At 57.9% G+C, this 115,343-nt stretch carries 92 protein-coding genes and 5 pseudogenes (1 of these 97 only partly in view); 60 read left to right on the top strand and 37 right to left on the bottom strand.

What is annotated here, in order from left to right; genetic code table 11:
* Together xylB and AC3I0A_RS09535 are read right to left on the bottom strand one after the other, a co-directional pair.
* Positions 1 to 1,318, bottom strand: the 5' portion of a protein-coding gene (gene xylB, locus AC3I0A_RS09540; protein ID WP_489377456.1) for a xylulokinase. The gene continues 197 nt to the left of window position 1, outside the view; only the first 1,318 of its 1,515 coding nucleotides appear in the window; the start codon lies at positions 1,316 to 1,318; its stop codon lies beyond the left edge, outside the window.
* A 3-nt stretch (positions 1,319 to 1,321) separates the two neighbouring features.
* On the bottom strand, positions 1,322 to 2,806 hold the full coding sequence (locus AC3I0A_RS09535; protein WP_489377455.1) for an aldehyde dehydrogenase family protein: 1,485 nt from the start codon (positions 2,804 to 2,806) through the stop codon (positions 1,322 to 1,324).
* 285 nt (positions 2,807 to 3,091) lie between these two features.
* Between AC3I0A_RS09535 and AC3I0A_RS09530 the strand changes: the two genes are divergently transcribed.
* The 13 genes and pseudogenes from AC3I0A_RS09530 (at position 3,092) to AC3I0A_RS09470 (ending at position 15,668) form a co-directional block, all read left to right on the top strand.
* Positions 3,092 to 4,234, top strand: a complete 1,143-nt coding sequence (locus tag AC3I0A_RS09530) for a fumarylacetoacetate hydrolase family protein (RefSeq protein WP_489377454.1) — start codon at positions 3,092 to 3,094, stop codon at positions 4,232 to 4,234.
* A gap of 11 nt (positions 4,235 to 4,245) precedes the next feature.
* The gene (locus tag AC3I0A_RS09525) at positions 4,246 to 5,196 is read left to right on the top strand and encodes a C-terminal binding protein (protein WP_489377453.1); all 951 of its coding nucleotides are present in this window, start codon (positions 4,246 to 4,248) and stop codon (positions 5,194 to 5,196) included.
* 10 nt (positions 5,197 to 5,206) lie between these two features.
* On the top strand, positions 5,207 to 5,968 hold the full coding sequence (locus tag AC3I0A_RS09520) for an SDR family NAD(P)-dependent oxidoreductase (RefSeq protein WP_489377451.1): 762 nt from the start codon (positions 5,207 to 5,209) through the stop codon (positions 5,966 to 5,968).
* A gap of 9 nt (positions 5,969 to 5,977) precedes the next feature.
* The gene (locus tag AC3I0A_RS09515) at positions 5,978 to 7,018 is read left to right on the top strand and encodes an NAD(P)-dependent alcohol dehydrogenase (RefSeq protein WP_489377450.1); all 1,041 of its coding nucleotides are present in this window, start codon (positions 5,978 to 5,980) and stop codon (positions 7,016 to 7,018) included.
* Positions 7,019 to 7,202: 184 nt separating this feature from the next.
* Entirely contained in the window at positions 7,203 to 8,498 is a 1,296-nt protein-coding gene (locus AC3I0A_RS09510; RefSeq protein ID WP_489377449.1) for an NAD(P)/FAD-dependent oxidoreductase, read from the top strand.
* 96 nt (positions 8,499 to 8,594) lie between these two features.
* Positions 8,595 to 8,987, top strand: coding sequence for a hypothetical protein (locus AC3I0A_RS09505; protein ID WP_489377447.1), 393 nt, complete (start codon positions 8,595 to 8,597; stop codon positions 8,985 to 8,987).
* 560 nt (positions 8,988 to 9,547) lie between these two features.
* Positions 9,548 to 9,964 (top strand): annotated as a pseudogene (locus AC3I0A_RS09500) (helix-turn-helix domain-containing protein); the annotation flags it as partial.
* An 817-nt stretch (positions 9,965 to 10,781) separates the two neighbouring features.
* Entirely contained in the window at positions 10,782 to 11,876 is a 1,095-nt protein-coding gene (locus AC3I0A_RS09495) for a sigma 54-interacting transcriptional regulator (protein ID WP_489377446.1), read from the top strand.
* Positions 11,877 to 12,393: 517 nt separating this feature from the next.
* Positions 12,394 to 13,542, top strand: coding sequence for a matrixin family metalloprotease (locus AC3I0A_RS09490; RefSeq protein WP_489377445.1), 1,149 nt, complete (start codon positions 12,394 to 12,396; stop codon positions 13,540 to 13,542).
* A 332-nt stretch (positions 13,543 to 13,874) separates the two neighbouring features.
* Positions 13,875 to 14,042: a hypothetical protein gene (locus AC3I0A_RS09485; protein ID WP_489377444.1), complete on the top strand. Its 168-nt coding sequence runs from the start codon at positions 13,875 to 13,877 to the stop codon at positions 14,040 to 14,042.
* Positions 14,043 to 14,306: 264 nt separating this feature from the next.
* A complete protein-coding gene (locus AC3I0A_RS09480; RefSeq protein WP_489377443.1) occupies positions 14,307 to 14,738 on the top strand; it encodes a hypothetical protein in 432 nt (143 codons plus the stop codon).
* A gap of 409 nt (positions 14,739 to 15,147) precedes the next feature.
* Positions 15,148 to 15,414: a hypothetical protein gene (locus AC3I0A_RS09475; RefSeq protein WP_489377442.1), complete on the top strand. Its 267-nt coding sequence runs from the start codon at positions 15,148 to 15,150 to the stop codon at positions 15,412 to 15,414.
* A 50-nt stretch (positions 15,415 to 15,464) separates the two neighbouring features.
* A complete protein-coding gene (locus AC3I0A_RS09470; protein ID WP_489377441.1) occupies positions 15,465 to 15,668 on the top strand; it encodes a hypothetical protein in 204 nt (67 codons plus the stop codon).
* 9 nt (positions 15,669 to 15,677) lie between these two features.
* Here AC3I0A_RS09470 and AC3I0A_RS09465 read toward each other — a convergent pair whose 3' ends face one another.
* Both AC3I0A_RS09465 and AC3I0A_RS09460 read right to left on the bottom strand, forming a co-directional pair.
* Positions 15,678 to 16,064: a hypothetical protein gene (locus AC3I0A_RS09465; RefSeq protein ID WP_489377439.1), complete on the bottom strand. Its 387-nt coding sequence runs from the start codon at positions 16,062 to 16,064 to the stop codon at positions 15,678 to 15,680.
* Between the two features lie 680 nt (positions 16,065 to 16,744).
* Positions 16,745 to 17,221, bottom strand: coding sequence for an Xre family toxin-antitoxin system antitoxin (locus tag AC3I0A_RS09460; RefSeq protein ID WP_489377438.1), 477 nt, complete (start codon positions 17,219 to 17,221; stop codon positions 16,745 to 16,747).
* A 590-nt stretch (positions 17,222 to 17,811) separates the two neighbouring features.
* Here AC3I0A_RS09460 and AC3I0A_RS09455 point away from each other — a divergent pair.
* Together AC3I0A_RS09455 and dacB are read left to right on the top strand one after the other, a co-directional pair.
* Positions 17,812 to 18,156: a YggL family protein gene (locus AC3I0A_RS09455; RefSeq protein ID WP_489377437.1), complete on the top strand. Its 345-nt coding sequence runs from the start codon at positions 17,812 to 17,814 to the stop codon at positions 18,154 to 18,156.
* A 989-nt stretch (positions 18,157 to 19,145) separates the two neighbouring features.
* Entirely contained in the window at positions 19,146 to 20,606 is a 1,461-nt protein-coding gene (dacB, locus tag AC3I0A_RS09450) for a D-alanyl-D-alanine carboxypeptidase/D-alanyl-D-alanine endopeptidase (RefSeq protein WP_489377435.1), read from the top strand.
* A 177-nt stretch (positions 20,607 to 20,783) separates the two neighbouring features.
* On the opposite strand, the gene AC3I0A_RS09445 is transcribed toward dacB, so the two are convergent.
* Positions 20,784 to 23,183, bottom strand: coding sequence for a sensor domain-containing diguanylate cyclase (locus tag AC3I0A_RS09445; RefSeq protein WP_489377434.1), 2,400 nt, complete (start codon positions 23,181 to 23,183; stop codon positions 20,784 to 20,786).
* 137 nt (positions 23,184 to 23,320) lie between these two features.
* Positions 23,321 to 25,591, bottom strand: coding sequence for a bifunctional 23S rRNA (guanine(2069)-N(7))-methyltransferase RlmK/23S rRNA (guanine(2445)-N(2))-methyltransferase RlmL (rlmKL, locus tag AC3I0A_RS09440; protein WP_489377433.1), 2,271 nt, complete (start codon positions 25,589 to 25,591; stop codon positions 23,321 to 23,323).
* Positions 25,592 to 26,137: 546 nt separating this feature from the next.
* Between rlmKL and rmf the strand changes: the two genes are divergently transcribed.
* Positions 26,138 to 26,353 carry a ribosome modulation factor gene (gene rmf / locus AC3I0A_RS09435; RefSeq protein WP_003223300.1) on the top strand — a complete coding sequence of 72 codons (216 nt, stop codon included), beginning with the start codon at positions 26,138 to 26,140 and terminating at the stop codon, positions 26,351 to 26,353.
* A 298-nt stretch (positions 26,354 to 26,651) separates the two neighbouring features.
* Here rmf and AC3I0A_RS09430 read toward each other — a convergent pair whose 3' ends face one another.
* The gene (locus AC3I0A_RS09430) at positions 26,652 to 27,671 is read right to left on the bottom strand and encodes a quinone-dependent dihydroorotate dehydrogenase (protein WP_489377432.1); all 1,020 of its coding nucleotides are present in this window, start codon (positions 27,669 to 27,671) and stop codon (positions 26,652 to 26,654) included.
* Positions 27,672 to 27,918: 247 nt separating this feature from the next.
* Here AC3I0A_RS09430 and AC3I0A_RS09425 point away from each other — a divergent pair, with 247 nt between their 5' ends.
* The 9 genes from AC3I0A_RS09425 to AC3I0A_RS09385 all read left to right on the top strand — a co-directional run bounded on the left by AC3I0A_RS09425 (position 27,919) and on the right by AC3I0A_RS09385 (position 41,070).
* On the top strand, positions 27,919 to 29,130 hold the full coding sequence (locus AC3I0A_RS09425) for a CmpA/NrtA family ABC transporter substrate-binding protein (protein WP_489377431.1): 1,212 nt from the start codon (positions 27,919 to 27,921) through the stop codon (positions 29,128 to 29,130).
* Positions 29,131 to 29,145: 15 nt separating this feature from the next.
* On the top strand, positions 29,146 to 29,721 hold the full coding sequence (locus AC3I0A_RS09420; RefSeq protein ID WP_489377429.1) for an ANTAR domain-containing response regulator: 576 nt from the start codon (positions 29,146 to 29,148) through the stop codon (positions 29,719 to 29,721).
* Between the two features lie 360 nt (positions 29,722 to 30,081).
* On the top strand, positions 30,082 to 31,293 hold the full coding sequence (locus AC3I0A_RS09415) for a nitrate/nitrite transporter (RefSeq protein WP_489377428.1): 1,212 nt from the start codon (positions 30,082 to 30,084) through the stop codon (positions 31,291 to 31,293).
* 6 nt (positions 31,294 to 31,299) lie between these two features.
* Positions 31,300 to 32,973, top strand: a complete 1,674-nt coding sequence (locus tag AC3I0A_RS09410; protein ID WP_489377427.1) for a bifunctional protein-serine/threonine kinase/phosphatase — start codon at positions 31,300 to 31,302, stop codon at positions 32,971 to 32,973.
* 459 nt (positions 32,974 to 33,432) lie between these two features.
* On the top strand, positions 33,433 to 35,886 hold the full coding sequence (nirB, locus tag AC3I0A_RS09405) for a nitrite reductase large subunit NirB (RefSeq protein WP_489377426.1): 2,454 nt from the start codon (positions 33,433 to 33,435) through the stop codon (positions 35,884 to 35,886).
* Complete coding sequence (gene nirD / locus AC3I0A_RS09400) at positions 35,883 to 36,200, top strand: nitrite reductase small subunit NirD (protein ID WP_489377425.1); 318 nt, start codon at positions 35,883 to 35,885, stop codon at positions 36,198 to 36,200. The genes nirB and nirD overlap by 4 nt, the downstream gene beginning before the upstream one ends.
* Positions 36,200 to 38,917 (top strand): nitrate reductase, encoded by a 2,718-nt coding sequence (locus AC3I0A_RS09395; RefSeq protein WP_489377424.1) that lies wholly within the window; start codon positions 36,200 to 36,202, stop codon positions 38,915 to 38,917. Before nirD ends, AC3I0A_RS09395 begins: the two co-directional genes overlap by 1 nt.
* Positions 38,918 to 38,927: 10 nt before the next feature.
* Positions 38,928 to 39,671: a uroporphyrinogen-III C-methyltransferase gene (cobA, locus tag AC3I0A_RS09390; RefSeq protein ID WP_489377422.1), complete on the top strand. Its 744-nt coding sequence runs from the start codon at positions 38,928 to 38,930 to the stop codon at positions 39,669 to 39,671.
* A 218-nt stretch (positions 39,672 to 39,889) separates the two neighbouring features.
* A protein-coding gene (locus tag AC3I0A_RS09385) for an IS3 family transposase (RefSeq protein ID WP_489372800.1) occupies positions 39,890 to 41,070 on the top strand; the annotation gives its coding sequence in 2 pieces (ribosomal slippage) (positions 39,890 to 40,154 and positions 40,154 to 41,070; 1,182 coding nt in all).
* Positions 41,071 to 41,558: 488 nt separating this feature from the next.
* On the opposite strand, the gene AC3I0A_RS09380 is transcribed toward AC3I0A_RS09385, so the two are convergent.
* From AC3I0A_RS09380 to ppsA, 9 genes are all read right to left on the bottom strand, one after another.
* On the bottom strand, positions 41,559 to 42,593 hold the full coding sequence (locus tag AC3I0A_RS09380; RefSeq protein ID WP_489377421.1) for an OmpA family protein: 1,035 nt from the start codon (positions 42,591 to 42,593) through the stop codon (positions 41,559 to 41,561).
* 107 nt (positions 42,594 to 42,700) lie between these two features.
* Positions 42,701 to 43,291 carry an RNA polymerase sigma factor SigX gene (gene sigX / locus AC3I0A_RS09375; RefSeq protein ID WP_489377420.1) on the bottom strand — a complete coding sequence of 197 codons (591 nt, stop codon included), beginning with the start codon at positions 43,289 to 43,291 and terminating at the stop codon, positions 42,701 to 42,703.
* Positions 43,292 to 43,379: 88 nt separating this feature from the next.
* A complete protein-coding gene (locus tag AC3I0A_RS09370) occupies positions 43,380 to 44,204 on the bottom strand; it encodes a mechanosensitive ion channel family protein (RefSeq protein ID WP_489377419.1) in 825 nt (274 codons plus the stop codon).
* Positions 44,205 to 44,206: 2 nt separating this feature from the next.
* Positions 44,207 to 44,455 carry a CrfX protein gene (locus AC3I0A_RS09365; protein WP_489377418.1) on the bottom strand — a complete coding sequence of 83 codons (249 nt, stop codon included), beginning with the start codon at positions 44,453 to 44,455 and terminating at the stop codon, positions 44,207 to 44,209.
* Between the two features lie 63 nt (positions 44,456 to 44,518).
* Positions 44,519 to 45,514, bottom strand: coding sequence for a zinc transporter ZntB (locus tag AC3I0A_RS09360; protein WP_489377417.1), 996 nt, complete (start codon positions 45,512 to 45,514; stop codon positions 44,519 to 44,521).
* Positions 45,515 to 45,552: 38 nt separating this feature from the next.
* Positions 45,553 to 46,044, bottom strand: a complete 492-nt coding sequence (rraA, locus tag AC3I0A_RS09355; protein WP_489377416.1) for a ribonuclease E activity regulator RraA — start codon at positions 46,042 to 46,044, stop codon at positions 45,553 to 45,555.
* Positions 46,045 to 46,139: 95 nt separating this feature from the next.
* The gene (locus AC3I0A_RS09350) at positions 46,140 to 46,439 is read right to left on the bottom strand and encodes a Rieske (2Fe-2S) protein (protein ID WP_489377415.1); all 300 of its coding nucleotides are present in this window, start codon (positions 46,437 to 46,439) and stop codon (positions 46,140 to 46,142) included.
* A 100-nt stretch (positions 46,440 to 46,539) separates the two neighbouring features.
* Positions 46,540 to 47,529, bottom strand: coding sequence for an alpha/beta fold hydrolase (locus AC3I0A_RS09345; protein ID WP_489377414.1), 990 nt, complete (start codon positions 47,527 to 47,529; stop codon positions 46,540 to 46,542).
* 93 nt (positions 47,530 to 47,622) lie between these two features.
* Positions 47,623 to 49,998 carry a phosphoenolpyruvate synthase gene (ppsA, locus tag AC3I0A_RS09340; protein ID WP_489377413.1) on the bottom strand — a complete coding sequence of 792 codons (2,376 nt, stop codon included), beginning with the start codon at positions 49,996 to 49,998 and terminating at the stop codon, positions 47,623 to 47,625.
* 176 nt (positions 49,999 to 50,174) lie between these two features.
* On the opposite strand from ppsA, the gene ppsR reads away from it, so the two are divergent.
* Positions 50,175 to 50,993, top strand: coding sequence for a posphoenolpyruvate synthetase regulatory kinase/phosphorylase PpsR (gene ppsR / locus AC3I0A_RS09335; RefSeq protein WP_489377412.1), 819 nt, complete (start codon positions 50,175 to 50,177; stop codon positions 50,991 to 50,993).
* A 211-nt stretch (positions 50,994 to 51,204) separates the two neighbouring features.
* On the opposite strand, the gene prpD is transcribed toward ppsR, so the two are convergent.
* The 6 genes from prpD to AC3I0A_RS09305 form a co-directional block, all read right to left on the bottom strand.
* A complete protein-coding gene (gene prpD, locus AC3I0A_RS09330) occupies positions 51,205 to 52,689 on the bottom strand; it encodes a 2-methylcitrate dehydratase (RefSeq protein WP_489377411.1) in 1,485 nt (494 codons plus the stop codon).
* Positions 52,690 to 52,916: 227 nt separating this feature from the next.
* Complete coding sequence (prpF, locus tag AC3I0A_RS09325) at positions 52,917 to 54,119, bottom strand: 2-methylaconitate cis-trans isomerase PrpF (RefSeq protein ID WP_489377410.1); 1,203 nt, start codon at positions 54,117 to 54,119, stop codon at positions 52,917 to 52,919.
* Between the two features lie 60 nt (positions 54,120 to 54,179).
* The gene (gene acnD / locus AC3I0A_RS09320) at positions 54,180 to 56,774 is read right to left on the bottom strand and encodes a Fe/S-dependent 2-methylisocitrate dehydratase AcnD (protein WP_489377409.1); all 2,595 of its coding nucleotides are present in this window, start codon (positions 56,772 to 56,774) and stop codon (positions 54,180 to 54,182) included.
* A 206-nt stretch (positions 56,775 to 56,980) separates the two neighbouring features.
* A complete protein-coding gene (gene prpC, locus AC3I0A_RS09315) occupies positions 56,981 to 58,108 on the bottom strand; it encodes a bifunctional 2-methylcitrate synthase/citrate synthase (RefSeq protein ID WP_489377408.1) in 1,128 nt (375 codons plus the stop codon).
* Positions 58,109 to 58,174: 66 nt separating this feature from the next.
* Positions 58,175 to 59,065: a methylisocitrate lyase gene (prpB, locus tag AC3I0A_RS09310; RefSeq protein ID WP_489377406.1), complete on the bottom strand. Its 891-nt coding sequence runs from the start codon at positions 59,063 to 59,065 to the stop codon at positions 58,175 to 58,177.
* Positions 59,062 to 59,781, bottom strand: a complete 720-nt coding sequence (locus tag AC3I0A_RS09305; RefSeq protein WP_489378461.1) for a GntR family transcriptional regulator — start codon at positions 59,779 to 59,781, stop codon at positions 59,062 to 59,064. Before AC3I0A_RS09305 ends, prpB begins: the two co-directional genes overlap by 4 nt.
* A 286-nt stretch (positions 59,782 to 60,067) precedes the next feature.
* On the opposite strand from AC3I0A_RS09305, the gene rloA reads away from it, so the two are divergent.
* The 4 genes from rloA (at position 60,068) to pabB (ending at position 64,726) form a co-directional block, all read left to right on the top strand.
* Entirely contained in the window at positions 60,068 to 60,607 is a 540-nt protein-coding gene (gene rloA, locus AC3I0A_RS09300; RefSeq protein ID WP_489377405.1) for a retropepsin-like aspartic peptidase RloA, read from the top strand.
* A gap of 5 nt (positions 60,608 to 60,612) precedes the next feature.
* Complete coding sequence (rloB, locus tag AC3I0A_RS09295; RefSeq protein WP_489377403.1) at positions 60,613 to 62,148, top strand: osmotic stress tolerance membrane protein RloB; 1,536 nt, start codon at positions 60,613 to 60,615, stop codon at positions 62,146 to 62,148.
* Positions 62,148 to 63,134, top strand: coding sequence for an alpha-L-glutamate ligase-like protein (locus tag AC3I0A_RS09290; RefSeq protein ID WP_489377402.1), 987 nt, complete (start codon positions 62,148 to 62,150; stop codon positions 63,132 to 63,134). The genes rloB and AC3I0A_RS09290 overlap by 1 nt, the downstream gene beginning before the upstream one ends.
* Before the next feature lie 248 nt (positions 63,135 to 63,382).
* On the top strand, positions 63,383 to 64,726 hold the full coding sequence (gene pabB, locus AC3I0A_RS09285) for an aminodeoxychorismate synthase component I (RefSeq protein WP_489378460.1): 1,344 nt from the start codon (positions 63,383 to 63,385) through the stop codon (positions 64,724 to 64,726).
* Between the two features lie 168 nt (positions 64,727 to 64,894).
* Here pabB and thrH read toward each other — a convergent pair whose 3' ends face one another.
* A complete protein-coding gene (gene thrH, locus AC3I0A_RS09280; protein ID WP_489377400.1) occupies positions 64,895 to 65,512 on the bottom strand; it encodes a bifunctional phosphoserine phosphatase/homoserine phosphotransferase ThrH in 618 nt (205 codons plus the stop codon).
* A 174-nt stretch (positions 65,513 to 65,686) separates the two neighbouring features.
* Here thrH and AC3I0A_RS09275 point away from each other — a divergent pair, with 174 nt between their 5' ends.
* Entirely contained in the window at positions 65,687 to 66,421 is a 735-nt protein-coding gene (locus AC3I0A_RS09275) for a phosphoadenylyl-sulfate reductase (protein WP_489377398.1), read from the top strand.
* 207 nt (positions 66,422 to 66,628) lie between these two features.
* Here AC3I0A_RS09275 and AC3I0A_RS09270 read toward each other — a convergent pair whose 3' ends face one another.
* A complete protein-coding gene (locus tag AC3I0A_RS09270; RefSeq protein ID WP_489377397.1) occupies positions 66,629 to 67,552 on the bottom strand; it encodes a LysR family transcriptional regulator in 924 nt (307 codons plus the stop codon).
* Positions 67,553 to 67,766: 214 nt separating this feature from the next.
* On the opposite strand from AC3I0A_RS09270, the pseudogene AC3I0A_RS09265 reads away from it, so the two are divergent.
* From AC3I0A_RS09265 to AC3I0A_RS09255, 3 genes and pseudogenes are all read left to right on the top strand, one after another.
* Positions 67,767 to 67,897 (top strand): annotated as a pseudogene (locus AC3I0A_RS09265) (ribonucleotide-diphosphate reductase subunit beta); the annotation flags it as partial.
* Positions 67,898 to 68,443: 546 nt separating this feature from the next.
* Positions 68,444 to 68,656 (top strand): annotated as a pseudogene (locus AC3I0A_RS09260) (recombinase family protein); the annotation flags it as partial.
* 357 nt (positions 68,657 to 69,013) lie between these two features.
* Positions 69,014 to 69,454, top strand: coding sequence for a hypothetical protein (locus tag AC3I0A_RS09255; protein ID WP_489377396.1), 441 nt, complete (start codon positions 69,014 to 69,016; stop codon positions 69,452 to 69,454).
* Positions 69,455 to 69,847: 393 nt separating this feature from the next.
* Here AC3I0A_RS09255 and AC3I0A_RS09250 read toward each other — a convergent pair whose 3' ends face one another.
* Positions 69,848 to 70,825 carry an IS5 family transposase gene (locus AC3I0A_RS09250; RefSeq protein ID WP_489377235.1) on the bottom strand — a complete coding sequence of 326 codons (978 nt, stop codon included), beginning with the start codon at positions 70,823 to 70,825 and terminating at the stop codon, positions 69,848 to 69,850.
* Between the two features lie 494 nt (positions 70,826 to 71,319).
* On the opposite strand from AC3I0A_RS09250, the gene AC3I0A_RS09245 reads away from it, so the two are divergent.
* Entirely contained in the window at positions 71,320 to 71,613 is a 294-nt protein-coding gene (locus AC3I0A_RS09245; protein WP_489377395.1) for a hypothetical protein, read from the top strand.
* Entirely contained in the window at positions 71,606 to 71,905 is a 300-nt protein-coding gene (locus AC3I0A_RS09240; RefSeq protein ID WP_489377393.1) for a hypothetical protein, read from the top strand. The genes AC3I0A_RS09245 and AC3I0A_RS09240 overlap by 8 nt, the downstream gene beginning before the upstream one ends.
* Here AC3I0A_RS09240 and AC3I0A_RS09235 read toward each other — a convergent pair.
* Both AC3I0A_RS09235 and AC3I0A_RS09230 read right to left on the bottom strand, forming a co-directional pair.
* Positions 71,893 to 72,048, bottom strand: a complete 156-nt coding sequence (locus AC3I0A_RS09235) for a hypothetical protein (protein ID WP_489377391.1) — start codon at positions 72,046 to 72,048, stop codon at positions 71,893 to 71,895. The genes AC3I0A_RS09240 and AC3I0A_RS09235 overlap by 13 nt on opposite strands.
* A 944-nt stretch (positions 72,049 to 72,992) precedes the next feature.
* Complete coding sequence (locus tag AC3I0A_RS09230; RefSeq protein WP_489377390.1) at positions 72,993 to 73,160, bottom strand: hypothetical protein; 168 nt, start codon at positions 73,158 to 73,160, stop codon at positions 72,993 to 72,995.
* 124 nt (positions 73,161 to 73,284) lie between these two features.
* Here AC3I0A_RS09230 and AC3I0A_RS09225 point away from each other — a divergent pair, with 124 nt between their 5' ends.
* Positions 73,285 to 74,340, top strand: coding sequence for an AraC family transcriptional regulator (locus AC3I0A_RS09225; RefSeq protein WP_489377389.1), 1,056 nt, complete (start codon positions 73,285 to 73,287; stop codon positions 74,338 to 74,340).
* Between the two features lie 111 nt (positions 74,341 to 74,451).
* Here AC3I0A_RS09225 and phaC read toward each other — a convergent pair whose 3' ends face one another.
* The gene (gene phaC, locus AC3I0A_RS09220; RefSeq protein WP_489377388.1) at positions 74,452 to 76,131 is read right to left on the bottom strand and encodes a class II poly(R)-hydroxyalkanoic acid synthase; all 1,680 of its coding nucleotides are present in this window, start codon (positions 76,129 to 76,131) and stop codon (positions 74,452 to 74,454) included.
* 103 nt (positions 76,132 to 76,234) lie between these two features.
* A complete protein-coding gene (locus AC3I0A_RS09215; protein ID WP_489377387.1) occupies positions 76,235 to 77,170 on the bottom strand; it encodes an alpha/beta fold hydrolase in 936 nt (311 codons plus the stop codon).
* A 787-nt stretch (positions 77,171 to 77,957) separates the two neighbouring features.
* Between AC3I0A_RS09215 and AC3I0A_RS09210 the strand changes: the two genes are divergently transcribed.
* Complete coding sequence (locus tag AC3I0A_RS09210) at positions 77,958 to 78,935, top strand: IS5 family transposase (RefSeq protein ID WP_489377235.1); 978 nt, start codon at positions 77,958 to 77,960, stop codon at positions 78,933 to 78,935.
* Positions 78,936 to 79,121: 186 nt separating this feature from the next.
* On the opposite strand, the pseudogene AC3I0A_RS09205 reads toward AC3I0A_RS09210, so the two are convergent.
* A pseudogene (locus AC3I0A_RS09205) lies at positions 79,122 to 79,370 on the bottom strand (IS630 family transposase); the annotation flags it as partial.
* 414 nt (positions 79,371 to 79,784) lie between these two features.
* Between AC3I0A_RS09205 and AC3I0A_RS09200 the strand changes: the two are divergent.
* The 3 genes from AC3I0A_RS09200 to AC3I0A_RS09190 are packed head-to-tail and all read left to right on the top strand — an operon-like array spanning position 79,785 to position 81,813.
* Positions 79,785 to 80,558 carry a hypothetical protein gene (locus AC3I0A_RS09200; protein WP_489377386.1) on the top strand — a complete coding sequence of 258 codons (774 nt, stop codon included), beginning with the start codon at positions 79,785 to 79,787 and terminating at the stop codon, positions 80,556 to 80,558.
* Between the two features lie 23 nt (positions 80,559 to 80,581).
* Positions 80,582 to 80,848 (top strand): hypothetical protein, encoded by a 267-nt coding sequence (locus AC3I0A_RS09195; protein ID WP_489377385.1) that lies wholly within the window; start codon positions 80,582 to 80,584, stop codon positions 80,846 to 80,848.
* A 59-nt stretch (positions 80,849 to 80,907) separates the two neighbouring features.
* Positions 80,908 to 81,813: a hypothetical protein gene (locus AC3I0A_RS09190; protein WP_489377384.1), complete on the top strand. Its 906-nt coding sequence runs from the start codon at positions 80,908 to 80,910 to the stop codon at positions 81,811 to 81,813.
* A 641-nt stretch (positions 81,814 to 82,454) separates the two neighbouring features.
* On the opposite strand, the gene AC3I0A_RS09185 is transcribed toward AC3I0A_RS09190, so the two are convergent.
* Positions 82,455 to 83,159 carry an NlpC/P60 family protein gene (locus AC3I0A_RS09185; protein WP_489377383.1) on the bottom strand — a complete coding sequence of 235 codons (705 nt, stop codon included), beginning with the start codon at positions 83,157 to 83,159 and terminating at the stop codon, positions 82,455 to 82,457.
* 677 nt (positions 83,160 to 83,836) lie between these two features.
* On the opposite strand from AC3I0A_RS09185, the gene AC3I0A_RS09180 reads away from it, so the two are divergent.
* From AC3I0A_RS09180 to AC3I0A_RS09170, 3 genes are all read left to right on the top strand, one after another.
* Positions 83,837 to 84,325 (top strand): hypothetical protein, encoded by a 489-nt coding sequence (locus AC3I0A_RS09180; RefSeq protein ID WP_489377381.1) that lies wholly within the window; start codon positions 83,837 to 83,839, stop codon positions 84,323 to 84,325.
* 80 nt (positions 84,326 to 84,405) lie between these two features.
* Positions 84,406 to 85,392 (top strand): hypothetical protein, encoded by a 987-nt coding sequence (locus AC3I0A_RS09175; protein ID WP_489377380.1) that lies wholly within the window; start codon positions 84,406 to 84,408, stop codon positions 85,390 to 85,392.
* Positions 85,393 to 86,769: 1,377 nt separating this feature from the next.
* Complete coding sequence (locus AC3I0A_RS09170; RefSeq protein WP_489377378.1) at positions 86,770 to 87,513, top strand: hypothetical protein; 744 nt, start codon at positions 86,770 to 86,772, stop codon at positions 87,511 to 87,513.
* Between the two features lie 280 nt (positions 87,514 to 87,793).
* On the opposite strand, the gene AC3I0A_RS09165 is transcribed toward AC3I0A_RS09170, so the two are convergent.
* Complete coding sequence (locus AC3I0A_RS09165; protein WP_489377377.1) at positions 87,794 to 88,024, bottom strand: hypothetical protein; 231 nt, start codon at positions 88,022 to 88,024, stop codon at positions 87,794 to 87,796.
* Positions 88,025 to 88,278: 254 nt separating this feature from the next.
* Here AC3I0A_RS09165 and AC3I0A_RS09160 point away from each other — a divergent pair, with 254 nt between their 5' ends.
* The 5 genes and pseudogenes from AC3I0A_RS09160 to AC3I0A_RS09140 all read left to right on the top strand — a co-directional run bounded on the left by AC3I0A_RS09160 (position 88,279) and on the right by AC3I0A_RS09140 (position 92,476).
* A complete protein-coding gene (locus AC3I0A_RS09160) occupies positions 88,279 to 88,929 on the top strand; it encodes a hypothetical protein (RefSeq protein ID WP_489377375.1) in 651 nt (216 codons plus the stop codon).
* A gap of 271 nt (positions 88,930 to 89,200) precedes the next feature.
* Entirely contained in the window at positions 89,201 to 89,764 is a 564-nt protein-coding gene (locus tag AC3I0A_RS09155; RefSeq protein ID WP_489377374.1) for a hypothetical protein, read from the top strand.
* A gap of 37 nt (positions 89,765 to 89,801) precedes the next feature.
* Positions 89,802 to 90,824 carry a methylamine utilization protein MauJ gene (mauJ, locus tag AC3I0A_RS09150; RefSeq protein ID WP_489377373.1) on the top strand — a complete coding sequence of 341 codons (1,023 nt, stop codon included), beginning with the start codon at positions 89,802 to 89,804 and terminating at the stop codon, positions 90,822 to 90,824.
* 117 nt (positions 90,825 to 90,941) lie between these two features.
* Positions 90,942 to 91,665 (top strand): annotated as a pseudogene (locus AC3I0A_RS09145) (IS4 family transposase); the annotation flags it as partial.
* 184 nt (positions 91,666 to 91,849) lie between these two features.
* On the top strand, positions 91,850 to 92,476 hold the full coding sequence (locus tag AC3I0A_RS09140; RefSeq protein WP_489377372.1) for a hypothetical protein: 627 nt from the start codon (positions 91,850 to 91,852) through the stop codon (positions 92,474 to 92,476).
* Positions 92,477 to 92,842: 366 nt separating this feature from the next.
* Here the strand turns inward: AC3I0A_RS09140 and AC3I0A_RS09135 are convergent, their stop codons facing one another.
* The 4 genes from AC3I0A_RS09135 to AC3I0A_RS09120 all read right to left on the bottom strand — a co-directional run bounded on the left by AC3I0A_RS09135 (position 92,843) and on the right by AC3I0A_RS09120 (position 96,506).
* Positions 92,843 to 93,226 (bottom strand): VOC family protein, encoded by a 384-nt coding sequence (locus tag AC3I0A_RS09135; RefSeq protein WP_489377371.1) that lies wholly within the window; start codon positions 93,224 to 93,226, stop codon positions 92,843 to 92,845.
* A gap of 90 nt (positions 93,227 to 93,316) precedes the next feature.
* Entirely contained in the window at positions 93,317 to 94,435 is a 1,119-nt protein-coding gene (locus tag AC3I0A_RS09130) for an S-(hydroxymethyl)glutathione dehydrogenase/class III alcohol dehydrogenase (protein ID WP_489377369.1), read from the bottom strand.
* A 108-nt stretch (positions 94,436 to 94,543) separates the two neighbouring features.
* Positions 94,544 to 95,512, bottom strand: coding sequence for an ABC transporter substrate-binding protein (locus AC3I0A_RS09125; protein ID WP_489377368.1), 969 nt, complete (start codon positions 95,510 to 95,512; stop codon positions 94,544 to 94,546).
* Between the two features lie 154 nt (positions 95,513 to 95,666).
* Complete coding sequence (locus AC3I0A_RS09120; protein ID WP_489377367.1) at positions 95,667 to 96,506, bottom strand: HalD/BesD family halogenase; 840 nt, start codon at positions 96,504 to 96,506, stop codon at positions 95,667 to 95,669.
* A 109-nt stretch (positions 96,507 to 96,615) separates the two neighbouring features.
* On the opposite strand from AC3I0A_RS09120, the gene AC3I0A_RS09115 reads away from it, so the two are divergent.
* From AC3I0A_RS09115 to AC3I0A_RS09070, 10 genes are all read left to right on the top strand, one after another.
* Positions 96,616 to 97,527 (top strand): LysR family transcriptional regulator, encoded by a 912-nt coding sequence (locus AC3I0A_RS09115; RefSeq protein WP_489377366.1) that lies wholly within the window; start codon positions 96,616 to 96,618, stop codon positions 97,525 to 97,527.
* A gap of 1,003 nt (positions 97,528 to 98,530) precedes the next feature.
* On the top strand, positions 98,531 to 99,232 hold the full coding sequence (locus AC3I0A_RS09110) for an AfsR/SARP family transcriptional regulator (RefSeq protein WP_489377365.1): 702 nt from the start codon (positions 98,531 to 98,533) through the stop codon (positions 99,230 to 99,232).
* Positions 99,233 to 99,463: 231 nt separating this feature from the next.
* Entirely contained in the window at positions 99,464 to 101,866 is a 2,403-nt protein-coding gene (locus AC3I0A_RS09105; protein WP_489377364.1) for a hypothetical protein, read from the top strand.
* Positions 101,863 to 103,128: a hypothetical protein gene (locus AC3I0A_RS09100; protein ID WP_489377363.1), complete on the top strand. Its 1,266-nt coding sequence runs from the start codon at positions 101,863 to 101,865 to the stop codon at positions 103,126 to 103,128. The genes AC3I0A_RS09105 and AC3I0A_RS09100 overlap by 4 nt, the downstream gene beginning before the upstream one ends.
* Before the next feature lie 19 nt (positions 103,129 to 103,147).
* The gene (locus tag AC3I0A_RS09095; RefSeq protein WP_489377362.1) at positions 103,148 to 103,480 is read left to right on the top strand and encodes a hypothetical protein; all 333 of its coding nucleotides are present in this window, start codon (positions 103,148 to 103,150) and stop codon (positions 103,478 to 103,480) included.
* Entirely contained in the window at positions 103,477 to 104,619 is a 1,143-nt protein-coding gene (locus AC3I0A_RS09090; protein WP_489377361.1) for a hypothetical protein, read from the top strand. The genes AC3I0A_RS09095 and AC3I0A_RS09090 overlap by 4 nt, the downstream gene beginning before the upstream one ends.
* Positions 104,620 to 104,646: 27 nt before the next feature.
* On the top strand, positions 104,647 to 109,635 hold the full coding sequence (locus AC3I0A_RS09085; protein WP_489377359.1) for a D-alanyl-D-alanine carboxypeptidase family protein: 4,989 nt from the start codon (positions 104,647 to 104,649) through the stop codon (positions 109,633 to 109,635).
* A complete protein-coding gene (locus AC3I0A_RS09080; protein ID WP_489377358.1) occupies positions 109,632 to 110,603 on the top strand; it encodes an NlpC/P60 family protein in 972 nt (323 codons plus the stop codon). The genes AC3I0A_RS09085 and AC3I0A_RS09080 overlap by 4 nt, the downstream gene beginning before the upstream one ends.
* A gap of 325 nt (positions 110,604 to 110,928) precedes the next feature.
* Entirely contained in the window at positions 110,929 to 111,390 is a 462-nt protein-coding gene (locus AC3I0A_RS09075) for a DUF6538 domain-containing protein (protein ID WP_489377356.1), read from the top strand.
* A 491-nt stretch (positions 111,391 to 111,881) separates the two neighbouring features.
* Entirely contained in the window at positions 111,882 to 113,225 is a 1,344-nt protein-coding gene (locus AC3I0A_RS09070) for a tetratricopeptide repeat protein (protein WP_489377355.1), read from the top strand.
* 173 nt (positions 113,226 to 113,398) lie between these two features.
* Here the strand turns inward: AC3I0A_RS09070 and AC3I0A_RS09065 are convergent, their stop codons facing one another.
* Entirely contained in the window at positions 113,399 to 113,722 is a 324-nt protein-coding gene (locus AC3I0A_RS09065; RefSeq protein ID WP_489377354.1) for a hypothetical protein, read from the bottom strand.
* A 595-nt stretch (positions 113,723 to 114,317) separates the two neighbouring features.
* On the opposite strand from AC3I0A_RS09065, the gene hutC reads away from it, so the two are divergent.
* On the top strand, positions 114,318 to 115,070 hold the full coding sequence (gene hutC / locus AC3I0A_RS09060; protein WP_489377353.1) for a histidine utilization transcriptional repressor HutC: 753 nt from the start codon (positions 114,318 to 114,320) through the stop codon (positions 115,068 to 115,070).
* Positions 115,071 to 115,343: the final 273 nt, after the last annotated feature.

Below are 115,343 nucleotides of genomic sequence, written 5' to 3'. Positions count from 1 at the left end.
CGCCGAACGCAGCCCCCTCAGCCGCGCCTTCAGTGGTGAGCACAGTGCAGCCGAAGATATCCGCCTGAAGCTGTCGCCAAAGTTGCGAACGCGCACCGCCGCCAGAGGCCTTCACGACTCGCCCATCGATACCCAGTGGCTTCATCAATACGTGCATATCCGCCAGGGCATGTACCACCCCTTCCATCAAAGCTCGCGCCATATCGCCACGATTGTGGCAAGCGGTCAGTCCGATAAACGCCCCGCGCGCAGCAGGATCTGGATGTGGGCAGCGTTCGCCGTTCAGATATGGCAGGAACAGCAGACCGTGTGCTCCTGCCTGGCTGGCGGCCGCAGCAGAAACGATATGATCGAACGAAGGAATGACACCGTCCACGCCTACACAGAATGTGTCGCGAAACCAGTTCATTGCACCGCCGGCGTTCAGCGAAACGCCCATGCAGTGCCACTTATCAGCCGCAACGTTACAGAAAATCTGTAATCGACCATCCGGGTTGTCTTGGGGTGCATCCAGAGCCGCAGCAAGAATACCCGCGGTGCCAATGGTTGTCTGCAACTCGCCCGGCTTGATCACACCGGAACCGATCGTTTGTATAACAGAATCGCCACCACCCCCAACTACGGGTGTGCCCACGGGTATACCGAACAAGTCAGCCCCCGCAGCACAGACTCGGCCAGAGATCATCTGTGACTCGAAGACCGGCGGCAGCAACTCAGGATCAATCCCCACTTTCTCGATGAGCCCTGTCGCCCAATGACGTGATCGCACATTGAAAAGTCCGGTACCCGAGGCATCCGATACCTCAGTGGCAACCTCGCCCGTCATACGCAGACGCAGGTAATCTTTAGGGTTGAGAATAGTGGTCATGCGCGCGAACAGCTCAGGCTCATGATGTTGCATCCACAGAATTTTGCCACCTGTGTAGCCGACCAGCATCCGGTTGTTGGTTGCCGCCAGCAATCCCTTGAGTCCACCTGCGGCTTCAGTGATCTGCTCACACTCTGCCCCGTTGCGCTGGTCGTTCCACAGGATCGCCGGACGGAGCACCCGATGCGACGCATCGAGTGGAACCAGTCCGTGCATCTGTCCGGAAAGCCCAACGCAAAGCAACTCCACCCCAGGCGCTTTGGCCAGTGCTCCCGCAATGGCTCGACGTGCCCCCTCGATCCAGAGCTCGGGGTCTTGTTCAGTCCAACCGGGACGAGGTTGAGATAGCGGATACGTCGCAGTATCGGTGGCAATCACCCCACCCTGGACACTGAGCAGCAATGCCTTGCAGCCTGAGGTGCCAATATCAATTCCAAGTAAAGCCTGCATGGCTCAACCCCTGACGCCGTGATGCAGACGGACGTGCTTGAAGTTGAAATACTCCAGCAATCCCTCGCGACCGTGCTCGTAACCCACACCACTTTGTTTGCGCCCGCCATAGGGTGCATTCATGATCCCTGCGTCTACGTTATTGATTGCGACATTGCCATAGTCGAGCCGCGCCGACAGGGTATGGATATCGGTCAGATCTCGCGCATACACATAAGCCGCGAGGCCATAGGGCGAATCGTTCGCAAGGTGTATCGCCTCGCCAAGGTCATCGAAGGGCGCGATGCCTACCAGTGGACCAAAAGTCTCTTCGGTCATTACCAGCATCTCGTGCGTGCAATTAGCTACAACGGTCGGACGGAAGAAATGCCCCTTGGCATACTCTTCCCCCTCGGGTGCCTTGCCTCCCGCGACGAGTTGTGCGCCCTTGGCCAGAGCATCTTCAAGATGGGCCCGCGTTTTGGCTAGCGGTTCTGCAGAAGCCATCGCCCCCAGATCGGCTGCGGGATTATCTAGGCCGTTATGCACGGTCAGCGCGTCGGCGGCCGCCCCGATCTTGCTCACGAACACGTCATAAACCGAACGATGAACATAGATGCGGTTGATCGCAATGCAGATCTGTCCGCAGTTACGGAAGCTGCGGCGCACCGCACCCTTGACCGCAGCATCCACGTCGGCACTGGCGGTCACCACCATTGGACAGTTGCCACCCAGCTCAAGCGTTAGGCGCTTGACCTGCGGGCAGCTTTGCTGGATGTGCAGGCCGACCGCACTGGAGCCGGTGAAGGCAATTTTATTGACCTCAGGATGTTCGACCAGCGCTTGGCCAACTTGCGAGCCCTTGCCTGTCAGGACGTTGACAACACCGGCCGGGATACCAGCTTCAGCGCATTTTTGGGCAATCGCCAGCGCAGTGTAGGGCGTGATTTCAGCTGGCTTGATAACAATGGTGCAACCTGAAGCCAGGCTGGCGCACAATTTCCAGCCGACCAGCTCAGCCGGGTAGTTCCAGGGCGTAATAGCTCCCACCACACCGATCGGCTCACGTACCACGAGGCTTTGAAAGCCAGGCTGATCGTTCGGTACGATCTCGCCGTGTACGCGTGTCGCTTCTTCAGCATAGAAGTGACAAGCCTCGGCCAGTTTTAGGATCTCGCCCTTCGCCTCGTTTACTGGCTTGCCTTGTTCGGCCGTCATGATTTGCGCCATGTTCAACGCATCGGCGGCGATCAGGTCGCCCAGACGATGCAAGGCATTTGCGCGGGTCTTTGGCTGCTCGCTGGCCCAGGACCGGAACGCGCCACGCGCAGCAGAAACAGCCTCTTCTATCTCTCCGGCCGTCGCTGCCGCGATATGACCTATTAGCTCCCCAGTAGCCGGGTTCTGTACCGGCAGCCGCGCACCTGCGCCTTTGCGGAACTCTCCATTAATAAACAAAGCGCCTTCCAGCGCGGTAATCGACTCGAAGAGAAAATTATTTTTGTACATGAGATCTCCGTCGCCTTCCTCTGCGGTTGAACCAGTGGTTTAGCTAAAAAATATAGTATTACTAGGTTTTTGCAAGGGTAATCTCAATACCATTTCGGCATGAACACCATGCCACTCCATCAAAAAAACTATAATGCGAATAAAATTACCCTTAAATATCAATGATATAAGCAACAAACCTTTCAAAATCGACCTTGAAAAGCATTTTCTTCAGGCTGGACGTCTTGACCGTGCTCAAAATCAGAACGTAGCATTACTAGATATCAACAAGAGGAGAAACACCCCATGCTGCCTACTTCACTCATCAACGCTAAGCTCATTGGCCGGGTCTGGCGCCCCGGTAAAGGCCCTTCCGTTGTCATCCTGCGCGATGAGGTATTGATCGACGTAACAGACTCAGTCGTCTCGATGGCTGACTTTCTGGACGATAATCCGGCGCAACGCTTCGAGACGCTAACAGGCGAATCTATCGGCAAACTTGACGAGCTGATTCTTGAGCCGGCCAATATGGGGTATCACTCAGACCGCCCTTGCCTGCTGGCTCCGTGCGACTTCCAGGCACTAAAAGCCTGCGGTGTGACGTTCGCCAAAAGCATGGTCGAGCGCGTTATCGATGAGCGCACCTCCGGTGATCCAGGTCGTGCCGATGAATTGCGCCAACGTATCGGCGCTGTGATCGGAGACACCCTCTCCAATATTCAGGCAGGCTCGAAGAAGGCGGCCGAAGTCAAGGCAGCCCTGATTGCTGAAGGTCTTTGGTCTCAGTACCTGGAAGTCGGCATCGGCCCGGACGCAGAGGTCTTCACCAAGTCCCAACCGATGTCGGCGGTTGGATACGGTGCACAGGTGGGTGTGAACCGGATCTCGGAATGGAACAATCCTGAACCTGAAGTCGTACTGGCCGTAGACAGTCAGGGCAATATCCGCGGCGCGACACTGGGCAATGATGTGAATCTTCGCGATGTGGAAGGTCGCTCGGCGTTGCTGCTGGGCAAGGCAAAAGATAACAATGCCTCGTGTTCGATTGGCCCGTTCATTCGGCTCTTCGATGAACATTTCACACTAACCGACATTGAAAACGCCGCATTGACCATGTCCGTCACAGGCACCGACGGTTTCGAAATGTCAGGTCGTTCTAACATGGCCGAGATCAGTCGCAAGCCGGCCAACCTAGTCTCGCAAACACGCAATGAATCGCACCAATACCCTGATGGCTTCATGCTGTTTCTGGGCACGATGTTCGCACCCACAAAAGATCGCGCAAAAACGGGCTCGGGTTTCACCCATAAACCAGGGGACGTTGTCGAAATCTCGACCCCTCTACTAGGCACACTGCGTAATACTGTCGTCTACTCCGACGAAGCTGCGCCCTGGACCTACGGAACCCGCACACTGATGCGCAACCTGGCAAAACGGGGGCTGCTGTGAGTGAATCGAAGATGAAATTAGTCGTCACCGATCAGGCCTTCGGCAATACCCACCATGAGCATGCCGCCGCCGAGGCTGCCGGTGCCGATTTCGCCGAGCACCAATGCCGCACGGAAGATGAAGCACTGGAAGCCGTCCGGGGGGCAAAGGCAGTCCTGAACAACTTCGCACCAATGACCCACCGCGTGATGGAGGTAATGGCCCCTGGCGCTGTGATTGTGCGATACGGCGTCGGGGTCGATAACGTCGACCTCGATGCAGCCAGGAATCTGGGCGTGCGTGTATGCAACGTGCCGGATTACGGGGTTGAAGAGGTAGCCGATCACGCCACCGCAATGACACTGGTATTGGCGCGCAAACTAGGCCGCTATGATGCTGGCATCCGTGGCGGCGAGTGGAAAATCGGCCAGATGGTTGATGGCCTGCGGTCGTTGAGTGAAACCACCGTGGGCCTAATTGGCCTCGGACGGATTGCGCGGGCCTATGCCACGCGAATGAAAGTCTTCGGTTGCCGCGTCATCGGTTTCGACCCGTACGTCACTGACGACCAGGCCCGCGCAGCAGGAATCGAGCCCATGTCACGCGATGACATCATCGCTTCTGCCAATGTGTTGTCACTGCATGTGCCGCTGACACCCGAAACTCGCCACCTGATTGATGCCCAAGCCATGGCGCGCATGCCTGAAGGAGCAATCCTCATCAACTGTTCACGCGGCGGGCTCATCGATGAGACAGCACTGACCGAGGCCCTGACCAGAAACCATCTAGCGGGTGCAGGACTCGATGTTTTCGAAAAAGAGCCCCTTCCAATGGATTCGCCTTTGCGTTCGGCCCCCCACGTAATCATGTCACCGCATGCAGCGTTCTTCTCGGATGCGTCAGTCAACATGCTGCAACGACTGGCTGCTGAAGAGGCGCTACGGGGACTGCGTGGCGAAACTCTGCGTTGCCCACTGACCTGAGAGGTGAAAGATGGACTATCGCGAAAAACAATCCTTGTCCGGCAAACTCGCACTGGTGACCGGCGCGGGCCAGGGTATCGGGGCAGCAATCGCTGAAGGACTGGCTGCAACCGGTGCCGAAGTGATCTGCACCGATATCCAGCACGAACGGGCCGAAGCAACCGCACAAGCGCTCAACAGCAAGGGCTACAAGGCTCGGGCGGAAACCCTGGACGTTACCGACAGCGTTGCGATCAACAGCCTGGCGGCAAAGCTGCCGGCCCTGGACGTACTCGTCTGCAACGCCGGGATCGTGACCAACACTCCCGCCGAAGAAATGACCGACGACGAATGGGACAGGGTTATCACGGTCAACCTGACCGGCGTGTTCCGTACCTGCCGGGGCTTCGGTCGGCGGATGCTTGAGGCTGGGCGCGGCTCGATCATCAACATCGGCTCGATGTCAGCACAGATCGTCAATGTGCCGCAGCCCCAGTGCCACTACAACGCATCGAAGGCAGGTGTGCACCATCTGACCAAGTCACTCGCCGTGGAATGGGCAACACGGGGGGTACGCGTCAATGCGGTAGCCCCAACCTATATAGAGACACCACTGCTACATGGACTGGAAAGCCAACCGGGGCTGATTTCGCGATGGCTGGAGATGACGCCCGCCGGGCGAATGGGACAACCGCACGAAGTGGCGAGCGTAGTTCAGTTTCTGGCGTCGGATGCATCCAGCCTACTGACGGGTTCAATCATCACGGCCGATGCAGGCTATACCTGCATATGAGGTGTAACAATGGCATACGCTCTTGTTCTCGAACGCCCACGCCAACTTGCTCTGCGCGAGATCGAACTACCCGGTACGCTCGGTCCCAAAGACGTTCGCGTGCGCGTAGATGTAGTCGGTATCTGCGGTAGCGACGTACATTACTATCGTCATGGTCGTATCGGCCCCTTCGTGGTCGATGCGCCAATGGTTCTCGGTCATGAGGCAGCTGGCACAATCCTGGAATGTGGCGAAGACGTAAACGACCTTCGACCCGGTGATCGGGTTTGCATCGAGCCGGGTATACCCGATTTTTCCAGCCCCCAAAGTCGTATCGGTCTATACAACCTCGATCCGTCATTGACGTTCTGGGCGACACCACCAATCCACGGCTGTCTTACGTCGCAAGTGATACATCCCGCGGCCCTGACCTATCGCTTGCCTGACTCGATCACCCAGGCAGAGGGAGCAATGGTCGAACCCTTGGCCGTCGGGATGCAGGCGGTTACCAAGGCCGGCGTTCAGCCCGGAGACGTCGCCCTGGTCATGGGAGCAGGTCCTATCGGTATTCTTACTGCACTTTGTGCATTGGCCGCAGGATGCGCACGAGTACTGATATTCGACCCTGTCGCAGAGAAACTGGAGAACGTGGCGCAATATCGGGGGATCGAGGCACTCGCGCCCCACTCCTCCGGCTTGTGTGCCCAGCTAATGACTGCAACAAAAAACCAGGGGGTCGATTCAGTCTTCGAATGCTCAGGCGCGGCACGTGCGTTTGTCGATATAGCGAACTATCTGCGCCCTGGTGGAACTGTCGTCTGTGTCGGCATGCCTTCGACCGAAGTTCCATTGGATATTGTTGCATTGATGGTCAAGGAGATTCGAATTGTTACTGTGTTCCGCTATGCGAATGTCTATGATCGCGCTATTGCACTAATGGCTAGCGGCAAGATCGACGTAAAGCCACTCATTACTGGGAGCTACCCGTTCGAATGTTCACTTGAGGCGTTCAAACGGGCCGATCAAGCACATCCTCAGGACATCAAGCTACAAATCACAATCGAATCGTAACTTGCGTTCAATTCACTGCAGGGGGCTTCATTCGAAAGTACCCTGCATCGTGTATTGAAGAACAAACCAAGTCAGGAGGAATCGGTAGCTACTGTACAGTTTGTATCAAAGGACTTCGATATTTTTCTGAAACCTGACTTCCATTCAAAATCGGCCATTGTCAAAAAATAAAAAGGTAGAGATTGTGACGCACCGTATTGTAATCGTGGGTGGGGGTGCTGGCGGATTGGCACTCGCCACTCGACTTGGTAACTCACTTGGCAAAAATAAATCGGCATACATTACGTTGGTCGATGCAAATCTTACCCATATATGGAAACCATTATTCCACGAGGTTGCTGCCGGCTCCCTCAATCCATCGGTCGACGAACTCAATTATGTTGCTCAAGCCAAGTGGAATAACTTTCACTTCCAGTACGGGAGAGTGAATGGGCTTGACCGAAAAGCCAAAGCAATCACACTTGACGTCAGTGTCGACCAGACTGGAACCCAAATAAGTGATGAGCGCGAAATATTTTACGACACGCTCATAATTGCTGTTGGCAGTCAGAGTAATGACTTCGGGACGAGAGGCGTGCAGGACAATTGCTTTTTCCTAGACAGCCGCGAACAAGCTGAAAAACTGCAAAAAACGTTGCTATCTCGCTACCTGAGCGCCCATGCGACGGATAACTCAAAATCACTTCGCATCGCCATAGTGGGTGCGGGTGCAACAGGTGTCGAGCTCTGCGCAGAGCTGCACCATTCTGTCCGCCTGATGAAAGATTACGGTGTTCGACAAGCTAGTCCCGACAGCCTGAAAATCTGCCTCATCGAAGCCGGCCCCAGAATCTTGCCAGTCCTCCCCGAGCGGATCAGCCAAGCCGTTCATCATGAGCTTCAGGCATTGGGTGTAGAAATCCTTCGCAACTCGGCTGTCAGCGAGGCGACCAACGTTGGTTTCAAAATCGGCAAGGACCACTGCATTGAAGCTGATATCAGGATATGGGCAGCTGGTATTCGAGCACCATCGTTTCTCAAAGACATGGATGGCCTTGAGATCAATCGTATCAACCAACTGCTAGTTCGGCGGACATTGCAAACATCCTTGGACGACTCAATTTTCGTCTTGGGCGATTGCGCTGCCTGTCCCTGGGAGGGCAGGGAGGGTCACACTGTTCCTCCACGGGCGCAGGCTGCTCATCAACAAGCCGGACTTCTTGCACGTAGCTTAAAGAGAAAAATTGCCGGGAAACCGCTTCTTGAATTCCACTACAAGGATTACGGAACGCTTGTTTCATTGGCATCTTTCAATGCCGTTGGAACACTTATGGGCAACCTGTCCGGTAACACCATGATTGAGGGTTTCCTTGCTAGAACGTTTTACCTATCGCTCTACCGCATGCACCAAGCTTCTCTGTACGGAATCAAAAAGGTGGCGTTCATAATGATTTCTGACCTCCTACAGCGCAAAGTAAGACCACGATTGCGTTTGCATTAGCCCTCCACGGCATAAACTACATCTGTCCGAGTGAAATAGAGAAACGCTCTCGGGAGGCAAGGCTGGGATTGGGTAGAAAGGAGTAGCAAGGTCCACGTGGTCAATAGCTACCCTTCCCAAGGTTGGCATTTTGTTCAAAAAAATCTGATGTCACCTTGGTTTCACACCACCATAGCCAGATACGAGGACGGTCTGGAGATCCACGACGTGCTGTTCGTGGATGATTTACAAACGCTAAGGTCCATTATTGAGCTGACGGAAATGGCGGTCCAAGTGAAGTCAGTGCATCTGGTATCCCCTGGATGGCTCAATGGGGCCGGAGACTGGCGCATGGAAATACTGCTCGAAGTGGCTCAAAGCCAAGACGGGACCTCGTTGCGGTATACCGTCCAGGACGGCCGGCATTACTACTTCCCTGAGGCGCAGCCAGACGCCTCCACGACGTACTGCAAGCAAGTCTTTCCAAAACCAAAGGCCGATAGAGTGTAGTTCTCCAAGCCATTTGAGTAACCGTTCGGTGAAATCACCTACCTGCTCTCAAACACAAGGGCGATGGTGTCCACCCATTTAAGTGGACACCCTTTTACCTCTTGAGAGGATCACGATGCCCCAGCGAGCCAATGACCTAGGGCACTCAAGACGCAAATGATTTAGGAGCGCCTTCAGCCAGATCCGGCGGTGGCTAGAGTCGTGCGGAACCATGGCATCAAGGCCAGCCAATCCCGACGTCAAACTGGGGGAACAACCATAGATTTGGTTGCGAGAGGTAATATCATAGGCGTATTCTAGATCATGGCATAATGCTGGCCTCCTACTGAATTTTGGTGAGTTTTCGGGCGCCCTGTTAAGTTAGAGGAGTTTAGGGGCTGGTTGTCTACAAGCTATTGACTGAAGATGCTGAGGTTCGGAGTATCAGTCGCGACAATTTTGAGGAAGACACTAAGCGGCGCCATCGTTGGTACAGGACGAACACGCTAGTGTCCTGTCTCCGAAATAAGTTTCTATCCTGAGCTATGCTTCTGTGGTCAGTCAGTGCTTGGAGTGATCACATGAATTCTCAGGACATCGCGCTCAGTGAAGACGAACACATTGAACTGAGTCGGCGCCTAAGATCAGCCACGATCAGTCAGCGCGACGGTCGTCGGGCGCGGGTGATTTTACTGGCGGCTCAAGGCTGTTCGCGCAACGAGATTGCCCAGCTGACCGGTCTCTCCGTTGTTTCAGTCACTCGCTGGTGCAAACGTTTTCAAGAGCTGCGTCTGCAAGGCCTGGTGGATCTGCCCGGACGAGGTCGCAAGCCATCCTTGCCGGCCGAAGCGTTGAAGCGAACCCTTGAGCAAGTCACTCAGCCGCGGATCGGTCAGCCGCGTTGGAGCTGTCGCAGCATGGCTCGAGTCGCCGGCATTTCACCGGCCAGCGTCCAGCGGATATGGGCCGCCAACGACATAAAACCGCACCTGACACGCGTGCCGCACCAAAAAAATCAAGACTTGCAGCGATGCGGGCCTTTTTTACTTGTAGAGCGGGCTAACACCGGGTTAACACGACAGGCGAAACGGTGATAGGAAAACCGGGATTTCGGTGCTCACCAGTCCCGTGATTCACAGCTACCGTTGTGGGTCGATCTTCTGCGATTTGACTCCACGGCGCTGGGCTCATGCGTAATTGCACTGACCTGACCACACAATTGCATTCCACCTGACCAGGTATTTGCATTCGTATTAACCACCCTTTTGCACACGGCTTGACCAATACACACCGTAGTGAAGACCGGCCGCACACGACCCGAAGCGCCAGTAGGGACGGGCAGAAACCGGCCAGGAGCGGTGTTGAGGAGGCACCCTAAAAGCTGGCAGTCGTGACCGGCGGGGGTGTGTTCCGGCCAGTACGCGCTTCCACTCGTGTAACCGCTGAGATTCGGGATATGAACGTGAACGGGACCTCGACTATAGCTGCGGGCAGGCCATTGAAATCGAGAGGGTCGAGGATCCGCGGGCAGCAGCAGAGGTGCAGGACTCGCTCCCACGCGATTGTCATTGATCCAACATACGCTAAGGTTCTTCTGTATCGAGTGCCGATGCGCTTAGTTGCAGCGTGCGGTGGGCGGATGCGGGGTTCGCACGGCTGATTGGATCGCGTGCAAGCCCCTTGGAGTTCTTGGCGGCGGGCCACGACTTCGGCTATCCGATGTTGGGCGTCATGGAAACGCGGGGGAAGGCTAGATCCCTGCCCGAAGCCTCATCCGACCTAGACTGGTGTCAAGTGCAACGGGAGTGCGCAGGCTTGGCTGCTCCGGGTATTGCCTCGATCACCGACCAGAATGATTGCGACAACTACAAGAACTCTGCAGGGAGGGAGGAGAGATTGTCCGAACCGTCGGTTAATGCAGTCGATTTCGTGCGGCTGAATCTCATCGGGGAGTCCCCTGCCTTCCGAGAAGCGTTGAACGCCATCTGCCGGAGTGCCGCGTGCGACGCCACGGTGCTTTTGCAAAGCGAAACGGGAACCGGGAAGGAGCTTGCTGCTCGCGCCATTCACTACCTTGGTGCCAGGCAGGGCGCTCCGTTCGTACCGATAAACTGTGGCGCCCTTCCCGAAAACCTGATCGAGAACGAACTTTTTGGTCACGTCCGTGGCGCCTTCACCGATGCACGGGAGTCACGGTCGGGCGCAGTCGCCCAAGCGGAGGGCGGTACGCTGTTCCTGGACGAAGTGGATGCGCTGTCTAGCCGGGCGCAGGTCGCGCTTCTGCGTTTTCTTCAGGATTACGAGTATCGGCCGATCGGTGAAGCATTCGTGCGCCATGCGAACGTTCGTATCATCGCCTCCACGAATGCGGATCTCGACGCGCTTGCTGCAGTTGGCCTATTCCGGACCGATCTTCACTACAGGCTCCACGTCCTCTCCGTGGAACTCCCACCCCTGCGGCAGCGGGGCTCCGACGTGATTGCGCTCGCCGAGACCTTTGTGCGGCGCTTCAGCCACAAATACTGCAAGCCGGTTTTGGAGCTGCCCTCGGTCACCATCGACTACTTTCTGCGGCACGACTGGCCCGGCAACGTGCGCGAACTTGAGAACCTCATCCACCGTGCCGTGCTCACTAGCAACGGGCCATACCTCAACATGCCGGGGTCCCCTGTGCCTCCGGTGCCATGTGTGGCGCCAGCGCCAGTGCCAGCGTTGACCATGCGGGGGTTCAGCGCAGCGAAGGCGCACGCCGTCGCCGAATTTGAACGGGCTTACTTGAGCGAACTTCTCTGGCGTGCGGATGGAAACATCAGCGAGGCCGCTCGTCTTGCTGGCAAGGAGCGCAGCCGCCTCAGCAAACTCGCCAAGAAGTACGGCCTCTTGCGCTCGCAGCGGGACGACCGCGTCTAACGTTTCCTGACACCGGGGGCTTCTGGGCGCGCCGCACTCCAGTGCCCATCTCCCCTCTCGTTCGTCATCCCCACAATCGGGATTGCCCCAAGCGAATCCAGCCGTGGCGTGTACGCCATAGCCCGTGTGGCAGCCCGACAAGGCTGCAGATCCCTGAACTACAGGCGGTCGACGAATTACCTTCCCAATAGGTGTGGCGTGGACGTCCCGGTTCGTTGTCCGCGGGAGATTAGCGCGTTTGCATGTCATTGATTTTACTGAGTATCGGTAGCTGGAACAGATCCTGCTTCAGCACCTTCGCCGTCGGAGCAACCAATCCAGTTCGGAGGCGCCATGTGCTAACGAAGCAACTCGTCGCGCACGGCCTTGCGCCTGCGCTTTTCACTGCCGTATCTGACCGGTGGTGCCATCCGAACCACCTCGAGCTCCACCGTACCTCAACTGGGCAGCGACATTGGCCGCGCCGCTTTCGGAGCGCTCGGCAATGCCAATGCCTCACTCACAGGAGGACCTAACCATGGCTAAGGAACAAACGAAGCAGCGCTGCATGATCGCTTCTATGCATCTCAGTCCGGACACCAAGGCGGAGGACGACACCTTCCACCTGCAGGCACTGCTTGCGCGCTACGGCTTCCTCTTCGGCGCCTATGTCCCGGGCAAATACGACGAGGCCACACGGCTCGCGGTGATGCAGTACCAGAACTTCTACCGCATCTACCCCAAAGAAGATGGCGTCGCCGACGAAGCCACGATCAAGCTTCTCAATCAGCCGCGCTGCGGCCTGCCGGACCCGGTGCCTGGTCAGCGAAGCGCGAGCGGGCGGCTCGCACCCTTCGTGACGGTGGGCGCCAAATGGACCAAGAACCCGCTCAGCTACCAGTTCCTCAATTCGACGCCGGACATTCCGGAGGCGCGCCAGCGCGACATCATTCGCGAGGCCTTTGCACGCTGGTCAGCCGTCTGCTCGCTCCGATGCGTGGAACTCAACGGCAACGCCATGCCGGACCTCTCCGTCGCCTTCCACCGCGCGAGCCACGGCGACGGCTACGCCTTCGACAATGCGGGAGGGCCGGACGGCAATACGCTCGCCCATGCCTTCTTCCCGCCACCGGCGGGCGGCGATTGGGCCGGTTCGCTGCACTTCGACGAGTTCGAGACCTGGAAGGATCAACCCGGCGGTGCCGGAATCCGCCTCTACAACGTGGCGCTGCACGAAATCGGCCACCTGCTCGGGCTGGCGCACAGCCAGGACCAGAACGCCATCATGTACGCCTACTACGGCGAAGACCGCAACGACCTGCGCGCGGACGATATCGCCGGCATCCAGTCACTCTATGGCGCGGCGACCGAGCAGCCCGCTGCCATACAACCCGGCCAGACCATCAGTGGCCACCTCGCGCAGACCAATGCGGAAGTGCGCTACCAGGTCACGCTGCAGAACAAGCTGCTCATCAAGCTCGATGGTCCCGCTGGTCAGGACTTCGATATCTTCGTGCGCCACGGCGCGCCGGCAGGCAAGGAGAACGGCCAGTACGACCAGGTGAGTTGGGGCGCGACCGCCGACGAACTGATCACGGTGGAGGATCCGAAACCCGGGACATATCACATCTTGGTGCACAGTTATCGGGGTTCGGGCTCATTCGCTTTGCAGGTTGAACTGGCTTGAGGCACGAGATGAACACAGCATCCCGCACCCTTGTGCGCTGGTCTGGGAGGCTAATCGAGCCTGGGCACTGGCTACCGGCGCGGCTTCAGCGGAGACCGAGGGGGCTCGCTGGCAGACGTCATGATCAGTTATGGGGGCGGCGGCTCATGACGCCTTGCCGCCTGCGCCCTGTTCATCCTCGGAGCGGGGGGCGATAACTCGCCCATCAACTGCAGGCTCTGGGCTGTATCCACGCATGAAAAAGTTGGCAGACTCATGGGGGGGGCGTGAAATGTTTACTCGCCCCTTTGCTCTGCGCTGACTAGGCTAGACACCAGAAATGGAGGTGCGACATGGGTGCTCTCGAATGGTTTGAACTGTCAGCCAAAGCTGCCAGTCCTGAAGGGCGCAATGCCGACTCGGGTAATACTTTTTACTCTTCGGGGCGCAACCAGCCTTGGAATTTGCAGGCAAATAATGGCAACACGCTTCGCCCAGCAATCGGAAGGGCTAGGCCATGAGCGGCCATCAACGCCTTCGCCGCTACCTCTTTTGGCGCGGCTCAATTTCTGTCATTGTTTTGCTCAGCCTGCTGATGACGCTCAGTGCCCTGGCAGACTTGGTCGCGCCTCGATAATTCTGCCTGGTCACGGCGGGCTCTTGCGAGAGAATCAACACGTAAGCCGGTAGAGCGTGGAGCCTATCACCGGCAGCCAGGGCGTTTTGTACTGCTCCCCCTCCTGCAAAGCGGCTGCATGGCGCCGAGCAGACAAAGCAGTATCGGCGTGACCTGGCATTTCCCTTGTCCTCTTCAGGTCTGCAGCGCCCTGATCATCACGGGCTCAATCTCAGCCTGCGGCGATGTTCCTTGCCAGACTTGGCGTGACAACCTCTGGTCCAATACTGCTCTGATCTTGTTATTGGTTACCTCCGCCAGACTCATGCTGTCCGAGGCATCAACGGGATGCGTCAACCTCTGCTCGATGCTCATCGACGCGATGAGCAATACCGGCATCAGGGTCATGCACAGTGTTGATACTCTCCTGCAAGCTTTCCATAAGGCGGTAGACGACCACGATCAGGCGAACCCGAACCGGCATAAATGGATACATGGGTATGCCTGGGGGCTGTTGGATGCGATGCACCGCTGTGAACTGATTGATCGGGCGAAGTATGACGAGCTGAGCAAAGACCTGGGGGTGCAGCCTGAGCGCTGACCGCTGCCCATAACGGCGTTTCTGCCCCCCGCAGCCAAGCCCACTCCGGTGGGCTTTTTTACGTCGGGTGGACACCAGTCCCCCGGGACCTGGTCTACCCTTCTCCCCATGCGTGGTATGACGCGCCTTCCGCGACCTTCGCGGCTCACCACAGGGCTGCTTTGCAATGTCCGTGATCTATTTACCGCTGGCCGCCTGGAACAAACGCTGGGTCATCGATGGCCACCGTGCGCTGTCAGCGCTGTGGGGGTTCCCAGGACCTCCTGGCCGCGGAGGCGTTTCGGCATGCCCTCGGCTGCCACGCCTGGGGACGCCAAGCGCAATACCCCGGTCGCGAGTTAATGGCCCTCCTGGAGCAGAAATACCACGCCGGGCTGTGCTGAGGCGGGCCGGGAGTCAGGAGGACGCTATGCCAGACCCATCGCCACAACCGACGCCAGAGAGCGCCGACCTGCCGGCGCTGGATCGCCAGGTGCTGGAGCATTCGCGGCACTGGCTGCTGACGGGCATCTACTTACGCTGTACCGCCTGCGGCGCCGGGCAGACCGCCAGTGAGGGCAACCAACGGTTTGTGCACGACAGTAGCTGTCCGCGCGCCGCAGGCCGACACCACCCCTGGCACGAGCTGGCCTGCATCCTGCACTGGGTTCCGAGCCAGAATCTCCTCCAGGTCTAGTCCGTTCTCTGAGGTGTCAGCGATGCGCCAGGGTATTCACGCTGCGCGTGATGCTCGAGGGCGGCGCGGTGCGCGAGGTGCTGGTCAGTCGCCACGGCGATCAATGGGGCTTGGCCATTCGGCTGGGCGGCGCCGGCAGTCGCTGGCTGCCGGTGCGCTCGCGGCGCGAAGCGCTGCGCACCTGGGCCAGTTTGACCGCGGTGGGCCGCTTTGCCGAAGCCCAGGGCATCAAGGGCTTCGCCGTCGAGCTGTGATCTTTCAGGTTATTTCGGGGGGCTGCTCACGTGCTTGCCGGTCTCGGTGTCTGGGTCTACTTCGCCTACTTTTCGCCGCAAACGCTCAAAACCGCCATAGGCCCGCTGTTTTCGTGACTCGGCATCCGCCGCCTTACGTTCCGCTAGTTCAACGCGAGCATGCATTGCTTGGAGTGCCTGGACGGTTTTCTGCTCCTGCTCCCTCAGTGTGTTCCAGCCGGAGCGAAGCTCGGCCTCCCGAGCCTCCAGATCAGATTTTTTCTGCTGGTACTGTTGCTCGATCTTCTGCTTTTCGGCGCTGATACGGGCCTTGGCGGCTGCCTCATAGCGGGCCTGATCCTGTCGGTCAGGCAGACCAGGAGCACTAACACCGCCAGGGCCAGTCCAGCGGTCCAAACAGGCCATGCCCTCCAGAGCGTGTCATAGAGGTCATGCCGAGATAAGTGGAAAATTCACTCATTTGGTCTGCTACTACTTGTCGGAATTGAAAATGCCAGAGACCACGCGACAGGCGTGCGAGGATAGATACATAAGCTCGGAAGCGGCGTCCATGTCCATGGATCAATCTCTCTGACGCCTCACGATTCAGCGGCTAACGCCTATTTGCCCCTGTTCGCGCATTGTCGCTGCGCCGGCTCGGACTAATCTCGCCTATGGTTCGAACCCGTTGGTGGGTCATTCCTCGATCCCTAACGTGGGAATCAACCGGCTTTCGCAGTGGGCATCTGTAAGTCTCCTATTTTGCTCAGATGGGTAGGTCTATACGGCCAGAATGACAGGCCTTGTCTCGTTTTTCCTGGGCCGGTTCGCAGGGTTGAGTTGACCAGAAAGTCTTGTACGTAGGGTACAACCGATGTTCCGGCATGAGCAGTGTTGGGAACAATGTCCTGCTGAACACGAATGTCATGGTCCCAGCGACGCCGTCTCCCATAGCGCATCCAAATGGCTTAGAACATTCTTAACTCCGCCCCATCGTCAACTTCAATTCACTTAATTCACTTAGCACTTTTAACCCAAGAACAACAGTCGGCAGTTCAAAATCATCCCTATCACCTTCAACCTGCGCCAAGCCTGCATCAGACCGCGCCGCCCCATTCAAGAGTTTGAAGGACTCGGCGAACCTGCTTGGCTCCGATCGCGGTTTCGCAGAGCATAATCGGCGCACTTGCGCCAAGGGCTTTGTTCGGCTTCGACATCCATTTAGCAGCCGCCTCTCTGCTTTCGAAAACCTCTTTGGTCAGGTGACAGACAACGGCAATTCGGTCTAGTCGTTCGGACGCAACAGGATTAAGGGGCTTTTGCTCACGCCTACGCCGTTCGAGCGTGGAGACCGACACATTGAACAGTATCTCCAAGTTGCGCTCTTGAAGGTCAAAGGTCACGCGAACCGCTTGGAAAAGGTGAGCAGAAAACCCTTCCTTGATCTGGAGCAACCGTTCCGAGTCCTTGAGCAAGCATCGATTGGAGCTGAAATCCCAAAATGAGGCGATCACTGCTGCAAGCGATGTGTCTCTCTTTCTTGTCTGTCGCTGACCAGTGGTTGAGGCGCTCATCGCCACTCCTTCAAATGAGTAAATTTCCGGCAAATGAAATATAGACCTCATGTCTGAGCAGTAATACTGCCATTGACCTGAACCGCTGCCCTTTCCCCACCCTCCCCTACATCCGGCAGCGCGCTGGCTAGTCCAGGCGCTGCTCCGGTCGACGGAGGGCCGCTGCTAATGCGACCAAAACCGAACTACGCTGATGGAGGGTAACTCGGAGGGGTGACTGGCAGCACACCGGCAAAAGTGGCCTCCGGCACCGACGGTGTAGGGGTTTTTATGGGCTGCTCCGCCCCCACGACCGCCTGACCCGGGGTAACTCCGGCTTACCCCGTGTGAGCAACAAGTCTACTGCAGTGATTACCGACGCAGTCGGCTTAGAGAGGCCCTAGACGCTCATCTGTCCCACTGATCATGGTTTGAGCCTTTACCTCGCCCCCCTCCCCCCTATACTCAGCCATTGCCAATAGGCTTTCACAAAACGACGGCTAGCCATGTGACATAGCGTGATGCGCCGTGTAATGCAGCCTCACTCAATCAGGCAGGGATGTCGCTTAGCTGGTAAGATGCGCCGCGTTATTACTTAAGAGGATTGTTTCATGGCCACTAACCGCTCCCAGCGTCTGCGCAAAAAGCTCTGTGTAGACGAGTTCCAGGAATTGGGCTTCGAATTGAACCTGGACTTCAAGGAAGATCTGGCTGACGAGGTTATTGACGCTTTCCTCGACGCGTTCCTGAATGAAGCGATGGAAGCCAACGGCCTCGGCTATGTTGGCGGCGACGACTACGGCCTGGTTTGCCTGATCAAACGCGGTTCGGTCAGCGAAGAGCAACGCGCCAAGGTTGAAGCCTGGCTCAAAGCCCGTACCGAGCTGACTAGCGCTGAAGTCAGCCCGCTGCTGGACGTCTGGTACCCGGAAAAGCCGATCAATCCGGTAGCTTGATGTTCAACAGGGCCATCCATCGTGATGGCCCTGTTTGTTTATGGCTCAAGACAAACGCTTCTGCTGTCAAATTATATTCCCCCTCCTATTATCCCCCGTGTCGCCGCGCCCCTTGGCTACGGCTACCTGAAAGTGCTTGTGATCGTCTCGGCAAAACTGTGTATGCCTACACGAAGCCAGTCCATCAAGTCGCACCCTAAATCGATTCTCGCGGCCTACGAACGGCGAACCCGAAGACAACTAGCTCCACTACGAAGGTTGCGCCATGTCTTTTCGTACTCGCATACGGCCTACGTCAACTGGGTTAAGCCGCTGCTGAATACTTCCGTTTTATTGCCCTTCCTTGGTCAAAAGAATTCAGCACCCCGATTGTCCCCCTTCTTCCTATCCCATTTACTTCCTGCCTGCTTTTCCTGATCCCGGCTAAACGAGCAAACGGGCGAGACGTTCAAATGAGGACAAGGGAATGAACGCGATTTGTCGCGAGGAGTGCGGCGGGCAGACTAGAGACATGACGATGGGTATCTGGTGTGACTTCCACCGTGGCTTCTACCGGGGGTGTGATAGGACGATGAACTATTGGTTTTTGGGGAGGGAAGCGAATGATGCTGAGGGGGAGGATTGGGGACTAGAAACGAAGGGCGAAAGGGAGGATCAAGTTTTTGACAACATCCTGATTATTTTGTGCTAATCAGCAAAACTTGAAATTCATCGACGCACAGTTTTTTGCGCAGACGCTGGGAACGGTTAGTCGCCATGGAACAATCCTCATAAGTAATAACGGGCGGCACTTTAGCAGTTTAAGCAGCCGATTGCCCGCCTCTATAGGGCCTTGCCCCCACCGTTCGTAAAAAATAGCCGTTTAGAGGTATTGGGCACGGCACAAGCCGCTATACCTTGGGGCATAATGCCGACACTTTCATGACCACTGAGGGAATTTATCAACATGCCCTCGTTTTTTTCCCCTCGGCTGTAGGGTTTTATTTCAGATGATCAACTCTTTGCGTCCATTGCTGCTTGCCAGTCTTCTTCTGCCCCTGTCTCTGTCTATCTGCGCCGCACCGATCAATACCGCCCTGTCGCCCAAGGTTCAACAGGCGCTCAAAGCCAGCAAATTGCAGGACAACGCCCTGTCGCTGGTGATGATCCCGCTCAACGGCCCGGGCACACCGACAATCTTCAACGCCGACGTGTCGGTCAACCCGGCCTCGACCATGAAACTGGTCACCACCTACGCTGCGCTAGAAATGCTCGGCCCGAACCATCAGTGGAAAACCGAGTTCTATACCGACGGCACGCTGAGTGGCGGCATCCTCAACGGCAACCTGTACCTCAAGGGCGGTGGCGATCCGAAGCTGAACATGGAAAAACTCTGGTTGCTGATGCGTGACCTGCGGGCCAATGGCGTGCAGCAAGTCACCGGCGATCTGGTGCTGGACCGCAATTTCTTCGTGCAACCGCAACTGCCGGAGTTCAATGACGACGGCAAGGACGAGAGCAAGCCTTTCCTGGTCAAACCCGACGCGCTGATGGTCAACCTCAAGGCCCTGCGCTTCGTCGCTCGCAATGACTCGGGCAAGGTGCTGATTTCCGTCGAACCGCCGATTGCCAGCATTCATATCGACAATCAGGTCAAAGCCGTCAACAGCAAGCAGTGCACCGGTAACGTGCGCTACAACCCGGTGGCCCAGGCCGACGGTGGCATGAGCGTGACGGTCAACGGCCAGTTGGGTGACGGTTGCAGCTCGCAGACCTACCTTTCCCTGCTCGACCACACAACCTACACCGCCGGCGCCGTGCGGGCGATCTGGCAGGAACTGGGCGGCAGCATTCAGGGCAAGGATCGTCTGGCCACTGTGCCCAAAGACGCCAAGGTTCTGGCCCGGGCGTTCTCCCCGGACCTGGCGGAGATCATCCGCGACATCAACAAATACAGTAACAACACCATGGCCCAGCAGCTGTTCCTCAGCCTCGGCGCGCAGTTCCGCAACGACGCCGACGGCGACGACGCCAAAGCCGCGCAACGCGTAGTGCGTCAGTGGCTGGCGAAGAAAGGCATTACTGCGCCGCATCTGGTCATGGAAAACGGTTCCGGCCTGTCTCGCGCCGAACGGATCAGCGCCCGGGAAATGGGGGCGATGCTGCAGGCGGCCTGGAGAAGTCCGTACTCGGCGGAGTTCATCAGTTCGATGCCGATTGCCGGTACGGACGGCACCATGCGCAAACGCCTGAAACGCACGGCAATGGCCGGTGAAGCGCATATCAAGACCGGCACCCTGAACACTGTACGGGCCATCGCCGGCTTCAGCCGCGACAGCAACGGCAATACCTGGGCGGTGGTGGCGATCCTCAACGATCCGAGACCGTTTGGCGCGTCTTCGGTGCTCGATCAGGTGCTGCTGGATCTGTACCGCCAGCCGAAGCTGGAGACGACTGCTTCGGTGCTTTGACCTTCTAGGATCAAGTTGTGCTTCTGTGGCGAGGGAGCTTGCTCCCGCTGGGCCGCGCAGCGGCCCCAAGTAAGGCGACCTCGCTGTGTCAGGTGAATCGCATGCACTGGGTTACGACTGCTTCGCAGCCGAGCGGGAGCAAGCTCCCTCGCCACAGGGGACCGTGTTTAGCCCCGCCTACATCAACTCCGCCTCAACCCGATCGCGCCCCGCCTGCTTCGCCACGTACACCCCCGAGTCGGCTCGCAGCAGCAACGCATCAGCCCCTTCACCGATCCGCCAACTGGCAATCCCGAAACTCGCGGTCACGGCGCCCACCCCGTCGATCGGTGAAGTGCGCAGCCCCTGCCACAGCTCTAGCGCAAGGATATAAGCCTGCTGCCCATCGGTTTCCGGACAGAGCACCATGAATTCCTCGCCGCCTAATCGGCAGAACACGTCGGAACGACGCAGGCGAAGGCCAATGCGCTCGCAGACGCCTTGCAGCACCCGATCACCCACGGCATGCCCGTGCATATCATTGATGCGCTTGAAGTGGTCAATATCGAGCATGATCACCGCCAGCTCTCCGACGCTGCGTTCAACCCGGGCCATTTCGGCTTTGAGGCGCTCCTGGAAATAACGCCGGTTGCGGATCCCGGTCAGGGAGTCGGTCACCGAAAGCGCGCGCAATTCTTCTTCGACCCGCTTCAGATCAGAGATATCCGAGACATAGCCGTGCCACAGTACCCCGCCGCCCGGCAATTCTTCCGGCGTCGCCTCGCCACGTACCCAGCGCAGGCCACGCTGCGGTAGCTGCACACGGTATTCTTCACGCCACGGGCTGAGTTTCTGGGCAGATGCACGAATCGAGGCGCGAACTTTGCCCACATCTTGCGGATGAATGCGCTCGAACACCGCCTCGGCATTCATTTTCAGCAGATCCGCCTCAAGTTCGTAAATTTCACGAATGCCGTCACTGGCATAGATGACACTGAACTTGCCGTCGGCCGCCATCTTGAGCTGGTAGATCCCGCCCGGCACATGTGCGCTGAGCTTTTTCAGCAGGCGATCCTGGGCTGCCAGCGCTTCGTGCACCCGTTTACGCTCGGTAACATCAATACAGATCGCCAGATGCCCGACCCAGAGTCCCAGCTCATCGAGCACTGGCGCTGCCAGCATATTCACGATCAGGTGGGTGCCATCCTGGCGCACCAGCGTCCACTCACGAGCCTCACGCCCACCCTCTTCGCCGCCCTCGACGAGCATCGCCTGGCACATCGGGATCGGCTTGCCGTAACGCCGGCTCAGTTCCGTCGCTCGCGCCTGCAACTCCTTGGGCAGGAGCAGGCTTTCCAGCGTCACCCGTTCCAGCACATCGACGCTTCGATAACCGAGCATTTGCTCGGCACCGGCATTGAAGGTGCTGATCACACCGCGCAAGTCCGTCGCGATAATTGCCACTTGAGTCGCTGCATCCAACACGCTGCGCAGCTGTCCGTGGGCACCGCGCAATTCCTGCTCGCGCAGGCGCAATTCACGGGTACGTTGCTCGACCATCGCCAAGGCCCGTTGCCGCTGACTGACCAGAACGTAGAGCAAGGCGCTGAGCAGGACGCTAAGCAGACTGCCCAACACCACCAGACTGATGACTGAAGAATGATTGGCCTGCAGGAATACCGTGCTGGGCCGGATTTCCACCTGATAATCGCGGTCCCCAAAACGCAACAAGCGAGTCGCCGACAACTCACTGTGTGCCGGCCGATTGTCCGATGCGTAAAGCACTTCGTGCTTGTCGTTAGTGGAGAGATCAAGAATACGGACCGCCAGGTTGTCCTGGCTCGCCTCGGGCAAACCGTCGGCCACCAACTGACGAATGCTGATCACTGCCAGGGCGTAACCATGGGCTTCAGATGTCGGGGTTGCAATGTATGAGCTCACGCTGACCGGCGCGACCAACAGTACCCCGCGGGCATAGGCTGGCTCGACGCCGACCAGATGCGTCGGTTGCGAAACCGCCAACGATCGGTGAATGCGGGCACGCTCCAGGGTGGAGCGACGCATGGGCTCGGCCAGCAAGTCATAGCCCAACGGCGAGCCGAGAACACTTTGCGTCTGGCTGAACAACACCGGCACGTACTCATCGCGTTCGGCGGCCAATTGCAATTGACCCTCGGCATCCAATTCACGGATGGAAAAGTCCGCCACACCTTGTGCCCGGAGCGTACGCTCGAACAGCGGGCGTTCGGCACTCGTTACTCTCGGCGCCCAGGCGTAGGCTTGAGTCCGGCGCAATAACGGCTTGGCGAAGCCCTCGAAATCCTGACGAGTCACCGAATCAGAGTTGGCAAAGAACCGCCGCAGGCTGTCGAGGCGCTGCTCCTGATCTTCGAAGCGTTCTTCAATCCGGCTGTAGCGTTCGCTGACCAGCAGCTGAAAACGCTGGCGCAGTTGCTGCTGATACAGATTGACCGTTGCCCAGGCCAGCAACCCCGTGAGAATTGCGCCGGCGAGCAAAAGCAGTAGCGCGACCAGCCAGGCCGAAACATCTTCGCTGATGAATCCCAGAATTTTCGGGCGAACGGCATGTAACGACATAAGCAGAACTCATAACGCCAGCGAGCTTTGGCGTCACATTGGCCTTAACTGAGTTATAGCCATTAGCCACTAATTTGACCAGCGCAAAAAGAGCCAAGAGCCTTTAAAAATCAAGGCTCTGTGGATCCAATCGGCATTTAGCGGGCAGTGATTTTCCAGGCACGATGGATCTTGCTGTTGCGAGCAAAATCAGGATCGATGGTTTGCGCGGTAATTTCCTCGACGGCATAACGCGTAGTGAGGTTCTCTTCAAGCTGGAACTTGCGGAAGTTGTTGGAGAAATACAACACACCGCCTGGGGCAAGACGTGCCATCGCCAGATCGATCAATTGCACCTGATCGCGCTGCACATCGAAGATCCCTTCCATGCGCTTGGAGTTGGAGAAAGTCGGCGGATCGATGAAGATCAGGTCGAACTCGTCGCGGCAAGCATCCAGCCAGGCCATCACGTCGCCCTGCTCCAGACGGTTCTTGTCGGAGAAACCGTTGAGCGACAGGTTGCGTCGCGCCCAGTCCAGATAGGTTTTCGACAAGTCGACGCTGGTGGTGCTGCGCGCGCCACCCTTGGCCGCATGCACACTGGCGGTCGCGGTGTAGCAATACAGGTTGAGGAAGCGCTTGCCGGCGGCCTCTTTCTGAATCCGCATACGCATCGGCCGGTGATCGAGGAACAGCCCGGTGTCGAGGTAATCGGTGAGGTTGACCAGCAGCTTCACGCCGCCTTCGTTGACCTCGACGAACTTGCCCTGTGCGGCTTGGCGTTCGTACTGTTTGGTGCCGCTCTGACGTTCGCGACGTTTGACCACCACGCGGCTCTTGTCGATGTTCAAAGCCTGCGGAATGGCCGCCAGGGCATCGAACATACGGGCCGAGGCTTTTTCCGGGTCGATGGACTTCGGTGCGGCGTATTCCTGGACGTGAACCCAATCTTGATACAGGTCGATGGCCATGGAATATTCCGGCATGTCGGCATCGTAGACGCGGTAGCAGTCAATGCCTTCACGCTTGACCCACTTGCCCAACGCCTTGAGGTTCTTTTGCAGGCGGTTGGCGAACATCTGCCCGCCTTCGCTCAAGCGCGGTTGCTCAATCACCACCGGTGCCGGTTTGATCGGGTTGCCGTTCTTGTTGTACTTCTCGTACTTGCCCGGCGCCACATCGTTGTCGGCGACTTCGACTTCGGCCTGCTCGCGCTCGACCTGACGCTGTTCCGGAGTGCGACGTTCGCCGGTGACGAACTGGTCCGGGGTGACCTTGATCAGCAGCAATTTGCACGGCAAGGCGCCGTTCCAGAACGAATACTGCTTGTGGCTGCGGATACCCATGCGCTTGCCCAGTTCCGGTGCGCCGGTAAACACCGCTGCTTCCCAGTTCAGACACGCCTGACGCAGACGTTCGCCGAGGTTCTGGTAGAGATAGAGCAAGCTCGCCTCATCACCCAGACGCTCGCCGTAAGGCGGGTTGCAGATCACCAGGCCTTTCTGGTTCTGATCCGGACGCGGCTCGAAGGTCGCGACTTCGCCCTGGTAGATCTTGATCCACTCGCTCAGGCCGGCACGTTCGACGTTGTTGCGGCCCGGTTGAATCAGGCGCGGATCGGCTTCGTAACCGCGAATCCACAGTGGAGGCTTGGCCAGGCCAGCAGCGGTGCGTTCAGTGGCTTCTTCGTGGAGTTTTTTCCACAGCGCCGGCACATGGCCGAGCCAGGCGGTGAAGCCCCACTGCTCGCGTCGCAGGTTCGGTGCCATATCGGCGGCGATCATTGCCGCTTCCACCAGGAAGGTGCCCACGCCGCACATCGGGTCAGCCAGCGCGCCGCCCTCGGCAGCAATGCGCGGCCAACCGGCACGAATCAGAATCGCCGCCGCGAGGTTTTCCTTCAGCGGCGCCGCACCTTGCTGCAGACGATAGCCGCGCTGGTGCAAGCTGTGGCCGGACAGGTCGAGGGACAGAATCGCTTCGCCACGGTCCAGCCGCAGGTGAATGCGCAGGTCCGGGTTGATCTTGTCGATGGATGGACGCTCGCCCGACGGGGTGCGCAGCTTGTCGACAATCGCATCCTTGACCTTCAAGGCGCCGAAGTGAGTGTTGTCGATGCCCGAGCCATGCCCGCTGAACTCAACTGCCAGAGTGCCGTCGTTGAGCATGTGGTCCTGCCACTCGACATCCAGCACGCCGTGGTAGAGGTCTTCGGCGTCCTTCATCGGGAAGCGCTTGAGGACCAGCAGCACACGGTTGGCCAGACGCGACCACAGGCACAGGCGATAGGCCGTTTCCATGTCGGCCATGCCGCGCACGGCCGAGGTGTGCTCGCGCGCTTCCTCAAGGCCAAGCCCGACGGCTTCTTCGATAAGCAGGCCTTCGAGGCCTTTAGGGCAAGTGAGGAAGAGTTCGTAACGATCCGACATGGGAGTTCCAGGGCCTTTAAGCAATAGTGAACGGGCAACGCATTGCCCGCTCGGTTTTCAATCAAGCGCTTTTCTTGAAGAGCGCTCGCGTGGCACGAAGGTGTGCCGTCCCACCCCTGCGGCTCAGCCAACCAAGAGGCTAAATGAGCTTAGATGCAGAGGCAGATAAAAAATTCGATGCAACAAAATGTCATATCTCGACCCTTCGTCGAAAAATACCCGACTGCAACCGGTCGACATTGCCGCTAAAGCATTAACCTCTTCATCTAGTGGGAGGCTGATCATAGCGGGCTTTGCTCAAAAAGCGGGTCACGAAAGCCGTCTTGCTTATGGCCTTAACACCATTATCGTTACGTCCTTATGACAAAACGATCATTCCCTCGATGTGACGCATTGGTTAGAACTCAATACAGGTTGTCGCCGCAATGACGTCAACACCTTGGCTCGCTCTAGTCTGCGCGAGCCACCACCGGCAGAAATCTTTTCTGCCCGACCTCGATTGAGGTCGACGGGACATTACACAGTCAACATTGAGGGAAACACCCTATGAGAAGACTTAAGCGTGATCCGTTGGAAAGAGCATTTTTACGCGGATATCAATATGGCGTTGGTGGCAAATCCCGTGAGCTTTGCCCATTTACTCTACCCTCAGTACGTCAAGCCTGGATCAACGGTTGGCGAGAAGGACGAGGCGACAACTGGGACGGTATGACCGGCACTGCGGGGATCCACAGACTCAACGAACTTCACGCTGTCGGCTAAACGGGGCACATTCCGACACTAATAGCTGAATACGCAACGAATTAACCATGCACGTCCCATCCGGACGGCGGGCTTCGGCCCAGGGCTCCTTCAAGGGGCCCTTTTTTATGCAATGCCGAACACAAAACCCCGTGGCGAGGGAGCTTGCTCCCGCTGGAGCGCGAAGCGCTCCCAAAACCGGCGACAGGGTTGTGTCAGGTGAAAAGCGGTTGCAGGTTTTGGGGCCGCTTCGCAGCCCAGCGGGAGCAAGCTCCCTCGCCACAACCAGCCCCCTCGCCACAGTTGATCTCCATCGCCTTTAGCGCATCGCCGCAATCGCATCCACCGATTCGCGAATCAGCGCCGGCCCCTTGTAGATAAAGCCCGAATACAACTGCACCAGGCTTGCGCCGGCGGCGATTTTCTCAGCCGCGTGCTTGCCTTCGGTGATACCGCCCACAGCAATGATCGGCAAGCGGCCGGCCAATTCGCCAGCCAGTATCTTGACCGTGTGGGTGCTCTTGTCGCGAACCGGCGCGCCGGACAAGCCGCCCGCCTCGTCACCATGTTCCATGCCTTCGACACCGATGCGGCTCAGGGTGGTGTTGGTGGCGATCACCGCGTCCATCCCCGTCTCGATCAACGCTTGCGCCACTTGCACGGTTTCTTCGTCGGTCATGTCCGGAGCGATCTTGATCGCCAGCGGCACGCGTTTACCGTGGCGCTGTGCCAGGTCTTCCTGGCGTTGACGCAGGGCTTCGAGCAGTTGCTTGAGCGAATCGCCGAATTGCAGGCTGCGCAGGCCGGGCGTGTTCGGCGAGCTGACGTTGACGGTCACATAGCTGGCATGGGCGTAAACTTTATCCAGGCAGATCAGGTAGTCATCGACTGCGCGCTCAACCGGCGTGTCGAAGTTCTTGCCGATGTTGATGCCCAGAATGCCCTTGTATTTGGCTGCCGCCACCCGGGCCAGCAAGTGATCGACGCCGAGGTTATTGAAACCCATGCGGTTGATGATCGCCAGGGCCTGCGGCAAGCGGAAAATCCGTGGTTTCGGGTTACCCGGTTGTGGACGCGGGGTGATGGTGCCGATCTCGACGAAGCCGAAACCCAACTGGGCAAAACCATCGATGGCCGCGCCATTCTTGTCCAGGCCTGCCGCCAGACCCACCGGGTTGGGAAAATCCAGCCCCATGACGTTCACCGGCATCCGCGCTGGCGCCTTGCACAGCAAGCCATTGAGGCCCAAACGCCCGCCCGCGCCGATCAGGTCCAGGGACAGATCGTGGGAGGTTTCCGGGGAAAGTTTGAACAACAGCTGACGGGCCAGGGTGTACATGGGCGGGATTGACTCGGTTGGCGGCGAAATGAGCCGGCGATTATAGCCGGGCAACGGGGCCGCAAGCGAGGCGCTCGATGAAATCAACAGTGAATGGCATATGCCTTGCACCATGGACTCCATCAGCACTCATGCCAACGGCGGGATGAGTCCCAAGTTGTTATTGAAAGGACAACGGCGTCGTCATCCGGCTTTGCTTTGGCAAGAGCCCCGGGTACGACGCTTTTTTGTGGAAGGTGAATACCTGATGAATGAATTTCCAGCAGGCCCCTTGGCCTGGGTCAACGGCAGCGATGCTCCGGAAAAGAGCGCGATCAATCTGGGCTTCATGGCCCTGAGCGATTGCGCCTCGGTGGTGGTGGCCGCCACACAGGGCTTCGCCCAGCCCTACGGCCTGACCCTGAATCTCAAGCGCCAGTCATCCTGGGCCAACCTGCGGGACAAACTGGTCAGCGGCGAACTGGATGCCGCCCACAGCCTTTATGGCTTGATCTACGCCGTGCACCTGGGCATCGGAGGAGTCGCCGCCAGCGACATGGCGGTGCTGATGGGCCTGAACCAGAACGGCCAAAGCATCAACCTGTCCCACGGCCTGCAAGCCCAGGGCGTGACCAGTCCTGAAGCACTGGATCGGCATGTGCACCAAAGTCGCGCAAAGCTGACCTTCGCCCAGACGTTCCCCACCGGTACCCACGCCATGTGGCTCTATTACTGGCTCGCCAGCCAGGGCATCCATCCGTTGCAGGATGTCGACAGCGTGGTGGTACCGCCGCCGCAAATGGTCGCGCACCTACAGGCCGGGCGCATCGACGGCTTTTGTGTCGGCGAGCCGTGGAGCGCCAGCGCGGTGAAGCAGGACCTGGGGTTCAGCATCGCCACCAGCCAGACCATCTGGCCCGATCATCCGGAAAAGGTGCTGGGTTGCACCCGCGCGTTTGTCGAGCAGTACCCGAATGCCGCCCGCGCACTGGTCATGGCGATCCTGGAAGCCAGTCGTTTTATCGAACAGAGCACCGAGAACCGGCAAAGCACCGCACAGCTGTTGAGCGCCCGCGAGTACCTGGATGCGCCCGTGGACTGCATCCAGCCGCGACTGCTCGGGGACTATGCCGACGGCCTCGGCAATCACTGGCAAGACCCCCATGCACTACGCTTTTATGGAGGGGGTGAAGTCAATTTGCCCTATCTCTCCGATGGCATGTGGTTCATGACCCAGTTCCGCCGCTGGGGTCTGTTGCGTGACGACCCGGACTATCTCGGCGTCGCCCGCCAGGTTCAGCAACTCGACCTGTACCGCGCGGCGGCCAGCGCGGTTGGCGTCAATCACTCGGGTGAGACGATGCGCAGCAGCCAGTTGATCGACGGTAAAATCTGGGACGGTTCGGACCCGGCCGGTTACGCCCGCAGCTTCACACTGCACGCCATGACCGACCCTTCTGCCCTTCTCGCCAGCCGCTGACAGGAGATTGCGAATATGTTGCGTATCCTGCTGATCAACGACACCGCAAAAAAAGTCGGGCGACTCAAAGCAGCCCTGACCGAAGCCGGGTTTGAAGTGATCGACGAGTCCGGCCTGACCATCGACCTGCCTGCACGCGTCGAAACGGTGCGTCCGGATGTGATTTTGATCGATACCGAGTCACCGAGCCGTGATGTGATGGAGCAAGTGGTACTGGTCAGCCGCGACCGGCCACGACCGATCGTCATGTTTACCGACGAACACGACCCGGACGTGATGCGCCAGGCGATCAAGTCCGGGGTCAGCGCCTACATCGTCGAAGGCATCCTCGCCTCACGCCTGCAACCGATCCTCGACGTGGCCATGGCCCGCTTCGAAAGCGACCAGGCCTTGCGTGCACAGCTCCAGGCCCGCGACCAGCAACTGGCCGAGCGCAAGCGCATCGAGCTGGCCAAGGGCTTGCTGATGAAGATGAAGGACTGCAAGGAAGAAGAGGCCTATACCCTGATGCGCCGCCAGGCCATGAGCCGCCAGCAGAAGCTGATTCAGGTGGCTGAGCAGATTATTGCGATGAGTGAGTTGCTGGGCTGAAGCTCTGCAGCGCCTGTTTTATCGCCTTCGCGGGCAAGCCCGCTCCTACAGGGAATCTATGTTGGCCACATGTTTGTGGTTTGACACAAATCCAATGTGGGTGCGGGCTTGCCGCGAAGATTGCGCAGCAATCATTACTGTTGGCGCGGCTCTTGCAAATCAATCCATACAGGTAACCAACGGCGGTTGCCCCACCTACGACAAAGACGTCGCACACCCTACTCGCCCACGCAGCGAATCGGGTTGCGGCGTTTTTTTCGTTTTTGGCCCCATAGCCCGGGGCCGGTGGTGCGGCCGTTACGGGCGCCCCACCTGAAAGCTCATGACTCCTTTCGAGACTCTTTAAAGCTGAGGTGCGCGATGAATTCAAGCTTCTGGAAATCCGGCCATACCCCGACATTGTTCGCGGCCTTCCTCTATTTCGACCTGAGCTTCATGGTCTGGTACCTCCTGGGCCCTTTGGCGGTGCAGATTGCCACTGACCTGCAACTGACCACCCAGCAACGCGGGATGGTCGTAGCCACACCGATTCTGGCCGGGGCCATCCTGCGCTTTTTGATGGGATTGCTGGCTGATCGCCTGTCACCCAAAACCGCCGGACTGATCGGCCAGGTGATTGTCATCTGCGCGCTGTTCGGCGCCTGGAAGCTGGGTATCCATAGCTATGAGCAAGCCTTGGTGCTTGGTCTGTTTCTCGGCGTGGCCGGCGCTTCGTTCGCGGTCGCCCTGCCTCTGGCCTCACAGTGGTATCCGCCGCAGCATCAAGGCAAGGCCATGGGCATTGCCGGTGCGGGTAACTCCGGCACGGTATTGGCGGCCTTGATCGCCCCGGTGATGGCTGCTGCTTTTGGCTGGAGCAATGTGTTCGGCTTCGCGCTGATCCCGTTGATCCTGACCCTGATCGTCTTTGCCTGGCTGGCGAAAAACGCCCCGGAGCGGCCGAAAGCCAAATCCATGGCTGACTACTTGAAGGCACTGGGTGACCGCGATAGCTGGTGGTTCATGTTTTTCTACTCCGTGACCTTCGGCGGCTTTATCGGCCTGGCCAGCGCCCTGCCCGGCTACTTCAACGACCAATATGGTTTGAGCCCGGTGACTGCCGGCTACTACACCGCCGCTTGCGTGTTCGGTGGCAGCCTGATGCGCCCGCTGGGTGGCGCCCTGGCCGATCGCTTCGGTGGCATTCGCACCTTGCTCGGCATGTACACCGTGGCGGCGATCTGCATTACCGCGGTGGGCTTCAACCTGCCGAGTTCCTACGCCGCCCTCGCCCTGTTCGTCTGCACCATGCTCGGTCTGGGTGCCGGTAACGGCGCGGTCTTCCAATTGGTACCGCAGCGTTTTCGCCGGGAGATCGGCGTGATGACCGGCCTGATCGGCATGGCTGGCGGCATCGGCGGCTTCGCCCTCGCGGCGAGCATGGGTGCGATCAAACAGAGCACCGGCAGCTATCAGCTGGCGCTCTGGTTGTTCGCCAGTCTTGGTGTGCTGGCCTGGTTTGGTCTGCACGGCGTGAAACGTCGCTGGAGAACCACTTGGGGTTCGGCGGCTGTGACCGCTGCTCGGGTCTAAGTACTCATGAGCCTGCAACTGAGCTTTGCCCAGGCCAGCGCCACCGGGCCACGGGCTGAAAACCAGGACGCCGTGCGCCTGGTCACCCCGACCCCGGCGTTGGCCGCCAGCAAAGGCTATCTGTTCGCCATCGCAGACGGCGTCAGCCAGTGTGCCGATGGCGGCCTCGCCGCTCGCTCGACCTTGCAGGCACTGGCCCTGGACTACTACGCCACACCGGAAACCTGGGGTGTGGCGCAGGCCCTGGACCGGTTGTTGCTGGCACAGAATCGCTGGCTCCAGGCCAACGGTGGCGGGCAGCCATTGCTCACCACCGTCAGCGCGCTGGTGCTGCGGGGCCAGCGGTTCACGCTGGCCCATGTCGGCGATTGCCGGGTCTATCGCTGGTGCGCCGGGGAGTTGCAGCGCATCACTGAGGATCATGTCTGGGAACAACCGGGCATGCAGCATGTACTCAAGCGCGCCTTGGGCCTGGATCAGCATCTGGTGCTGGATTTTCTCGACAGCGAACTGCGCCTGGGCGAAAGCTTCGTGCTGCTCAGCGACGGCATCTGGGCGGTCCTCGGCGACACAGCGATCAGCGCGATCCTGCGTGATCAGCCCGACCTCGACAGCGCCGCGAAGACGCTGGTCAATGCCGCGCATCTGGCAGGCAGCCAGGACAATGCCAGCGCCTTGCTGGTGCGAGTCGACGCCCTTGGCGAGGCGACCCTCGGCGATGCGCTGATCCATTTACAGCAATGGCCGTTACCGCCTGCGCTGAAGCCGGGTCAGTCGTTCGAAGGCTGGCAGGTCGAGGCACTGCTCGGGCAGAGCCAACAGTCCCTGCTCTACCGCGTTCGCGATGCTCAACAGCAACCCTGGCTACTGAAAACCTTGCCCGTCCACCTGCGTGACGATAGTCAGGCCGGGCAAGGCCTGTTGTCGGAGGAATGGTTTCTGCGGCGGGTCGCCGGTCGGCATTTCCCCGAAGTGCACGCTGCCAGTCAGCGTCAGCATTTGTACTACGTGATGCGCGAATACCCAGGCTCGACCCTCGCCGAACTGTTCGCACAAGGCGGCCCGCTGCCATTGCCGCAATGGCAGGAACTGGCCGAACGCCTGCTGCGGGCGGTAGGCATGCTGCATCGACGGCAGATCCTGCACCGCGATATCAAGCCGGAAAACCTGCTGCTGGGGGATGACGGCGAGTTGCGCCTGCTGGATTTCGGTTTGGCCTATTGCCCTGGCCTTTCCGAGGACCAGGCCCATTCATTACCGGGAACCCCTAGTTTTATTGCCCCGGAAGCCTTCAACGGCGACATGCCAACGCCGCAACAGGACCTGTATGCGGTGGGCGTGACCCTGTACTTCCTGCTGACCGGCCATTATCCCCATGGGGAAATCGAAGCCTTTCAGCGACCGCGCTTCGGCGTGCCGGTCAGCGCCAACCGCTATCGCCCGGATCTGCCGGATTGGCTGGAGCAAAGCCTGGAGCGTGCGGTTTCAGTCAATCCAGCTCAGCGTTTCGAAACCGCCGAGGAATGGCTGCTGCTACTGGAACAGGGCGAACGCCGCAGCTTGAGCGTCCGCCCAAGGCCGCTGCTGGAGCGAGAGCCACTGAAGGTTTGGCGGACGCTGGCGCTGGTGTCGTTGTTGATCAATCTGGTGCTGTTGTTTTTGCTGCTCCACTCATCCTGAGTCGAACGCGATCCATTGTGGCGAGGGAGCTTGCTCCCGCTGGACTGCGAAGCAGTCCTAAAATCTGCAACTGCATTCTGCCTGACATAACCCATGTACCGGATTGCGACCGCTTCGCGATCGAGCGGGAGCAAGCTCCCTCGCCACAGGGTTATCGCCGCTCCATGACTGTGCGCGATGCCTTGAATCGGTGCATAAATCTCCAGAAAAACCCTGAATCACGGCTTAAAGCCCAATAAACCCGCTCTCGGCATAAGTTGGCACAACCACTGCATTACCTCCTTCAACAGACATAAAGCCCAGCCTTCAACGATGAAGGATGCGCTTCCCGAGAGAACGGGATCAGGACAAAGGCGTCCTCGCTAGGTAACTAGCGGGACGCCTTTTTTTGTTTGCGCAAAACTTGTCGAGCCAGCCCGACCGCCCTGATGAGGCAGGCCTGAGTTCCCGGAGATATTTATGAAAAAACTCAAACTGGTGATGATCGGCAACGGCATGGCCGGGGTTCGCACCCTCGAAGAATTGCTCAAGCTCAGTAACGAGCTGTACGACATCACGGTCTTCGGCGCCGAACCCCATACCAACTACAACCGCATTCTGCTGTCGCCAGTGCTCGCCGGGGAGCAAACGTTCGAAGAGATCGTGCTCAACGATCTGGACTGGTACCTGGAAAACAACATCAAGCTGCTGCTCAACCGCAAAGTGGTCGAGATCGACCGGGTCAAACGCCGAGTGATTGCCGAAGACGGCACCGAAGCTGAATACGACCGCTTGCTGATCGCCACCGGCTCGACGCCATTCATTCTGCCGATTCCTGGCAACACCTTGCAGGGTGTGATCGGCTACCGCGACATCGCCGACACCCAGGCCATGATCGACACTGCCAAGACCCACAAACACGCGGTGGTCATCGGCGGCGGCCTGCTGGGACTGGAAGCCGCCAACGGCCTGATGCTGCGCGGCATGCACGTCACCGTGGTGCACATCGGCGAATGGTTGCTGGAGCGGCAACTGGACAAAACCAGCGGCCAACTCCTGCAAACCGCCCTGGAAGCCCGTGGCCTGCATTTTCGCCTGTGCGAACAGACCCAGGCCTTGCACGACGCCGGCAATGGCCGGGTCGGTTCGGTGCAATTCAAGAATGGCGACGTGATCCCGGCTGACCTGGTGGTGATGGCCGCCGGCATCCGGCCGAACACCGAGCTTGCGCAAAAGTCCGGCATTCCTTGCAACCGCGGGATTCTGGTCAATGACACCCTGCAAACCTACGACCCGCGTATCTATGCCATCGGCGAATGCGCCAGCCACCGGGGCATCGCTTATGGCCTGGTCGCGCCGCTGTTCGAGCAGGCCAAGGTCTGCGCCAACCACCTCGCGCAACTGGGCTTCGCCACCTACAAGGGCTCGGTGACTTCGACCAAATTGAAAGTCACCGGCATCGACCTGTTCTCCGCCGGCGACTTCATGGGCGGCGAAGGCACCGAAACCATCACCCTTTCCGACCCCATCGGCGGGGTGTACAAGAAGCTGGTGATCAAGGATGACGTACTGGTCGGTGCCTGCCTGTATGGCGACACCGCCGACGGCGGCTGGTACTTCCGGCAGATCCGCGAAAACCACGCCATCGGCGAAATCCGCGACCACCTGATGTTCGGCGAGAACGCTCTCGGCGACGTCGGCCATCAGGGCCAGGACAAAGCCATGAGCATGGCCGACACGGCTGAAGTCTGCGGCTGCAACGGCGTGTGCAAGGGCACCATCGTCAAGGCCATTCAGGAACATGGCCTGTTCAGCGTCGATGACGTGAAGAAGCACACCAAGGCTGCCAGCTCCTGCGGTTCTTGTGCGGGCCTGGTGGAACAGATCCTGATCAACACCGTCGGCGGCGCCGCGGATGTCAAACCGAAAAGCGAAAAAGCCATCTGCAGTTGCAGCGACCTCAACCACGGGCAAATCCGCCAAGCCATCCGCGACCAGCACCTACTGACCATCGCCGGGACCATGAGTTACCTGAACTGGCGCACGCCGAATGGCTGCGCCACCTGCCGCCCGGCGCTGAACTACTACCTGATTTCCACCTGGCCGGGCGAAGCCAAGGATGACCCACAGTCGCGTCTGATCAACGAACGGGCCCACGCCAACATCCAGAAGGACGGCACCTATTCGGTGGTTCCACGGATGTGGGGCGGCGTGACCAATCCTTCCGAGTTGCGGCGCATCGCTGATGTGGCGGACAAGTACAACGTGCCGATGGTCAAGGTCACCGGCGGCCAGCGCATCGACCTGCTGGGGATCAAGAAGCAGGACTTGCCGGGTGTCTGGAAAGACCTCGACATGCCGTCCGGCCATGCCTACGGCAAATCCATCCGCACCGTGAAGACCTGCGTCGGCAGCGAGTTCTGCCGCTTCGGCACACAGAACTCGACCCAACTGGGGATCGAGCTGGAGCATGACCTGTTCAACATGTGGTCGCCGCACAAGGTCAAGCTGGCGGTCTCCGGCTGCCCACGCAATTGCTCGGAAGCCGGGATCAAGGACGTCGGCATCATCGGCGTAGATTCGGGCTGGGAGATGTACATCGGCGGCAACGGCGGGATCAAAACCGAAGTCGCGGAGTTCTTCGTCAAGCTGAAAACCGCCGAAGAAGTGCGCGAGTACAACGGCGCTTTCCTGCAGCTGTATCGCGAAGAAGCCTTCTACCTGGAGCGCACCGTGCATTACCTGCAACGGGTCGGCATGGAGCACATCAAGAAAGCGGTGCTGGAAGACCCGGAGCGACGCAAGGCCCTCAATGAGCGCCTGCAATTCTCCCTGTCGTTCGAACAGGATCCGTGGAAGGAGCGCCTGGAACAGCCGCTGCTGAAGAAGGAGTTCGACACCATCACCGTGAAACAACTGGAGGTGCAGGCATGAACTGGCTGGATATCTGCGCCCTGGAAGAAATCAACGCCCTCGGCTCGCGCATCATCAGCGGCCCGAAAGGCGATATCGCGATCTTTCGTACAAGTGACGATGAGGTTTTCGCCCTCGACGACCGCTGCCCGCACAAGGGAGGCCCGCTGTCCCAAGGACTGATCTACGGCAAACGGGTTGCCTGCCCGCTGCACAACTGGCAGATCGACCTTGAATCCGGCGAAGCCCTGGCACCGGACATTGGCTGCGCGCACCGCCATTTGGCGCGCGTGGAAAATGGCCGGGTGATGCTGGCACTGCGGGATGCAAGCTGATGAACCGCCAGACGACTGCTTCGACCTGCTGTTACTGCGGGGTCGGTTGCGGTGTGTTGATCGAGCATGACGGCGAGCACATCCTCGGCGTCAGCGGCGACCCGACACACCCGGCCAACTTCGGCAAACTGTGCAGCAAAGGCGCCAGCCTGCACCTGACTGGCGACCTGGCGGCACGGGCGCTGTACCCGGAACTGCGGCTGGGCAAAAGCCTGGCCCGCAGCCGCACCGACTGGGATACCGCGCTGGATCACGCGGCCAATGTGTTTGCCGACACGATCGCCGAACACGGCCCGGACAGCGTGGCGTTCTACATTTCCGGGCAACTGCTGACCGAGGACTATTACACCTTCAACAAGCTGGCCCGAGCGCTGGTCGGCACCAACAACATCGACAGCAATTCGCGGCTGTGCATGTCCTCGGCGGTGGTCGGCTACAAACGCAGCCTCGGTGCCGACGCCCCGCCGTGCAGCTATGAAGACCTTGAGCTGAGCGACTGCGTGATGATCGTCGGCAGCAACATGGCCTACGCCCACCCGGTACTGTTTCGTCGCCTGGAAGAAGCCAAAAACCGTCGTCCGCAAATGAAAGTCATCGTCATCGACCCCCGACGCACCGACACCTGTGACCTGGCAGACATGCATATGGCGATTCTGCCAGGCACCGATGTCGCGCTGTTTCATGGAATATTGCATCTGCTTTTGTGGGAAGACTGGATCGACCGTGACTTCATCAAAGCCCACACAGATGGCCTGGCCGAACTGAAAAACCTGGTGCGCGATTACACCCCGCAAATGGTCGCGCAGCTGTGTGGGATCAGCACCGAACAACTGCAGCAATGTGCAGAGTGGATTGGCACCTCACCCAGCTTTCTGTCGCTGTGGTGCATGGGACTCAATCAGTCCACCGCCGGCAGCGCGAAAAACAGCGCCCTGATCAACCTGCACCTGGCCACCGGCCAAATCGGTCGGCCCGGCGCCGGACCGTTCTCCCTGACCGGCCAGCCAAACGCCATGGGCGGTCGCGAAACCGGCAGCCTGTCGAATTTGCTGCCTGGTCATCGCGAAGCCGCCAATCCTGAACACCGGGCAGAAGTCGCAGCCTATTGGGGCGTCGAGCGCTTGCCCGAAAGCACCGGACTGACCGCCATCGAGCTGTTCGAGCAAGTCCAGAGCGGCAAGATCAAAGCCCTGTGGATCGCTTGCACCAATCCAGCGCAATCGCTGCCGGATCAGAACGCAGTGCGCGAAGCCTTGAAGGCCTGCCCGTTCGTGGTGTTGCAAGAAGCCTTTCGCACCACCGAAACCGCGCCGTTTGCCGACCTGTTGTTACCTGCCGCCAGTTGGGGCGAGAAGGAAGGCACGGTGACCAACTCGGAACGGCGTATTTCCCACGTTCGCCGCGCCATAACCGCCCCCGGAGAAGCGCGGGCAGACTGGGCGATCACCGTGGATTTCGCCCAGCGTCTGGAACAACGTCTGCGTCCAGGGCAACCAAGCCTGTTCGCCTTCAGCAACCCGGCGCAGGTGTTCGATGAATACAAAGTACTGACCCGCGACCGCGATCTTGATCTGTCCGGCATCAGTCATGCCTTGCTCGACCAGATCGGCCCGCAACAATGGCCTTTCCCCGGCGGCGCACTGAACGGAACACCGCGCCTGTACGTCGACGGGATTTTTCCAACCGCCACCGGCCGTGCACATTTTGTTGCCGACCCCTACCGCGCCGCCAAAGAACAGCGTGACGCCCGCTTCCCGCTGACCCTGATCACCGGGCGCCTGCGCGATCAATGGCACGGCATGAGCCGCACCGGCACCGCCGCGCAATTGTTCGGGCACGTCAGTGAAGCGGTTTTGAGTCTACACCCCGACGAACTGCGGCGTCATCGGCTGCAATCCGGCGATCTGGTCAGCCTCAAAAGCCGTCGCGGCAGTGTGATCGTCGCCGTGGGCAGCGATGACAGCGTGCGCCCGGGCCAGGCCTTTTTGCCAATGCACTGGGGCGATCGTTTCCTCAAGGGCGGCATCAATACCGTCACGCAACCGGCGTTCGACCCACTGTCGAAACAACCGGAACTCAAACACAGCGGCGTGCGCATCGAGCCGGTGCAGCTGCCATGGCACTTGTTTGCCTTGATCGAAGGCGATGTGCAGCAGCATTTCGAGGCCCTGCGCACGCTCTGTGAGGGCTTTGCCTACGCCAGCCTCAGCCTCACCGGCCGCGAGCGCCCGGCGCTGTTGATTCGCGCGGCCAGCGCTCAGGCACCGGATCCGCAGTTGCTCAGGGATATCGATCAACTGCTGAGGCTCAACGATGGGCCGGTGTTGGCCTATGACGATCCCCGACGCTCCATCGGTAAACGGGTGCGGATCGAAAACGGGCGAATCATCGCCATTCGCCTGGCCGGTGAAACCCTCGCCCAGCATTGGCTACAAAGTCTGTGGCTCGAGGGCAGCGCCGACGAGCAATTGCGTCGCTGGCTGCTGGCACCCTTGAGTGCCCCACCGGGCAACGCGACAAGCCTCGCGTCCACTGGCAAAACCTTGTGCAACTGCAAAAACGTCAGCGAAAGCGCGGTATGCGCCGGCATCCGTCGGGGCTTGGATCTGAATGGTTTGAAGCAAGAACTGGGCTGCGGCACTCAATGCGGCTCCTGCGTACCGGAAATCAAGCGTCTGTTGGCGGTCACTGCCCAACCGATGGCAATCACTTCGTGAGGAATTGAACATGAGCGCAAAAGTCTGGCTGGTGGGCGCAGGTCCTGGCGATCCTGAACTGCTGACCCTCAAAGCGGTACGTGCACTTGGGGACGCCGATGTGGTGCTGATCGATGATCTGGTGAACGAAGCCGTACTGGTTCATTGCCCAACGGCGCGCATCATCCCCGTGGGCAAGCGCGGGGGCTGTCGCTCCACGCCGCAGGCGTTCATTCATCGCTTGATGCTGCGCTATGCCCGCCAAGGCAAATGCGTGGTGCGGCTCAAGGGCGGTGATCCGTGCATTTTCGGACGCGGTGGTGAAGAAGCGCAGTGGCTGAGAACCCATGGAATCGAAGTCGAAATGGTCAACGGCATCACCGCAGGTCTTGCCGGTGCCACACAATGCGATATTCCGCTGACACTGCGCGGTATCAGCCGTGGCGTGACCCTGGTGACCGCCCACACTCAGGACGACAGCAGCCTGAATTGGCAAGCCCTGGCCCAAAGCGGCACGACTTTGGTGATCTACATGGGGGTAGCCAAATTGAGCGAAATTCGCGACCAATTGCTGGCCGGCGGTCTTGCGGCAGATACGCCGGTGGCGATGATCGAAAACGCTTCGCTGCCGCAGCAAAGGGAATGTCGGAGCGATCTGACTGCCATGCAGGAAGATGCCCTCACCTTCCAGTTGAAAAGCCCGGCAATCCTGGTGATCGGGGCGGTGGCAGCCTGTGAAAGCGTAGTGGCCGTTCAGAGGGTGGGACGGGGGTAACCATTTCATTATTGGATTGGTGTGCATCCTCAAGAGATAGGCCGGCTGTAAGGCCGCCATCGCGAGCAGGCTCGCTCCAACATTTGATTTGGTTACATTCGTGAGTGACAGGCCGGCCGGTAGGCCGCCTCGCTTTGGCTTTTGATCTGGCTTTTGCAGTGGTCTAATTTCCCCAGACACCCCGATAGGTGGAAAATACATCTATCGAGGAGTTTTTCATGACCGACAAACGCAGAGTTTTTGACGAGAGCTTCAAGCTACAAGTCGTTAGGATGATCAAGGACCAAGGCCTGACCGTTCCACAGGTCTGCCTGGATTTGAATCTAGGTGAGACGGCTGTTCGACGTTGGGTGCGTCAGTACGATGCTGAGCTACTGGGAGAGACCGGTATCGGCAAACCACTGACGACTGAGCAACAACGTATCCGGCAATTGGAGCAGGAAAACCGCCAGCTTAAGATGGACAATGACATCTTAAAAAAGGCTACCGCCTTCTTTGCCCGCGAACTGAAATGACCTATCGGCTGGTCAGGCAGTTGCAACAGAAGGCTTACTCGGTTGCGCATGTCTGTCGGTTACTCAACGTCAGTCGATCCGGTTTCTATGAGGCCAACAAACGCGCTGCTGAGCCGGCATCTGTGTGCCCGATCACGGTTCAGCTCAAAGCCTCGTTTGTCGAAAGTGGTGGTTGCTACGGCAGCCGCCCGTTGCGGGATGCTTTGCGTGGCAAGGGCATGGTGGTCGGCCTTTATAAAATCCGCCGTTTGATGAGTGCCAACGGTCTGCGTTCGGCCTGGAAGCGCAAGTTCGTCCATACGACTGACAGCAATCATGACCTGCCCATTGCCGAAAATGTGTTGAATCGTCAGTTTGACCCCGCTGCGCCGAACAAGGCTTGGGTGGCTGACATTACCTACATCCGGACCCGCAGCGGCTGGTTATACCTGGCGGTGGTGCTGGACTTGTACTCCCGTAAAATTGTCGGCTGGTCCATGGCCCCGAACATGCCGGCGGAGCTGGTGTGTAGCGCGATGCAGTTGGCCATTGCTCAGCGTCAACCACCACCGGGACTGATCGCTCACTCAGACCGTGGCAGCCAATACGCCAGCGCGAGCTACAGAGCGCTGCTGGCGCGAAATGACATGCAGCAAAGCATGAGCCGTAAAGGTAACTGTTGGGATAACTCGGTGATGGAGCGCTTCTTCCTGAGCTTGAAAATGGAGCGGGTCTGGCGACGTGATTACGCCAACCATGGCGAAGCGATCCGCGACATCACGGAGTACATCGTTGGGTTTTACAACAACAAACGGCTGCACTCGAAACTGGGATATCTACCACCGACCGTTTACGAACGGACAATGGCGTCGAAACCACCTATCGAGGTGTCTGGAATTAGTTGACCACCGCATTTTGATCTACCCGCCCCTTCGGCAGGCCGAGTGGAGGTGTTCATCAGGGGACTGGCGCGCAGCGCCCCTCGGCGAAGCCGAGGACATCGCATGGAGGTCGTCGCGAAGCAGACCGGAGGGCGATGCCCCCTGATGGACACCGGAGCGAGGGAACACCGAGCCTTGGCGAGGTGCCGTACGCTCGGGGCAAGACCTTTTGGGTCCTTTTGGGGCGTTCGTTTGCCAAAAGGGCCTCGCCGTAAGGGCGAAACCCTAAGTGGCCGTTACCGCAGGAATGGATATGTACACCCGCAGGAGATTGGTCGGCTGTCAGGCCGCCATCGCAGGCAAGCCAGCTCCCACATTTGATTTGGGTACATCCGCCAGAGAGAGGTCGGCTGTCAGGCCGTCATCGCGAGCAGGCTCGCTCCCACAAGATCACCAAATCGCAGGCAAAGAAAAGCCCGGCCTGAGCCGGGCTTTTCAGAGCTGCGCGCTAATTACTTGCCGCTAGCTTCTACCGACGCTTCTACGCGACGGTTTACAGCGCGACCTGCGTCAGTTGCGTTGTCAGCAACCGGACGGGATTCGCCGTAGCCAACAGACTGAACGCGGGACGATTCAACACCGTACTGGTTGGTCAGAACTTGCTTAACGGCGTTTGCACGACGCTCGGACAGTTTCTGGTTGTAAGCGTCAGGACCGACGGAGTCAGTGTGACCTTCAACAGTAGTGTTGGTGCTTGGGTACTGCTTCATGAAGTCAGCGAGGTTCTTGATGTCGCCGTAGCTGTTAGGCTTGACTACCGACTTGTCGAAGTCGAACTTCACGTCCAGCTCAACACGAACAACTTCAGCAACTGCCGGGCAGCCATCAGCGTCAACAGTTACGTTGGCTGGGGTGTCTGGGCACTTGTCAACGTTGTCGCACACGCCGTCGTTGTCGCTGTCAGCGCACACTTCAGCCGGAGCTGGGACTGGTGCAGCAGCAGGCTTGGAGCCGCCACCGAAGTTCACACCGATACCGACGCTAGGAGCCCACTCGGTGTTGCCCTGGTCGATGTTGTACTGAGCTTCAACGCCGGCACGGGCGTAGAAGTTGTCGGTGAAGTACAGCTTGGCGCCGCCACCAACGTTGGCGAAGGTGGAACGGTCACGACCGTTCGAACCGTTCTGGTCGATACTCTGGTCGGAGAAACCGGCCGAGACATAAGGACGCAGCATGTCGCCTGGGTTGTTGAAGTGGTACAGAGCGTCCAGAGCGGTGTTGGCGCCCTTGATGTTCTGGCCGGAATCGGAACGCACGTTGTGCACTTCGTCGTAGCCCAGACGCAGTTCAACGTCGTCGGTCAGGAAGTAACCAACCGAACCACCGAACAGATTGCCGTCGTTTTTGAAGTTGCGAGTGCTGTCAAAGTACTCTTTCTTTGCGAAGCCTTCGATTTCAACTGCGCCTTGGCCTTGTGCCAGTGCGCCGAACGAAGTGGCTGCAATAAGAGAACCAATGGCCAAGCCCAAGGTGTTTTTCAGTTTCATCCGTTAAATCCCCATCTGGTGATTGTGAAGCAGTCCCGCATACCGGGGGACAACTCGGCGGCAAGTCTATCAGAACTTGCCTACACGTAAGAGATATTTGCGCCGAACTAAGTTTCAGCAACGCCTGCAAATTTCTCACGCAATTTATCAAGAGCGCGTTTGTAACGCATTTTTGTCGCACTCAAACCCATATGCATTATGTCTGCGATTTCCTGAAATTCCAGCTCTGCGACAAATCGTAGCACCAGAATTTCGCGGTCAATCGGATTCACATGCACTAACCAGCGATCAAGTCCAGACTTTTCCTCAGGTTTCGGCATCTTTTCGTCAGATGCTTCCTCGAGGGGGTCGAGACTCAAAGCGTCCATCAAGCGACGCTTTCGCCGTTCCTTCCGATACTGTGTGATGCATTCGTTGTAGGTGATGCTGTACAGCCACGTCTTGAACTTCGATTTGCCCTCGAAGTTCTTCAAGCCGTACAACACCTTCAACATCACCTCCTGACAGACATCATCCGCATCACGATCGTTCCCTAAATACCGTGCACAGACGTTAAATAATGTCCTCTGGTAGCGCCGCATCAACTCTTCATAAGCGCGGGTTACGTGAAACAGCTCCGCATGCGAACGCGTAACCAACTCCTCATCGGAGAGCTCGCGGGGGTCGTAGCGCATGGATAGCGATTGGGTTTTATTCAAAACAAGTCGGGCCGACAGTCAGGTCAATGTCCGCCGCAGCCCGGGTCAGGGCATTTTGCGGCGGCATACAGTAGCAGGGTTTGCCGGGTTAGCGGCTACTAACATGCTGTTCCAGCATCATCCGATTGGAGAGAGAGACTAGCTCACCCTCATCGGTCAGCAGTGTAGTTTTAACCGTGCCGATCTCTTCGATCTGACCTTCGACCTCTCCAACACGCACTTGTTGCCCAACCTGATACAACTCACGCACATAAATTCCCGCAAGAATCTGCCCGGCGATTTCCCGGCTTCCCAACCCCATGGCCAAGGCAACTGCCAGACCAACGGTTATCAACACAATCACGATCACATGGTTGAGCAGGTCGGTCTTGACCTCCAACTGGCTGATCGCAACCGAAATACTGATGATGATCACCAGGCCTTGAGCGATACGCCCAAGACCTGCAGCGTAATCCAGCCCTACGCCTTCTGCCGCCCCGCGCACCAGCCCATTGGCCAACTGCGCCAGCAACACCCCTACCAACAGCACCAGCGCGGCACCGAATACTTTCGGCAAATACAGCGCCAGCATGTCGAGCGTAGCTGAAACTCGCTCAAGGCCAAGGGATTCAGCAGCAGAAACCAGAAAAATCAGCAACACGAACCAATAGACGATCTTGCCGATCAAGGTCGAGATCGGTACTTGCAGGCCCGCACGGGACAGCAATTTGGTCAAACCGGTACCGCCCATCAGGCGATCGAGACCCAGTTTGGCGAGCAATTTGGAGAGCAAGGTGTCGAGCAGCTTGGCCACGACAAAACCCAACAGCAGCACAACCAGTGCGCCGAACAGGTTGGGAATGAAATTCGCTACCTTGGTCCACAACGCAGTCATCGCAGTGATGAGGCTCTGGGTCCAGAGATCAATTTCCATATTCAGTCAGCCTTATCAGCAGCAGTGCGAGCAGAAGGTTTAAGACGGGAAACCGGCGAGACATGGGCCGACCCGTTATTGAGAGCGATCATCAGCGCCGGCAACCAACGCCCCAGCAAGCTGAACAGATCACCCGCACCCACCTGACGGTTGGCGGTTTTCAGTACACGGCCCAGGCAAGCATCGTCGTCACGGTTGGACGGCGTCGCTTTAAGCATGTCACGCAAAGACTGTTCGAACGGATCGTGCATACGCACCTCTCGAGATGTCTGTGAAAGACGCGATCAAATTTCTTCGGGTCACATGCCAAAACATCAGACCCAGCGCAAACGTCGGAATAACCACCACTGGCCCAGGGCCACCGAGATCATCATCAGGCAAGCAACGAGGAAGCCATACGGGCTCTCGGAGAAGGGTATTCCGCCGACATTTATTCCCAGCAAACCGGTCAGAAAACTCATCGGCAGAAAGATGCAGGTGATGATTCCGAACCGATACATCGTGCGATTCATGCGCACGCTCAAACGCCGATCCTCGGCCTCCAGCACAAGACCCACGCGCTCTCTGGTCAATTCCAGCTCTTCCAGGTAGCGCGTCAGGCTGTTGTTCAATTCGTTCCAGTAGTCGCCATCGTCCTCGGCGAACCAGGGTAATTTGATCCGGGTCAGCTGACCGAAAATATCCCGTTGCGGAGCGAGGAAACGTTTCAGCGCGGCCGCTCTTCGACGGATCTGCAAAATGGAGTCATGCTCCGGGGTATACCGTTCGTCGGTATCGAGCTTTTCTTCTTCCCCGTCGACGATTTCCGAGAGGTCGCTGACCAGATCCTGGACCTTATTGGTGAGATACTGCGCCATATAAAGGATCAGTTCCGAGGCGGTTTTCGGCCCTTTGCCCAAGTCGAGCTGTACCAGCAGCTCATCGGTGGCCCGCAAGGGGCGCAAGCGCAATGAAATGACCCGTTGAGCGGAGGCGAAGATCCGTACCGAGACCATATCTTCCGGTTCGGCACCCGGATTGAGGTTAATCCCGCGCAAAAATAGCAGCAGTTCGTGGTCCGGTAACGGCAGCAGTCGCGGTCGGGTATTTTCTTCCAGCAGCAGATCGCAGTTGAACTCACTCAGACCGCTGTATTTACGCAACCAGGTCTGGGTTTGCGGATGACTGCGATCCCAATGCAGCCAGAGGCTTTCATGGGGCTGCAGTTGCAGGTCATCCAGATCAGTCCGGGCAATCGAACGCGCACCGCCTTTACCATCCAGCACCAGGGCATGCACCAGCCCCCACTGCGCGTTTTCTTCCTCGAACATCCTTACCCCTTTCCTGGAAACCGACAGTGCTCGACGCTTTATTCAGGCATCTTCAGCGGGCTTGGCGAAATGATCACGCCATTATTGTCCGCATAAATGTATTCGCCCGGACGGAACGTCACTCCGGCAAACGTCACAGGGACGTTGAGATCACCAGCACCGCGCCGGTCAGTCTTCTTTGGATGACTGGCGAGGGCCTGCACCCCCAGATCGGTTTGCGCGATGACGTCGACATCACGGATGCAGCCATAGATCACCAGCCCTTCCCAACCGTTGCTTGCGGCCTTCTCGGCAATCATGTCGCCCAACAGCGCACAGCGCAGCGAACCTCCGCCATCGACCACCAGCACCTTGCCATTCCCTTTGAGTTCGGCCTGCTCCTTGACCCGCGAGTTGTCTTCAAAGCACTTGATAGTCACGATTTCGCCGCCGAAGGAATCATGACCGCCAAAATTGCTGAATATCGGTTCGAGCACCTGGACCAGTTCCGGGTAGGCGTCGCACAGATCGGGAGTAAGGTAATGGTTCATCGAGAAACTCCTGTAAGGGAAAGCACACGATAGAAAGAGTCAGAAATCGCAGGGGTCACGCTAATAAGACGAGCTCCGGCGGCGGATGTTCAAGGTTAGACCTCGACACCAATGCAGTCACCCTCATAGACCAGGTTCATCATACTCAAACCCGGGCAGGACGGCTGCAACGCGCGCCCGCTGGGCAGTTGAAACTCCATGCCATGGCGCTTGCAGCGCAACACATTGCCGCTCAACGTGCCCGCCGACAACGACGCACCTTGATGGGGGCAGCTGTCTTCGAACAGCAATGGCTGATTGTCCAGCACCAGCAAATGCAAGCTGCGCCCGCCGACCTGGAACGTCCGTCGGTAACCTTCATCCAGATTGATCAGGCGTTCAAGCTGCACGAACATTAGTGCTGACTCAATAGCTGAAAGTGACCAAAACAACCCAATGCGTCATATCTTAGCCGTTAGTCGACCAGAGCGAAATGCCCTTGTTAGAGCGCCCGGCTCAGACCGCAGCGGCCAGATTCGACTCTCGGGTCAGCAACGCTGCCTGCTGATCTTTCAACCAGCGTTCCACCAATGGCCAGACTTCTGTTTGTGCACTTTTGCTGACCAGCATCTCGACATGGCCAAAATTGTCGCTAAAACCCTGTTCCCGCCCCAGGCAAATGAACTGCTTGTGTTCGCCGCCAAACTGCTCGAAGAGTTTGCGGCAAGCCCAGGTCGGGTCCTGGTGATCGCCGGCAGCACTCACTGCCAGCACCGGTACCTGAACCTCGGCCAGCCCCGCCCACCAGTCTTTCTCTGAATCACCAAAACGGCCGAACAGTCCGTACCAACGCATGCCTTCCAGGGCCAGGCCAATCGGCTCATCCTCGGGGCCGCGCTTGAGCCGGGAACCCGATATCTGGGCAAACCGCTTCAATATGAATCGCCCGCTCCATTCCACCGGCGGGATTTTCAATGGCCAGTAAGTACGGCTGACCTGGGTGCCGAAAAATGCGGCGGACGCCACGGCGGGTTCGCCCAGATACTGGCCGCCCAATGCCGCCGCCAGGGTGATACCGCCCAGCGAATGCCCCAACCAATGGGGAGTCTGGCCACTTTGCTCACGCACGAACGCGGCAATCGCCGGCAGATCGTAGCGGGCATAGTCGGCGACGCGGTTCTTGCGGTAGTTCTGATTGCGCTGGGACAGGCCGTGCCCGCGCATCTCGGGAACCCACACATCAAAACCGGCGCGCGCCAGATAAGCGCCCAGACCCAGACCTTTGGGTGAAAACCAGAAGCGCCGATTGGAAAAACTGCCATGAAGCAGCACCACCGGAACACCACGAACCTCAGGCTCATCCGCCATGCCCAGCCGGGTGACCGCCAGCTCAACGGTGCCGTCGGGGCTATTGCCGGGTTTGAGCCGGTAGACGTCTTCGCTCAGATCACCGCGACGTTCAGCGCTGATCAGGGCGACAGGAAACAGGTTGCTGCTGCTTTGCATAATGCTCTTGCACAAAAAAGGGCGGCATCCATGGAACCCGCCCTGCTTCTAGTCTAAAAGGGCCGATCATTGATCGGCCCTTCACTTGACGACTCAGACCGCAGCCTGACCTTCTGCCAGGAAGAACCAGGTTTCCAGCACGGAATCGGGGTTCAACGAGACACTTTCGATACCCTGTTCCATCAGCCACTTGGCCAGATCCGGGTGATCGGAAGGGCCCTGACCGCAAATACCGATGTATTTGCCGGCCTTGTTGCACGCGGCAATGGCATTGGCCAACAGCTTCTTGACCGCCGGATTACGCTCGTCGAACAGGTGAGCGATGATCCCGGAGTCACGGTCCAGGCCCAGTGTCAGCTGAGTCAGGTCGTTGGAGCCGATGGAGAAGCCGTCGAAGAACTCGAGGAATTCTTCGGCCAGGATGGCGTTGGACGGCAATTCGCACATCATGATAACGCGCAGGCCGTTTTCGCCACGCGCCAGACCGTTCTCTGCCAACAGATCGACGACCTGGCTGGCTTCGCCCAGGGTACGGACGAACGGCACCATGATTTCGACGTTGGTCAGGCCCATCTCGTTGCGCACACGCTTCAGAGCACGACATTCGAGCTCGAAGCAGTCACGGAACGATTCGCTGATGTAACGCGAAGCGCCACGGAAACCCAGCATCGGGTTTTCTTCTTCCGGCTCGTAGAGTTTGCCGCCGATCAGGTTGGCGTACTCGTTGGACTTGAAGTCCGACAGACGCACGATGACCTTTTTCGGCCAGAACGCAGCAGCCAGGGTACTGATACCCTCAACCAGCTTCTCGACATAGAAACCGACCGGATCGTCGTAGCCGGCGATGCGCTTGTCGACACTTTCCTTGATCTCTTGCGGCAACCCGGCGTAGTTCAGCAGCGCTTTAGGGTGCACGCCGATCATGCGGTTGATGATGAACTCCAGACGTGCCAGGCCCACACCGGCGTTCGGCAGCTGCGCGAAATCGAAGGCGCGGTCCGGGTTGCCGACGTTCATCATGATCTTGAACGGCAGATCGGGCATGGCGTCGACGGAGTTTTTCTTGATATCGAAGCCCAGTTCGCCTTCGAAGATGTAACCGGTGTCGCCTTCAGCGCAAGACACGGTAACGCCCTGCCCGTCTTTCAACAGTTGGGTGGCGTTGCCGCAACCCACGACGGCCGGGATACCCAGTTCGCGAGCGATGATCGCCGCGTGGCAGGTACGCCCGCCTCGGTTGGTGACGATGGCGCTGGCGCGCTTCATGACCGGTTCCCAGTCCGGGTCGGTCATGTCGGACACCAGAACGTCGCCCGGCTGGACCTTGTCCATCTCGGAAACGTCTTTGATGATCCGCACCTTACCGGCGCCGATGCGCTGACCGATGGCGCGGCCTTCTACCAGCACAGTGCCGGTTTCCTTGAGCAGGTAGCGCTCCATGACGTTGGCGCTGGTGCGGCTTTTCACGGTTTCAGGACGGGCCTGAACGATGTACAGCTTGCCGTCGTCGCCGTCTTTGGCCCATTCGATGTCCATCGGGCACTTGTAGTGCTGCTCGATGATCATCGCTTGCTTGGCCAGCTCGCTGACTTCGGCGTCGCTGAGGCAGAAACGTGCACGATCGGCCTTGTCGACATCGATGGTCTTGACCGACTTGCCGGCCGTGGCCACTTCGCCGTAGATCATCTTGATGGCTTTGCTGCCCAGGTTGCGGCGCAAAATGGCCGGGCGACCGGCTGCCAGGGTGTGCTTGTGAACGTAGAATTCGTCCGGATTCACCGCGCCTTGTACGACGGTTTCACCCAGGCCGTAGGCGCCGGTGATGAACACCACGTCACGGAAACCCGATTCGGTGTCGAGGGTGAACATCACGCCGGCAGTGCCGGTTTCCGAACGCACCATGCGCTGCACGCCGGCAGACAAGGCAACCAGTTTGTGGTCAAAACCCTGGTGTACGCGGTAGGAAATCGCACGGTCGTTGAACAGCGAAGCGAAGACTTCCTTGGCTGCGCGAATGACGTTCTCGACGCCACGGATGTTGAGGAAGGTTTCCTGCTGACCGGCGAAGGAAGCGTCCGGCAAGTCTTCAGCAGTGGCCGAAGAACGCACGGCTACGGCCATGTCAGGATTGCCGGCCGACAGCGTGGCGAACGCGGTGCGGATCTCGGCGTTGAGTTTTTCGGGGAATTCGGCGTCCATGATCCATTGACGGATTTGCGCGCCGGTTCTGGCCAGGGCATTCACGTCATCGACGTCCAGTGCATCGAGGGCGGCGTGGATCTGGTTGTTCAGACCACTTAGTTCAAGGAAATCACGGTAAGCCTGAGCCGTTGTCGCAAAGCCACCAGGAACCGATACACCGGCACCTGCAAGGTTACTGATCATCTCGCCCAGGGATGCGTTCTTGCCCCCCACATGCTCTACATCGTGGACGCCGAGCTTATCGAGGGAAACTACGTACTCTACCAAGGTGATCTCTCCACTAACTGTGTTGGAAAAGCTCAGGACGCCGGCTGCTCGAAGGGAGCGTTTGCCAGCGATATGGCCTGGACCTGGAAAATAAGTGAGAATGCGGGCCATTCCAGGCCGGCAAATCGCGCCTATCATATCCAAGAATCGTCACTAGCTTAAGGCCCAAGGCGCAAATGAAACGATCCGCTTTCTTTATCTCCGACGGTACGGGCATTACAGCCGAGGCCCTCGGTCAAAGCCTGTTGGCGCAATTCGAAAATATTACCTTCAGCAAAGTCACGCGGCCGTACATCGACAGCGTGGATAAAGCGCGGGCCATGGTACAACAAATCAACAATGCCGCCGAAAAGGACGGATTTCGGCCGATCATCTTCGACACCATCGTCAATCAGGACATTCGTGAGATCCTCGCAACCTCAAATGGTTTCATGATCGACATTTTCTCGACCTTTCTCGCGCCCCTGGAGCTGGAATTGACCGAGCATTCGTCGTATTCGGTCGGCAAATCCCACTCCATCGATCATAACTCCAACTATATGGAGCGTATCGAGGCGGTGAACTTCGCCCTCGACAACGACGACGGCGCCCGCACGCACTATTACGACAAGGCCGACCTGATCCTGGTGGGCGTCTCGCGCTGCGGTAAAACCCCGACTTGCCTGTACATGGCCATGCAATTCGGCATCCGCGCGGCCAACTACCCGCTGACCGAAGACGATATGGAGCGCCTGCAACTGCCCACCGCCCTGCGCGCCCACCAGCACAAGCTGTTCGGCCTGACCATCGACCCGGATCGCCTCACCGCCATCCGCAACGAGCGCAAACCCAACAGCCGCTACTCGAGCTATTCCCAGTGCGAATTCGAGGTGCGGGAAGTGGAGAATCTGTTCCGCCGCGAAAACATCGCGCACATCAATTCCACGCATTTCTCGGTGGAAGAGATTTCGGCGAAGATTCTGGTGGAGAAAGGCGTGGAGCGGCGGTTCAAGTAATTTTGTATCACCTGTCAGACCGCCATCGCGAGCAAGCTCGCTCCCACACTGGACCGTGTCGTTACGAGATCCGTGGCAAACACAGATCAAATGTGGGAGCGAGCTTGCTCGCGATGAAGTCGACTCGGTGTCACTTCAAGCACTTAAGCAACTCATTCCCCACCTCCAGCGCCGATCGTGCCGCCGTTCGATAGCCCTTTGGCCTTTATGTTTAGATCACGAACAAATCAACGAACCGGTTGACCGGCGTGGCCTCAAGCTTCACCTGATCCTTGCACAGGGCAAAGATTTCAGCCGAACGTTGAGCGGTGAACCGGGTTGCCAGGTTGGCCTTGAACTTGTCTTCCAGTAACGGAATGCCGTCGGCGCGGCGACGGCGGTGGCCGATCGGGTACTCAACCACCACCTGCTCGGTGCTCGATCCGTCCTTGAAGAACACCTGCAGGGCGTTGGCGATGGAACGCTTGTCGGCTTCCAGGTATTCGCGGGTGTAGCGCGGGTCTTCGACGATGACCATTTTGTTCCGCAGCACGTCGATGATCGGGTGAGCCGCGTGGAAGTCGTCTTCGTACTGCTCGGCCACCAGGTTACCGAAGACCAGCGGTACGGCGGTCATGTACTGGATGCAATGGTCGCGGTCCGCGGCGTTGGCCAGTTGGCCGACCTTGGCGATGATGCGAATTGCCGATTCGTGGGTGGTGATGACGATTTTGTCGATCTCGTGGAGACGATTCCTGACCAGCGGATGCAGGGTCACGGCCGCTTCACAGGCGGTTTGCGCGTGGAACTCGGCCGGAAAGCTGATTTTGAACAGCACGTTTTCCATCACGTAGGTGCCGAATTTCTGTGAGAGGCTGAATGTGCGCTGGTCTGCAGTTTTCAGCGCCAGATCCTTGTTGGTGTGGCTGAACAGCACGTCGTAGAAACCCCACTGCTTTGCTGTCAGCACGCCCGGGATGCCCATTTCGCCGCGCATGGCGATGTCCGCCAGACGCACGCCACGGCTGGACGCATCGCCTGCCGCCCAGGATTTACGCGAACCGGCGTTCGGCGCGTGACGGTAGGTGCGCAGTGCCTGACCATCGGCGAACGCGTGGGACAGCGCGGACAGCAGTTGCTCGCGGTTGGCGCCCATCATCTTTGCGGTGACCGCGGTCGAAGCGACTTTCACCAGAATCACATGGTCCAGGCCGACGCGGTTGAAGGAGTTTTCCAGCGCGATCACGCCCTGGATCTCGTGGGCCATGATCATCGCTTCCAGCACAACGCGAACGGTCAACGGCGCATCGCCATTGGCCACACGTTTCTGCGACAGGTGATCGGCTACCGCGAGAATGCCGCCGAGGTTGTCGGACGGATGACCCCATTCAGCGGCCAGCCAGGTGTCGTTGTAGTCGAGCCAACGCACGATGCAGCCAATGTCCCAGGCAGCCTTGACCGGGTCAAGGCGGTAGCTGGTGCCTGGCACGCGAGCGCCGAACGGCACCACGGTGCCTTCGACGATGGGCCCCAGGTGCTTGGTGCACTCAGGGAAACGCAGCGCCAGCAGGCCGCAGCCGAGGGTGTCCATCAGGCAGTTGCGGGCGGTGTCGAGCGCCTGCGCAGACTCGATCTTGAAGTTCAGGACGTAGTCGGCAATGTCCTGCAGGACAGTGTCGTAGTCGGGGCGGTTGTTCAGGTCGACGTTGGCGCTCATGTTCGATTCACTCGGTCAGTGGTTCGTTGATGGGACCTCGGTTCAGGGGCAATCTCAGTCGGTTACTACTTTCTTATTTTGGAAATGGAGATCAAATGTGGGAGCAGCCGGTCGACGCTCGATTGCTCGCGATGATGGCGTGTCAGTCGACATCAACATTGCCTATTACACCGCTATCGCGAGCAAGCTCGCTCCCACAGGGTTTTGTGTTTATCTCAGGATTCGGATCAAAAAGCATCACCCGGCACACGCACCCAGCCTTCCATCAACACCCGCGCGCTGCGGCTCATGATGGCTTTGTTCACTTTCCATTCGCCATCCACCAGGCTGGCTTCGGCGCCTACGCGCAGGGTGCCCGAGGGGTGGCCGAAGCGCACCGAACTGCGGGCACTGCCGCCAGCGGCGAGGTTCACCAGCGTGCCCGGAATCGCCGCGGCAGTGCCGATGGCCACAGCGGCCGTGCCCATCATGGCGTGGTGCAGCTTGCCCATGGACAGTGCACGCACCAGCAGATCCACATCACCCGCAGAAATCGGCTTGCCGCTGGACGCGAGGTAATCGGCAGGCTTGGCGACGAAGGCGACCTTGGGCGTGTGCTGGCGCTTGGCGGCTTCATCGAGGTGCTGGATCAGGCCCATGCGCAATGCGCCGTGGGCGCGAATGGTCTCGAACATCGCCAGCGCCCTGGGGTCGCCGTTGATGTCGCCCTGCAACTCGGTACCGGTGTAGCCGATGGCATCTGCATCGACAAAGATGGTCGGGATCCCGGCATTGATCATGGTCACCTTGAGCGTTCCCCCTTTCACAACATCGCCTGGCACCTCCAGATCATCAACCAGATTGCCAGTAGGGAACATCGAACCGCCCGCGCCCTCCTCCTCGGCAGCCGGGTCCATGAATTCGAGCTGGACTTCGGCAGCAGGAAAGGTCACGCCGTCGAGCTCGAAGTCACCGGTTTCCTGCACCGCGCCGTCGGTGATGGGCACGTGGGCGATGATGGTCTTGCCGATGTTGGCCTGCCAGACGCGCACGGTGGCTACGCCGTTTTGAGGGATACGACTGGCGTCTACCAGACCACTGCTGATGGCGAATGCCCCGACCGCCGCAGAGAGGTTGCCGCAGTTGCCGCTCCAGTCGACGAAGGGCTTGTCGATGGAGACCTGACCGAACAGGTAATCGACGTCGTGGTCCGCCCTGGTGCTTTTGGACAGGATGACCGTCTTGCTGGTGCTCGAGGTCGCCGCGCCCATGCCGTCGATCTGCTTGTCGTAAGGGTCGGGACTGCCGATCACCCGCAGCAACAGTGCATCGCGGGCCGCGCCCGGAACCCGAGCGGCCTCGGGGAGGTCTTGCAGGCTGAAGAACACGCCTTTGCTGGTGCCGCCGCGCATATAGGTGGCGGGAATCTTGATCTGGGGTACGTGGGCCATGGAATGTTTTTTCCTTATAAGCGGCGGCGGGACGTTGGCATCCCGCCGCCGCATGTCGCGTTAGACAGCAACAGCCGTTTCGAGGAAGTCCTGGGCGAAACGCTGCAGTACACCGCCGGCCTCATAGATCGAGACTTCTTCGGCGGTATCCAGACGGCAGGTGACCGGCACTTCGACCCGCTCGCCGTTCTTGCGGTTGATCACCAGGGTCAGCGTGCTACGCGGGATACGTTCGCCGATCACGTCGTAGGTTTCGCTGCCGTCTAGCCCTAAGGTCTTGCGGTCGGTGCCCGGTTTGAATTCCAGCGGCAACACGCCCATGCCCACCAGGTTGGTGCGGTGAATGCGCTCGAAGCCTTCGGCAGCGATGGCCTCAACGCCCGCCAGACGTACACCCTTGGCCGCCCAGTCCCGGGACGAGCCCTGACCGTAGTCAGCGCCGGCGATGATGATCAGCGGCTGCTTGCGCTCCATGTAGGTTTCGATGGCTTCCCACATGCGCATGACCTGGCCTTCCGGCTCGACGCGAGCCAGCGAACCCTGCTTGACCTTGCCGTTTTCCTGGACCATTTCGTTGAACAGTTTCGGGTTGGCGAAGGTCGCGCGTTGCGCGGTCAAATGGTCGCCACGGTGCGTGGCGTAAGAGTTGAAGTCCTCTTCCGGCAAGCCCATTTTCGCCAGGTATTCGCCGGCGGCGCTGTCGAGCATGATCGCGTTCGATGGCGACAGGTGATCGGTGGTGATGTTATCCGGCAGCACCGCCAGCGGGCGCATGCCCTTGAGCGGACGCTCACCGGCCAGTGCGCCTTCCCAGTACGGCGGACGACGGATGTAGGTACTCATCTCACGCCAGTCGTACAGCGGCTCGACCTTGGGACCGGTGTCTTCGTGGATGGCGAACATCGGAATGTAGACCTGGCGGAACTGCTCCGGCTTGACCGAGGCCTTGACCACCGCGTCGATCTCTTCGTCGCTCGGCCAGATGTCTTTCAGGCGGATTTCCTTGCCGTCGGCGTCCAGGCCCAGCACATCTTTTTCGATGTCGAAACGGATGGTGCCGGCGATGGCGTAAGCCACTACCAACGGCGGCGAAGCGAGGAACGCGTTCTTGGCGTACGGGTGGATCCGGCCGTCGAAGTTGCGGTTACCGGACAACACGGCGGTGGCGTACAGATCGCGGTCGATGATTTCTTGCTGGATCGCCGGATCCAGCGCTCCGGACATACCGTTGCAAGTGGTGCAGGCGAAAGCGACGATGCCGAAACCGAGTTGCTCCAGCTCACTGGTCAGGCCGGCCTCGTCCAGGTACAACGCAACGGTTTTCGAACCCGGTGCCAGGGACGATTTGACCCACGGTTTGCGGGTCAGCCCCAGCTTGTTGGCATTGCGCGCCAACAGACCGGCGGCGATGACGTTGCGCGGGTTGCTGGTGTTGGTGCAACTGGTGATGGCGGCAATGATCACCGCGCCGTCCGGCATCTGCCCGGGCACTTCATTCCACTGGCCGGAGATGCCTTGGGCGGCGAGATCCGACGTCGCGACGCGGGCGTGCGGGTTGCTCGGGCCGGCCATGTTGCGCACCACCGAGGACAGGTTGAAGGTCAACCCACGCTCGTATTGCGCGCCCTTCAGGCTGTCGGCCCACAGGCCCGTAGTCTTGGCATAAAGCTCCACAAGCTGCACCTGCTCGTCTTCACGACCGGTGAGTTTCAAGTAGTCGATGGTCTGCTGGTCGATGTAGAACATCGCCGCCGTGGCGCCGTATTCCGGGGCCATGTTGGAGATGGTTGCGCGGTCGCCGAGGGTCAGCTTTGATGCCCCTTCGCCAAAGAACTCCAGCCACGCGCCGACCACTTTCTGTTTACGCAGGAACTCGGTCAACGCCAGCACCATGTCGGTGGCCGTGATGCCCGGTTGCAGCTTGCCGGTCAGTTCAACACCGACGCTTTCCGGCAGACGCATCCAGGAAGCTCGGCCGAGCATCACGCTCTCGGCTTCCAGACCGCCGACGCCGATGGCGATCACGCCCAGCGCATCGACGTGCGGGGTGTGGCTGTCGGTGCCGACGCAGGTATCAGGGAACGCCACACCATCGCGCACCTGAATTACTGGCGACATTTTCTCCAGGTTAATCTGGTGCATGATCCCGTTGCCCGGCGGGATCACGTCGACGTTCTTGAAAGCTTTTTTGGTCCAGTTGATGAAGTGGAAACGGTCTTCGTTGCGACGGTCTTCGATGGCGCGGTTCTTCTCGAACGCCTCGGGATCAAAGCCGCCGCGCTCAACGGCCAGGGAGTGGTCGACGATCAATTGCGTCGGCACCACCGGGTTCACCTGGGCCGGGTCGCCACCTTGCAGGGCGATGGCGTCGCGCAGGCCGGCGAGGTCCACCAGGGCGGTCTGGCCAAGAATGTCATGGCACACCACACGCGCCGGGAACCATGGGAAGTCGAGGTCGCGTTTGCGTTCGATGAATTGCTTCAGGGAATCGGTGAGCGTGGCCGGGTCGCAACGGCGCACCAGGTTTTCCGCCAACACGCGGGAGGTGTACGGCAGGGTGTCGTAGGCGCCAGGCTGGATGGCATCGACTGCCGCGCGGACGTCGAAGTAATCCAGATGGCTGCCGGGCAGCGGTTTACGGAATTCAGTGTTCATCGTCAGGACTCGGTCACGGTAGTTTCAAAGGGTGGGGCCTGGCACTGGAACTGAAGTGAACTCGGTTTACTGTGGGAGCGAGCTTGCTCGCGAAAGCGGTGTGTCAGTCGACATCAATGTTGGATGTCAGTCCGTCTTCGCGGGCAAGCCCGCTCCCACAGTGGTCCCCGGTTCATCCAGCAACCAGCGCGTTAAGCACCCACCATTCAGCGTTGTTCGATTGACACGAACTTGCGCTGTTCGACGCCAACGTACTCGGCGCTCGGGCGGATGATGCGGTTGTTGGCGCGCTGTTCGAACACATGAGCGGCCCAGCCGGTCAGGCGCGAGCAGACGAAAATCGGCGTGAACAACTTGGTCGGAATGCCCATGAAGTGGTACGTCGAGGCATGGTAGAAGTCGGCGTTGGGGAACAACTTTTTCTGCTCCCACATGGTCTTGTCGATGGCTTCGGAGACCGGGAACAACACCGTGTCGCCCACTTCATCGGCGAGCTTCTTCGACCAGCCCTTGATCACTTCATTACGCGGATCGTTGTCTTTGTAGATCGCGTGGCCGAAGCCCATGATTTTTTCTTTGCGCTCGAGCATGCCGAGGGTGCCTTTGATGGCCTCTTCAGGAGACTTGAAGCGCTCGATCATTTCCATCGCTGCTTCGTTGGCGCCGCCGTGCAGCGGGCCGCGCAGGGTTCCGATAGCAGCCGTCACGCAGGAGAACATGTCCGACAAGGTCGATGCACAGACTCGGGCGGCGAAGGTCGAGGCATTGAACTCATGTTCCGCGTAGAGGATCAGCGAAACGTTCATGACCTTGACGTGCAACTCGCTCGGCTTCTTGTCGTGCAGCAGGTGCAGAAAATGCCCACCGATGGATTCTTCATCGGTCACGCAGTTGATGCGTTTGCCATCGTGGCTGAAGCGATACCAGTAACACATGATCGCCGGAAACGCGGCCAGCATCCGGTCGGTGACGTCGTGTTGCGCAGAGAAATCTTTCTCCGGCTCGATATTGCCCAGGAACGAGGCGCCAGTGCGCATCACGTCCATCGGGTGAGCGTCGGCAGGAATGTGCTCGAGTACTTCCTTCAAGGCTTGCGGCAAGTCGCGCAGCTTGCTCAGTTTCTCGATATAGGCTGCCAGCTGCAACTGGGTCGGCAGTTCGCCGTACAGCAGCAGGTACGCCACTTCTTCGAAATGTGCCTCGGCGGCCAGTTCGCGAACGTCATAGCCGCGATAGGTCAGGCCTGCGCCCTCCAGTCCCACGGTGGACAGTGCGGTTTGCCCGGCGACCTGGCCCCGTAGGCCGGCGCCACTCAATACTTTTGCTTCGGCCATTGCTCTCTCCAATCTTGAATTTGTTAGGGAATCGGCAACTACATGGGTGACATCGATTCGTGATCTTTACTTCTTCGACGCAAACAACGCATCGAGCTTCTGCTCGAACACGTGGTAATCGATGGCGTCGTACAGCTCCATGCGCGTCTGCATGGTGTCAATGACGTTCTGTTGCGTGCCGTCGCGGCGGATCGCGGTGTAGACGTTTTCCGCAGCCTTGTTCATCGCGCGGAAGGCCGACAGCGGGTACAGCACCAGCGACACGTCGGCAGCGGCGAGTTGCTCGGTGGTGTACAGCGGCGTCGCGCCGAATTCGGTGATGTTGGCCAGGATCGGCGCTTTCACGCGGCTGGCGAACAGCTTGTACATGTCCAGTTCGGTGATGGCTTCCGGGAAGATCATGTCGGCGCCGGCCTCGATGCACGCCGCGGCGCGATCCAGGGCAGACTCCAGACCTTCCACCGCCAGGGCGTCGGTACGGGCCATGATTACGAAGCTGTCATCGGTGCGGGCATCGACGGCGGCTTTGATCCGGTCGACCATTTCCTGCAGCGACACGATCTCTTTATTAGGGCGGTGACCGCAGCGCTTGGCACCGACCTGGTCTTCGATGTGAATCGCCGCCGCGCCGAACTTGATCATCGACTTGACGGTACGCGCCACGTTGAACGCCGAGGAGCCAAAACCGGTGTCCACGTCCACCAGCAGCGGCAGATCGCAAACGTCAGTGATCCGCCGTACGTCGGTCAACACGTCATCCAGACCGGTGATGCCCAGATCCGGCACGCCGAGGGAGCCGGCAGCCACCCCGCCACCGGACAGATAGATCGCCTTGAATCCGGCGCGCTTGGCCAGCAGCGCGTGGTTGGCGTTGATCGCGCCAACTACCTGCAAAGGATGCTCGCTGGCGACCGCATCGCGGAAACGCTGGCCTGGAGTGCTCTTGTTGGAACTCATGACTCACCTCGTGGAGTGGCTGTCGGGTTGGCGCTGTCCTGGTAGTGACGCGCGATATTGCGTTTGGAAGCGCCGATGTGACGGCGCATCAACAACTCGGCCAGTTCGCCGTCACGGTCGGCGATGGCGTCGAGAATCCGGTGGTGTTCGGCAAAGGCCTGACGTGGGCGATTGGGCGTGGCGGAAAACTGGATGCGGTACATGCGCACCAACTGGTACAGCTCACCGCAGAGCATCTGGGTCAGGGTGCGGTTGCCGGCGCCCTGAATGATTCGGTAGTGAAAGTCGAAATCGCCTTCCTGCTGGTAATAGCCGACACCTGCCTGAAACGCCGCGTCGCGCTCATGGGTCTCGAGGACCCGACGCAGTTCGTCGATTTCTTCGCTGGTCATCCGTTCGGCGGCCAGGCGACAGGCCATGCCTTCCAGGGATTCGCGGATTTCATAGAGTTCGATCAATTCGGCGTGGCTGAGAGAGACCACCCGTGCACCGACATGGGGGATGCGCACCAGCAGCCGCTGGCCCTCCAGACGGTGGATCGCCTCGCGCAATGGCCCGCGGCTGATGCCATAGGTGCGCGCCAGTTCCGGTTCGGAGATCTTGCTGCCCGGGGCGATTTCACCCTTGACGATGGCCGCCTGGATACGCCGAAAGACGTTCTCGGAAAGGGTCTCCGAATCGTCCTGCGCTATCACCGGGGGATCGAGTTGATCCAGCATATTGTCGACACCTTGAAAAACAATACGACAAAAACTAGCTAATCAGGCGGATTCAGTCAACGTAAAAATAGATATTGTCGACAATCGTCTAATAACCCTTTGCACCATAACGACGCAGCACCTCGGTTTATTACCGACCTTGAGCGCTGGCGCCATGAAACCAGCATGCTAGAATGCCGCCCGCATTTGCCTGTCATCTTTGTATGGCAGGCATACGAAGGAGCTTGCGCAGCAATGCCAGTCGCCTTGAACCGAAGATCGCACTGCGACGCCCCCAGGATTTATGAGACTCAAGCCCTTCCTCACATTGCTCTGCCTACTCTTCTGCTTGCCCGGTGTGAGCGCTGCCGCCGAGAAGACCGTTTACGGCTTGAATGAATACGCGACGCTTGCCGGGATCAATCTGGAAGTCGCGGCCAAACTCGACACCGGCGCCAAAACCGCTTCCCTCAGTGCTCGCGACATCAAGCGTTTCAAACGCAATGGCGAGTCCTGGGTGCGCTTCTATCTGGCCATCGACGCCGCCCATTCACACCCGATTGAACGGCCACTGGCGCGGGTCAGTAAGATCAAGCGCCGCGCCGGCGATTACGACCCCGACGAAGAAAAGACCTACACCGCGCGCCCGGTGATAGCCCTGGATATCTGCATGGGCAGCGCTTTACGCAGTATTGAAGTGAACTTGACCGACCGAAGTGCATTCCAATATCCACTTTTGATCGGCTCCGAAGCGCTCAAGCGCTTTGATGCGCTGGTCGACCCCAGTCTTAAATACGCTGCTGGCAAACCCGCCTGCGCCACCGACGCTCATACCGCAGAGTAATTCCAATGCGTTCTCTTACCCTTCATCTGAAATTCCTGATCGCCATCCTGGTGGTGCTGGGTATATCAGTCACGGCCTATCAGATTTTCGTGCTAGGTATTCCCGTGACCGAAGACGCCACCGACGACTTGTGGAACATCGACGCCAAGGTCGAGTTCGTCGCCAGTGCCAAAGACCCGGTCAAGATCCAGATGTTCGTGCCGCCACTGAACCGCGATTACGTCAGCCTCAACGAAAGCTTTATCTCCAATAACTACGGCGTGGCCGTCAACCGCGTCGACGGCAACCGCAAGGTCACCTGGTCCGCACGCCGCGCCAAGGGCAACCAGACGCTGTATTACCGCCTGGTGCTGACCAAGCGTTACAGCGGCGAAAAATCCAAGGTCAAAGGCCCGACCTTCCGCGACAGCATCGCCGTCGAAGGCCCGGAAAAAATTGCCATCGAGGCCTTGCTCGCGCCGATTCGCCAGCACTCGGCAGACGTCGAAACCTTCATCGGCGAAGCCATCAAACGGGTCAACAACCTCAACGACGACAATGTCAAACTGTTGCTGGCCGGCGATCCGTCGACGCTGCACAAGGCGCAAATCGTCGAACTGTTGCTGTCCACCGCCCATGTGCCGGTGGAAAAGGTCCATACCATTCGCCTGGTGGCTGATCAGCCACAAACCCCGGAGCTGTGGCTGCGTAGTTTTAACGGTACCGACTGGCTGTACTTCAACCCGGAAACCGGCGAACAGGGTCTGCCCACCGACCGTCTGCTGTGGTGGACCGGCGATGACAACCTGATCACCGTCGATGGCGGCAAGAAAGCCACCGTCACGTTCAGCATGAACAACAGCGAAATGAACGCCATTCGCCTGGCCAAGCTGACCGACGAGAGCTCTAACGCCAGCTTCCTCGATTACTCGTTGTACGGGCTGCCGCTGGAAACCCAGCAAACGTTCATGATCATGGTGATGATTCCGATCGGCGTGCTGGTGATCCTGATCCTGCGCAACCTGATCGGCCTGCAGACCCTCGGCACATTCACCCCGGTACTGGTCGCCCTGGCCTTTCGCGAGACGCAACTGGGCTTCGGTATCGTGCTGTTCACCGTTATTACCGCGCTGGGCTTGTCGCTGCGTTCCTACCTTGAGCATTTGAAGCTGCAAATGCTGCCAAGGTTGTCGGTGGTACTGACTTTCGTGGTGGTGCTGATCGCCGCCATCAGCCTGTTCAGCCACAAGCTTGGGCTGGAACGCGGGTTGTCGGTCGCGCTGTTCCCGATGGTGATTCTGACCATGACCATCGAACGTCTGTCGATCACCTGGGAAGAACGTGGCGCCGGCCACGCGATGAAAGTCGCCATCGGCACACTGTTCGCCGCTTCCCTGGCGCACTTGATCATGAGCGTGCCGGAACTGATCTACTTCGTCTTCACCTTCCCGGCGATCCTGTTGATCATGGTCGGCTTCATGCTGGCCATGGGTCGCTATCGCGGCTACCGCCTGACCGAGCTGGTGCGTTTCAAAGCCTTCCTGAAGAAGGCTGAAGCCTGATGTTCGGCCTCTGGAAAACCTGGAAGGCCCTGGAAGCCCGGGGCATCATGGGGATCAATCGGCGTAATGCGGACTACGTGCTCAAGTACAACAAGCGCAGCCTGTACCCGATTGTCGATGACAAGATCATCACCAAGGAGCGCGCGATCAAGGCCGGCATCCATGTGCCGGAGTTGTACGGGGTGATCTCCACCGAGAAGGAAATCGACAACCTCGACGCGATCATCGGCAAGCGCAACGACTTCGTCATCAAGCCGGCCCAAGGTGCCGGCGGTGACGGCATTCTGGTCATCGTCGACCGCTTCGAAGGCCGTTATCGCACGGTGTCCGGGAAGATCATCAGCCATGAGGAAATCGAACATCAGATTTCCAGCATCCTGACCGGCCTGTATTCCCTGGGCGGTCACCGTGACCGGGCACTGATCGAGTACCGCGTGACCCCGGACCAGATCTTCAAAAGCATCAGCTACGAAGGCGTGCCGGATATCCGCATCATCGTGCTGATGGGTTATCCGGTGATGGCCATGTTGCGCCTGCCGACCCGCCAGTCCGGCGGCAAGGCCAACCTGCACCAGGGCGCCATTGGCGTTGGCGTCGACATGGCCACCGGCCTGACGTTGCGCGGCACCTGGCTGAACAACATCATCACCAAACATCCGGACACCACCAACGCGGTGGACGGCGTGCAACTGCCCTACTGGGACGGTTTCATGAAGCTGGCGGCCGGTTGCTACGAGCTGTGCGGGCTGGGCTATATCGGTGTCGACATGGTGCTGGATCAGGATAAGGGCCCGTTGATTCTCGAACTCAACGCCCGCCCCGGCCTGAACATCCAGATCGCCAACGATTGCGGCCTGACCCTGCGCACCCATGCCGTGGAAGCACGCCTGGAAGAGCTGAAGGCCAAAGGCATCATCGAAACCCCGGAAGAACGCGTGAAATTCGCGCAGGAATTGTTTGGGCATATTCCAGTGGTTGAAGGCTGAGACCTGTGGCGAGGGAGCTTGCTCCCGCTCGGGTGCGCAGCAGCCGCAAAACCTGTGAATGCGGTGTGCCTGCCAAAATGCGATTGCAGGTTTTAGGGCCGCTTCGCGACCCAGCGGGAGCAAGCTCCCTCGCCACAAAGTTCGAGCCAGTCCTCCCTTGATGTATCTCTTCCCGACATCCCCTCTAGGAGCAAACCCTGCGGGGGACTACAATCGCCAGCCGCGCACCGATGACTGATCTGCCCCGCATGTTGACCTGCTCCGTACACCCGCTCCCCTATCGCGCCAACCCTGCCGAGTATTTCGCGGCGATTCGTCTTGCCCCCGGTGCCGTGCTGCTCGACAGCGGCCGCCCGAGCGCCGAACGCGGGCGCTATGATCTGCTCAGCGCCTGGCCGCTGGAACAGCTCGCGGTTTTGCCTAATGAAAGCGGCAATGGCTTTCTTCAGCGCCTGCGCAACAGCCTTGGCCAACTGGGTCACGCAAGCCTGCCAGAACCCCATCAATTACCCTTCGTCGGCGGCTTGATCGGCTATCTGAGCTATGACTTCGGCCGCCACCTGGAAACCCTGCCGAACCAGGCCCGCGATGATTTGCAATTACCCGATGCGCGGCTGGGCCTGTACAACTGGGCGCTGATCAGCGATCACCTGACAAGCACCAGCCAACTAGTGTTTCACCCAAGCCTGGCCGACACCGAACGTCAGCGGCTTATCGAGCTGTTCAGCCAGCCTGCGCAGTCGATACCCGGCCCGTTCAAATTGAACGGCGAGATGCGCCCTGATCTAAGCCCCGGCGACTATCAGCAAGCTTTTGTGCGCATCCAGCATTACATCCAGGCCGGCGACTGTTATCAGGTCAACTTTGCCCAACGCTTCCGTGCGCTATGCCAAGGCGATCCGTGGACGGCCTATTGCGCCCTGCGAGCGGCTTGCCCGACGCCCTTCTCCGGCTATCAAAGCCTGCCCGAGGGCGGTGCCGTGCTGAGTCTGTCGCCAGAGCGCTTCGTCAAAGTCAGTGAGCGCCACGTGGAAACCCGCCCGATCAAAGGCACCCGGCCTCGGGGCAAGGACGCTGCCGAGGACGTGGCCAACGCTGCCGAACTGCTGGCCAGCGCCAAGGACCGTGCGGAAAACCTGATGATCGTCGACCTGCTGCGCAATGATCTGGGCCGTACCTGCCGCATCGGCTCAGTGCGGGTGCCGGAGCTGTTCAGCCTGGAAAGCTACCCGAACGTGCATCATCTGGTCAGCAGCGTCACCGGCGAGTTGGCGGACGATAAAGATGCCTTCGACCTGATCGCCGGCAGCTTCCCCGGTGGCTCGATCACTGGTGCACCGAAAATTCGCGCCATGCAAATCATCGACGAACTTGAGCCCACGCGGCGCGGGCTGTATTGCGGCTCGTTGCTGTACCTGGATGTACGCGGGGAAATGGACAGCTCCATCGCCATCCGCAGCCTACTGGTCAAGGATGGGCAGGTTTGCTGCTGGGGCGGTGGCGGGATCGTCGCGGACTCGGACTGGCAGGCCGAGTATCAGGAATCCATCACCAAGGTGAAGGTGTTGCTGGAGACGTTGCAGAATCTTTGAATGGGCAACGCTTTTTGTGGCGAGGGGGGCAAGCCCTAATGCTAGTCAGTTAAGGCGCAGAACCTGTGGGAGCGTGGCTTGCCCGCGAAGAACGATAACGCGCAATACCTGAAAAAACGCGGTGTTCGCTTCGCGGGCAAGCCCGCTCCCACAGGACCTCATCGTAAGTTAGAGGCTCAGCTCGCGATTCGAAGCCTTCAGAAACTCCTGCTTGAGCTCGGCAAAGCTATGCACCGCCGGAAATTGCGGGAACTCGCGAATCACGTTTTCCGGTGCATGGAACAGAATCCCCGCATCGGCCTCGCCCAGCATTGTCGTGTCGTTGTATGAGTCACCGGCCGCAATAACCCGGTAGTACAGGCTCTTGAACGCCAGCACCGATTGGCGCTTGGGGTCTTTCTGGCGCAGTTGATAGCCGCTCACCCGACCCGTCTCATCGGTGATCAAGCGATGGCAAAGCAAAGTCGGGAAACCCAGCTGACGCATCAGCGGTTGAGAAAACTCATAAAAAGTGTCCGAAAGAATCACCACCTGAAACCGCTCGCGCAGCCAATCGACGAACTCAATCGCGCCGTCCAGCGGCTTGAGGGTGGCGATCACTTCCTGAATATCCGACAGCTTCAAGCCGTGTTCATCAAGAATCCGCAGGCGCTGCTTCATCAGCACGTCGTAATCGGGAATATCCCGAGTGGTTGCCCTGAGGGATTCAATCCCGGTTTTTTCGGCGAAGGCGATCCAGATTTCCGGGACCAGCACACCTTCCAGGTCGAGACAGGCAATTTCCACAAGACACTCCCATTTGTATTGATTATTGAGTCGAGCATGTAAAAGGACAGCCGAACTCTAGCGACTCGCTCTGAATGGCGCAACGCGGAGGAGCGCGCCAGCCGCCACAGGTTTTTGTTACCATCGTCAGCATATAGAGCGCATAGCGCCACCGACCCGTAGGAAACCGCCCTGATGAGCCAACCATTTGACGTCGCTGAACTCGCCGTGACTTATGCCAACAAATCTGCGCAGGACATTCTCAAACTGGCCTTCGCCCAGTTCGGTGACGACCTGTGGATTTCCTTCAGCGGCGCGGAAGACGTGGTGCTGGTGGACATGGCCTGGAAACTGAACAAAAACGTCAAGGTCTTCAGCCTCGACACCGGCCGCCTGCACCCGGAAACTTACCGGTTCATCGAGCAGGTCCGCGAGCACTACAAGATCGAGATCGAGCTGGTATCGCCTGATCAAAGCAAGCTTGAACCCTTCGTGAAAGAAAAAGGCCTGTTCAGCTTCTATAAGGACGGTCATGGCGAATGCTGCGGTATCCGCAAGATCGAGCCACTGCGGCGCAAACTCTCTACCGTCAGCGCCTGGGCCACCGGCCAGCGCCGCGACCAGAGCCCCGGCACTCGCAGCCAGGTTGCCGTGCTGGAAATCGACAGCGCCTTCTCCACCCCGGAACGCACCCTCTACAAATTCAACCCGCTGGCGCAAATGACCAGTGAAGAGATCTGGGGCTACATCCGCATGCTCGAGCTGCCTTACAACAGCCTGCACGAGCGTGGCTTCATCAGCATCGGCTGCGAGCCCTGCACCCGCCCTGTCCTGCCGAACCAGCACGAACGTGAAGGTCGCTGGTGGTGGGAGGAAGCCACGCAGAAAGAATGCGGGCTGCATGCCGGGAATATCATCAGCAAAGCGTAACCCTCCTGTGGGAGCGGCGGTGCGGCGATCCGACTTGCTCGCGAAGAGGTCATAACATTCAACATCCTGGTTGGCTGTTATACCGCCTTCGCGAGCAAGCTCGCTCCCACATTAGATCGTCGGTGTGTGCACTATCTGTAATACACAGGAGATCCAGTGTGGGAGCGAGCTTGCTCGCGATGGCTGCGACTCGGTCTAAAGACTTGCTCAAAGGGCACTAAACCTCTGCCCCAACTGCTGCTCGGCGAACTGCTCGATGATGAAATCGACAAACGCCCGGGTCTTGCCCGGCAGCAACTTATGCTCAGCGTAGTAAATCGAGATATTGCCGTCGTCGACATACCAATCCGGCAACACCCGCTGCAAAGTGCCGGCATTCAGGTAATTCACGGCGAACGGCATGCTCACCAAGGCGATGCCCAGCCCCTGCGCGGCACTGGCGCAAGCGGCTTGTGAATCACTCATGGTCATCCGCGCCTTGAGTGTCAGCGGGCTGTGTTGCTGGCTGCGATTGGTCAATTGCCAGGAACGGACCCGTCCGGTCTGCGGTGAGCGAATCAGAATTCCGTCGTAATGCCGCAAGTCATCCGGCTCGGTAATCGTCTCGCGCTGCGCCAGATAATCCTTTGAGGCCACCAACACCCGATGGGCGGGCGTCAGTTTGCGCGCCACTACCCCTTGCGGCAGCTCGAAGCCACCGCCAATCGCGACATCGAAGCCCTGGCCGATCAGGTCGACCTGACGGTTATCGAAATGCCAATCCGGGCTGATCGCCGGAAAGCGGCGCAAAAACTCCCCCAGCAGCGGCACGATATACAACTGCCCGAACACCGTGCCCATGCTGACTTTCAATGTCCCCGCCGGGCGCCCTTCGGCGCTGGCCAGATTGGCCACGGCGTTTTGAATGGTATGCAGGCTGGCACTGACCTCACCAAGAAACAGCTGGCCGGCCTCGGTCAGGGTCAGGCTGCGGGTGCTGCGCTGGAACAATCGCACACCGAGCCGCGCTTCCAGCTTGGCGACACTCTTGCCCACCGCTGCCGGGGTCAGACTCAAGCGCCGCGCGGCCTCGGCAAAGCTGCCGACCTCTGCGCTACGGACGAAGCATTCGATACTGCTGAAGGTTTCCATGGTCGCCACTGTAAACTTTTGGTTTACACAGACTATAGCAATTACCCTCTACTCAGCCTTCGGTGCTCATTAGAAAATAAAATGAAGTCATTAGACTTTGGAACGAAACTGTCCACAGAGGACTATGTTTCACATCCAACTGCCTGCGTAATTGCAGCGCAGTTGACCACGTGCTTGCATCGTTCTGACCATTAACTTCCATTGGGCTTGGCCACGCCAACCTTATCCGAGGACGACCAACCCGTCTCCATGGATTAGCGAAATCATGGACTGAAGAAAGAGAAGAACTGCTTTGAGACGCAGGTTATTGAGTATCAGACGGGATGGGCTTTGAGCTGGGATTGATTTAATAGTCCGTAGTTTTTCAACGTCTTCTGAAATTTCTTCAGCTAGACTGAAACGACCTTTGTCAAATCAGACGTTACCGAACCATCGAGGGCTTGAGCCTTCGATGGTTTTTCACTCCGGCGTCTCTCCTCCTTCCGGCGAGCCTACGCTCCATCACAGAAAGCAGCTTAGCTTCTCATTCTCTTCAGAATTACCCACAGCTAAACATAAACACAGAACTCTAACGCGAGCTTCACAAGCATCTGCGTAGGGTCAAAAACGCGTTGCCCCCAATTCGAAATCCCGAGCGAAACGTTGAGCGGCTATTCGTCTAATAATTCGCCGCTCTGACGCGACAGCTCATCGTCCACTTTGGGTCCAGAGTGTGTAAAAACGCATACACCGTTTTGAAGTCTGCGTTGCTACGTAAAATCTGCCAGTGTTTGGTTAGTCAGCAGACATGAAATTTGCGTAGGGTCGCGACTTTCGTTCCGATTCTGACTGTCAAACTTGTGCAGTGGTCTAATTTCCCCAGACACCCCGATAGGTGGAAAATGCATCTATCGAGGAGCCCGGTCGACAACTGACCTTCTACACATTGCAGAAAGGCTCAAGGAAATCAACGCCGGGCTACGCTCGCTGGCTGAACCCTGGGGAGACACAACGTCCACAGCTGGGCGGATGGTGTTGACGATCTTCGCGGGGATTGCTGATTTTGAGCGGTCGCTGATTGGCGAGCGCACAAGTGCAGGCCGGCCTGGTGGCCAGTCTGCCGGGGGCTGGCCTAACATCGCTGTCCCGCCTGGCGGCAGCCGTTATTGAATTATCCATAGGGTGTGCTGAACTGAATGGCAGGAACCAACGCAGCGGAGCTAAACGGAGAGTCAAAATGCGCGTAATTGGAGCGATTTAAGTCATTAGTTCCATTTGTGCTTCGCACTCTGGTGTCACTTGCCTTGGGCGTTACGCCGAAATAAAATAAAGGGGCATTATGAAAACTTACGTTAAAGATGCTCATACAAATAAGCAGATTAATTTAATTGCTTCCTTTGTGAAAAGTGAGTATTCCGATTTCGATATAGCAGTGAAAATGACTGAGCGCGGGTATAAGAACCTTGCGTCAGAAGATGGAGGTTGGAGTCGGGAAAACATAAAAAAATCAGGGAGTCTTTTAAGCTGGATATGTCGGACGGTTTTTCGTCATCAAATAAAATCATTGTAAAAACATATCAAGGCGACCAGCAACTGGCGTCAGCAGCCTTTCAAGTTGATGCCAGCAAGATGGCAGCGTATGGCTACTTCCCAACGGCCCAATCTTGGACTACGGGATCCTATGGTGCTGGAGCGTTTGTACTCGCCATTCTTTTGTGCTTTGTTTTTGTCGGGTTTTTGGTATTTATTTATATGCTAATTGTCAAGCCGGACGGAGCGCTGTCTGTGACTTATGAACTTCGTTCAGTATCTGAAGGGATGGCCTCCGGAGTGTCTGGAAACGGGAAAAACTGTCCTAAATGTGCAGAGCAGGTGAAGGCTGCAGCAATAATATGCAGGTACTGCGGCCATAACTTCGCGTAGGTTAGCTTTAACAAGGTGCTGAACCATCTCGAGCCGGGCCAGGAATAGCGGCTGAGGCATTCGCACGCCCCTTCCTTGGGATTTGCTTTCTTGTGTTACCACTAGAGCTAGAGACTACTAGAACCCTAGTGGCAGTAAGGCTAAGGGCAAAAAGTCCCTCTGCCTGCAAGCCACCCCTACCGGCGTTTCCAGGCCGTAAAAGGGGTTTGGGGAGCAACGGAACCAAAAACCAACATAAGGCTTAGCTAGGGAAGGTCTGAAGTACCCAGCGATTTTTGATGCCCTCTCTGCTTGAGGTTCAAAAAACGCTTATTCGGTCGAAAACCAGACCTTTCCTGTCTTTAATTCATGTTTTTTCCTCTAATCGCGCTGTTTCAGGGCGATTAGCCCGCATTACAGACGCACCTCTCCTGCATTCAACAATCGTTTTCGCACCATCCACAGGTTCGACAAGGCGAACAACGTCGTCTGTTGAGCGATGTTTTTCGTCAGACCACGAAAGCGCACTTTCGTATAGCCAAACTGGCGCTTGATCACTCGAAACGGATGCTCAACCTTGGCTCTGACTTGCGCTTTCGCATACTCAATCCCGCGTAGCACACTACCGATCACCGTGTCTTTGCCATGCTCTTTGTACGAACTGGGCCGCGCAGAAATCGACCAGATCATCTTGCGATCCTGATGTTCTGGGCGCTTCTGCACGCCGGTGTAACCAGCATCGCCACAGACGTGAACTTCTTCCCCGTGAAGCAGTTGATCCACTTGCGTCACGTCCGCCACGTTGGCAGGCGTACCGACAACGCTATGAACCAACCCCGAATCAGCGTCCACGCCAATGTGAGACTTCATTCCAAAAAAGTACTGATTTCCTTTCTTGGTCTGATGCATCTCGGGGTCACGTTTTTTGTCTTTGTTCTTGGTTGAACTGGGCGCATGAATGATCGTCGCATCCACAATCGTTCCGTGGCGCAACATCAATCCACGGTCGCCCAGATAACCGTTGATAACCTGCAAAATCCCACCCGCCAGCTCATGTTTTTCCAGCAAGCGGCGGAAGTTGAGGATCGTGGTTTCGTCAGGAATTCGATCCAGATGCAGCCCCGCGAACTGGCGCAGGATCGTCGTTTCATACAGCGATTCTTCCATCGCCGGGTCGCTGTAGCCGAACCAGTTTTGCATCAGATGAACCCGTAACATCGCCAGCAACGGATACGCCGGACGACCGCCTTCACCCTTCGGATAATACGGCTCGATCAAGGCAATCAAACCCTTCCAGGGCACGACCTGATCCATCTCGATCAGGAAGCGCTCACGTCGGGTTTGCTTACGTTTGCCGGCGTATTCGGCATCGGCGAAGGACATCTGTTTCATCGGGGCTCAACCGTTCTGTTCGTGTGAGGTGCGTATTTCACCAAATCTGGAAGTCTTTTTCAGAGTTTCCCTAGGGTTCGCCGCTGCCGAAAACAGGCGCGGTTATCCAGACTTTGTTTTGCTGAACGACTTTTCTGCACTGCTTTTCATGCGTTGGGACGGCCTGGCGTCAGTGCCTGCCGGGGTTCGACAAAAGGATGGTTTTCCCGAACTCACCAGACGCCACAAGGGTTTGCGGGCAGGCGCTAGGCTTAAGTGCACTTTCTGTTCCGTTGCTCCCCAAACCCCTAACTCGATCCGCGACTTCGCAAAGTCGCTTTGCGAACCGACACTGCACGTAACGGGACATTTGTTAAATGGCACCCGTCATCCAAGCCCACGCCGGTGGGCTTTTTTGCGCCGGGCGGTTACCACTCGGGTGGGGGCTGGCCTACCCTTCACCGGGTATGTGGTTTGACGTGCAGACCACCTCTCACTCAAAAAGGCTCCGACTTATGTCGAACGATTCGAACGATCTGGCCGACAGCAATATATTGAGTTCTCTCGCCGCGTATGACGCTATGTTGGGGCTGAGCAGCGGGCAGACGGCACGGTGGGAGGCCATGCTGGTTAAGATCATCGAAGGCACCCTTACGCATGTGGTGATGGAAGCGGCCGGGCGTGCCGAGGGGTATGCCTTGGGCTTACGCGATGCTGGGGTCATCACTGGAATTCAGAGCGATCGAATGGCGTGTGTGGCCATGGCCGTGGCGGCTGACCAAATCCAGCGCTTGCCCTACGATGCGTGAAGGCATTCACGAAGACGCACTGCGCGTCATGCTGGAAAGTGGTGCCGTACGCGAGGCCCTGGTCAGTCGTCACGGCGACAAATGGGGCCTGGCCATTCGCCTGGGCGGCGCCGGCTCGCGCTGGCTGCCGGTGCGCTCGCGGCGCGAAGCGCTGCGCACCTGGGCCAGCCTGACCGCGGTGAGCGGTTTGCCGAAGCGCAGGGCTCACATGCCTGAAGATTGCCCGAGCGCTGACGAATCCCAAACCAGCGCAATACGTTCATGCAGGTGCCTGCCTGATCAGTCGGTGTGATGTTTCTTATCGAGATGAGCAGCGATTTTATAGCCAATCACCGCCACCACTCCCAACGTGCCGAGTACGCCCATGACCGCGTAAACGAGTAGCTCAATTGAGTCCATATCTTGCTCCTTCTGGGTTGATGATTTGCGCTGCATTCAGCTTCTCACCTGCTGTGCCAATCCCAAGGATTTAATTCTCCTGAGTTTCCTTTCCGCCAGCACTTGGCTGATTGAATTCCAAAGCATCCAGCGTACCGCTCATATCCGCTGCGCGACACGTTTCAAAAAAGCATGCTCACACCACCTCTCTTGCTTATGGGAGTCTGACGGTTCACCTCACATAGAGGGGAACTGCCGATTTGGTCGAAGGGGTGTCGTGAAGGGGTGTCGTCGCTGTAACCCGCATGGTGGCTGGGTTTCAGTTTTTTCAGGATGCTTTGTGCAGGATAAGGTGTGTCGTAAAGGGGTGTTGCCGCCCAGGCAAGAGGTGTCGTGAAGCGGTGTCGTCGCTGCAACCAGCGTGGTTGCTGGGTTCCGGGTTGCTCATGGCGTCTTGTACAGGTTAAGGGGTGTTGTAAAGGGGTGTTGCTGTCCAGGTAAGAGGTGTCGTGAAGAGGTGTCGTCGCTGCCACCGGGTTTCGGTTGTTCGGTTTTGCCTTGGTGGCAGCGGCAAATCGACGACGGATGACGGCGGAGCATCAGGAGTTATTCGCCAGACTCGCACTGTGATAACAAATGGTTACGCTCCACTCTTAATACTCGAACGTGTCGCTAACAACGAGATGTCTGCAGCAACCTGTTGTTGAAATTGGGTTGAAAAACGCCGAAGGTGGCGGACAACAAGTACCTGGAAGCCCGCCGGAATGGCTCAACACCCATGACAAGATCAAGCGGTAAACGCATTTAAGCGGCATAGACGGATCGAGAAGTCCTGCTGCGTGGCATCGCCTTGAAATAACTGTAGCTGTGCGGCGACGTTTCTTGCCCGAGCCGGCCTGCCAACACAACAGCGCAGGTTGAGCCAAAAAAAATAACAACAGATCAATCAAAAGGGTACTGCAATGAACGACACGCGGGTGTCCCATCAAACCATAGCCTGTCTAAACCTGGCTCTCGAACGTAACAACCAGCTTTTCAGCGAAGCCCATAGCTTGAGCTGCGCCGCCCTGGATATTCTTGATCGGCCCTACCTGGATGCGGAAGCTTTCAGCCAGTACCAGGTAAAGCGACGACATGCCGATCTTAAATATAATGACGCCATCGAGCACTTGCGTTTCCTCATGACGCAATACCACATACCCCCGGCTCCACCCAACATTCCCGACAACATAAGGCCGCTCATTTCGCTTGAGCGGTAAAGGATGTCTGGTTTAACAGGGAGATGGGGTCGTCATGTACAGAATGAGTTCAGGCTATGCCAGGGTGCTGGTGAATACGCTTTCGGCGCAAGGACTGGATGTCGACAGTCTGTGCCAGGAGGCTGGACTTGAAATAAAGCTCGCAGATATACCGGGATCATTCTACGAACGAAGCACTATCTACCGCCTATGGGATCTGGCGGCTCAGGCCTCCGGCGATCCGAACATTGGTTTGAAGGCCTACGAGAATTTCCATCCGGGCATTTTTCAGATCGTTGGCTACACCATGATGTCCAGCTTGAACCTGAAAAAGGCATTCGAACGACTGGTTCATTTCAGCCCGTTGATCAGCACTGGATTCAGCCTGTTTTTTGTCCAGGAACAACAGCATTACCGCTTGGCCGCGCTCGATCATCATCAGCGCGGTTCGATCAAGCCCCGGCAGTACACCGATGCCAGCCTCGGATCGCTGCTGGGTATCTGTCGCTGGCTGACCGGTGGCAAATCGCCGCAACCGCTGAGTGTGGAGTTCACTTATCCCGAACCTGAAGACATCTCGGAGCATCAGCGGCTGTTTGGCTGTGAACTGCGTTTCGGGGCGGCCTATGACAGCATCCTGTTCGATGGTCAGGAGCTGCTGCGTCCGTTGAGCATGGCCAACGAGGCGTTGGCCATGCTCCATGACAGCTATGCCAAAGCTCAGCTTGACCTGTTGAACGACTTAACCATTGTATGCAGGATTCGTGCGCTGATCACCGAACGCCTGAGTCAGGAGCAAAGGCAGGGCCAGTGTGATATGGAATCGATTGCGGCCGCACTGAACATCAGCAAGCGAACGTTGCAACGGGCACTGGAGAAGGCGGGCACGCAGTTCAAGGATGTTCTGAATGATGTGCGTCAGCAGTTGGCCGACTTCTACCTGCGTCATTCCCATTTCAATATGAAGCACGTGACTTACCTGCTCGGTTTTCACGACCACAGCAGTTTCCACAAGGCTTGCCTGCGCTGGTTCGGCATGACGCCCGGTCAGTATCGAGCCAACGAATCGTCGCTTGAGGCCATGGAAACCAGGATCCTTCTAGCCGGCTAAGACGTTATACCTTGGGCAGGGCACGTTCCTGCTCATTTTGGTTTACTCCCTAAGGCGACGGCAGCTGGCCGGGAAATCCCCGGCCGGTCTTCTCAATGTTCATGTCAGAGTTTAACGCACATGCACGTAGGTGCCGGGAGCGGCCTCCATCGGCGGGTGATTCTGGTTGCCCAGCGCCAGCTGAGTTTCGCGTTGCTCACCCGAGCGCGCCTGAATCCAGCCCAACCACTCTGGCCACCAGCTGCCATCGTGCTTCTGCGTGTCGAAATACCAGGCACGCGGGTCGGACGACAGCTTGTCGTTCTCCAGGTAGCTAGCCTTGGGATTACCTGGTGGGTTGAGGATGCTCTGGATATGCCCGCTGTTGGATAGCACGAAGCGCCGTTCGCCACCGAGCAGCAGGGTCGAGCGATAGACCGCGTCCCAGGGCGTAATGTGGTCGTTGATCCCGGCGATGCTGAAGCTGTCGACCGTGACTTTCTGCAGGTCGATCGGCATGCCGCAGACCTCCAGGCCGCCAGGGTGCGTGAGCGGGTTGAATTTGACGAAGTCCAGCAGATCGCCATGCAGGGTGGCCGGTAGGCGCGTGTTGTCGTTGTTCCAGTAGAGGATGTCGAAGGCCGGGGGTTGCTTGCCGAGCAGGTAGTTATTGATCCAATAGTTCCAGATCAGATCATTCGGGCGCATCCAGGCGAAGACCTTGGCCAAGTCGCGGCCATCCAGCACGCCTTGCTGATAGGAGCGGCGCCTGGCAGCTTCCAGGGTTTGCTCATTGACAAACAACATGGCTGAGCTGTCGATCTGACTGTCCAGCAGGCTGACCAGATAAGTTGCGCTGGCGACTTTGCGCAGCTGTCGTTTAGCTTGCAGGTAGCCTTGCAGAGCGGCGATGCTCAGGCCGCCGGCGCAGGCGCCCATCAGGTGGGCCTCTTTGCTGCCGCTGATGGCGCGGGTCATATCAAGGGCTTCTTCGATGGCCTGTACATAACGCGATAGGCCCCACTCGCGATGACGAGCGTTCGGGTTGCGCCAGCTGACGATGAACACCTGTAAGCCGTTCTTCAGCGCGTACTGAACGAAGCTCTTCTCCGCGCTGAGGTCGAAGATGTAGTACTTGTTGATCTGCGGCGGCACGATCAGTAGCGGGCGGGCATACTGTTTTTCGCTCATCGGCTGGTACTGGATCAGCTCCAGCAGCTCGTTGCGGAACACCACGGCGCCAGGGGTGGTGGCGATATTCCGGCCGACCTCGAAGGCCTGTTTGCTGACCTGGCTGGGCATGCCGCCATTGTGCCGCAGGTCGTCGAGCAGATGACCAATCCCCTTGAGCAGGCTGGCGCCGCCGGTGTTGAACAGCTCCTTGACCGCCAGCGGGTTGAGCGGGCTGTTGGACGGCGACAGCGCATCGCCGAGCTGGGCCAGGATGAAGCGCGCGCGGGCTTGGTCGTCGGCCGCCAGGTTGCTCTCGTCGACCCAGGCGTTCAGTTGCTTCTGCCAGGCCAGATAGGCCTGCAGGCTGCGGCGATAGAAGGGGTTGAGGCGCCAGGATGGGTCCTGGAAGCGCGCATCCTGGGCGGGGGGCGACGTATCGCCGAGCAGCACGCGGCCCAGTTGGCCACCGAGGGCCAGAGCATGGCGGGCGCTGTGGATCGGCTGCTTGATGCCCTGCAGCGCCAGGGTACGCAGCGTGGGGAACAGATTGCGGCCACGCAGGCCGGTTATTGCGCTTTGTTCTGCATTCACAAGGGACGCGGGTACGGGCAAGGCGCCCGCCGCTGGTTTCTTTCGCATGAACCAAACTCCATCGTCGTATCGTCATAGAGCCAAACAGAAAGGACTTGTACCAAGGCGCGCCAAACTGCCGCGCGAAGAGTCAACCCAGAGCCACGCCCCTCTAGCGGGGCAAGTAGTTATGCGCCGCACTGTGACTAAAGATACGGTCACTGGCTGCGTAGCGGTGCCGGCTGCCCAGCGGCGGCGTGCTCTTTGGCTTGACCAGGCTGGAGGCCGGCTGCAGAAAGCCGAGTAAGGCCTGCTGGGTGTCGTGCCAGGCCGCCTTGTGTTCCATATCCAGGAAGTGCCCGGCGTTCTTGATTGTGCTGAACTGACACTGACGGACGTGGCCGGCAAACAGGCGGGCGTCTTCCGCCGAGGTGTACTCGTCCCATTCGCCGTTGACGAACAGCAACGGAACCTCGATGGCATCGGCGCAGGCGACGTAGCACTGGGTGTCCTGGGTCAGCACCTCATTGATGTGGAAATGCATCTGCATGTATTCGTGCTCGGCCAGACTGCTGACATGGCGGTAGTTGAAGCGCTTGAACAGCGACGGCAGGTGCTTGCCGATGGTGTTGTTGACCAAGCGGCCGACGTTGAAGCGGTCGCAGGCCTGGAGAAGGCTCAGGCCGCTCTCCAGGTAGTCGCGCATCGGCTTACTGATCCGCGCTGCGAATGAATTGATCACCGCCTTCTCGATCCGTCGCGGCCGCTGAGCCAGTGCCAGCAGGGTGGCCGCGCCGCCCCAGGAGAAGGACAGCACATGGTCGGCACGGAAGTGTTCGATCAACTCCAGCAGTATCTCTGCCTCGTCCTCCTTGCGGATCGGCTGGCCGTAGCGGTTGTGCGGTCGCGACTGGCCGGCGTAGGGCTGGTCGTAGAGAACCACATTGAACCGCGGCTGCAGGTAACGCACCGTTTGGGCAAAGGATGCGGTGGTTGCCAGCGAGCCATTGACCAGAATGATGGTCTTGTCAGCGGCGTTGTTGAGAAAGCGTTCGGTATAAACCTTGTACTTCTTGAAAATCTCGACGATGGCAGTTTCTGGCTTCATGTCGTTATCCTTCTGGCACAAATTGGGCTCAGCGGACAGTGTGAGCGGCTGTTCGCAGGACCATATGGTAGACAGCAGAATGCTTAACCCCGACAGTTGACTGCCAGGCAGTTAAATTAATAACTTATTAATTTTCAACTAGTTACGGAGATGAATCGGGTAATTCTCATGCGCCAAAGCACTGGGTTCCCCCCCGGTTCTACCAGGCTGCACAGACAAACAGCAACAGCGCGAGGGCTCTTGGATGCTCGCTGTGACCGAGCAGTCACCAATTGACCGGAGGTTCAGAGTAAAGCAGGCAATCTCCCACATGCAAGCGGGCAAACGAACTAGTCCGACGAGCCGTGAGCAATGCCCGTGAGGCTGGACTGCCAGCGATCCATGCCGCCCAGTCGGTGGATGGCTCCGTTCAAACAGCTGAGCCAAAGGACCATCTATACCTTAGTAGCCATGCGGTGCAGTCTTGCACCTTTCGAAAGCGACCCGTTTCGGGTGTAGGTTCATCAGGAGGCCCGCTGTCACTTCTTTCAGAATCGCTATTCGTTATTAATCCTGAGAGAGAAAGTCATATGGTCACTCCCATCCGCCGCGCTACGCCCCCCGCCTAGATCAACTCAAGCACTGATGCGCATGGACGCTATCACTGGCTGTATGCGGTCAATCGGGCATGCTTATGGCTGTGCATCCGATCACCCTGATAGCTGGGTTGGTGCTTAGGGAAACTCTGAAAAAGACTTCCAGATTTGGTGAAATACGCACCTCACACGAACAGAACGGTTGAGCCCCGATGAAACAGATGTCCTTCGCCGATGCCGAATACGCCGGCAAACGTAAGCAAACCCGACGTGAGCGCTTCCTGATCGAGATGGATCAGGTCGTGCCCTGGAAGGGTTTGATTGCCTTGATCGAGCCGTATTATCCGAAGGGTGAAGGCGGTCGTCCGGCGTATCCGTTGCTGGCGATGTTACGGGTTCATCTGATGCAAAACTGGTTCGGCTACAGCGACCCGGCGATGGAAGAATCGCTGTATGAAACGACGATCCTGCGCCAGTTCGCGGGGCTGCATCTGGATCGAATTCCTGACGAAACCACGATCCTCAACTTCCGCCGCTTGCTGGAAAAACATGAGCTGGCGGGTGGGATTTTGCAGGTTATCAACGGTTATCTGGGCGACCGTGGATTGATGTTGCGCCACGGAACGATTGTGGATGCGACGATCATTCATGCGCCCAGTTCAACCAAGAACAAAGACAAAAAACGTGACCCCGAGATGCATCAGACCAAGAAAGGAAATCAGTACTTTTTTGGAATGAAGTCTCACATTGGCGTGGACGCTGATTCGGGGTTGGTTCATAGCGTTGTCGGTACGCCTGCCAACGTGGCGGACGTGACGCAAGTGGATCAACTGCTTCACGGGGAAGAAGTTCACGTCTGTGGCGATGCTGGTTACACCGGCGTGCAGAAGCGCCCAGAACATCAGGATCGCAAGATGATCTGGTCGATTTCTGCGCGGCCCAGTTCGTACAAAGAGCATGGCAAAGACACGGTGATCGGTAGTGTGCTACGCGGGATTGAGTATGCGAAAGCGCAAGTCAGAGCCAAGGTTGAGCATCCGTTTCGAGTGATCAAGCGCCAGTTTGGCTATACGAAAGTGCGCTTTCGTGGTCTGACGAAAAACATCGCTCAACAGACGACGTTGTTCGCCTTGTCGAACCTGTGGATGGTGCGAAAACGATTGTTGAATGCAGGAGAGGTGCGTCTGTAATGCGGGCTAATCGCCCTGAAACAGCGCGATTAGAGGAAAAAACATGAATTAAAGACAGGAAAGGTCTGGTTTTCGACCGAATAAGCGTTTTTTGAACCTCAAGCAGAGAGGGCATCAAAAATCGCTGGGTACTTCAGACCTTCCTTAGAGAACCCCTGCTTCGGTTATCAGGGCCGGATGAACAACCTATTGTGCTGTCTCAGAAAAAACGTTCTCTTTGGACTGTGATGCCATCGCCTCTCGTGCACGCTGGATCTTGTGCAAGCTGTTTTCACCTTTTGCATTCCAGACGTATAGGCTTGGCTGAGGATTGTGTAACGCTAAAAACGTGCTAATGAAACTGGCCAATTCGCGTGTCGAACTGAAGCTGCCATCACGTAAGAAAACGGTGATATCTCGGAAGAAGCGCTCAACCATGAGACATGGAGAGCTCGATTATGTCCAAGGACAAAACTAGAGTGGTAAAAATAGATCCGTCTCTCATTTTGCTATCAGCCAATAAATTGACATGATTGCACCCACTCCAGGCTGACGATAACAATCCCTCTGATAAACAAAAAACATTTAAAACCTGCATTTCAATGGCGCTAATAAAATGGCCTTTAGCTTCCAAAAGATATAACCGGGCGGATTTTGCTGACATATGCTCTCCACCGGAAAGGCGCTTTGTAAAAAGAAAGGAGGGTATTAAAAAATGGCTACCTGACAAAATCCGTGCCGTTTACTCTAACTTCAATTAGTGCGTGCAACAGGCAATCTGTTGTGGCACTCCATAATCGATGATTCCCATGGGCGGCTGTTTCAGCCATTCAATCAAGCAGTGCAATTTAAAGAAAGGAATCAATATCAATGACTGATAATGAAAGCGCATTCAATCCGGCGCACCCTCCGTTAATGACCGATCCGGATATCTTGCCACCCGATGACTCTGAATCCTTCGTCGTCGGTAGTTACAAGGTATTGAAGGATCATTTTGATCTGGTTACGGACCCACGCTATCCCTGGCAGACGATGAACCACAATTCACCGTCCGATTGGGAAAAGTGGAAGCAGACCAAGGCTGACAAGTTGGCCAACGTCGACCACTACCTGGTGTTGAGGACGCGTTACTGGCACAGGGTCAGCCGCAAGACCTATGCCAATAACGTAACCGAACAGGTCACCAATAGCGTAGGTGCCACCTATACGCACACCGAGGGTAAATCTACATCGGTAACGCAGCGAATCGGCATGGATCTGGGCCTTGATCTATCGGGAGGCGACCTGTTTGCGGGTGGCGACATTCCCCCGATCCCGCCTGTCATGGCAACCCAGGGCGCTTTGGCTGACGCAGCCCCCGTGGGTGCATCGAGCTTCAATTTGAGTGCGGAACTGTCCCGTACCCTTGAGTATCACGAGGAGGACACCACCTCCTACGAGATCAGGCATGACGTGATGACCACGACTGATTTCCTGGCGGACTATCAATATTTTAATTGGCAGATTTGCGAAGCCATTGAAGTTTATCGAGTCCCGACAAGTGACGATACTGGCAAGCAATTTGTTAGTTCCATTCAGGCGAATACTTTAACCACCTATAACGATCGCTTCCTGATGAGGCCTGCCACGCCACCTTCGCTTTAATATTAACCCAAGGAGCACTTGCCATGACCCAGCAATCCACGCTGAAACCCGGTCAATCCGTTGTTTACTCGACTCGCCCAGTTGGCCTGCGCACTCAATTATCAGCCAAGTGCAGCGATGACGGCGATTCCAAAATAAGTTGGCATATCGAGTTGTGCTGCAAGAGTAACCATGATGTCGATCTTGGGGCTGGGCAGCCAACAACGATCGATGTTTCCGAGGGCGCCGGGGCGCTGATGACTGTAGCGAATATCGGTTTCAATCCCGTGACTGTTTGGACTGATTATTAAGTTCAGCCCGCGAACTCGTGCATCACGTTGATACTTCACTATCACTCAAGGAAGTCGACATGAACGCAACTGTCAGTAGCCAGCAACGCCTGGCACAATCTATCCTGATGCCTTTCGGCAGCCAGGCTGCAACGCTCGATGCGGTGAGCCTGACCGCCAGGCTCGACGGCATCGGCAAGGGTGTAGCAGCCATCACGGCCCTGCGCAATCAGCTCAATTCCGGCCAGCTGGCCAATGATGCCGATGCTGCCGCGAAAGCCGGTTCGATTGTCAAAAACACCATTTCCAGCCTGCGATACATCGTGCATGACTTACTGCCGACGCTGGGTACGCCACTAGATGACTTTCTGGCACAGGCAAAACAGCCAGGCAGTTTCCGTGATCGGTTGAGCAAATCCTTGCAGGATTACGGTCTGAGCGCGGAGGAAGTCGATTGGGCATTCGGCGAACTGGATGGCATTGAGTTCCGTCTTGTCGATCTTCTGGTCAACAACGATCCACGGAATCTCGATTTGCTGCTGGACGGCGTCAGCACTGGCCAGAATGGGCTGCACAACGCAGGGTTCCTTGCCTTCTCGGGCGATGAGCAAATCGATGAGCGCATCGGCAATCTGGTAAGCCGCTGCCGCGAGAAAGGTGTAACTGCTTCGTTCGTCCATGTACTGGTTCTGGCGCTCGGGGCCACCGCTGCGGTCAATCATTACCGAACTGCAGAGATGCTCATGGCCGCACACGTCGCCTGGACCCCGCACGCGATCGGACAACTGCATGCGCTGCATCTGACTCCGGCCGGCCAGACGTTCGTTATCAATCACACCAACAACTGGGTGCAAACCTCATGCGCGGGATGGGCGCTCAACACCAACCACACGACCCACGATATCACCACAGGCTGTACCGTGACCGCTCGTGTGGTCGCGCTTGTGGGGGCTAACAAAACCGTCAATATCATGTCCATTCAATAACCATCGAGTTGGCGTTGCAGGGCAATCCAGCCGATTGCCTGGTCTGTCAGGAAATTGAAATTGAGGCGCATGACCCAACTCCAGGTCGTGTGCCTCTTTTTTTTGAGGCTGAGCCAACTTGCCCTGACCATTCACTTCCCATAGGGAAAAGCTAGTTTTGCTGTATCGGAGGTGAGTGCTGGAGGTGAGTGGCTGGAAGCCCCGGATTTAAAGGGCTCCAGACATTCACCTCCTAACCTCGGTAAAGGGTGAATGGTCGAAGGGATGAATGCCTTGCGGTTTAAGGGGTGAGTGGAAGAGGTGAGTGCAAGGGGTGAATGCCTGAAGGCCCCGGATTTAAAGGGCTCCAGCCATTTCACCTTTGGAAATTGTTAAGGGGAGACTGTCAAAAAGCCAGAGTCGACCCGGATCCGCGCATTGTGACAGGCAGCTAACGATCCTGGCTGTGAGAAAACCCATGCACCTTTTTGAAGTCTGCGCTCCTACAAATTTCAGGTCTGGCTGACTAACCAAACACCTACAGATTTTACGTAGCAACGCAGACTTCAAAACAGCGCTTGCGTTTTCACACAGCCTGGACCGATTTCTGCCGGTCGCGACCGACCGAAATCGACCCAAAGGTGACGGTGGGTCTGTGAAAACTAGGCCTCATTATTAGAAAGATCTTGCGCTCGGTTCATTTTGACTACTGCCTGCCCTCCACCGAGCGATGCTGCTGTCCTGGGCCATCGTGCTTTGACAAAACGGTCTTTACTAACCCAAGTAAAGCAAACCTTGTCGGATTGGTTACCACCTAAAATTCGGAAGGCAGTTTCATCTTCGCCGGTGTAGAGACCCACATGTCCCAAACCGCTGGTCTTCGATTTTCGCCAAAACACCATGATCGCTCCGAGACGCGGCTCGATGGGGTCGCCAAATTTTTCCCACTGACGTGCCCCTAAGGGATTGGACGGTAATATCTCATCGACCATTGTCGCAGCAATGCAATGACCTACGAATAGGCCACACCAAGGCACTTCGTCCCCGGAATAATGTATATCCAGATCGTCTGCCCAGTTTAAAATGACTGGATTGTTACGATTACCTAACACCTCCTTGGTGGCAAGGAGCTGTTGTGCTTCCGTCAACCAAGGAAGCAGCGGTCCGCCGGGCAGGGGTTTATTTTCGCCAAACAACGCTATTGTTGTATTGGGACCTACGATTCCATCCACCTCCAGTCCCATCTTTTTTTGGAATTCCTTGGTCGCTGCGATGGTTCTGCGTCCCCAGATACCGTCTACTTCTCCCGGCAAAAAACCTTTCGCAATCAACGCGTTCTGAATTTCTTTAATTCGTTCGCTGGCCATATGCACCTCCTCAATTGTGCTGGAAATTTTGACGATCAATCATAAAATTTGAAACAGTCTACCTGTCCAGTTTGTCGGTGGAATAAAGTAGGAAAGTAGGAAAGTAGGAGGGTCGTTTCACCGTAGACTACTAGAAAGCGGCTTTTGAAGATTAGCTCAGGTCTGGAGAAAGATTTTTCATGATGATTAAATTTTTCGAATGCCTCTGGTTCCCTGGGGGCGTTACTCAGTCTCGTGCGTTAGCTGACTTAATATCGCTGCGGGCTTACTGCTAACGCTTGGAGTAATGAATTCGCGATATAGATATAGTGTAGTTAGTTCGAATAGCTATTTGCGTGCCAGGTATTATCAGTGAGTCTGCTCGTGGTGCGAGATAGCATCGAAACCCGTGACGGTGTTAAGTTTTCGCTACATACAACGAGGCAACTCGTTGCCTCTCTTGATGATCCTCACCTGTGAACGTGACCACTGGTCGCCGCAGTATGAGCTAACTTGCTTCCTTGAGCGCAGCAGACTAATAGTATTAGTGGCCTCCTGCGGAGGCTCGAGCATACAACGGCGATTTTTTTGATATTGCTGAAGCTGCAAGATGCACAATTTATTTATGGCTAGTCCGCAGCGTCACATTCCAAAGGGCGATGTAAATTCGAAGCTGTTTAGGAAAGGAGCAAGCATCCGTGGACTTCGAAGATCCCATCATTAAGCGCATTGCTCAATGTCTTCTCGTTGCGCTAATGTTGGTGCTTTTTTACGTGGCGGGACTTTGTGCGTGGCTAATTTTTGACTGGGATGGGCAATCCAACAACTCTGAGCACCTCGTACGAGCAATACAAATTCTCCCGAGTTTAACCGGGCAGAAAACAGGAGATGTCCAAAACCTTGGAGCCATTTTGATCTCTTCGCTGCCAGTAATGGTTGCACCTATTTGCTTCACTACGATTAATGATAAACGCCGTCTTAATCTCTTTGGTGGCGTAATGATTTGCGTGATGTTGATTACTCTGATGCTTTCTGCAATCGGATACATGGGAATCGATCTTAACTGGAAAAGCGGGCATACGCTTGGCCAGGATGGGTTAACACATGCCCAGCAGTGGGCCCGAACCGTGCTAACCGCGTGCGTGTTTTACATAGCTGCCCTATTAGGGTTAAAGGTCCAATCATGAAACGTCGGTCTATCACGATGTACGCATCGGCATTGTTGTGGGCCCTTATTTTAGTCGACGCGCAGGCTTGGGAGTTGCGAGTGAGTTCCGTACTTCAACCCAGGAACTCCGAGGGTCAACCGCCAAAACCAAATGTATCGCCAGAAGGTATTAAACTTGAACCGGTGAAAGACAGGGTATGGGACTATGTCCCCCAAGGCCCGGCCACTTTGCTTGGAAGTACAGTAGTGGCGCTCGATAGCCTGCCAAGCGGGTATTCCAGCGAGCAACTCTTGGTCAGATTGCCCTTGGGGCGCAACAAACCTCTACAAGTTTCGATCTACGGCGTGAAGCCTCAGGATACTGCTCGGCGGGTGTTTGAAATTTATAGCACTAACGTCACTGATGGGAGTTTAAGTAGCGACGACTTGTTCCGCCTGTATCAAGAGTTAGCCGCACTATCAAAGCAAAGGTTAGATGAAATTCAGAGCATGCCAAGAGGGATTTATGTTCTCGATGCAAAGATATTTTTCAAGTTTCTTGAGGTTGCACGTGAACTTGGTCGCGGTAATTTCATAGGAATTAGCGATAGTGCTAGACAAGTGCAGATGTACATGCGTGATCAGAATAACAGCGTAGAGGGGCGATCTGCGATCACGAAGGGCTTGGGCTCAAATGGCACCACTATGGTAGGCCAGCTAATCCAACAGATCGATTTTGTTGATGTTGACCAACTTAGTTTGGTTTGGGATTACCTGAAGACGACTCCGCCAAGTTTTTCCGACGAATCATGTGCAATATATTTTGCCTTCGTGAACACTTTTAATGAGCACGATGACAGGCTTGTGGAAAGGTGGAATAGCACCCCTGGCTACAAAGTAGTCACATTAGCGTACGAGGCCGCGAGTACGTGTGCAACGATTGCAAAGGACAAGGCGCAACGGTCTAATTCTCCGGTCATTGACGTTGCTGTAACTTTAGATCAACTCGTTAAAGACGCCGCGAGCAAACCTTATGCAAACGCTCGGATTAAGAAGGCTATATCCAATATTGAAGGCTCATCCAGTTTTATGCAAAATATGCAATAGTCTTTGTTGGACTTGAAGCAGAATACCAATGGCACTATCGAACTCAATGTACGGACAGGAAGTCAATTCGGTGCAAAGCATACCTGGCCGCGTCAGGTTCTGTTACTTTCGTCTCTACGGCCAAACTTAGGTTCACTTCGGCTTCAGTTGGAATTGCAGGATTTCGAAAAGCAGCACTCATCGAATGTAGGTTCGAGTGACCAAGAGCTTCCGTTTCTGGCCGATTTCTGCCTGTCACCAAGGGCTGCAATCGACCAAAAGCTGACGGTGGCGACAGGCAGAAATCGGCCAAAAGCCGCCGGTGGATGGAATGATGGCAAATGAGTAGCTATGCTTGGTCTGATGCCGGAATTGATCGAGCAGAATGGGCTTTCCGTCCATGGTACATAACCCACCTTGAGCGGTTCACCCGACTGTCACAATGCCCCGCCTAGTCAGGGGGGAGACGAGAGGACAAGGAATGTTATCCACCAAGCCGGTGAAAGCGTTATCGCAGCATTTAGTGTCTATTTATAATTGTACGCCAATCTAAATTATAATTATCTGGAGCGCCATTATGCGGATGCGATATTTTTCTTCTTTTTTTCCTCTGCTGTTAGCGCTTGATGGTTGCAGCGTCGGAATAATAACTGCAACTCGGACACTACAGGAGCAGCCATTTTCAACTATGTATTTAGCTGGCGACGTAACTCAAGCGACCCGTTGTGTGGGTAAATATTGGCAAGCTGAGGCCACACGAATGGGGCCTTTTTGGGAGGTTTCAACTATGTCATATCAAGTAACTGTTACCGGAAATCACGGCGCTGGCAACCCGCCAATTGGCTTAGTTATTGAGTTCACCGACACATCCGAGGGTACTAGAGCATCAGCGCATGTGCATCCCGGTTACCCCTCTGATGATCCTAGGCGCAAAGTAACTATTGCCGCTCTAGATGCATGCAAAAAAAGATAGCACGCTCAATATTTATAATTAATATATGACGCATAAAAAACGGTTCAAGTCCGTTCGCTTCGCTCACTCGGGACGCCCGCAAGCTACACTCGTGGTCGCCCCTTAACCAAACGTTAGGCCATTGGTGAAAGCATGAATTTTCTGATGCTGACCATAGCAGGAGTCGTGAGCGCAGCAGCTTTTCTGTCGCTGTGTGTCTACATTTTTCTAGCAGTTCGGGGAAAGAGCATAACCCTGTACTCGGTTGGACTGATTGAAAGTGTCGTCAGGAACTGCAATGGGCTTAATGTCATGGTTCTCCAGCTCGGCGTCGTTCTGTCTTCTGGCAATACACGCTTTGACGGCACCGTGAGAGCCATACAGGAAAAATTTCATCAGATCCTACCGAGTCTGATCTCACCAATTCATTGATAAAGGGAGTACGCATGGGAAGCACGAAAGAATGGATGATGGATCAAGAACATGAACGCATTATTCAGTGGATGCGGGAAAGCTACAACATTGATGAAAACGTGGATATTGATGAGGATTATCCCGGATACGAAGGCATGGCTGCTGTGTATCAGCACGAACAAGAAAGGGAAGAGTACGAAGCCCATATGAAATGGTTCGAAGAGCATCCGTTCCTTGAAACCTATAGTGTATTCACAGAAAACCTTAAGTCTTTGAAAATGATGGTCAGTCAAAGAACCAGTCCCTTTGATGACAAGACCATCCATAAAATGGTTTATGCTCATGGAGTTACCTTATTCGAAGCAATGGTAGGAGATATAATAAAATCCGCTGTACTGACGTTTCCGCACCTGATGAATAATTTTGTAAAAAAACTGTCTGAGGACAAAAACTTAAAATACACAATTAAAGAGATTTCTGAATACGGGATAAATGGGATAGTAATAAACATCCTTAACACGCTTACCTACCACAACCCTATTGTAGTAAAAAATTACATCAATCTCGTTACGGGAAAAGTCCTGCCAGATATCCACATGGCCAACATGAAAAGGGTTATCGAAATGCGGCATGACTTTGTTCATCGTAACGGCAAAACAGTAATGGGCGAATATCTAAGTATAGATACTCCCATGGTAATAGAGAGCATTGAGGTCATCGAAAAATTCGCGGAGGACGTATTTGATACTTTATCGAAAGCTATGAACGAGGAATGAACACTAGCTATAATATGGATGATGGTAAAACCCAATTTCTCCGTTGATTTCGAGGATTATCCTGAGAAGCGGGCTTTCTTGTTTAGCGTCATCTGCAATGCCAATAGTTCTGAACTGAACCGCCTTGTCGATTTGGTGATTTTAACAGTGATAGGGCAACAGGCCTCGAAACCTCGAGTATTGGTCGATCAATCCAACCGTCAGGACTGGGGCTCCGTGGCCGATACTGTTGACTGTCCGCCTCAGGTCGATCGCTGCCTTTGCCGCTCCTGGGGTTCGCTCAATGCAACCGAAGTGAAGACCCCCCGAGGGCTTGACGCTGATACTCGTGAACAGCAGTGAACAGCGCTTCCGCTTCGAGACGCAGCTTTTCCACTTCTTCCTCAGGCTGCGTCTCTTGCGCTTCTTGGTACCTGCGTAAAGCCTGCATCGCCAGCTCCATCAGCGGCTCGCCTGCCTTCATCTTTTCGCCCAGATTCTGGTCTTCCCTGCTATCCCTATCCTTGCTCATCGAATCCACCGCTTCCGATTACTTTGCCAGCGCAGTATAGGCGTCCTTACGCTACTACCGGCATCCTCCCGAGCGGAACTGCACTGTCTTCCGAAAATGACCGGCTGAGGTCGGCCACAACCTGACATTCGCATATTCGACAGGCTCAGTTCCCCCATAAAAATAAGTTCCCAAACACGAAATATTGCACCTAAACTGGCACGTACTATCTGTGCGTTACGTGGAATCGTTATGTTTGTAAAAACAAACAGCACGTGGACATCGAAGCGCGAATGCTGCGGCATACATTGCGTTTGAGCCAAGAGGTGCCTATGGACCCAGGACCATGGAACTGGTTGGAGGTTGCGAAGCTCACTGCTAGCCTATTGGTACCGAGTGCCTTGGCTGTTTTCGGCGTCTATGTCCATCGCGTAACGAAGCGATTCGAAAATCTCCAGTGGCGCAGTCAAAAACTGATTGAGAAGCGGCTTGCCATCTATGATGATTTGGCCCCTCAGTTTAATGATCTCCTTTGCTACTACACATACGTAGGTGGTTGGCGGGACCTCCCCCCACCCAACGTGGTTGCAATGAAGCGCGTCGTCGACAAGAAGATCTACCTTGCAGCCCCCTTGTTCAGCGAAGAGTTCTTTGCCTCCTGCATCGAATTTCAAAGCCTTTGCTTTGAAACGTATACCGGCTGGGGCCGCGACACCTGCCTTCGTACACAGTTCGAACGTCGCAGACAAAGTTGGCTCAAAGACTGGAATCCCGATTGGGAGAGTTGCTTTAGCAAAGAAGTAGTTGATCCGGCCCTTGTACGCAAATCGCATCAACGCGTTATGAAAGCGTTTTCGCAAGATATTGGTGTGCACTCATCCTTTGTCGTTCCGATGTCGGGCACTGTCCCGTTGAATGTGCGGTAGCTGTAGGCTACCGCTCATGTCAAATGTTGAATGTTTCGGAGCCAGTTGACTGTCGCCTTCGGGTCGATTTCGGTCACTCGCGACTGGCAACGATCGGCCAGAAGCGGCCAATGTCAGCAGCGTTGTTTGATTTGCCGCCTATACTGATCTAGCAGCTAGGGCTTGCCGTCCATGTCGTGTTTCTCCTCGAACAGTGTCGCGCTCGCAGTGACCGCCTTCAGGCAAAACATGGACTTACAGGCTCCAATAAACCGGCCACGGGGAGTACCGTTTGTTCAATCTGATCGTAAAGGGCAACGCATGGGCCGATGGTCGTGACACCATGTTTGGTGGCCGCATCTTCGAGTACACCGAACAATCCTTAATCGACCGATTCAAGCCAGATGCTCAACTGGACCTCGCAACCATCTCCACCCTGCCTACGCTCTTCGTCCAAGAGACGTTTGGACAAGGAGACCAAGTTGCACGAGTCGGAACTATCGTGCGAGCAAGGATGTCGGGGCGGGATGTTGTGCTCGAGTATGTTTACGATCCGGGAATTCCACCTATTCCGAACCGGCTGCTACAGACCTTTGCAGCTGAACTTGATATCGACGATTTCCAGTTCCAGCGAACGCATTGGTCGATCAAAGATATAGATCTCTTTCGAGCCCTGCTCCGCAACATGCAGCCCCGCCGAAACCGACCTACTGTTTTTCAGGTAGCCGATCCGGAAGCCATCGAGTCAGCATTGTTATCTGCAATGATGCCGTTCCACCCGGGTTTTAATGCGGTCTACGAGACGCTTCAAGCGGGTAGACGAGAGAACAAGGAATGTTATCCACCAAGCCCGTGAAGGCGTTATCACCCCTATTTAGAGTTAGGTTGCTTGTATGCCCGACCACCGCTTCCTGTTGGATTTCGAAGTCGAGACGCACGGTTGCCTAGCGGATGGCCACGACTGCATACAAACTGTTGGTTTCGATGGCGTAGTTGAGATCCACGTCGCCAATCTGAGCGTCAAGCCCGGTACGGACCGCCCCCTGCTGTCCGTGCAAGTCATTCAGGCTGCAGATGACCTTGAGCATGCGAAGGAAAAAGGAACTGCCAACCTCAAAAGGTACCTACAGTACCTCGCCTTCGCGACTAATCTTCCCTTTCGTATTCACAAGATCATTCGAGTTATTGACTGGACGCTAGGCCTAAAGCAGAGAGACTGCCACCAGTTTGAGCGATTCCCAGGGTCTGAGCTACCGTATCCCGTGTTGGAGAGGCCAATCTTTGAATCGCTGGAGCGTTTAACTGCCGTACCAACAACACCAGCGCTTGATCGGGCGCTTAAATGGTTCTCAGCGGGAGTTGGCGCCGAGTACACGGATGATCAGTTCCAGTATTTCTGGCTCGTCATCGAACTCGTGGCGCAGTTCGATAAGCCAACCGATCGAGTTCACGACACATGCCCTCGCTGCAAAGGCAACCTCTTCTGTGAGGCGTGCAATGAATACGCAACACATCGTCCTTATCCGAAGCAGGCAATCCGCCACCTACTTGAACGTACGATGAATGCTGGAGCTGTCGAGTTCTTCGACTTGACCAGCGACATTCGGAACGCAATCATGCATGGCGAGGACGTTGCGCTGATTGAGAAAAACCATGGGGTGGAACTAGCTAGCGTCGTAAATACATTAGGTGGGGTTGCATGGACAGCGCTGCTAAACACCTTCATCCGGCGCCCAGAAGATCGAGAAAAACTTAAGGATTTAGCTCTCCTTCAGACGAACATGTATGTGGGGCAAGTGCTTACACTTAAAGCGCATTTGCTGGTCTATTCGAATGACCCTAACAACCCAAAGCTTGCAGAGATGGCTAGGCCAACCATCTCGCTCGTACACAATGACGATCCGAAAGCAACCTAACCACTTGGGCAACCGGACGCCGGTTACCTCAAACGTTATGCCCTTTAGGGAAACTCTGAAAAAGACTTCCATCTCTGGTGAAATACCCACCTCACACGAATCGAACGGTTGAGCCCCGACGCCATCCCCAACCATTCGGTGACGCTGCTGGACAAAGGATTGCTGATTTGTTGTTGAGTATCCAAAACGCGGCGGAAAATCGGCATTGGATGATCCTGGAGCGTAAGGGTACGGTCCGCACGGAGCTTGCGCGCTACGGCGATGGTGACTCCTGGTACAGATGAAGGTCTCGCCGCAGGCACGGAAAAAGAACCCACTATTGCCTGAGCACTGGCAAGTGCGGGCCGTAACCTACGAAGTCGAGGGGAAAGAAAAGACCGTCTTCACTTCACTGCCCGCCTCACAATTCAGTGCCGAACAGGTCGCCACCCGTTATCACGAACGATGGGAAATCGAGCTGGGCTTCAGGGATATCAAAAGCTCTATGCAAGACAATGCCTTGACCCTTCGAAGTAAGACAGTTGATCTGGTGTATCAAGAATTATGGGGACTGCTACTGGCTTATATCGTGGTCCGCCGAGAAGCCAGTCAGGCTGCCGTTGCGCATAAGCGGGCGCCCAGCGAGGTGAGTTTCAAGTTTGCCTGTCAGCACATCGCCAGCCATCTAGTGGTCATGGCTGGAGCGGTGTCGCCTTCGCACACACCAAGACGCCTGGAAGAGCTTCGCGGCAGTATCGGCGTGCTCTTCATAACAAAACGCCCCAGGCCAGCGAGGCCCAGGGCGGTGAAGATGTCAAAAACCCGGTATCCAGTGAATCGCAATGCTGCACCGCTTAAGTGAACAGCATTGCCCGCCCCGGCGGGGATTTTTCTTGCTCATGGACAACACCTGGACCTACTATCGGGGCCGGCACTCGGTAGGTGCCTGCCGTCCACACTGGCAAAGCCTCGGCACTATCGTGACTGTTGCACCAGCCCTTACGGGTTCTCGTAGTGGACGCCAGGCCCAGCCTCCGGAGGCTGAGATGCACTACCCTACCTTCGCTGACATTCAGCGCGCCAAACTTCACGCCAAGAAACTCAAGTCCGTCCATCCTGAACTGTCGCACGCGCAGCGCCTGGACAAGGCTGCCACCGAGCTGTTCCGTGTTCGCGACTACCACGAACTCAACCGCCGCTTCGATCGGGTGATCAACGAGCATGTGGACACCCCGGGAGGGGCCAACAGCATCAGTCACTGTCGCTATTGCGACTACAAGTTCGCCGCCGATGTTAAAGGCGACCGGCAGTTACACCGGGAGCGCCACGAGTGCTTCATGGAGGCTGTCGAGCTGCTCGGCTACCGCCCTGGCAATCACGTCGAGCGCGAGCGGATGAAAAGCGACGGCTATGACCAGAACAGCAGCGGGCCTACTGGTGAAGACCGGCTGCAAGGTGCCCTGATGGTCGCCCGGGGATGGTTTGAGCGGTCGCTGCACAATGCTATCCACGACCGCTATTGGGCAAAGCATCCGGACTTTGACACCTACGTGGCGATGATCGGCCAGCTCATGGCTGAGACGTTCCCCGAGCAAGCGGAGGCCTTGGGCGAGATCTATGGTCACCGGCCAGGTGAGATCGCCGTGGATGAAACGCGCTGGTACCCGAGCTGATCTGGGGCGTGGTTGCCCGGCTTGTGCCGGGCGTACCCACATGAGCTGCCGTTTCCAGCACCGACATCAGGGCCGGGAAAGCAAGTTTTTGACCACCGCCTACGGCGGTTTGCCGATGCTGCCGGTCACGACCGGCAGCAGTCGGCCATTAACTGCCTCTCGCGAAAGGCAGCTATATAGATCGGTTGTTGCCAGTCGCAACAGGCGGCTATCGACCAACTGCGGCTGATGGTAGCGAAAGGCTACCGACCGGCCGCCTGTTACACGACTCCTGAAACATGGTGTCACTGGCATCTTCTGAAAATGACCAAAACCTCATGTTGGATTGACCGGCTCACAGGAGTGAATGCGCAGCTTGAATGAAGCTTACGCAGCCTTGAAGCAGTACACGGCCAGCTTGTTACCGTCCAGGTCCCGCGCATAAGCCGCATAGGCGTTAGGGGCCCAACCTCGCGGGCCCGGTGCACCTTCGTCGGTGCCACCGCAGGCCAGGGCTGCCGCGTGGAAGGCATCGATAGCGGCGCGATCCGGTGCTTCGAAGCTGATGGTGACACCGTTACCGACGCTGGCCGGAGCACCGTTCGTCGGCTTCAGGACGAAGAAGGACGGGGCATTCTCACCCCAGATCGAGCCATTATCTTCCAGATCAGCGATGCGTTTCTGGCCGAGTGTGCCGAGCACATTGTCGTAGAAACTGCGGGCCTTTTGCAGATCGTTGGTACCGACGGTGACGTGAGTGAAGATGCTCATTTTGATGCTCTCTTTATAAAGACACAGTGAGTGGATATTGCAGTTGGCCCGTGCGCGAGACGTCAGACGCTCAACGCCAGGACGATTCAATCAGCGATCGAAATGGATAACGGTGCGTATGCTCTTGCCTTCATGCATCAACTCGAAGGCCTTGTTGATGTCCTCAAGCCCCATGGTGTGGGTGATGAAGGTGTCGAGCGGTATTTCACCGGCCTGGGTCTTCTCGACATAAGTGGGCAGTTCGCTGCGGCCTTTAACACCGCCAAATGCCGAGCCGCGCCAGACCCGACCGGTCACCAGCTGGAACGGTCGGGTACTGATTTCCTGGCCCGCGCCGGCAACTCCGATAATCACCGACTCACCCCAACCTTTGTGGCAACACTCCAGGGCCGCGCGCATGAGATGGACGTTGCCAATGCATTCGAAGGAGTAGTCGACACCGCCCCCGGTCATCTCGACGATCACGTCCTGGATCGGTCTGTCGTAATCGTTGGGGTTGATGAAGTCGGTAGCGCCCAGTTGCCTGGCGATTTCGAACTTGGCCGGGTTGATATCGATCGCAATGATGCGACCGGCCTTGGCCATGGTGGCGCCAATAATGGCGGCCAGGCCGATGCCGCCCAGACCGAAGATCGCCACGCTGGCGCCCTCTTCCACTTTTGCCGTGTTGAGCACCGCACCAATGCCGGTGGTCACACCGCAACCGAGCAGGCAGACCTTTTCCAGTGGCGCATCCTTGGGGATTTTGGCCAGGGAAATTTCGGGTAGCACGGTGTATTCGGAAAAGGTCGACGTGCCCATGTAGTGGAACAGGGGCTGGCCATTATAGGAGAAACGACTGGTGCCGTCTGGCATCAATCCCTTGCCCTGGGTTGCACGAATTTTCTGGCAGAGATTGGTCTTCCCGGACTTACAGTATTTGCAGTCTCCGCATTCCGGGGTGTAGAGCGGGATCACATGATCGCCCACTGCAAGTGAGGTCACCCCCTCGCCCACCGCTTCGACAATACCGCCACCTTCGTGGCCAAGAATGACGGGGAAGATCCCTTCCGGATCGGCGCCGGACAAGGTAAACGCATCGGTATGGCACACGCCTGTCGCAACAATGCGCACCAGCACCTCACCGGCTTGCGGCGGCGCCACATCGATTTCGACAATTTGCAGAGGCTGGTTCGCCGCGAAGGCGACGGCCGCTCGTGATTTGATCATGGTCATGATTCCCGGAGGCAAAGAGAAGCCTCCACTTTGTAGAAAGGGTAAAGAGGTTGTGTTCAGAGGGGCGTTACAGAAGGCAGGCGTCCTTGCCCTGGAGGCCGGTTAGAGCGATGCCTCGATCTTTTTTGCTACGCCTTCATCCACCCAGGCATGCCAAACTTCCGGGTGTTCCTTGAGGAACATCCTGGCCAGCTTCGGCGACTCGATGCGTTCCCGGGTCATCCTGGCCAGATTCTGATTCAGCAGATCGATGGGAATGTTGATCTTCTCCAATACTGCGACCAGCTCGGGCGCCTGTTCATGAAACGCCTTGGAGAGCCCGACCATGGTGATGACGTCTTTGTTGGCCCCAGTCTTTTCTTCCAGTCTTATCGCATCGATCTGTCCCATCAACGGGGTCGGTGACCAGTAGTAGAACAGTACCGGTTCACCGCGTTTATAGCTGGACAGGACCGCTGCATCCAATGCCGCACCAGTGCCTGGACGGAAGTTGATGAAGGTGCTTTCAAGACCGTATTCTTTCAGCATCTCGGTATTGTCCTGTTCGCAGATCCAGCCAGCGGGACAGTTGTAGAAGCGGCCTTTGGACGGCTCCTCCGAGTCTTTGAAAACGCCCGGGTACTTGCTCAGGTCGGCGACTGTCTTGAGGTCCGGTGCTTGCGCCGGTCTATTGCGTTTTGCGTCCCCCTCCACGACATAGCGCGGCACATACCAGCCTTGAGTCGCACCGACGATCGGAGCGCCAACCCCGACGACCTTCCCGGCTGCCGCAGCCTTCTTCCAGACTTCGCTGCGCTCCATCCACTCTTCGCCAAACACTTGAATGTCGTTGCCGGCCAGCGCGGTCTCAAGAATGATGGTGTTACCCACCAACTGATCCGTTGCGCAGCCGTAGCCTTCCTTGAGCACGATCATCATGATGTCGGTGAGGAGCATCCCGCTCTCCCAGTTCAACCCGGCAAATTTCACCGGCTTGCCCGATTCACACCATCCCGAAGCCTGGCTTGAAGCACTACCAACGAGCAAGCCGAGGGTAAGTAACGAGGCCAGCAAACTCTTCCTGTTTTTCATGATCAGACGCTCCGAATCGTTATTATTGGGGGCAGCGAACTGTTGTGTGCGACACAGGAACAAACGAGCCCATCTGATTCAGCATGGACAGGTACGCGCGCAAACACGTGAGGCAAAGGCGTGAATCAATTGCTTTTATTGTTATGGGCGAAACTCAGACTGCCGGGTCAACGGAGGTACGCCCGTAAAACAATTGCCGGGCATAGGCACTGAACTCGACATTGGGCTGGTCCACGTACGCAAACACCGCGTTGAGCCTCAGCCTGTCCCCTTCCACCGGCGTGACCCGGTGCAATGAATAGCGGCCACGGAACAATGTCAGGGTGCCAGGCACTTGAGGCAGAACCTCTATCTGCTGAGTTTGCGGGTCATCGAGGAATTCCCTGACGGCGTCATAACAATCGTCGTTTTCATTGCGCAGCATGCGCACGTACTCAAAATCCCCGCCAGCGTTCGCCGCCTGAAGGGACAGCGTGACGCTGAAGTCGGAACGATCAAAGTGCCATCCCAACTCCTGTCCAGCCGTGAAGCCCTGCAAGTTAAGGGCGGCCAGTGGGTCGGCATGACGATAGAGCGTGTCCAGGTCCAGGACATCCTTGATGAAAGCAAGGACTTCGTCCGATCCGTAGATCTGCCGGATCAAATGGTCGGCGGGAATATCGGCATAAGCCACGGTGTCTTTTGCAGTGTTCATCAAGCGTCGTAGCGGATGTTCCGGGTCAACGCTTTCGTCCTGAGGTTTGAAATAAACCGTGTGGTTTTCCCGAAAATGAAACATGCGCGAGTGCAGTGCAAGTGTCTGTTGCGCCATCGCGACAACCGATGAATCACGAACAAAACCCGGAAAGATCGCTACACCCTCTTGTCCCAGCAAAGACTGACTGTGCGTGACCAGTTCGAGATAAGCGGGGCTGGTGCGATCGGTAATGGGGTAACGCTCGAGATCAATGATATCGCTCAGGGTTAGCGCAGGTGTGAAAGGCAGGGTAGTCATTATTGTTGGTCTCCGGTGGCTCTGCTGGATTCAGATTGCATCGGCACCAAAAACAAGTCACGCTCATAATTTTACGCAGTTTTGTGAATTATTTTCAGGTCGCACGACAATGAGACTGACGCTGGATCATCTGGTGATGTTGCAAACCCTGGCGGAAGTCGATTCGATAACCGCGGTGGCCGAGCGTTTATGGCTGACCCCTTCAGCCGTCAGTCACCGCATACGCGAAGCGGAGCGGCGGCTGGGTGTGAGCCTGACGGAACGATCAGGTGGAAAATTACGACTCAGCCCTGCCGGGGTGCGCCTAGAGCGAGCCGCCAAAGACATCATCGCCACACTCAATGAAGCCGAGTCCGAAGCTCGGTCCATGGCCGGTGGCGTCACAGCGTTTGTCCGTATGGGTGTCACCTCCTACGGCCCGTTTCGCTGGATTCCAAAATTCATCAAGCACTACTCGAGTCTTCGGCCCGACATCGAAATCACACTGGTGACCGTGCCCCGTAACGACGTTTACGCGAGCCTGATGCAAGGTCGGCTTGATGTGTCCATCATCGATGACGGCATGGTGCCCAGTGGCGTAGCAAAACTGCCGCTTTTTCGGGACGACCTGATTGCGATCATGGCGACCGATCATCCTCTTGCAAGCAGGAAAAATATCTACGCGGAGGACTTCAAGACTTACAACCTGGTGACGTATTCAACCGATCGCGCCAGTGGCTGGGAATATGACCGGTTTTTCGCTCCCGCCAGCATCCTGCCGCGCCGCATGATCACGGTGGAGTTGATCGAAGCCATCGTTGAACTGGTTCGGTCAGGATACGGAATCAGCATATTGCAACGGGATCTGGTGACCCCCAGCCTTGAGCGTGGGGAGCTTGCGTGGGCCGCCCTGAATGACGGCCTCGACATCGCCTGGAACGCCATTGTCCGCCCCTCGGAACGAGAGGACAGTGAGGTCAACAAAATGGTTACAGAGCTTGATACCTGGATTAAAAATGCAGGAAAACCTGAATACAGCTAATCCTTGGTTAGCGCGTGAAAATGGTTTCTTTGGGTCGATTACAGTCTTTCGCGACAGGCAGTAACCGGCCAAAAGCAGCCCCTCAAATGCACGTCGAACGACGCTTGCCATTCCCATCACCAGCGCCGGCAACGCCACGCCACGCCACGCCACGCCGACCAGTGGTACCTGTCCACGATAATCCCTGCAATCAACGGACCATCCGGGCAGAGCTCCTTGATGATCTAGCGGACACGACAGCCTATCTCTGGAGCCTCCGAAAAACGTCGGTGCACGGCCGCAACTGCAGGTGCTGCAGGATTGATTCCCCCTGCTTGAGTAACTTGCTCCAGCTCGCCTTGTGCGGTTTTTTGTTTGGCGGAGTACGCTGCCGCACCTCTTAAAAAATCCCGCTCCCTGGTCATTCGAGCCAGTTCGCGCTTGAGGCAGGCTATCTCTTCGTCCCGCGGATTGCCGGTGCCAGCGAACACCTTTCGGTGTATTTCACCAGATTCGGAAAGTCTTCTTCAGAGTTTTCCTAGAAAAGCGCAAAAACTGACGGTGATAGCGCTGTGAAAAACTGACTTGGTAGGTCGATGTGGAGTCCGACAAGTCTGACCAGCACCAGCGCGCACGTGACTCTCAGCATCATTGTCTTGCGGGCTGCTAACCGACCGTATCTATACCCACGTCAGCAAAGGAGGGTGCCTCAAGAACGCTCGCGTGACCACCAGAGAAAATGGGGAAGAGAGAGGCGGCAGTGGGGGTGAAAATTGAGGGTGGAACGGGGTGGCGCTCGCGAGGACAGGCCGGTAACCCGCGCCAACACCGCGGAGAACGGGCGGATGGAAACCAATCTAGAGCGGTTGGTTTTTTGAATAGTGGTAGCCGCAGAAAATCTGGTCTATAACCCATGCACACTTGGGTGATTGGCCGTGCTACATAGCGCCGTACGTATTCGTTCAAGCAAAGCCGAGCTTTGTGAGGCAGACAATTTACTCTGCCGCTCCGTCGAGTCGAAGGGATGGAAGACCTCCACGACAACGTCAAACGCAGGATCGCGATCGTCGGACGCCTCGGTGTGTACCCGATGATGCGGCTCTCATTACCTGGCCGCCGCCTCCTGGCATATCTGGCGCTCCGCAAGCTACCCACCGTACGTGGGTCGGCCGCGGCCCAACTTTGGCCAGACGTGTCGGACGACGTAGGACGCGCGAACCTTCGCCGTGCGTTATGGCACGTGCCGCGTGGCTGGGTGGTGACGATGGGCGATGAGCTGGTACTCGATGCAGAATGCGACCTAGAAGAGGCGCACCGCAGCGCGGCGCGTGCGCTGGCCGGCGAGCCCCTGTCGCTCGATGAGATCGCGCTGCTGTCCAACGACATCCTTCCCGGATGGTACGAGGAATGGGTGCTGCCGGAGCAAGACGCGTTCCACATGCTGCGTGTACATGCGCTGGAGGCGGCCTGCCGCACAATGGCATCATCGGGCCAGTACGGACTAGCCGTCCAGGCGGGCACTGCCGCCGTCGCCGCCGAACCGCTGTGCGAGTCCGCGGCCGAAGCGCTGATCGACGCGCATCTCGCGCAGCACAACCGCTACCAGGCGGTGCAGTGCTACCGCATGCTCGCGCAACGGCTCGCCCATGAGCTGGGCGTCGAGCCAGATCCCGCGCTGGCTGCGCATGTTGGCGTGATCGACCACGCCAAACGACGCCCGGGCTGAGCGCTCTCGCCTTTTCACCGCTCTGACATCGTGTCGACGCCGCATCGGCCTGCGCCTGGATGTAACGTGGACGAAACGCGGACGCATGCCCGACGCCGGGCAGTCAGAAGCATCTTGCCCTGGCAACGAAGCGACGACCCGGCTGCGATGCTGGCTTGATGCTACGGCGTACATCCGTGGACGGGACCCATGGTGTACTGCCGCCATGAGCCACCAACGTGGAGTCGTGACATGACGATCGTCCTGGAAGCACCCGAGCGCGAATGGAGCGTTCAGTCCGAGCAGAACCCCTTTGCCGAGGTGATGGCCGAAGCCGAGGTCGCCTCGGCCACGGTCGATCGCGTCGCCTCCTTCAGCGAGAGTTCGACGCCATTCGCCGAAACCGCAGGCGGCACGCTGTCCGAAACCGAATCCGATCGCCTGCTCGCACAGGCATTCGCCGAGCTGCGCGACGAAGCGTTCGACGAAGCGATCGCCTTCCTCACGGAAGAGACCGAGCAGGCCGTCGCCGACCGCTTCACCGACGAGTCGCCCTCCTCGGGCGCCGAACGCGAGCGTTACGCCGATTCCCAGCTGTCCGGGGTCCGGTTCGAGGCGCAGCAATACCTGGAATCACTCGAAGCGGGCCTCACCGGCCAGGACATCGAGTCGCTGACCGACGAGCAGCTCGACGAGATGCTCGAGCGCCTCGACCCGCAGTCCGGCGAACTGACACCGGCCGGCGAGGAGTTCATCGGCGCGCTGGTGCGCAAGGCAAAGAAGGTGGTCAAGTTCGTCGCCAACACAGCCAAGACCGTGGGCAAGACCGTTGGCAAGGTCGCCGGTGCGGTGCTCGGACCGATACTGAGGAAGCTGCGCGGGCTCATCAATCCATTGCTCAGGCGCGTGCTGTCGATCGCGATCGGCCGGCTCCCAGCCCCGTTGCAACCGGCCGCGCGGACGTTGGCGGCACGCATCACATCCGAGGCGTCGGAAGACGAAGGCATCATCTACGAAGGCGCGATATCGCCCGCTAACTTGACCGATGTCGACGCGCTGGCAGAGTCCTTCGACGCCGCGCTCGCCGAAGCGATGACCGGCGACACGGCCGACGAATTCGTCGGCGAATCGTACGAGGACCGCGACCGCGAAGCAGGCGTGGAAGGCCGTGAGCTCGAGCGCCTTGCCGAAGCCCGTGGCGTGCTCATCGACCGGCTGCGCACGGCCGGCGACGAAGAGGACCTGGCGCCTGCCGTGGAGCAGTTCGTGCCGGCGCTGCTGGGCGCGCTGCGCGTGGGCATCAACCTGGTCGGACGCCCCAAGGTCGTGCGCTTCCTCGCGGGTTACCTCGGGCAGCTGATCAAGCGCTGGGTCGGACCCAGCCTGTCGGGCCCGCTCTCCAACGCGATCGTCGACACCGGCCTGCGCCTAGTTGCACTGGAAGCTGAGGGCGACGCCAGCGAAGCGCGCACCGACGAGGCCGGCCCGATCGCACTGGCCAGTGTCGTCGAAGACACCGTGCGGCGTCTCGCAGAGAACGAGGAGTATGTCCTCGAGAACGAGGACCTGATGCAGCTCGCCGCTGCTGATGCATTCGGTGAAGCCGTAGCCAGCCATTTCCCGCAGCACTTCGTGCGCCCCGACCTGCATCAGGCGCCCTCCATCGGCGGCACTTTCGTCGCGCGTCGCCCGCGAAGCGTACGCACATACCGCAAGTACAGCCGCACGCCGGAGGTGGAACTCACCGCGCAGATCGCGGATGCGCTGCCGACGTTCGGCGGCTCGACAGTGGGTGCCGTACTGCGCGCCGCCGGCGCGACGTTCCCGATCCGCGCACGCATGCACATTTACCAGTCCGCCACCGGCACCGCATTGCCGCGCATGGTCCGCATGGATCGCGCCAACGGCAGTGGGCGCGGTCGTGCCGCGTCGTCGCAAGTGCATCCGTTGACGCCAGGAGCTGCCGGACTACTGCTGCGCGAACCGAAACTGGGTGTCGCGGTGGCGCCGGCCTTCCTGCGTTCGCGCAACCGCATCGCGGTCGGGCAGCGCTTCTACCTGCTCGAACCCTTTGGCGCGGCGGCTGCACTCGCGCTGTCCGGCGTCGCGGGCGCAGCTGCCGCGCGACTGGTGCCGAGCCGCGCATGGACGGTTGTCAACTTGCGCCGTTCGAAGATCACGGTCGGGCTGTATCTGTCTGAAGCCGATGCGCAGACTGCCGCGGAAGGCATCCGCCAGGGCCGCGGCAGCGCTGCGCTGCTGCAGGCGCTGACCACTGCATACAAGACGGCCTCACAACCCACCGCCGCGGCACCAAACGGGCACCTGCGCGTCGTGCGCGAGGACAGCGAGGATCACGAAGAGCTCGCCCCAGCCGGTCCCGCGCTTGCGCCCGGGATCGCCGCATCGCTGCGCCGGCGGCTCGATGCCTGGGTGCTGCCCGCGCTCGCGACATGGGTGCGCAACAACGGCGAAGCGTTCGCGCGTGCCGCCGCGCACCCGGATGCCGGCGTGACCGTCCGCGTCCGTCTGACATCGGTGCCAGGGCTGGATGCGCTGGCCAGCGGCGTCGCGACTGCAGCGGCCGCGACGAATGCACTGCGCGGCACGCCGACGATCTCCATCAGCGTCACGTCGGGCAGACGCCGGAAATGAACAACGTCGCGCCACTGGACAACGCCCTCATCGTCGCCGACCTGGAGCGACAGGTCGCGCATTGGCTGGCGGCCTCGCGCACGTTCCGCGACGCCGAGGAGTTCGCGTCGCTGGCGGCATGGAAGTCGGTCGAGCGCGAGATCGGCGCCCCCCTCCGCAAGCAGTTGCACGCCACCGTCGAAGAACTCATCGCACTGGGCGATGCCACGAAGGCGTTGATCGCGAAGGCGCGCCAGGACCCTGCGTTGATCGCCCAGGCCGCGACCGCCGTGCAGCGCTTCCGTCGTCGCTACGTACAGGTCGACACGACGCTCGACTTCCTCGGCGATGCGGTCAATTCGCGCACCAGTCCTCTACTGTGCGCGGCGCTGTCGACGCTGGACCGACTGGCCGTGGCGAGCATGGCACCGATACTGCAACGCGCCAACAGGCCCGTACCGCGCGCGCTGGTTTACCAGGACAAGGGCACCGGCGCATCGATCCTGCGCGCCGGCGTACGCCTGTGGGCACCGGGCACGATCATGCCCGTCGCGGCGATCAAGATCGTGCGCCACAACCTCTACCGCCCGACGTCGCTCTTCCACGAGACCGGGCACCAGGTCGCGCACCTTACCGGCTGGGTGCCGTCGGTGCGCTCGTCGCTGGCGCGCGCGCTAGCCGACGATACGCAGCTGAAGGCGATGTGGATGCCGTGGGCGTCGGAGATCGCCGCCGACGTCTATGCCTTCCTGCTGACCGGCTACGCCTCGGTCGCCGCGCTTTACGACGTGGTGGGCGATGCGGAGACGATCCTGCGCTGGCCGATCGGCGACCCGCATCCGATCGGATGGCTGCGAACCGCGCTGGGCTGCGCGTTCTCAAAGCAATGCTTCGGCGCAAGCGGGCCGTGGGTGCATCTGCAGCGCGCGATGGAAGCGCGGTATCCGGCGACCGCCGCCGACGAGAGCGTGCAACCGCTGCTCGCGCGCTCGCTCGCCGCGATGCCGCGCATCGCGGCTGCGTGCCTTTCGGCGCCAGTGCCGGCGCTGCAGAACCGACCGATGACCGACGTCCTCGATCCGCAACGCGTGTCGCCGAAAGCTCTTGCGGAACTCGAAGCCAGTGCCGGCGCGGCGTTGTGGACCTCGCCACATTGGCGCCAGAGCGAGGGCATCCGCATCGTCGCGCTCGCAGGCCTGCGCGAGGCCGAGCATCCCGAAACCGCGTCGCTCTGGATCGATCGGGCGCGAACGTGGTTGACCACCCAAGTCAAAACAGCCTGATCGAAACGAGGTAATCACCATGGCAACCGATAACCAATCAGGCGCGAGCGGCCCCACGCTCGAGGCGCGCATCGCGGTACTGGAGGCGTTGTTCGTCCGTCTTGCGCAAGCCGGCGCGACGGAATGCATCCTCGAGAATGGGTTCAAGACCATCTCCGAGTGTCTGGAGAACATCGCCAACCAGATGACGCCGTTGCGCGCCCTGGGACCTGACGTGGTCAAGCACACGGACGAAGACGACAAGCGGATCCAGAAGCTCATCGCCGCACTGGTGTCGCCGGACCCGAAAGCGACACCCACCCCGCCGGTGGAACCCGACGCCGCCAGAGTTCAAATGAGGAGCATGTCATGATCCGCCAACTCGTCAAGGGCATCTTCACCCAAGGGCTTCCTGCTCAGCTACCGTGGCACCCAGCAGTTCCGTCGGGCGACATGGGCGCTGCAACAACAGCCGTCCTGACCGCCGATCCGCTCGATCTGACGCTCTACATCGAGCAGTTCTGGAACTCCTTCAGTCCTTCGGCCGGACCCGCACGTCGAAACCTGTGGGCGTCGGGGCGATTCAACACGATCGCCCCGCCCACGCCCATCGCCCTGCCCACCCCGGGCAACCCGGGTGTCCCGAGTTGGGACCACCTCGCCTACAGCTACGTGTTAGAGAACACCAGAGCAAGCCAGATTCTGCGTCGCGTGGTCCGCGAGTACCGCTCTGGTGAAGGCCTGGGCGTCCCTTCGCCTGAAACGCGGCGATGGCTCGAGGCCACTGAGGCGTTGTTGCATGGCGCGGGGAATATGATTCCACCCTGGCTCTCCACGAGCGCGGCCCGCCAGGATGCTGAGGCGGTTCGCCGCAATGCCTATTGGCGTCTGCTCGGAATGGATCTGGCCTTCGGCACCGAGGACAATCGACAGCCCGAGTATGTCAAGGCGACCGCAGCGAACACAGACTTCATCAGGTTGTTCGAAGAACTTCTGTACGAACTCTGGCGAGCGATTTCCAACATAAGGAACTTTGTGGCCGGCAACGAGACCGACCAGGACCGCATCTACCGCATTGCCGAGGAACTCCAGTACGTACTGAGATCTCGACGCCTGGGGGAAATGCTTGATCGCGAAGAACTGGCCGCCGCCACCGTCCTGGGCTGGATCGAGCTAACCCTGAGTAACGACAACTCTGTCGTCGTGGATCTCAAGGCACAATCCACATCGTCGGCCAATCGTTTGAAACTGATTGGTAACCGGGTCGGGCTTCCAGCGCACAGCAAGTCCGCTGCGCTGCTGTCCATGAGCGAGGACATCTCGATCCTGCTCCGGACGATCGAATCTGCGGTGATTACGCAAAGTACCGTCGCGACCTTGTATCAACCCGGCCCCATTGGAGAGGCCACGCGTCGTGTCATCACCGAATGGTCGGCGGCGACCGGCAAAGACCTCAAGGCGCGCGCCAAGCCCGTCGAGACGAACCGTCCGCGGCTCGTCGGCGTGCAGTGACGCAGCGACTCCACCGGAGGAAAGGCCATGTCCGCGACAAGCCCGACGAGCCCGTTCGACGAACTCGGACTGGAAGTACCGTTCGCGAAAGACAACGCCGAAACTGATCGATTCGAGGCCGGGCCGGCATGGAACGAACTCGGCGAATCGCCGTTTGCGGGAGCGCCGGCTTCCGAGGGCAGCTGGCAGGAAGGCCCGGAGCGGCTGCAGGCGGAACCGGAAGACGAAGGCCTGGCCTGGCTCGACATGGAAGCGGCGGACGCCAATGCGGAGGCATTCGGCGCCGAGGATCTCGCGCTGGATGGCGAGGCACTCCACGAACACGAACACCTACACGAAAACGAGGACGAAGCGCTGCTGGACGATACGGAGTGCGAATCGGGGTACCTCGATGCCGATGCCGAGCGGTTCGAATCGGAGATTTGGGCAGACTCGGCCGAGCAAATCGCGTTCCGGAATCGGGTGCTCGCCGCCCATATCGCCAGCAAGGGTAGAGCTCCGTTTCCGGACCTGTCCTCCGAACAATTGCAGACCTTGGAGAATGTGCCGGGGACCAAGATCAAGACATTGCCCGCGACTGCCGCTGCGGCGGGCCGACTGCTGGACGCAGCGAACGCGGACCTTACCCGGGCGCAACAGGCCGGTGACGCCGATGCCCTGCGCACCATCAGGCTGAGCGTCATTAGCGGCCACCGCAGCAGCCAGGTGCAGAAGGGGCTCTGGCTGCGCTATTTTTCCGCAAAGGGCGGCTACTACGACACGACGCAAGTCGCGCGCGAAAGACTCCCGGATGGACCTCATTCCGACCAAGCGGTCCGCTACATGCTAGAGCGGCAGGACAACGGCGGATTTGGCCTGGGCGGAAGGATCGCTGCACCGGGCTATAGCAACCATCAGAATGGCATCGCGATCGACTTCTCTCAGGAGCGCCGCAAAGGACATGGCATTCGAAACAAGTCCGACTCCAAGTCGCGCGCCCGGTGGCGTTCCACCTGGTTCCACCACTGGTTGAGGAAGAATGCGAAAATCTTTTTTTTCCAGCCACTTAAGACGGAAGAGTGGCACTGGGAGTACCACCCGCCGGGCCTGAAGGCGCGTTTCGAAGGCGCCACGCGCGGCGAGCTAGGACAGGAAGCCCGGGGTGGTGGGTCGGTGGCGTCCTGGGAGCAGGCCAACGAAGAATCCCTCTACTCCGAAGCGGAGTACGCGGAGGAAGGTGCGGTGCCGGCGCCGTTCCTGCGCACTTTCACCGCGAAGGCACTGGGTGTGAAAGTCGCCGTGTATGTGACGCAAGCCGCATGTTCCGCGCGCCAGGTGGAGATGCTCGTGTTCGCGCACGGCCTGGACCTGTGCAAGCCGGTCTTCAAGAACCGGCCCGCAACGTTCATCACCGAGCGTCCGTTCAAACTTGGAGAGTTGGTCGAAGCAACCGGTCGACCCATCGTGCTGGTCGTTCCCTTCCTGGATTGGGAGCGGCTCGCTGCGAACCGAATGGCGTTCGGACGCAAGTGGCACCGGCTGGCGCAGCCTGCGAACTTCAACCAGGTCGCCGCCGAGGCGCTGGACCAGGTGCGCGCAATCACCAATAGCGCCGACGCGCCGACCGTACAGCGTCTGATCCTCGCCGGGCATTCGCGCGCCTACGGTTTCTTCGACGCGCTGGCGCACGAGCATGCCTCGCCACAGATGCGTACCGGTGCGCTGGCCTGTCCGACGCACGTGTGGGCGCTCGACACGACTTACTCCGCACCGATCGCCGACTGGCGGGCGTGGCTGCTTTCGCGCAACGACCTCCAGGCCACGGTCGTCTATCGCCAGGGCACCTATCGGACCAGAGGGTCGATCGTGCGCGAGCTGGTGACCGGCGTGCGTGGCAGGGAGTTCAGCAAGCTGGCCGCCGCAAGCAACGGCCGCCTGACGGTGATGCCGGTCTCGGCAGGCAAGGTCTCGCACTGCGCCATTCCCACGGCGTACCTGCCGCGCCTGTTCGCCACCCTGCCGGCGCCAGCGGCCTCCGGCGAATACGCAGGCGAAGCACAGTACGAGGAGTTCGAGGAGTTCGAGGAAGGCGAGGACTATGCCGGGCTTGCGACCGAAGCCGATGCTGAGTCGGAGGCCGATCCGGTCTCTTCGATCGTAATCTCCGATTACCCGCGGTACGGCAGGGCAATGCCGCCGACCTATCGGGAGATGCTCCAGCCGCTGGTCACAAAGATCATCGAGACAGTGAGTTCCGGCGGCACGATTCGCGTCTCCATCATTGGCCACGCGGACTTCGATGCTAAAGGACGCGAGTTCGAGACGAAGGTGAGCATGGAGCGCGCCACGGTCGGCCAGCAGACGCTCCTGTTGATGCTGATGCCCCAGGCCGGGATCGTCGGCCTCACGTCCGAGAAGATGCTCGCCGCGTTGGACCTGACTCTCGAGGGTATGGGCACGAAGCAGCCCATCGAATCCAGGCCCGTCAACGAGGATCAGCGGAAGCGGAATCGGCGGGTCGAGTTCTTCTGGGAGGTGCCGAGCAGGAAGCGACCGCTTCCGCCGCTCCCGCCACCGGACGACGCCAGGGGGCTGACCTATCTTTTCGGTGGCGTCACAGCAGCGGGCACCGATGAGCGTCTGAACGGTGAACGTGTCGTGCGTTTCATCCTCAACAATTACGGCATCGACCCGTCCACGGTCTCCATCACCGACAATACCCACCGCGTCACGCAATCCCGGCGGCTCGCTGTTCACGAGAAGGCCGAGCTCGAGTTTCCGGCATTACGCCCGGGCCGCATCGAAAGGTGGACCTTCCGCATCCAGCCCAACCCCAGAGCCACCATCGGGTACTACGTTTACACCCAAGTGCCCACGAAATCGCAGGAGCATGCGTTCGACAACGAGGAGGAGGCGGACGCGACCTCGGCGCAATTCCTCGAGTCTGTTGAAACGATCGATTCCGATGAGGCTATGGATGAAGCGCACGAACGCCCGGACAACGAGGCGTTGGCCTGGCTTGACATGGAGGGGCTGGCCTGGAACGAGGACCTCGGCGAGACCGAAGCCAGCGCAAGCGGAACGTATGCCGAAGGCGAGGCGCTCGATTCCCAGCTTGAGTTCACCGGCGAGCAGATGACCGACGAGTTCGAACGCTTGGACCAGTTCGAGGACGAAGGCGAGGCCGAATGGGCCTCGGATCGACTCGAACCCGAGACGGAATACGAGACGGAATACGAGACGAAACAGGATCCAGTGCAGTTCGCATCGGAGCATGCCGAAGCCGACACCTTGGTCGCCGATGTCGAGTCCGAGTCCATCGCGAATTTCGAGGACGAGACTCCGCCGGTCGACACAGTCGACGCTTTCCTCGAGTCTCGTAGAAGTCTCTACCAGGTGACCCTGGTCGGCACGAACGTCCACGTCACCTTGCCTCGCTCCCACGAGTGGACGTCCCGCTACACGGACCGGGCCCTGGCCGAAGGCGCATTGGGAGCGGCCATCAGCGTGATGTACAGGGGAGGCGTGACCGCCGCGCAGACTCGGAAAGCCTACGAACAAGTTGTCGGCCACGGGGTCAAGTACATGCCAGCGCCGAAACAGGCCGATGGTGACAACCGCATTCATCGGATGATCCTCTTTGAGGTGGCTAGGACGAAGTTCGCCCAGGCGCTGAATCTGTCGCCGAAGGCCATGACCGAGGCGTGGGCCGCGAGAATCGGCGAGGCGAAGATGATCGAATTCGCTATCGGGTCGGCCTACCGTAGCTTCGATCGGCTGGTCCCACATTTCTCGAGCAAGGCGCTTGCCGCGGCCGGGATGAGCGTCGATCTGATCCGATTCCACCTGGACAAAGAGTCCCAGTCGATGATTGAGGTCGCCAAGCGCCATCCTACGGCCTCAGCGTGGCGAGCGGCGTACAAACGCAACCCCGCACTTCATTGGGGAGAGCGCGAGCCGGTTCTTGCCGATTTCGACAAGGTGCCGCTGAGCCAATGGGCCAGGACGATTCTCGAACTGGCAACGGCGACGCGCAAAACGGTGAGAGAACAGTTCATTCGCCAGCGAGAAGAGGATAGGAAGCATGGCCGCAACGAGTACCTACGGCCGCACGAGATCAAGGTCGAGGATGTCGCGAAGTTCATCCTCGAGACCTACGATTCGATTCCGATAACGCGGTTTTATCGCCTCTCATGGACCTTCCACGGCGGACAGCAGCTCCGCAACATCAAAGGCGAGCCGATTTTCCTCCTCAGCGCCGTGGACGACCGCGTTATCTTCCAGCACCTCGGCAACAGGAAGTTCTACCGACAGTCGCTCCAGGGCTTTCTAGAAGAGCAGTTCTACGGGATCTATGCCGAGGCCGGGCGAAAGTCCTTGGGCGCCATAGCACTGACGAAGTGGGTCATCGGCCTCGCAGGCGCGGTTTTCCCGCCAGTACGGTACGGACTTATGGCCACAGACGTGCTCAACGCAGCCATCAAGCTGCAGGGCAACCGTGCGGAACTGGAACGCAGCTACGACAGCGTGAAACTCGCCTATGCGAACATCGACGCGCTCCTGCCGGGCGTGCTGCCGAAAATCTGGGATGCTGTGCTTGACAAGCGCAATGCCGCCCTCTTCAACCCGCTCAAGAATCCCGACGCGGGTGCGTGGCTGAAGGTCGTCATCCGGCTGGTGATGTTGCGCCAGGCTCGGGTGATAAGTGCATCCTATGCTTCAGACGAAGTGACTGGGTTCCTCAACAAGGCTTGGGCAGCGATCAAGGGGGGGCTGGCGTCCCTGTGGGAGGTCGTCAAGCACGCGATCGTCCTGGCGCCGGCTGTCGCCGGCTCTACAGGGATAAGCGGCCAACGAGCACTGGATCTCGCCCAGCAGCGGCTCGCGCAGCTTGGGGTTATCGATGCCGCCGCGATCGTCGTGCAGATCAAGCGGCTATCGAAGTCCGACGGGGAACGTCTCGCATTCGAGGTACAGGATCTCGTCAAGAACGGGACGAAGCTCGTGGAGGTTGTCGGGAAAGCGATGTCCTGGTGATTGCAATCTCGGCGGGACATGCCCGGTTTTATGCCGACCAAGGAGACATCGAAGCGATGCTGAACTCAGCCTACAAAATCAGGACCGGATCCCACGGTGGCAAGACGCAACAGGTGGCGATATTCGACCCCTGCACCGCCAGATGGCTCGCGTCATTCACCCTCGGCGCGCATACGGTGATTCTGCGAGGGCCATGCCGGACATTCCGGGAGGGGCAGCAAAGCGTCAGGCATGCGGCTTGGGCGCGGACTTACCCGCAGCCGTTTCGCGAGGACGACTTCGATCCTGGCTGGCTGGCGAGTGCACTCGAGGCCAACACGCGCAAGGAGCTCGACCTCCTGGCGATCGCCATGCAGTACATCACCGGCAGGGACCCCATCCAGGCCGAGGATGATCCGCAACTCCAGATCGCGGGCGATGCCAGCTACGGGCCGGAAGTCGGCGGCACGCGCGAAGAGGGCGCCGACTTCAACGACTACCTCGGGATCGCATGGCCTTACCCCGAGGATGCTGCGGATCAACCGGAAAGCCGCCAGTTCCGCTGCCTGGACTGCTCGGGCTACGTACGCATGGTCTTCGGCTATCGTCGCAACCTGTCGGGACCGGATCCCGGCAGCATCGCGTTATGTCGTACCCCTCGGGAGGACAGGGCGGCGATTCCGCGGCGAGCGCATGAAATGGCGAGCCACGCGCCCGGCGTGCTCGTCGTGCCCCCTTCGACGCGTCAGGGGACGGATTTCTCCAGCCTGGCCCCAGGCGACCTCTTGTTCTTCGATGCCGATCCGGATGACGGCCCGCAGATCGACCATGTTGGAATCTACCTCGGACGGGATACCAGAGGACATCACCGCTTCCTTTCCAGTCGAAAGCGGGCAGACGGCCCGACCATGAGCGACATCGGAGGACGCTCAATCCTGGATGGTGATGGCCTGTATGCCCGGGCGTTCCGCGCTGCGCGTCGACTATAGGAATATCGGAGGTGCTACTTAGCTTCTCTAGTAGCCCTTAGGGGCGCCCGACCGGCGTCTTATGACACATCACGTCCGCCCGACGAGGCCTAATAAGGTGGAGGGGGGTACTGCCGAAAACGGCCAAATCATCGAATCCACGCCCTCAAGGCCCATGCGTTACTACCTGGTTCAGAAAGCGGACGCGGGTTAGGTTCCGTGTTCCACCATCATTGCTTACACAAGAGCTTGATTCCATAGGCTTTTGTGCTCAGTCTACCGGCCGTTCTAGGCCGGTGTGACACTGAGGTGTGACACTCGTGTGGGGCATCATCCGGTGCCCGGCATGAAACCATCCCCCTCCTACCTCACGCGCAACCGACACGGAACCTTCTACTTCCGCATCGTGATCCCACGCCCATTGCGCACCCTGCTCAATGGTCAGCGCGAAGTCAGACGAACCCTGAAAACAGACAGCGAAAGGCTGGCCCGTAGGCGTGCTCGGCAGTTTGCCGCACGCTATGAGGCCATCTTTGACAAGGTGGTGGGTGTGCTTGAGCGCGATGAACCTTCGCAATCCCGTCCCTCAATGACACTGCCAGACTCCTTCTTAAGATGTTCGCCACATGGTGACTCAGCTGTTGTTTTGGTACTACTGTTTGAATCGCACCGGTCTCAATTGACACAACTGACCGTCCGCTCCTGGCCGACTGCAGCCCTTCGTGAGAGGCAGAAATCGGCCATGAGGAGACATTTGCTGCTTGGCTTGATCAGAGAAATGAAAGTCCGCAACACGCCAATGAGCTGACCGTCGCAGAAGCACTTGCGATGTCGGCTCATCGGCCAAAGTGGACAGTTGTAGGGAAGGAAAATGGTGGTTGGGAAGAACCATGGTCTGAGCTGCCCAAACTTTTCTCTTCGGAGACTGCTTGCCTGCGAATCATAGCGCTGACGAACTAATAGCTAGAACAAAGCTGAACCTCCCCGCGGAGCCCCGTGGAAGAGCTATCTTGTTAAGGTAAAAGGCCGTGCAGAATGGGCAGAACATCGGAAGGACGACAGCACAACCTCAAGCACGGGCGCAGGAGCGTTGCAGCCTACCTTGTGGAGCAAGGAGAAGGCGACAGCGCATGACGCACTGGCACTGCCATTAGGGATGCGGCCGGTAACCACTTGTCTGGGGGAAACCATGAATCTGCTTTCCCGTCTTTGTCTCACTGTCTACGCCTTCGGTCTAGCTCTGGAGGCAGGGGCCAAATCTGCCGCTGAGGTTTTCCCGATACCCTTTTGGTCAATGAGATGTCAACGTCATACCTAACGATGGCTAATGGGTTCCCCCAAATTCCTCCTAATAATGGAATACGGAGATTTCTGTTTGCCGCCTTCTGCCTGTTTGCCGTTGATGTCTATGCCAAGACGGCCAGCGAGGTTTTCGATGCGGTTTCTCCCAGCGTTGTTGTGATCCGAATTTACGATGCACAGGGCAAGCCGTTAGGACTAGCTAGCGGCGTGGTGCTGGCCAGGGGTGTGGTTGCGACCAACTGCCATGTGCTGGAAGGCACCACGCAGATGCGGGTGCAGCATCTGCAAAGAGAATATCCGGCGGCTTTGCGGCACAGCGACTGGGATAGGGATGTCTGCACTCTAGCCGTGAAAGGGCTTGATGCCACCCCTGTCGCGTTGGGCAGCACCGCTCGCCTTAAGGTGGGCACCAGGGTTTATGCCATCGGCGCACCAAGAGGGCTGGAACTCACTTTGTCCGAGGGCATTATTTCCAGCATGCGCTCAGTGGAAGGAGGCCAGTACTTGCAGATCACCGCCCCCATCTCCCCCGGCTCCAGCGGCGGCGGCCTGTTCGATGAAGAAGGCCGGCTCATCGGCTTGCCCACCTTTTACCTAGCCGAGGGCCAGCAACTTAACTTCGCCGTGCCGGTGGAATGGATCAGCGAACTGCCAAATCGGCACAAGAAAACAGAGGAGACCGCGCAGACGCCCTATACCGACTGGCTCATTAAGGCAATGGCGCTTGAAAAGCTACAAGATTGGTCTGGGCTGCTAAAGCATGCGCTTCGCTGGACAAGAGCACAGCCAAAGGCTGCTGTGGCATGGTACGTATTGGGCGTTGGCTACGGGAACTCCGGTCAGACCACCAAGGCCATCGAGGCCTACCGAGAGGCACTGCGCCTCGAGCCGGATAATACCCATGCGTGGTTCAGCCTGGGCGTTGACTACGGGAACTCCGGTCAGACCACCAAGGCCATCGAGGCCTACCGAGAGGCACTGCGCCTCGACCCGGTTAATGCCAAGGCCTGGTTCAACCTGGGTGTTGTCTACTGGGACTCCGGGCAGACCAACAAGGCCATCGAAGCCTACCAACAAGCATTGCTCATCAACCCGGAATATAGCGGGGCCTGGAACAACTTGGGCCTTGTCTATATGAACTCCGGCCAGACCACCAAGGCCATCGAAGCCTACCAACAGGCATTGTACATCACCCCGGAATTGGCCGAGGCATGGTTCAATCTGGGCGTTGTCTATCGTATATCCGGCCAGCATGAGCTTGTCATGGCGGTTTACAAGCGCCTCACGGCACTTGATACGGCAATGGCGGACCGATTCTTCAATGAGGTTGTGTTGCCCTGATTATTACCATCTCGTACGCGGTCGGTACCATTCAACGAAAGCGATGCCCCCCCAGACTCTGGCAGCGACCCTAAGCGGCCTGTGCCATCAGGTCCGCTTGAGAGATCCATTAGACTGCTCCTTGCCAAAGACAAACGACCCAACCGGTAAACAACCCAGTTCAAGCGTGCAGGCTATACCCCTGCGCTGCACATCTTCCCGAGCGTGGCCACGGCCTCCTTGCGCGCGCTACTGTTCGCCACAGGCGCCAGTAGTGCAAAGACATAGCCTGAGCAGTACCAACTCTGACTCAATAGAGACTTCGCGATTGCAAGAGCGTCGGTGTCGGCGTCCGCAGCCGTAATGAGGCGAAACCGAACCTCTGAGGCCGGCGCTGACGTGTCTTCGCAGGCGATGACCACGACACCTGGTCCGCTGAAGCCAAAACCTTGATCGTTCTCGCCAGGTCGCAACTGACGGAAGTCCAGTGAATTGAGGACCGCAAGCGCTGTGGACATGATGGTGCTCCTTAGAGACGTTTGCACTCGATATAGACTGTGTCAGGCCCGGTATCTACTACAAGGTCAGCAGGTCCACTCTCAGACCTCAATACGGTGCACACGAGTATTGAGCATAGACGAGCTTGGTGCGGACGACTGCTGATACTGGGCTGTCAGGAGCCGCTTGCACAACAGCCGTCAAACCCAGTCAGTTGGTGCAATCGTCTTCTGAAAATGACAGAGGGCTTGCCAGTAAGTTCAAGAAAAACAAATACATAGCAAATTTATTAAGTGCGGGCGCTGAAACTTGCTGACTATTCAGCTTTACGAATGGCAGCTACGGGTCGATTGCGGCCCTTCTCAACAGGCAGCAATCGGCCAAAACCGGTCACTGAAAACCCGCTCGAAAAAACTCCAAAAACGATTCCATGAATCGGTTACATGGCCGTAACGCGCTTTATCGTCGGAGTTGAAAGCTTTCAAAAGGCTGTTCGTTGCACAACGGCGCCCATCTGCCCTTCGATCCATTCCCCTACATAGGCGTATCCCTGGCGGCAGAGTAAACTGCACTCCAGGCTTGTCGGAGCAATTCATTTTAAAATCAGGAATCAACGTGCCCAAATCTATTGAGGATAATGCATCCCTCGAATCCTTCTCTCTCGAGAGCCCCTCCCCCCTGTATGCACGGGTCAAGCAAATCATCATGCAGAAGATTCGCTCCGGTGCCTGGCTGCCCAATTCCAAGCTCCCCTCTGAAAGTGAACTGCTGAATTTGCTGGGTGTGAGTCGCATGACCATCAACCGCGCCCTGCGAGAGCTGACCATCGAGGGCTCGTTGGTGCGCATGCAGGGAGTGGGTACCTTTGTGGCCGAGCCCAAGGGGCATGCGGCACTGTTCGAGATCCACAATATCGCCGAAGAAATTGCTGCCCGGGGTCATGAGCATCGCTGCGAAGTGATCGTGCTCGAAGAAATGCCCGAACGTGCCCGTGCTTCAATGCCCTTCCCGCTCGAAGGGGTCAAGCGCGTGTTTCACTCGGTTGTGGTGCACCACGAGAATGATGTACCGGTGCAGATCGAAGAGCGCTTCGTCAATGCCGAAGTGGCACCCGCCTATCTGCAGCAGGACTTTACCAAGGTCACGCCTTACGCCTATCTGATCCAGTTGGCGCCATTGACCGAAGGCGAACATGTGGTCGAGTCCATCCATGCCAAAGCCGCGGAGTGCAAACTGTTGCACATCAAGCGCTATGAACCGTGCCTGTTGATTCGCCGTCGTACGTGGGCGGCAAAGGGTCAGGTCGGTTGCGCGCGCCTGGTTTATCCCGGCTCGCGTTATCGCCTGGAAGGTAAATTCGGCAACTGAATCACGTGGCGAGCGGCCCCCGCCTGCCGCTCGATAAGCCTGCCCTTGCAGACATTCTGCTGACGCTGATACTGCCACCGCCCTGAGTGGCAGAAAGGTGACACCTCAGCGTAACACGCGCACAAAAGTGTTACGTAACGCCCATCCTCTCAAAAAATATTTACAAAGTTGCAACAGAATTTTCAACCAGCCTCTCGCCGCCCCCTTCTTGACGAAAATTTCAAGTTATTGAAATAAAACTATTTTTTCAGTTTTTAAATTTTTCTCTGCGTC

It is taken from the genome of Pseudomonas sp. KH_024_B2 (assembly GCF_057839965.1).
This window is presented reverse-complemented; position numbering and strand designations above follow the sequence as displayed.

Coding starts and splice junctions, on each gene's coding strand:
- AC3I0A_RS09535 (WP_489377455.1), bottom strand. CDS start 2,806: ATGTACAAAAATAATTTTCTCTTCGAGTCGATTACCGCGCTGGAAGGC.
- AC3I0A_RS09530 (WP_489377454.1), top strand. CDS start 3,092: ATGCTGCCTACTTCACTCATCAACGCTAAGCTCATTGGCCGGGTCTGG.
- AC3I0A_RS09525 (WP_489377453.1), top strand. CDS start 4,246: ATGAAATTAGTCGTCACCGATCAGGCCTTCGGCAATACCCACCATGAG.
- AC3I0A_RS09520 (WP_489377451.1), top strand. CDS start 5,207: ATGGACTATCGCGAAAAACAATCCTTGTCCGGCAAACTCGCACTGGTG.
- AC3I0A_RS09515 (WP_489377450.1), top strand. CDS start 5,978: ATGGCATACGCTCTTGTTCTCGAACGCCCACGCCAACTTGCTCTGCGC.
- AC3I0A_RS09490 (WP_489377445.1), top strand. CDS start 12,394: ATGGCTAAGGAACAAACGAAGCAGCGCTGCATGATCGCTTCTATGCAT.
- AC3I0A_RS09485 (WP_489377444.1), top strand. CDS start 13,875: ATGGGTGCTCTCGAATGGTTTGAACTGTCAGCCAAAGCTGCCAGTCCT.
- AC3I0A_RS09475 (WP_489377442.1), top strand. CDS start 15,148: ATGCCAGACCCATCGCCACAACCGACGCCAGAGAGCGCCGACCTGCCG.
- AC3I0A_RS09470 (WP_489377441.1), top strand. CDS start 15,465: ATGCTCGAGGGCGGCGCGGTGCGCGAGGTGCTGGTCAGTCGCCACGGC.
- AC3I0A_RS09460 (WP_489377438.1), bottom strand. CDS start 17,221: ATGAGCGCCTCAACCACTGGTCAGCGACAGACAAGAAAGAGAGACACA.
- AC3I0A_RS09455 (WP_489377437.1), top strand. CDS start 17,812: ATGGCCACTAACCGCTCCCAGCGTCTGCGCAAAAAGCTCTGTGTAGAC.
- dacB (WP_489377435.1), top strand. CDS start 19,146: ATGATCAACTCTTTGCGTCCATTGCTGCTTGCCAGTCTTCTTCTGCCC.
- AC3I0A_RS09445 (WP_489377434.1), bottom strand. CDS start 23,183: ATGTCGTTACATGCCGTTCGCCCGAAAATTCTGGGATTCATCAGCGAA.
- rlmKL (WP_489377433.1), bottom strand. CDS start 25,591: ATGTCGGATCGTTACGAACTCTTCCTCACTTGCCCTAAAGGCCTCGAA.
- rmf (WP_003223300.1), top strand. CDS start 26,138: ATGAGAAGACTTAAGCGTGATCCGTTGGAAAGAGCATTTTTACGCGGA.
- AC3I0A_RS09430 (WP_489377432.1), bottom strand. CDS start 27,671: ATGTACACCCTGGCCCGTCAGCTGTTGTTCAAACTTTCCCCGGAAACC.
- AC3I0A_RS09425 (WP_489377431.1), top strand. CDS start 27,919: ATGAATGAATTTCCAGCAGGCCCCTTGGCCTGGGTCAACGGCAGCGAT.
- AC3I0A_RS09420 (WP_489377429.1), top strand. CDS start 29,146: ATGTTGCGTATCCTGCTGATCAACGACACCGCAAAAAAAGTCGGGCGA.
- AC3I0A_RS09415 (WP_489377428.1), top strand. CDS start 30,082: ATGAATTCAAGCTTCTGGAAATCCGGCCATACCCCGACATTGTTCGCG.
- AC3I0A_RS09410 (WP_489377427.1), top strand. CDS start 31,300: ATGAGCCTGCAACTGAGCTTTGCCCAGGCCAGCGCCACCGGGCCACGG.
- nirB (WP_489377426.1), top strand. CDS start 33,433: ATGAAAAAACTCAAACTGGTGATGATCGGCAACGGCATGGCCGGGGTT.
- nirD (WP_489377425.1), top strand. CDS start 35,883: ATGAACTGGCTGGATATCTGCGCCCTGGAAGAAATCAACGCCCTCGGC.
- AC3I0A_RS09395 (WP_489377424.1), top strand. CDS start 36,200: ATGAACCGCCAGACGACTGCTTCGACCTGCTGTTACTGCGGGGTCGGT.
- cobA (WP_489377422.1), top strand. CDS start 38,928: ATGAGCGCAAAAGTCTGGCTGGTGGGCGCAGGTCCTGGCGATCCTGAA.
- AC3I0A_RS09380 (WP_489377421.1), bottom strand. CDS start 42,593: ATGAAACTGAAAAACACCTTGGGCTTGGCCATTGGTTCTCTTATTGCA.
- AC3I0A_RS09370 (WP_489377419.1), bottom strand. CDS start 44,204: ATGGAAATTGATCTCTGGACCCAGAGCCTCATCACTGCGATGACTGCG.
- AC3I0A_RS09365 (WP_489377418.1), bottom strand. CDS start 44,455: ATGCACGATCCGTTCGAACAGTCTTTGCGTGACATGCTTAAAGCGACG.
- AC3I0A_RS09360 (WP_489377417.1), bottom strand. CDS start 45,514: ATGTTCGAGGAAGAAAACGCGCAGTGGGGGCTGGTGCATGCCCTGGTG.
- rraA (WP_489377416.1), bottom strand. CDS start 46,044: ATGAACCATTACCTTACTCCCGATCTGTGCGACGCCTACCCGGAACTG.
- AC3I0A_RS09350 (WP_489377415.1), bottom strand. CDS start 46,439: ATGTTCGTGCAGCTTGAACGCCTGATCAATCTGGATGAAGGTTACCGA.
- AC3I0A_RS09345 (WP_489377414.1), bottom strand. CDS start 47,529: ATGCAAAGCAGCAGCAACCTGTTTCCTGTCGCCCTGATCAGCGCTGAA.
- ppsR (WP_489377412.1), top strand. CDS start 50,175: ATGAAACGATCCGCTTTCTTTATCTCCGACGGTACGGGCATTACAGCC.
- prpD (WP_489377411.1), bottom strand. CDS start 52,689: ATGAGCGCCAACGTCGACCTGAACAACCGCCCCGACTACGACACTGTC.
- prpF (WP_489377410.1), bottom strand. CDS start 54,119: ATGGCCCACGTACCCCAGATCAAGATTCCCGCCACCTATATGCGCGGC.
- acnD (WP_489377409.1), bottom strand. CDS start 56,774: ATGAACACTGAATTCCGTAAACCGCTGCCCGGCAGCCATCTGGATTAC.
- prpC (WP_489377408.1), bottom strand. CDS start 58,108: ATGGCCGAAGCAAAAGTATTGAGTGGCGCCGGCCTACGGGGCCAGGTC.
- prpB (WP_489377406.1), bottom strand. CDS start 59,065: ATGAGTTCCAACAAGAGCACTCCAGGCCAGCGTTTCCGCGATGCGGTC.
- rloA (WP_489377405.1), top strand. CDS start 60,068: ATGAGACTCAAGCCCTTCCTCACATTGCTCTGCCTACTCTTCTGCTTG.
- rloB (WP_489377403.1), top strand. CDS start 60,613: ATGCGTTCTCTTACCCTTCATCTGAAATTCCTGATCGCCATCCTGGTG.
- AC3I0A_RS09290 (WP_489377402.1), top strand. CDS start 62,148: ATGTTCGGCCTCTGGAAAACCTGGAAGGCCCTGGAAGCCCGGGGCATC.
- pabB (WP_489378460.1), top strand. CDS start 63,383: ATGTTGACCTGCTCCGTACACCCGCTCCCCTATCGCGCCAACCCTGCC.
- AC3I0A_RS09275 (WP_489377398.1), top strand. CDS start 65,687: ATGAGCCAACCATTTGACGTCGCTGAACTCGCCGTGACTTATGCCAAC.
- AC3I0A_RS09270 (WP_489377397.1), bottom strand. CDS start 67,552: ATGGAAACCTTCAGCAGTATCGAATGCTTCGTCCGTAGCGCAGAGGTC.
- AC3I0A_RS09250 (WP_489377235.1), bottom strand. CDS start 70,825: ATGAAACAGATGTCCTTCGCCGATGCCGAATACGCCGGCAAACGTAAG.
- AC3I0A_RS09245 (WP_489377395.1), top strand. CDS start 71,320: ATGTCGAACGATTCGAACGATCTGGCCGACAGCAATATATTGAGTTCT.
- AC3I0A_RS09240 (WP_489377393.1), top strand. CDS start 71,606: ATGCGTGAAGGCATTCACGAAGACGCACTGCGCGTCATGCTGGAAAGT.
- AC3I0A_RS09235 (WP_489377391.1), bottom strand. CDS start 72,048: ATGCAGCGCAAATCATCAACCCAGAAGGAGCAAGATATGGACTCAATT.
- AC3I0A_RS09225 (WP_489377389.1), top strand. CDS start 73,285: ATGTACAGAATGAGTTCAGGCTATGCCAGGGTGCTGGTGAATACGCTT.
- phaC (WP_489377388.1), bottom strand. CDS start 76,131: ATGCGAAAGAAACCAGCGGCGGGCGCCTTGCCCGTACCCGCGTCCCTT.
- AC3I0A_RS09215 (WP_489377387.1), bottom strand. CDS start 77,170: ATGAAGCCAGAAACTGCCATCGTCGAGATTTTCAAGAAGTACAAGGTT.
- AC3I0A_RS09210 (WP_489377235.1), top strand. CDS start 77,958: ATGAAACAGATGTCCTTCGCCGATGCCGAATACGCCGGCAAACGTAAG.
- AC3I0A_RS09200 (WP_489377386.1), top strand. CDS start 79,785: ATGACTGATAATGAAAGCGCATTCAATCCGGCGCACCCTCCGTTAATG.
- AC3I0A_RS09195 (WP_489377385.1), top strand. CDS start 80,582: ATGACCCAGCAATCCACGCTGAAACCCGGTCAATCCGTTGTTTACTCG.
- AC3I0A_RS09190 (WP_489377384.1), top strand. CDS start 80,908: ATGAACGCAACTGTCAGTAGCCAGCAACGCCTGGCACAATCTATCCTG.
- AC3I0A_RS09185 (WP_489377383.1), bottom strand. CDS start 83,159: ATGGCCAGCGAACGAATTAAAGAAATTCAGAACGCGTTGATTGCGAAA.
- AC3I0A_RS09170 (WP_489377378.1), top strand. CDS start 86,770: ATGGGAAGCACGAAAGAATGGATGATGGATCAAGAACATGAACGCATT.
- AC3I0A_RS09165 (WP_489377377.1), bottom strand. CDS start 88,024: ATGAGCAAGGATAGGGATAGCAGGGAAGACCAGAATCTGGGCGAAAAG.
- mauJ (WP_489377373.1), top strand. CDS start 89,802: ATGCCCGACCACCGCTTCCTGTTGGATTTCGAAGTCGAGACGCACGGT.
- AC3I0A_RS09140 (WP_489377372.1), top strand. CDS start 91,850: ATGCACTACCCTACCTTCGCTGACATTCAGCGCGCCAAACTTCACGCC.
- AC3I0A_RS09135 (WP_489377371.1), bottom strand. CDS start 93,226: ATGAGCATCTTCACTCACGTCACCGTCGGTACCAACGATCTGCAAAAG.
- AC3I0A_RS09130 (WP_489377369.1), bottom strand. CDS start 94,435: ATGATCAAATCACGAGCGGCCGTCGCCTTCGCGGCGAACCAGCCTCTG.
- AC3I0A_RS09125 (WP_489377368.1), bottom strand. CDS start 95,512: ATGAAAAACAGGAAGAGTTTGCTGGCCTCGTTACTTACCCTCGGCTTG.
- AC3I0A_RS09120 (WP_489377367.1), bottom strand. CDS start 96,506: ATGACTACCCTGCCTTTCACACCTGCGCTAACCCTGAGCGATATCATT.
- AC3I0A_RS09115 (WP_489377366.1), top strand. CDS start 96,616: ATGAGACTGACGCTGGATCATCTGGTGATGTTGCAAACCCTGGCGGAA.
- AC3I0A_RS09110 (WP_489377365.1), top strand. CDS start 98,531: ATGGAAGACCTCCACGACAACGTCAAACGCAGGATCGCGATCGTCGGA.
- AC3I0A_RS09105 (WP_489377364.1), top strand. CDS start 99,464: ATGACGATCGTCCTGGAAGCACCCGAGCGCGAATGGAGCGTTCAGTCC.
- AC3I0A_RS09100 (WP_489377363.1), top strand. CDS start 101,863: ATGAACAACGTCGCGCCACTGGACAACGCCCTCATCGTCGCCGACCTG.
- AC3I0A_RS09095 (WP_489377362.1), top strand. CDS start 103,148: ATGGCAACCGATAACCAATCAGGCGCGAGCGGCCCCACGCTCGAGGCG.
- AC3I0A_RS09090 (WP_489377361.1), top strand. CDS start 103,477: ATGATCCGCCAACTCGTCAAGGGCATCTTCACCCAAGGGCTTCCTGCT.
- AC3I0A_RS09085 (WP_489377359.1), top strand. CDS start 104,647: ATGTCCGCGACAAGCCCGACGAGCCCGTTCGACGAACTCGGACTGGAA.
- AC3I0A_RS09075 (WP_489377356.1), top strand. CDS start 110,929: ATGAAACCATCCCCCTCCTACCTCACGCGCAACCGACACGGAACCTTC.
- AC3I0A_RS09070 (WP_489377355.1), top strand. CDS start 111,882: ATGTCAACGTCATACCTAACGATGGCTAATGGGTTCCCCCAAATTCCT.
- AC3I0A_RS09065 (WP_489377354.1), bottom strand. CDS start 113,722: ATGTCCACAGCGCTTGCGGTCCTCAATTCACTGGACTTCCGTCAGTTG.